This window comes from Bacillus sp. FSL L8-0528, assembly GCF_038593085.1.
Classification (GTDB): Bacteria; Bacillota; Bacilli; order Bacillales; family Bacillaceae; genus Bacillus; species Bacillus paralicheniformis.
This window is the reverse complement of record NZ_CP151961.1, coordinates 798,268-913,610: the sequence shown is the minus strand read 5'-3', so window position 1 is coordinate 913,610 and position 115,343 is coordinate 798,268. Positions and strand designations below refer to the sequence as shown.

At 46.5% G+C, this 115,343-nt stretch carries 113 protein-coding genes and 1 pseudogene (1 of these 114 running past the window's edge); 39 read left to right on the top strand and 75 right to left on the bottom strand.

Annotated features, from left to right (window positions below; translation table 11 throughout):
• Window positions 1-31 precede the first annotated feature (31 nt).
• Both MHI30_RS04525 and fabL read right to left on the bottom strand, forming a co-directional pair.
• Window positions 32-196: a gamma-type small acid-soluble spore protein gene (locus MHI30_RS04525; RefSeq protein WP_003179939.1), complete on the bottom strand. Its 165-nt coding sequence runs from the start codon at window positions 194-196 to the stop codon at window positions 32-34.
• A 68-nt stretch (window positions 197-264) separates the two neighbouring features.
• Window positions 265-1,017, bottom strand: coding sequence for an enoyl-[acyl-carrier-protein] reductase FabL (gene fabL, locus MHI30_RS04520; protein WP_075755186.1), 753 nt, complete (start codon window positions 1,015-1,017; stop codon window positions 265-267).
• 83 nt (window positions 1,018-1,100) lie between these two features.
• On the opposite strand from fabL, the gene MHI30_RS04515 reads away from it, so the two are divergent.
• The gene (locus MHI30_RS04515; protein ID WP_020450628.1) at window positions 1,101-1,325 is read left to right on the top strand and encodes a hypothetical protein; all 225 of its coding nucleotides are present in this window, start codon (window positions 1,101-1,103) and stop codon (window positions 1,323-1,325) included.
• A 25-nt stretch (window positions 1,326-1,350) separates the two neighbouring features.
• On the opposite strand, the gene mutY is transcribed toward MHI30_RS04515, so the two are convergent.
• Window positions 1,351-2,436: an A/G-specific adenine glycosylase gene (mutY, locus tag MHI30_RS04510; RefSeq protein ID WP_075755185.1), complete on the bottom strand. Its 1,086-nt coding sequence runs from the start codon at window positions 2,434-2,436 to the stop codon at window positions 1,351-1,353.
• Window positions 2,437-2,643: 207 nt separating this feature from the next.
• Between mutY and MHI30_RS04505 the strand changes: the two genes are divergently transcribed.
• Entirely contained in the window at window positions 2,644-3,627 is a 984-nt protein-coding gene (locus MHI30_RS04505) for a metal-dependent hydrolase (RefSeq protein WP_003179931.1), read from the top strand.
• On the opposite strand, the gene MHI30_RS04500 is transcribed toward MHI30_RS04505, so the two are convergent.
• From MHI30_RS04500 to MHI30_RS04485, 4 genes are all read right to left on the bottom strand, one after another.
• Window positions 3,624-6,209, bottom strand: a complete 2,586-nt coding sequence (locus MHI30_RS04500) for a YfhO family protein (RefSeq protein ID WP_075755183.1) — start codon at window positions 6,207-6,209, stop codon at window positions 3,624-3,626. The two genes, MHI30_RS04505 and MHI30_RS04500, sit on opposite strands and share 4 nt — an antisense overlap.
• On the bottom strand, window positions 6,206-6,607 hold the full coding sequence (locus MHI30_RS04495; protein ID WP_003179929.1) for a GtrA family protein: 402 nt from the start codon (window positions 6,605-6,607) through the stop codon (window positions 6,206-6,208). Before MHI30_RS04495 ends, MHI30_RS04500 begins: the two co-directional genes overlap by 4 nt.
• Window positions 6,576-7,535, bottom strand: coding sequence for a glycosyltransferase family 2 protein (locus MHI30_RS04490; RefSeq protein ID WP_009329019.1), 960 nt, complete (start codon window positions 7,533-7,535; stop codon window positions 6,576-6,578). The genes MHI30_RS04495 and MHI30_RS04490 overlap by 32 nt, the downstream gene beginning before the upstream one ends.
• 704 nt (window positions 7,536-8,239) lie before the next feature.
• Complete coding sequence (locus MHI30_RS04485) at window positions 8,240-8,509, bottom strand: YfhJ family protein (RefSeq protein WP_003179927.1); 270 nt, start codon at window positions 8,507-8,509, stop codon at window positions 8,240-8,242.
• 131 nt (window positions 8,510-8,640) lie between these two features.
• Here MHI30_RS04485 and MHI30_RS04480 point away from each other — a divergent pair, with 131 nt between their 5' ends.
• Window positions 8,641-8,790, top strand: coding sequence for a small, acid-soluble spore protein K (locus MHI30_RS04480; protein ID WP_003179924.1), 150 nt, complete (start codon window positions 8,641-8,643; stop codon window positions 8,788-8,790).
• 26 nt (window positions 8,791-8,816) lie between these two features.
• Window positions 8,817-8,987 carry a YpzG family protein gene (locus MHI30_RS04475; RefSeq protein WP_003179922.1) on the top strand — a complete coding sequence of 57 codons (171 nt, stop codon included), beginning with the start codon at window positions 8,817-8,819 and terminating at the stop codon, window positions 8,985-8,987.
• A gap of 30 nt (window positions 8,988-9,017) precedes the next feature.
• Here MHI30_RS04475 and MHI30_RS04470 read toward each other — a convergent pair whose 3' ends face one another.
• A complete protein-coding gene (locus MHI30_RS04470; RefSeq protein WP_003179919.1) occupies window positions 9,018-9,332 on the bottom strand; it encodes a YfhH family protein in 315 nt (104 codons plus the stop codon).
• 4 nt (window positions 9,333-9,336) lie between these two features.
• Window positions 9,337-10,128, bottom strand: a complete 792-nt coding sequence (gene recX, locus MHI30_RS04465) for a recombination regulator RecX (protein ID WP_003179917.1) — start codon at window positions 10,126-10,128, stop codon at window positions 9,337-9,339.
• 68 nt (window positions 10,129-10,196) lie between these two features.
• On the opposite strand from recX, the gene MHI30_RS04460 reads away from it, so the two are divergent.
• From MHI30_RS04460 to MHI30_RS04445, 4 genes are all read left to right on the top strand, one after another.
• Window positions 10,197-11,096, top strand: a complete 900-nt coding sequence (locus MHI30_RS04460) for a TIGR01777 family oxidoreductase (protein ID WP_011197673.1) — start codon at window positions 10,197-10,199, stop codon at window positions 11,094-11,096.
• A gap of 266 nt (window positions 11,097-11,362) precedes the next feature.
• Window positions 11,363-11,893: a GNAT family N-acetyltransferase gene (locus tag MHI30_RS04455; protein WP_003179913.1), complete on the top strand. Its 531-nt coding sequence runs from the start codon at window positions 11,363-11,365 to the stop codon at window positions 11,891-11,893.
• A gap of 66 nt (window positions 11,894-11,959) precedes the next feature.
• Window positions 11,960-12,073 carry a YfhE family protein gene (locus MHI30_RS04450; protein WP_003179911.1) on the top strand — a complete coding sequence of 38 codons (114 nt, stop codon included), beginning with the start codon at window positions 11,960-11,962 and terminating at the stop codon, window positions 12,071-12,073.
• A gap of 68 nt (window positions 12,074-12,141) precedes the next feature.
• Entirely contained in the window at window positions 12,142-12,336 is a 195-nt protein-coding gene (locus tag MHI30_RS04445; RefSeq protein WP_003179908.1) for a YfhD family protein, read from the top strand.
• A gap of 39 nt (window positions 12,337-12,375) precedes the next feature.
• Here the strand turns inward: MHI30_RS04445 and MHI30_RS04440 are convergent, their stop codons facing one another.
• The 7 genes and pseudogenes from MHI30_RS04440 to MHI30_RS04410 form a co-directional block, all read right to left on the bottom strand.
• Window positions 12,376-12,954 carry a nitroreductase gene (locus tag MHI30_RS04440; RefSeq protein ID WP_075755179.1) on the bottom strand — a complete coding sequence of 193 codons (579 nt, stop codon included), beginning with the start codon at window positions 12,952-12,954 and terminating at the stop codon, window positions 12,376-12,378.
• Window positions 12,955-13,053: 99 nt separating this feature from the next.
• Window positions 13,054-13,950 carry a PhzF family phenazine biosynthesis isomerase gene (locus MHI30_RS04435; RefSeq protein ID WP_003179904.1) on the bottom strand — a complete coding sequence of 299 codons (897 nt, stop codon included), beginning with the start codon at window positions 13,948-13,950 and terminating at the stop codon, window positions 13,054-13,056.
• A gap of 114 nt (window positions 13,951-14,064) precedes the next feature.
• Complete coding sequence (gene mprF, locus MHI30_RS04430) at window positions 14,065-16,617, bottom strand: bifunctional lysylphosphatidylglycerol flippase/synthetase MprF (RefSeq protein WP_003179900.1); 2,553 nt, start codon at window positions 16,615-16,617, stop codon at window positions 14,065-14,067.
• Window positions 16,618-16,804: 187 nt separating this feature from the next.
• Window positions 16,805-17,336: pseudogene (locus MHI30_RS04425) on the bottom strand (YfiT family bacillithiol transferase).
• A 14-nt stretch (window positions 17,337-17,350) separates the two neighbouring features.
• On the bottom strand, window positions 17,351-17,962 hold the full coding sequence (locus MHI30_RS04420; RefSeq protein ID WP_016886242.1) for an NUDIX hydrolase: 612 nt from the start codon (window positions 17,960-17,962) through the stop codon (window positions 17,351-17,353).
• On the bottom strand, window positions 17,959-18,552 hold the full coding sequence (locus tag MHI30_RS04415; RefSeq protein ID WP_016886243.1) for an NAD(P)H-dependent oxidoreductase: 594 nt from the start codon (window positions 18,550-18,552) through the stop codon (window positions 17,959-17,961). The genes MHI30_RS04420 and MHI30_RS04415 overlap by 4 nt, the downstream gene beginning before the upstream one ends.
• A 128-nt stretch (window positions 18,553-18,680) precedes the next feature.
• A complete protein-coding gene (locus MHI30_RS04410) occupies window positions 18,681-20,153 on the bottom strand; it encodes an extracellular solute-binding protein (protein ID WP_075755177.1) in 1,473 nt (490 codons plus the stop codon).
• Between the two features lie 50 nt (window positions 20,154-20,203).
• Between MHI30_RS04410 and MHI30_RS04405 the strand changes: the two genes are divergently transcribed.
• Window positions 20,204-21,049: an AraC family transcriptional regulator gene (locus MHI30_RS04405; protein ID WP_075755175.1), complete on the top strand. Its 846-nt coding sequence runs from the start codon at window positions 20,204-20,206 to the stop codon at window positions 21,047-21,049.
• Here MHI30_RS04405 and MHI30_RS04400 read toward each other — a convergent pair.
• The 4 genes from MHI30_RS04400 to MHI30_RS04385 all read right to left on the bottom strand — a co-directional run bounded on the left by MHI30_RS04400 (window position 21,046) and on the right by MHI30_RS04385 (window position 25,620).
• Window positions 21,046-22,593 carry a glycoside hydrolase family 43 protein gene (locus MHI30_RS04400; protein WP_075755173.1) on the bottom strand — a complete coding sequence of 516 codons (1,548 nt, stop codon included), beginning with the start codon at window positions 22,591-22,593 and terminating at the stop codon, window positions 21,046-21,048. The genes MHI30_RS04405 and MHI30_RS04400 overlap by 4 nt on opposite strands.
• On the bottom strand, window positions 22,583-24,181 hold the full coding sequence (locus MHI30_RS04395; protein ID WP_075755171.1) for a glycoside hydrolase 43 family protein: 1,599 nt from the start codon (window positions 24,179-24,181) through the stop codon (window positions 22,583-22,585). Before MHI30_RS04395 ends, MHI30_RS04400 begins: the two co-directional genes overlap by 11 nt.
• 163 nt (window positions 24,182-24,344) lie before the next feature.
• Window positions 24,345-25,205 (bottom strand): VOC family protein, encoded by an 861-nt coding sequence (locus tag MHI30_RS04390; RefSeq protein ID WP_075755169.1) that lies wholly within the window; start codon window positions 25,203-25,205, stop codon window positions 24,345-24,347.
• On the bottom strand, window positions 25,177-25,620 hold the full coding sequence (locus MHI30_RS04385; RefSeq protein WP_075755167.1) for a DoxX family protein: 444 nt from the start codon (window positions 25,618-25,620) through the stop codon (window positions 25,177-25,179). The genes MHI30_RS04390 and MHI30_RS04385 overlap by 29 nt, the downstream gene beginning before the upstream one ends.
• A gap of 230 nt (window positions 25,621-25,850) precedes the next feature.
• On the opposite strand from MHI30_RS04385, the gene MHI30_RS04380 reads away from it, so the two are divergent.
• From MHI30_RS04380 to MHI30_RS04370, 3 genes are all read left to right on the top strand, one after another.
• Entirely contained in the window at window positions 25,851-26,189 is a 339-nt protein-coding gene (locus MHI30_RS04380) for a winged helix-turn-helix transcriptional regulator (protein ID WP_075755165.1), read from the top strand.
• 152 nt (window positions 26,190-26,341) lie between these two features.
• Entirely contained in the window at window positions 26,342-27,319 is a 978-nt protein-coding gene (locus MHI30_RS04375) for a glycosyltransferase (protein ID WP_075755163.1), read from the top strand.
• A gap of 107 nt (window positions 27,320-27,426) precedes the next feature.
• Window positions 27,427-28,005 carry a class I SAM-dependent methyltransferase gene (locus tag MHI30_RS04370; protein ID WP_075755196.1) on the top strand — a complete coding sequence of 193 codons (579 nt, stop codon included), beginning with the start codon at window positions 27,427-27,429 and terminating at the stop codon, window positions 28,003-28,005.
• A gap of 150 nt (window positions 28,006-28,155) precedes the next feature.
• Here the strand turns inward: MHI30_RS04370 and MHI30_RS04365 are convergent, their stop codons facing one another.
• The 3 genes from MHI30_RS04365 to glvA all read right to left on the bottom strand — a co-directional run bounded on the left by MHI30_RS04365 (window position 28,156) and on the right by glvA (window position 31,992).
• Window positions 28,156-29,748, bottom strand: coding sequence for an alpha-glucoside-specific PTS transporter subunit IIBC (locus MHI30_RS04365; protein WP_075755161.1), 1,593 nt, complete (start codon window positions 29,746-29,748; stop codon window positions 28,156-28,158).
• A gap of 15 nt (window positions 29,749-29,763) precedes the next feature.
• The gene (locus tag MHI30_RS04360; RefSeq protein WP_003179870.1) at window positions 29,764-30,534 is read right to left on the bottom strand and encodes a MurR/RpiR family transcriptional regulator; all 771 of its coding nucleotides are present in this window, start codon (window positions 30,532-30,534) and stop codon (window positions 29,764-29,766) included.
• A 108-nt stretch (window positions 30,535-30,642) separates the two neighbouring features.
• Window positions 30,643-31,992 (bottom strand): maltose-6'-phosphate glucosidase, encoded by a 1,350-nt coding sequence (gene glvA / locus MHI30_RS04355; RefSeq protein WP_073426319.1) that lies wholly within the window; start codon window positions 31,990-31,992, stop codon window positions 30,643-30,645.
• Window positions 31,993-32,175: 183 nt separating this feature from the next.
• Between glvA and MHI30_RS04350 the strand changes: the two genes are divergently transcribed.
• Window positions 32,176-32,505 carry a YnfA family protein gene (locus tag MHI30_RS04350; protein ID WP_162009199.1) on the top strand — a complete coding sequence of 110 codons (330 nt, stop codon included), beginning with the start codon at window positions 32,176-32,178 and terminating at the stop codon, window positions 32,503-32,505.
• Here MHI30_RS04350 and MHI30_RS04345 read toward each other — a convergent pair.
• From MHI30_RS04345 to MHI30_RS04325, 5 genes are all read right to left on the bottom strand, one after another.
• The gene (locus MHI30_RS04345) at window positions 32,502-34,337 is read right to left on the bottom strand and encodes a sigma-54-dependent Fis family transcriptional regulator (RefSeq protein ID WP_075755159.1); all 1,836 of its coding nucleotides are present in this window, start codon (window positions 34,335-34,337) and stop codon (window positions 32,502-32,504) included. The genes MHI30_RS04350 and MHI30_RS04345 overlap by 4 nt on opposite strands.
• 101 nt (window positions 34,338-34,438) lie before the next feature.
• Window positions 34,439-35,815 (bottom strand): dihydrolipoyl dehydrogenase, encoded by a 1,377-nt coding sequence (lpdA, locus tag MHI30_RS04340; RefSeq protein WP_075755157.1) that lies wholly within the window; start codon window positions 35,813-35,815, stop codon window positions 34,439-34,441.
• A gap of 18 nt (window positions 35,816-35,833) precedes the next feature.
• Entirely contained in the window at window positions 35,834-36,961 is a 1,128-nt protein-coding gene (locus MHI30_RS04335) for a dihydrolipoamide acetyltransferase family protein (RefSeq protein ID WP_075755155.1), read from the bottom strand.
• Window positions 36,962-36,983: 22 nt separating this feature from the next.
• Window positions 36,984-38,018 (bottom strand): alpha-ketoacid dehydrogenase subunit beta, encoded by a 1,035-nt coding sequence (locus MHI30_RS04330; RefSeq protein WP_075755153.1) that lies wholly within the window; start codon window positions 38,016-38,018, stop codon window positions 36,984-36,986.
• A 21-nt stretch (window positions 38,019-38,039) separates the two neighbouring features.
• Window positions 38,040-39,014 (bottom strand): thiamine pyrophosphate-dependent dehydrogenase E1 component subunit alpha, encoded by a 975-nt coding sequence (locus tag MHI30_RS04325; protein ID WP_075755151.1) that lies wholly within the window; start codon window positions 39,012-39,014, stop codon window positions 38,040-38,042.
• 214 nt (window positions 39,015-39,228) lie between these two features.
• Between MHI30_RS04325 and MHI30_RS04320 the strand changes: the two genes are divergently transcribed.
• The 5 genes from MHI30_RS04320 (at window position 39,229) to MHI30_RS04300 (ending at window position 45,269) form a co-directional block, all read left to right on the top strand.
• Entirely contained in the window at window positions 39,229-39,780 is a 552-nt protein-coding gene (locus tag MHI30_RS04320) for a DJ-1 family glyoxalase III (protein WP_075755149.1), read from the top strand.
• A 270-nt stretch (window positions 39,781-40,050) separates the two neighbouring features.
• Complete coding sequence (locus MHI30_RS04315) at window positions 40,051-40,425, top strand: DUF2294 domain-containing protein (RefSeq protein WP_016886253.1); 375 nt, start codon at window positions 40,051-40,053, stop codon at window positions 40,423-40,425.
• Between the two features lie 175 nt (window positions 40,426-40,600).
• Window positions 40,601-42,133, top strand: coding sequence for an NADH dehydrogenase subunit 5 (locus MHI30_RS04310; protein ID WP_075755147.1), 1,533 nt, complete (start codon window positions 40,601-40,603; stop codon window positions 42,131-42,133).
• Window positions 42,130-44,751, top strand: a complete 2,622-nt coding sequence (locus tag MHI30_RS04305; RefSeq protein WP_075755145.1) for a putative inorganic carbon transporter subunit DabA — start codon at window positions 42,130-42,132, stop codon at window positions 44,749-44,751. Before MHI30_RS04310 ends, MHI30_RS04305 begins: the two co-directional genes overlap by 4 nt.
• An 11-nt stretch (window positions 44,752-44,762) precedes the next feature.
• Window positions 44,763-45,269 (top strand): carbonic anhydrase, encoded by a 507-nt coding sequence (locus MHI30_RS04300; RefSeq protein ID WP_075755143.1) that lies wholly within the window; start codon window positions 44,763-44,765, stop codon window positions 45,267-45,269.
• Window positions 45,270-45,300: 31 nt separating this feature from the next.
• Here the strand turns inward: MHI30_RS04300 and MHI30_RS04295 are convergent, their stop codons facing one another.
• The 7 genes from MHI30_RS04295 to MHI30_RS04265 all read right to left on the bottom strand — a co-directional run bounded on the left by MHI30_RS04295 (window position 45,301) and on the right by MHI30_RS04265 (window position 51,535).
• Window positions 45,301-46,143 carry a PRD domain-containing protein gene (locus MHI30_RS04295; RefSeq protein WP_075755141.1) on the bottom strand — a complete coding sequence of 281 codons (843 nt, stop codon included), beginning with the start codon at window positions 46,141-46,143 and terminating at the stop codon, window positions 45,301-45,303.
• A 42-nt stretch (window positions 46,144-46,185) separates the two neighbouring features.
• A complete protein-coding gene (locus tag MHI30_RS04290) occupies window positions 46,186-47,562 on the bottom strand; it encodes a sucrose-specific PTS transporter subunit IIBC (protein ID WP_142238644.1) in 1,377 nt (458 codons plus the stop codon).
• 317 nt (window positions 47,563-47,879) lie between these two features.
• A complete protein-coding gene (locus MHI30_RS04285; protein WP_154495827.1) occupies window positions 47,880-48,032 on the bottom strand; it encodes a hypothetical protein in 153 nt (50 codons plus the stop codon).
• Window positions 48,033-48,115: 83 nt separating this feature from the next.
• The gene (locus tag MHI30_RS04280; RefSeq protein WP_342409912.1) at window positions 48,116-48,553 is read right to left on the bottom strand and encodes a hypothetical protein; all 438 of its coding nucleotides are present in this window, start codon (window positions 48,551-48,553) and stop codon (window positions 48,116-48,118) included.
• Between the two features lie 58 nt (window positions 48,554-48,611).
• Window positions 48,612-49,817: an MFS transporter gene (locus tag MHI30_RS04275; protein WP_075755135.1), complete on the bottom strand. Its 1,206-nt coding sequence runs from the start codon at window positions 49,815-49,817 to the stop codon at window positions 48,612-48,614.
• 103 nt (window positions 49,818-49,920) lie between these two features.
• On the bottom strand, window positions 49,921-50,244 hold the full coding sequence (locus MHI30_RS04270) for a YckD family protein (protein ID WP_342409911.1): 324 nt from the start codon (window positions 50,242-50,244) through the stop codon (window positions 49,921-49,923).
• Between the two features lie 97 nt (window positions 50,245-50,341).
• Window positions 50,342-51,535, bottom strand: a complete 1,194-nt coding sequence (locus MHI30_RS04265; protein WP_075755131.1) for a macrolide family glycosyltransferase — start codon at window positions 51,533-51,535, stop codon at window positions 50,342-50,344.
• A gap of 107 nt (window positions 51,536-51,642) precedes the next feature.
• Between MHI30_RS04265 and MHI30_RS04260 the strand changes: the two genes are divergently transcribed.
• Complete coding sequence (locus tag MHI30_RS04260) at window positions 51,643-52,218, top strand: TetR/AcrR family transcriptional regulator (RefSeq protein ID WP_075755129.1); 576 nt, start codon at window positions 51,643-51,645, stop codon at window positions 52,216-52,218.
• Window positions 52,219-52,246: 28 nt separating this feature from the next.
• Here the strand turns inward: MHI30_RS04260 and MHI30_RS04255 are convergent, their stop codons facing one another.
• From MHI30_RS04255 to MHI30_RS04220, 8 genes are all read right to left on the bottom strand, one after another.
• Entirely contained in the window at window positions 52,247-52,972 is a 726-nt protein-coding gene (locus tag MHI30_RS04255) for a hypothetical protein (protein ID WP_075755127.1), read from the bottom strand.
• A gap of 1 nt (window position 52,973) precedes the next feature.
• Complete coding sequence (locus MHI30_RS04250) at window positions 52,974-53,540, bottom strand: hypothetical protein (protein WP_342409910.1); 567 nt, start codon at window positions 53,538-53,540, stop codon at window positions 52,974-52,976.
• Complete coding sequence (locus tag MHI30_RS04245) at window positions 53,527-54,021, bottom strand: RNA polymerase sigma factor (RefSeq protein WP_075755123.1); 495 nt, start codon at window positions 54,019-54,021, stop codon at window positions 53,527-53,529. Before MHI30_RS04245 ends, MHI30_RS04250 begins: the two co-directional genes overlap by 14 nt.
• 668 nt (window positions 54,022-54,689) lie before the next feature.
• Window positions 54,690-56,357: a hypothetical protein gene (locus MHI30_RS04240; protein WP_075755121.1), complete on the bottom strand. Its 1,668-nt coding sequence runs from the start codon at window positions 56,355-56,357 to the stop codon at window positions 54,690-54,692.
• A complete protein-coding gene (locus MHI30_RS04235; protein WP_075755119.1) occupies window positions 56,354-57,316 on the bottom strand; it encodes a hypothetical protein in 963 nt (320 codons plus the stop codon). The genes MHI30_RS04240 and MHI30_RS04235 overlap by 4 nt, the downstream gene beginning before the upstream one ends.
• 78 nt (window positions 57,317-57,394) lie before the next feature.
• Window positions 57,395-57,856: a DUF6884 domain-containing protein gene (locus MHI30_RS04230; RefSeq protein ID WP_075755117.1), complete on the bottom strand. Its 462-nt coding sequence runs from the start codon at window positions 57,854-57,856 to the stop codon at window positions 57,395-57,397.
• A 49-nt stretch (window positions 57,857-57,905) separates the two neighbouring features.
• Window positions 57,906-59,297, bottom strand: coding sequence for a 23S rRNA (uracil(1939)-C(5))-methyltransferase RlmD (rlmD, locus tag MHI30_RS04225; RefSeq protein ID WP_075755192.1), 1,392 nt, complete (start codon window positions 59,295-59,297; stop codon window positions 57,906-57,908).
• A gap of 17 nt (window positions 59,298-59,314) precedes the next feature.
• Complete coding sequence (locus MHI30_RS04220; protein ID WP_075755115.1) at window positions 59,315-60,178, bottom strand: DNA-3-methyladenine glycosylase; 864 nt, start codon at window positions 60,176-60,178, stop codon at window positions 59,315-59,317.
• A gap of 133 nt (window positions 60,179-60,311) precedes the next feature.
• Here MHI30_RS04220 and corA point away from each other — a divergent pair, with 133 nt between their 5' ends.
• Window positions 60,312-61,271 carry a magnesium/cobalt transporter CorA gene (gene corA, locus MHI30_RS04215; protein WP_075755113.1) on the top strand — a complete coding sequence of 320 codons (960 nt, stop codon included), beginning with the start codon at window positions 60,312-60,314 and terminating at the stop codon, window positions 61,269-61,271.
• A 57-nt stretch (window positions 61,272-61,328) separates the two neighbouring features.
• Window positions 61,329-61,925, top strand: a complete 597-nt coding sequence (locus MHI30_RS04210) for a hypothetical protein (RefSeq protein WP_075755111.1) — start codon at window positions 61,329-61,331, stop codon at window positions 61,923-61,925.
• A 179-nt stretch (window positions 61,926-62,104) separates the two neighbouring features.
• On the opposite strand, the gene MHI30_RS04205 is transcribed toward MHI30_RS04210, so the two are convergent.
• The 3 genes from MHI30_RS04205 to MHI30_RS04195 form a co-directional block, all read right to left on the bottom strand.
• Complete coding sequence (locus tag MHI30_RS04205; RefSeq protein WP_075755109.1) at window positions 62,105-63,208, bottom strand: glycerol dehydrogenase; 1,104 nt, start codon at window positions 63,206-63,208, stop codon at window positions 62,105-62,107.
• 174 nt (window positions 63,209-63,382) lie between these two features.
• Window positions 63,383-64,174 (bottom strand): delta-lactam-biosynthetic de-N-acetylase, encoded by a 792-nt coding sequence (gene pdaA / locus MHI30_RS04200; protein ID WP_075755190.1) that lies wholly within the window; start codon window positions 64,172-64,174, stop codon window positions 63,383-63,385.
• 108 nt (window positions 64,175-64,282) lie between these two features.
• Window positions 64,283-64,468 (bottom strand): SE1561 family protein, encoded by a 186-nt coding sequence (locus MHI30_RS04195; protein ID WP_003179806.1) that lies wholly within the window; start codon window positions 64,466-64,468, stop codon window positions 64,283-64,285.
• Window positions 64,469-64,611: 143 nt separating this feature from the next.
• Between MHI30_RS04195 and yfkAB the strand changes: the two genes are divergently transcribed.
• A complete protein-coding gene (gene yfkAB / locus MHI30_RS04190) occupies window positions 64,612-65,733 on the top strand; it encodes a radical SAM/CxCxxxxC motif protein YfkAB (protein ID WP_075755107.1) in 1,122 nt (373 codons plus the stop codon).
• A gap of 30 nt (window positions 65,734-65,763) precedes the next feature.
• Here the strand turns inward: yfkAB and MHI30_RS04185 are convergent, their stop codons facing one another.
• The 3 genes from MHI30_RS04185 to MHI30_RS04175 all read right to left on the bottom strand — a co-directional run bounded on the left by MHI30_RS04185 (window position 65,764) and on the right by MHI30_RS04175 (window position 68,162).
• Complete coding sequence (locus tag MHI30_RS04185) at window positions 65,764-66,555, bottom strand: YfkD famly protein (protein ID WP_075755105.1); 792 nt, start codon at window positions 66,553-66,555, stop codon at window positions 65,764-65,766.
• A gap of 66 nt (window positions 66,556-66,621) precedes the next feature.
• Entirely contained in the window at window positions 66,622-67,677 is a 1,056-nt protein-coding gene (gene cax, locus MHI30_RS04180; protein WP_075755103.1) for a calcium/proton exchanger, read from the bottom strand.
• A 104-nt stretch (window positions 67,678-67,781) separates the two neighbouring features.
• The gene (locus MHI30_RS04175; protein WP_075755101.1) at window positions 67,782-68,162 is read right to left on the bottom strand and encodes an OsmC family protein; all 381 of its coding nucleotides are present in this window, start codon (window positions 68,160-68,162) and stop codon (window positions 67,782-67,784) included.
• Between the two features lie 100 nt (window positions 68,163-68,262).
• Between MHI30_RS04175 and MHI30_RS04170 the strand changes: the two genes are divergently transcribed.
• A complete protein-coding gene (locus MHI30_RS04170; RefSeq protein ID WP_075755099.1) occupies window positions 68,263-69,441 on the top strand; it encodes an MFS transporter in 1,179 nt (392 codons plus the stop codon).
• 211 nt (window positions 69,442-69,652) lie between these two features.
• Here the strand turns inward: MHI30_RS04170 and MHI30_RS04165 are convergent, their stop codons facing one another.
• The 3 genes from MHI30_RS04165 to MHI30_RS04155 are packed head-to-tail and all read right to left on the bottom strand — an operon-like array spanning window position 69,653 to window position 71,308.
• Entirely contained in the window at window positions 69,653-70,468 is an 816-nt protein-coding gene (locus tag MHI30_RS04165; protein WP_075755097.1) for a YhjD/YihY/BrkB family envelope integrity protein, read from the bottom strand.
• Window positions 70,465-70,815 carry a hypothetical protein gene (locus tag MHI30_RS04160; RefSeq protein WP_020450568.1) on the bottom strand — a complete coding sequence of 117 codons (351 nt, stop codon included), beginning with the start codon at window positions 70,813-70,815 and terminating at the stop codon, window positions 70,465-70,467. Before MHI30_RS04160 ends, MHI30_RS04165 begins: the two co-directional genes overlap by 4 nt.
• A 22-nt stretch (window positions 70,816-70,837) precedes the next feature.
• Entirely contained in the window at window positions 70,838-71,308 is a 471-nt protein-coding gene (locus MHI30_RS04155) for a low molecular weight protein-tyrosine-phosphatase (RefSeq protein WP_075755095.1), read from the bottom strand.
• 183 nt (window positions 71,309-71,491) lie between these two features.
• Between MHI30_RS04155 and MHI30_RS04150 the strand changes: the two genes are divergently transcribed.
• Both MHI30_RS04150 and MHI30_RS04145 read left to right on the top strand, forming a co-directional pair.
• Window positions 71,492-72,850 (top strand): sodium:alanine symporter family protein, encoded by a 1,359-nt coding sequence (locus MHI30_RS04150; RefSeq protein WP_020450566.1) that lies wholly within the window; start codon window positions 71,492-71,494, stop codon window positions 72,848-72,850.
• 91 nt (window positions 72,851-72,941) lie between these two features.
• Window positions 72,942-73,157, top strand: coding sequence for a DUF1128 domain-containing protein (locus tag MHI30_RS04145; protein ID WP_065644584.1), 216 nt, complete (start codon window positions 72,942-72,944; stop codon window positions 73,155-73,157).
• A gap of 38 nt (window positions 73,158-73,195) precedes the next feature.
• On the opposite strand, the gene MHI30_RS04140 is transcribed toward MHI30_RS04145, so the two are convergent.
• Entirely contained in the window at window positions 73,196-73,711 is a 516-nt protein-coding gene (locus MHI30_RS04140; RefSeq protein WP_043925908.1) for a type 1 glutamine amidotransferase domain-containing protein, read from the bottom strand.
• 229 nt (window positions 73,712-73,940) lie between these two features.
• On the opposite strand from MHI30_RS04140, the gene MHI30_RS04135 reads away from it, so the two are divergent.
• Window positions 73,941-78,278, top strand: coding sequence for a multifunctional 2',3'-cyclic-nucleotide 2'-phosphodiesterase/3'-nucleotidase/5'-nucleotidase (locus MHI30_RS04135; RefSeq protein ID WP_075755093.1), 4,338 nt, complete (start codon window positions 73,941-73,943; stop codon window positions 78,276-78,278).
• 249 nt (window positions 78,279-78,527) lie between these two features.
• On the opposite strand, the gene MHI30_RS04130 is transcribed toward MHI30_RS04135, so the two are convergent.
• On the bottom strand, window positions 78,528-79,211 hold the full coding sequence (locus tag MHI30_RS04130; RefSeq protein WP_020450562.1) for an NAD(P)H-dependent oxidoreductase: 684 nt from the start codon (window positions 79,209-79,211) through the stop codon (window positions 78,528-78,530).
• Between the two features lie 131 nt (window positions 79,212-79,342).
• On the opposite strand from MHI30_RS04130, the gene MHI30_RS04125 reads away from it, so the two are divergent.
• Window positions 79,343-79,735: a helix-turn-helix domain-containing protein gene (locus MHI30_RS04125; protein ID WP_075755091.1), complete on the top strand. Its 393-nt coding sequence runs from the start codon at window positions 79,343-79,345 to the stop codon at window positions 79,733-79,735.
• Here the strand turns inward: MHI30_RS04125 and MHI30_RS04120 are convergent.
• The 5 genes from MHI30_RS04120 to MHI30_RS04100 form a co-directional block, all read right to left on the bottom strand.
• Window positions 79,732-80,643 (bottom strand): alpha/beta hydrolase, encoded by a 912-nt coding sequence (locus MHI30_RS04120; RefSeq protein ID WP_075755089.1) that lies wholly within the window; start codon window positions 80,641-80,643, stop codon window positions 79,732-79,734. The genes MHI30_RS04125 and MHI30_RS04120 overlap by 4 nt on opposite strands.
• A gap of 80 nt (window positions 80,644-80,723) precedes the next feature.
• A complete protein-coding gene (locus MHI30_RS04115) occupies window positions 80,724-82,019 on the bottom strand; it encodes a nucleotide sugar dehydrogenase (protein WP_075755087.1) in 1,296 nt (431 codons plus the stop codon).
• Between the two features lie 85 nt (window positions 82,020-82,104).
• Window positions 82,105-83,169 (bottom strand): Gfo/Idh/MocA family oxidoreductase, encoded by a 1,065-nt coding sequence (locus MHI30_RS04110; RefSeq protein ID WP_075755085.1) that lies wholly within the window; start codon window positions 83,167-83,169, stop codon window positions 82,105-82,107.
• Complete coding sequence (locus MHI30_RS04105; RefSeq protein WP_075755083.1) at window positions 83,166-84,275, bottom strand: DegT/DnrJ/EryC1/StrS family aminotransferase; 1,110 nt, start codon at window positions 84,273-84,275, stop codon at window positions 83,166-83,168. Before MHI30_RS04105 ends, MHI30_RS04110 begins: the two co-directional genes overlap by 4 nt.
• 120 nt (window positions 84,276-84,395) lie before the next feature.
• Window positions 84,396-85,478, bottom strand: coding sequence for a glycosyltransferase (locus MHI30_RS04100; RefSeq protein ID WP_075755081.1), 1,083 nt, complete (start codon window positions 85,476-85,478; stop codon window positions 84,396-84,398).
• A gap of 321 nt (window positions 85,479-85,799) precedes the next feature.
• Between MHI30_RS04100 and MHI30_RS04095 the strand changes: the two genes are divergently transcribed.
• The 4 genes from MHI30_RS04095 (at window position 85,800) to MHI30_RS04080 (ending at window position 89,864) form a co-directional block, all read left to right on the top strand.
• Window positions 85,800-87,173, top strand: a complete 1,374-nt coding sequence (locus MHI30_RS04095; protein ID WP_075755079.1) for a glycosyltransferase — start codon at window positions 85,800-85,802, stop codon at window positions 87,171-87,173.
• A 68-nt stretch (window positions 87,174-87,241) separates the two neighbouring features.
• Window positions 87,242-88,216, top strand: coding sequence for an NAD-dependent epimerase/dehydratase family protein (locus tag MHI30_RS04090; RefSeq protein WP_075755188.1), 975 nt, complete (start codon window positions 87,242-87,244; stop codon window positions 88,214-88,216).
• Between the two features lie 17 nt (window positions 88,217-88,233).
• Window positions 88,234-88,776, top strand: coding sequence for a DapH/DapD/GlmU-related protein (locus MHI30_RS04085; RefSeq protein ID WP_075755077.1), 543 nt, complete (start codon window positions 88,234-88,236; stop codon window positions 88,774-88,776).
• Window positions 88,773-89,864: a DegT/DnrJ/EryC1/StrS family aminotransferase gene (locus MHI30_RS04080; protein ID WP_075755075.1), complete on the top strand. Its 1,092-nt coding sequence runs from the start codon at window positions 88,773-88,775 to the stop codon at window positions 89,862-89,864. Before MHI30_RS04085 ends, MHI30_RS04080 begins: the two co-directional genes overlap by 4 nt.
• 186 nt (window positions 89,865-90,050) lie before the next feature.
• Here MHI30_RS04080 and MHI30_RS04075 read toward each other — a convergent pair whose 3' ends face one another.
• The 7 genes from MHI30_RS04075 to MHI30_RS04045 form a co-directional block, all read right to left on the bottom strand.
• Window positions 90,051-92,390, bottom strand: coding sequence for an NTTRR-F1 domain (locus tag MHI30_RS04075; RefSeq protein ID WP_237562707.1), 2,340 nt, complete (start codon window positions 92,388-92,390; stop codon window positions 90,051-90,053).
• A 486-nt stretch (window positions 92,391-92,876) separates the two neighbouring features.
• On the bottom strand, window positions 92,877-93,569 hold the full coding sequence (locus tag MHI30_RS04070; protein WP_075755073.1) for an N-acetyltransferase: 693 nt from the start codon (window positions 93,567-93,569) through the stop codon (window positions 92,877-92,879).
• Window positions 93,570-93,675: 106 nt separating this feature from the next.
• On the bottom strand, window positions 93,676-94,392 hold the full coding sequence (gene treR / locus MHI30_RS04065; protein ID WP_075755071.1) for a trehalose operon repressor: 717 nt from the start codon (window positions 94,390-94,392) through the stop codon (window positions 93,676-93,678).
• 21 nt (window positions 94,393-94,413) lie between these two features.
• Window positions 94,414-96,102 carry an alpha,alpha-phosphotrehalase gene (gene treC / locus MHI30_RS04060; protein WP_075755069.1) on the bottom strand — a complete coding sequence of 563 codons (1,689 nt, stop codon included), beginning with the start codon at window positions 96,100-96,102 and terminating at the stop codon, window positions 94,414-94,416.
• A 73-nt stretch (window positions 96,103-96,175) separates the two neighbouring features.
• A complete protein-coding gene (treP, locus tag MHI30_RS04055; protein WP_065644568.1) occupies window positions 96,176-97,588 on the bottom strand; it encodes a PTS system trehalose-specific EIIBC component in 1,413 nt (470 codons plus the stop codon).
• Between the two features lie 186 nt (window positions 97,589-97,774).
• On the bottom strand, window positions 97,775-99,187 hold the full coding sequence (locus MHI30_RS04050; protein ID WP_075755067.1) for a sodium:alanine symporter family protein: 1,413 nt from the start codon (window positions 99,185-99,187) through the stop codon (window positions 97,775-97,777).
• Window positions 99,188-99,257: 70 nt separating this feature from the next.
• The gene (locus tag MHI30_RS04045) at window positions 99,258-99,635 is read right to left on the bottom strand and encodes a DUF1992 domain-containing protein (protein WP_075755065.1); all 378 of its coding nucleotides are present in this window, start codon (window positions 99,633-99,635) and stop codon (window positions 99,258-99,260) included.
• Between the two features lie 262 nt (window positions 99,636-99,897).
• Here MHI30_RS04045 and MHI30_RS04040 point away from each other — a divergent pair, with 262 nt between their 5' ends.
• The 4 genes from MHI30_RS04040 (at window position 99,898) to MHI30_RS04025 (ending at window position 103,237) form a co-directional block, all read left to right on the top strand.
• Window positions 99,898-101,859 carry an LTA synthase family protein gene (locus tag MHI30_RS04040; protein WP_075755063.1) on the top strand — a complete coding sequence of 654 codons (1,962 nt, stop codon included), beginning with the start codon at window positions 99,898-99,900 and terminating at the stop codon, window positions 101,857-101,859.
• 124 nt (window positions 101,860-101,983) lie between these two features.
• A complete protein-coding gene (gene map / locus MHI30_RS04035; RefSeq protein WP_075755061.1) occupies window positions 101,984-102,736 on the top strand; it encodes a type I methionyl aminopeptidase in 753 nt (250 codons plus the stop codon).
• Window positions 102,737-102,819: 83 nt separating this feature from the next.
• Window positions 102,820-102,975, top strand: a complete 156-nt coding sequence (locus tag MHI30_RS04030; RefSeq protein WP_020450539.1) for a hypothetical protein — start codon at window positions 102,820-102,822, stop codon at window positions 102,973-102,975.
• A gap of 130 nt (window positions 102,976-103,105) precedes the next feature.
• Window positions 103,106-103,237 (top strand): DUF2639 domain-containing protein, encoded by a 132-nt coding sequence (locus MHI30_RS04025; RefSeq protein WP_003179731.1) that lies wholly within the window; start codon window positions 103,106-103,108, stop codon window positions 103,235-103,237.
• Between the two features lie 40 nt (window positions 103,238-103,277).
• On the opposite strand, the gene MHI30_RS04020 is transcribed toward MHI30_RS04025, so the two are convergent.
• Entirely contained in the window at window positions 103,278-103,928 is a 651-nt protein-coding gene (locus MHI30_RS04020) for an MOSC domain-containing protein (RefSeq protein WP_081379950.1), read from the bottom strand.
• A gap of 111 nt (window positions 103,929-104,039) precedes the next feature.
• Here MHI30_RS04020 and MHI30_RS04015 point away from each other — a divergent pair, with 111 nt between their 5' ends.
• The 3 genes from MHI30_RS04015 (at window position 104,040) to MHI30_RS04005 (ending at window position 105,339) form a co-directional block, all read left to right on the top strand.
• Complete coding sequence (locus MHI30_RS04015; protein ID WP_075755057.1) at window positions 104,040-104,312, top strand: acylphosphatase; 273 nt, start codon at window positions 104,040-104,042, stop codon at window positions 104,310-104,312.
• Window positions 104,313-104,419: 107 nt separating this feature from the next.
• Entirely contained in the window at window positions 104,420-104,704 is a 285-nt protein-coding gene (locus MHI30_RS04010; protein WP_009329070.1) for an autorepressor SdpR family transcription factor, read from the top strand.
• Window positions 104,701-105,339 (top strand): SdpI family protein, encoded by a 639-nt coding sequence (locus MHI30_RS04005; RefSeq protein WP_075755055.1) that lies wholly within the window; start codon window positions 104,701-104,703, stop codon window positions 105,337-105,339. Before MHI30_RS04010 ends, MHI30_RS04005 begins: the two co-directional genes overlap by 4 nt.
• A gap of 40 nt (window positions 105,340-105,379) precedes the next feature.
• Here the strand turns inward: MHI30_RS04005 and MHI30_RS04000 are convergent, their stop codons facing one another.
• From MHI30_RS04000 to MHI30_RS03985, 4 genes are all read right to left on the bottom strand, one after another.
• Window positions 105,380-106,399: a glycosyl hydrolase family 18 protein gene (locus tag MHI30_RS04000; protein WP_075755053.1), complete on the bottom strand. Its 1,020-nt coding sequence runs from the start codon at window positions 106,397-106,399 to the stop codon at window positions 105,380-105,382.
• A gap of 15 nt (window positions 106,400-106,414) precedes the next feature.
• Window positions 106,415-107,512, bottom strand: a complete 1,098-nt coding sequence (locus MHI30_RS03995) for a nitric oxide synthase oxygenase (protein WP_075755051.1) — start codon at window positions 107,510-107,512, stop codon at window positions 106,415-106,417.
• A 128-nt stretch (window positions 107,513-107,640) separates the two neighbouring features.
• Window positions 107,641-109,284: a M14 family metallocarboxypeptidase gene (locus MHI30_RS03990; RefSeq protein ID WP_075755049.1), complete on the bottom strand. Its 1,644-nt coding sequence runs from the start codon at window positions 109,282-109,284 to the stop codon at window positions 107,641-107,643.
• Between the two features lie 206 nt (window positions 109,285-109,490).
• Window positions 109,491-110,285, bottom strand: a complete 795-nt coding sequence (locus tag MHI30_RS03985; RefSeq protein ID WP_154495831.1) for an MBL fold metallo-hydrolase — start codon at window positions 110,283-110,285, stop codon at window positions 109,491-109,493.
• Between the two features lie 103 nt (window positions 110,286-110,388).
• Between MHI30_RS03985 and MHI30_RS03980 the strand changes: the two genes are divergently transcribed.
• Window positions 110,389-111,171 (top strand): MBL fold metallo-hydrolase, encoded by a 783-nt coding sequence (locus tag MHI30_RS03980; protein WP_075755045.1) that lies wholly within the window; start codon window positions 110,389-110,391, stop codon window positions 111,169-111,171.
• Between the two features lie 46 nt (window positions 111,172-111,217).
• Here the strand turns inward: MHI30_RS03980 and MHI30_RS03975 are convergent, their stop codons facing one another.
• The 4 genes from MHI30_RS03975 to MHI30_RS03960 form a co-directional block, all read right to left on the bottom strand.
• On the bottom strand, window positions 111,218-111,796 hold the full coding sequence (locus MHI30_RS03975; RefSeq protein WP_026578898.1) for a VanZ family protein: 579 nt from the start codon (window positions 111,794-111,796) through the stop codon (window positions 111,218-111,220).
• Between the two features lie 83 nt (window positions 111,797-111,879).
• Window positions 111,880-114,441 (bottom strand): ABC transporter permease, encoded by a 2,562-nt coding sequence (locus tag MHI30_RS03970; RefSeq protein WP_145699660.1) that lies wholly within the window; start codon window positions 114,439-114,441, stop codon window positions 111,880-111,882.
• A gap of 12 nt (window positions 114,442-114,453) precedes the next feature.
• On the bottom strand, window positions 114,454-115,167 hold the full coding sequence (locus MHI30_RS03965; RefSeq protein ID WP_223254876.1) for an ABC transporter ATP-binding protein: 714 nt from the start codon (window positions 115,165-115,167) through the stop codon (window positions 114,454-114,456).
• A protein-coding gene (locus MHI30_RS03960; RefSeq protein ID WP_026578901.1) for a hypothetical protein crosses the window boundary here: on the bottom strand, window positions 115,145-115,343 show its end. The gene runs 221 nt beyond the window's last position; only the last 199 of its 420 coding nucleotides appear in the window; its start codon lies off the right edge, out of view; it ends in the stop codon at window positions 115,145-115,147. The genes MHI30_RS03965 and MHI30_RS03960 overlap by 23 nt, the downstream gene beginning before the upstream one ends.

The following is a 115,343-nucleotide window of genomic DNA, read 5'->3' as shown; positions in this document are numbered from 1 at the left end:
GATGGTGAAGTGCTTTTTCCTGTTTCAGTGATTAGCTGTTTTGCTGTTTTTTTTGCTCAGCTTGTTGGTTATTTTGTCTTACTTGCTGCGCGTCAGTTTCGCTGGCAAATTCAGTGCCGAACTGACCACCTTGTGCAGAAGCTTGGTTTTGTTGTCTTACTTTTTGTGCGTTTGTTTTGGATTGTTGGTTAGCCATTGTATATCACCTCCACGACCATTAGATTGTGCAGGAGGATGATATCCTATTCATTGAACGCGAAAAATTTATACGAGCAGTGAACGGCCGCCGTCAATAATGATCGTCTGTCCGCGGATCATATCCGCTTTCCCCGACGTTAAAAACTCCACCGCATCGACCATGTCGCTAATCTCAACCATGCGGCCGGCAGGCGTATTTTGCCGGGCATCTTCCAAAAGTTCTTCGCGGTTCGGGAAATGCTTCAGGGCATCTGTATCGATCGCGCCTCCCGAAACCGCATTGACGATGATGTTTTTCGCCGCAAGCTCAACAGCGAGATATCTTGTCAATGATTCAAGCGCAGCTTTTGAAACGCCGACTGTCGTATAGTTTTCCAAATAACGGATCGAACCGAGCGAACTGATGCTGACAATGTGGCCGCCTCCCGTTTTCTCCATCAGCTTTGCCGCTTCCTGCGCGCAGAATAGCAGAGCTTTCGCATTGATGTTCATCGTCCAGTCCCAATGGCTTTCTTCAAGCTCCATGACGGGGCGCAATACGCCGGATGCAGCGTTGTTGACGAACACGTCCAGTCTGCCGAAGGCTTCCTCGATTTGCTGAAACATATCTTTTATTTTCGCCGGCTGCCCGACATTCGCCTTGACGACCAATGCTTTGACACCGAGCTTTTCGATTTCTTCAGCCGTTTCAAGGGCCGCTTTTTTGCTTCTTGCATAGTTGATGACGATATTGTAGCCGTTTTCGGCAAACCTCAGGGCGGCTGCTTTGCCGACGCCGCGGCTGCTTCCTGTAATAAGGGCACATTTTCTTTGTTCCATCTGTCATTCATCTCCTAGTATAGTGATTGAAAATCTGATAAAAAATAGCTCATAACACGATCAAAAAAGGAGGCATTCGCCTTATGTACGTAGGACGCGATATGAGCGAGCTCGATCACACGCCGAAAAACGAGTGGAAAGATGCGGAGCTTCTCTATTTTCACCGCGCCTTCCAGCAAATCATGCCATTCCTTAATGAAGAAGGGCATGCCGAGTACCTGGAGGTTGTGAAAGAAATTCAAGCAAGAGGCGGACTGCGCCGCCAGGAAGCCGATTATACGCACGGCACCACCATCCAGTACGACTAACGGGCAGCATGCACAGTCAAGCTGCCTATTTCATATACATATTCCATATTTTCTGATGCGATACCGGGAAGGCATATTCAGCGAGCTCTTCTTTCGTGACCTTTTTAAAGTATGAATCATCCGGTTGATCGAGCGTTTTCCCGAAAAAGACAGAAATGTTCCAGACAAGGTGTGTAAACACGTGTTCTACGATTCCTTCAAGCGGACCGATTTCGGCTTCTATTCCGGCTGCTTCTTCCAAAAAAGCCGCAAGCTGTTCGCGCTCGTGCTTCAGTCCTTTCTGCGTTTCTGTGTTCGGGAATTCCCAAAGGTTTGCCAAAAGGCCTGATGCCGGTCTTTTATGGATATAGATGTATCCTTCTTCATCAGTCAGGACAACGGCTGCAAGAGTTTTTACCGAAGGTTTTTTCTTTTTGCTTTTAACCGGAAGCTCTTTTTCACAGCCTTCTGCAAAAGCGGAACAGTGTTCTCGGACGGGACAGAGAAGGCAGGATGGCGATTTCGGCGTACAGATGACAGCGCCAAGCTCCATCAGCCCCTGGTTAAATTCGGACGGTTTTTCTTCGGAAATAAACGCTTCGACAATTTTTTCAAACAGGGTTTTGGTTTTAGGCTTTGCGATATCATCCCATACGGAAAGAATCCGTGACATGACCCGCATGACATTTCCGTCCACCGCGGGGACCGGCTGATTGTAGGCGATGCTCAGCACCGCGCCTCTTGTATAAGGGCCGACACCTTTTAAGCTGCCGAATTCCTCTTTTGAAGGAGGAACCACTCCCCCGTATCGTTCGTGAACTTCCCTGACAGCGCTCTGCAAGTTCCGAACTCTTGAATAGTATCCCAGTCCTTCCCAAGCTTTAAGCACTTTTTCTTCGTCGGCTTCAGCGAGCGCTTCAACGGTCGGGAACTTTTCAATAAAGTTGTTGAAGTAAGGAATCACCGTGTCCACTCTCGTCTGCTGAAGCATCACTTCTGACACCCATACCTTATAAGGGTCGCTGTCTGAGCGCCATGGCAGATCCCGTTTTTCTTGCTCATACCAAGAAATTAAATCTTCTTGAAATTGTTTGATGTTTTTTTGCTCTAATTTCTTTTGCAGATCCATCATGAAACTTCTCCTTGCCTGTGCACGTCACATTTGCATACCGATCTTTTGTTACTTCGGCTTTTTGTTGTAAACTATATGCATATACGATAACATGTTACATTAAAAGTGAAGAAAGCAAAAGCGTTAAATATTTCAGGCAAGGTCCATCGTTCGTTCTGTTTTTGGAAAATAAAAATGATTTTCTAGCACCATTAGGGGAGGTCACCAATGGATACTGGCACACATGTTGTCATGGGCGTTGCACTCGGAGGCATCGCGACGCTTGATCCAGTTGTCGGAATGGACCCATCAATGGCTCAAGCCGTGATGATTGCGACAATCGCCGGATCTCAGGCTCCGGATATCGATACCGTTTTGAAATTGAAAAACAACGCTGTTTATATTAGGCACCACAGGGGATTCACCCACTCCATCCCCGCTGTTCTCGCCTGGTCGCTGATGATTCCGGGCATTCTCATGCTGTTTTATCCCGAAGCCAATCTGCTTCACCTGTGGCTTTGGACCCTTGCCGCGGTCGCGCTTCATGTGTTCGTGGATATTTTTAACGCATACGGGACACAGGCGGTCAGACCGTTTTCAAGGAAATGGGTAGCGCTCGGCTTGATTAATACATTTGATCCGTTTATTTTCGTCAGCCATCTCATAGCCATCGCCTTTTGGCTGGCAGGCGCGCATCAAGGCTATACATTTTTGGCTCTTTACATCGTCTTGGCCGGTTATTATCTGGTGAGGTATTTCATGCAGAGGAAAATCAAGCATGAGCTCCGTGAAAAAATCGATGATATTGAAGAAATCATTATTTCGCCTACGATGAAATTCAGGCAATGGCGAATCGCCGTCAAAGCAAAATCGGCTTTTTACGTCGGACGGAGCATGGATGGAAACGTCGTGATCGTCGACACATTCAACAGGGTGCCTTTACCGGATACGGATGTGATGAAAGCGGCGAAACAGGATAAGAACATTTCGGCGTTTCTTTCGTTCTCACCGGTTTACAAATGGGAGATCGATACGTATAAGGATCATTACGAAGTCCGCTTTATCGATCTGCGATACCGCAGCAAAGGACACTACCCTTTCGTGGCGATCGCACACATCGACAGGGACACGCTCGAATTAATCACCTCCTATACCGGATGGATTTTCAGCGAGGAAAAACTTCAAAAAAAATTAAAGCTTGGCTCTGTTTAAGAGCCAAGCTTTTTTCTCCTTCTGCTGTACCAGATTCCGATGATGAGGCTGATGACTGTAACCGCCAAGGTAGCTTTGAAGTACGGCGGGTAATAAACGAGACGGATGTTGTTCTTCCCTTTTTCGATGGGGATTCCAATAAACGCGTAATTTGCCTTTTGAACGGTTTGCGTTTTTCCGTTTACAGTGACTTCCCAGCCTTTTTCGTACGGAACCGGCAGCACCATGTAGCGGTCTCCGTTTTGATTGTCAAAGCTGATGGACACTTGATTGTTCCGCCAGTTCAAGTCGGCGGCCGGCGTTTTTTTGGCGGCGGCTTTTTTCAGCAATTGATAGTCTTCCTGGTGCAGCCTCAAATGGTCCAATTGATATTTCCCTTTTGGCAGCCTGATTGAAATTTTATCTGTTTTCGGCACCCTGATCGTTAAATCGTAAACACCTGTTTTGTAAATCGACTGGTTTGACTTTCTTGATGTTACATAATCATTGACCCGCAAGTTGAAGAACTGGTCTTTTGCAAGGCTTTTTAAATAAAATCCGACATAATAGTCGCCTTCTTTTGGAACCCCGCCTTCGGGAATGAGATCGATGCCTCCGTTTTCAGCGGTGACGTCGAGGAAGCCGTTATGATAGCTCGCCCCCTCGGTTTTCAGCTTCGTCTGCTTCATCAAATCAGGAACGCTCGGCGGCTGCTCTTTTCCGTTACCGCCATTCTCAAGCACGATTCCTTCAAGCATCGCATGCTCCCGCGCTAAAACTGGCGCATCTGCTAAAGCTTTTTCCGTAAACAACGTTCGCGCCGTCCGGATAAACGGCAAGGTGTATTTGTTTTTATAAACTGTGTAGTGCTCTGATTCATCCGTTTGAATAAACCCGTACGGAACATTGGCGGCATTGTCTTTTTCCGTCATGTAATACTTGCCGTACAGCAGACTGTACAAGTTGGCCCGGTCGCCCATCGATGCGTAGCGGCTGACGCTTTCCCTTCCCATATCGATTTGAAGGTCTTCCCAATAAAACAGAAGAAGATCGCGATTGAGAATGCTTGAGTAGGCGCTGAAGCCGTTAAAATCCTGCATCAGCGGAGTATTGTTGCGGACGCCGTTCATCCAGTCGATCCTTGTATAGGGGTCACCCTTATCGTCTTTTCGAATGTTGTTCAGGAGGCGGCGCTGTTCTTCGCCATTGTACTCATTGCTGGTCAAATAGCTTTTCGTGACGTTTTTAATGCCGCTTGACTCAGACAGAACATACTTTTGATACGTGTTCGCCACGAGGACGGACGATAATAAAATGCAGACGTGCAAAAAAAGCTGCGATTTCTTATATTGAAACCCCGCCGCCGTAAATATGGCGATTGTCAGGAACAGAAGCACAATAATGCTCCAATTTTGCATAAGTGATAAATCCAAGTCTTTCCGCCAAATGACCGCGATATAAACCAGAAGGACAAGCAGGATAGACCATATCATCTCTTTCCGCCTGATGTTTTTCAGTTCGGTCATTCCTGCGGCCGCCGCTCCCCCGATCGTAAAAGCGAGCATGTATTCAAAGCGGTTCTGCGGAGCGGAGAAACCGTTGAATGCGCTTGCCGCAAGCGGGCTGTAATGCAGAAGCACAAGCAGCACACTGATTGAGGCAAACAGCCTGAACGTTTTATTTTTATAGAAGGAAAATGCGAACAAGAACAGCATAAAGACAGCCGGCAGCAAGACAATGCGGCTGGAAAACAGAATGTTGTCCGTCAGATCGTATACAGCGACAGCCTGGTCATACGGCGGCCGCAAATTGTTTAAAAAGCCGTAAACTGCAGGCACAAAGGAAATCGCGCTGATTCCGAAAGAAATCAGGCCTGAAGCGGCGAACATTCTGAATTGTTTCCACCTCGGCGCCTCCTTTTCCGGGTCAAGCCTGATCAGCCAGCGGAAGATGATATAGATCGCAATGAAAATCAAGTTGATATAGGCAAAGTAAAAGTTATTGATCAGCGTCAAAGAACAAGCGGTAATAAACAGTGCTGTCCGCTTTTCTCTGATGACTTTCTCAGCTCCGGCGACAAGCAGCGGCAGCCACAGCATGGCGTCGCTGAAAAATTCCCAGAACACCGTGTGCCTGAAATAGATGACCGATGTGCCATACAAAACCGCACCCGTAAAGGCGGCAAGCTTGTTTTTCACCATACCGTTTAACGCATACGCTGCCGCTAAAATGATCAGGCTGAGCTTGATGACACTGATGAATACGGCGGCCTGCGCCCAAAACAAAGGATCCGCATCCCCGGCCAAATGCAAAAGCTGCATCAGAAAAACGGCCGCGAATGAAGCGATGAAGACAAAAGAAGTCGTGAAATAATAGCCGAGCTGGCTGTAGATGCCGCCCCCGAGACCGAAAGAATACGAATAAAAGAAGTTCCCTTGTTTGTATTGCTCAAAAAGAAACGACTTAAAAATGATCATTTGTGCAAGTCCGTCGCCGTTCCCCGTCATATAGCGGTCATGCGCCCATTCATACAGAAAAAAAGAATGGGCGGCCACTGAAACTGCAATGCTTGCGATCACAAATAGAAAAACTGTTTTCTTCATACTCTTCCCCTGTCTTTTTTCAAAATCTTCCCTGTCACTAAAAATGTCAGAGGAACGGTTAAAAACATGGAGGCAAGCGGAGCTGCCTCACTGTTCATCTTGAAAAAATTCACAAACGTGTAGACGAACAAAGAAGATACCGTCAAATTAAAGAGCTGTGTCAGCGGAAATTGCAAAAACTTTGCCAGCGTCGGCTTGATTTTAAAAGTAAAATAGCAGTTCAGAAAAAAGGAAATCACAAGGCTGACGAAAAAAGCTGCAATATGCGAAACCATATAATTCAACTGAAGCAAAACATGCAGCAGCAAATAAACCGCATAGTAATTCAAAGTATTCACTACACCGACAACGGCAAAGCGAATAAATTCAGGATTCACGATTTTCATGAGTTTCTCCATGAGCGATGTTTGCCTCCTGTATCAAGTAATGAGGCCGCTTTTTCGTCTCATAATAAATGCGCCCGATGTATTCGCCGATAATTCCGAGGCTGAGAAGCTGAACGCCGCCGAGAAACAGGACGGCGGAAATAATCGTAAAATAGCCGGGAACAATCACACCGTATTTTAAGATCCTGATGAATGTGGCCGCGATATAAATAAGCGATAGAAAAAGGATAAAAATACCGGCGTAAAAACACATTCTCAGCGGTCTGTTGTTGAACGACACAATCCCGTCGATTCCATAGTTCAACAAGTGGCGGAACGACCACTTGGATTTTCCGTTTTTCCTTTCGACGTTCTCGTAATAAACAATCTTTTGGTCAAAACCGATCCAGCAAAACAGCCCTTTTGAGAACCTGTTGCCTTCGCTCAGCTTCAGCATCGCATTAACGGCTTTTCTGCTTAAAAGACGAAAATCGCCGACGCCGTCCCTTAAATCAACCTCTACCGCATTGTTGATAAAGCGGTAATAAAGGGATGACAAATAGGAGCGCACGGGGTTGTCTCCCTTTCTGTTGCGCTGGGCTACCACTTGATCATAGCCTTCCTCATACCCTTTAATAAAATCGTGCAGGAGGTATGTCGGGTGCTGCAAATCCGCATCCATCACCACAACAGCATCGCCGCGGGCATGCTGAAAACCGGCAAGGATGGCTGCCTCCTTGCCGAAATTCCGTGAAAACGAAATATATTTCACATGCTCGCTTTTTTCGGCTAGTTTTTTAATTTCCTCCAATGTTCGATCAGTGCTTCCATCATTTATGTAATAAATTTCATAATCATAATCAATGGATTGAAATTCGTTCCTTAACGATTCATAAATCAATTTAATATTGCTTGCTTCATTGTATGAAGGAATAATGATTGAAACGAATCCTTTCTTCACTTAAAGGCACCTCTTTTGGACATAATAAAATTGCATCCGGCATCCGCTTGGCAGGATACTTGCATCTAGCCGCTTCCCACACAACAAAAGGAAAACTGTGGGCACGCTGTACTATTTTCTACAAGATTATTTTGTCATTATATCAGACATCTATGAACAAGTGGTAAAAAAATGATATTCCTTTAGCTTCAATCAGGGCAACATAACAATTTTTCCTTTTGCGACATTTTTCACATAAGTTCAATCTTCCCCGAAACCAAAGCAGCCGCAAGAGAACTTGCATCAGGACTGATTGTTAGGGGCCAAACCCCGCCGCCGCAATCAAATCCGTTTCCTTGATATGTTCGGGCAAAAGGGAGCAAGTCTTTGTCATCGGGCGAAAACCGGATCTGGCTCCGCCGCCGGCCGTTTTCGCATGACAGCTTCACTTTCCCATTCCGCAAAACGGCAACATGTTTTCTGCCGCCCGAAGGAGAGCTTTTCGGCTCTTGCTCGGCTCTCTCTGCAAGCGGAGGAAAAAGCTTTCTTCTTTCACAGTTCGTTAACCGGACGATTTGACCTCGCGGCGCGAAAGCCGCTTCATTTTCTTTATATTTGCTGACGCGGAGCGCACCTGTTTTAGTGTACCCTTACCGTCCTCATCCAGTAAGGCCAGTGCCAGGCGGCACAGTCAGACAATGCATCATTTCCTTCTAAAGCAATGCTCAATGAAGCAGCCCGCGGGCTCCGGAGAACAGATCCTGGTAAGAAGGCTTGTCATTTTGAAATAAATGCAACTGGCTGCCGTAGTGCTCAATCCACTCTTTGACGACTCGCTCTGTCAGCTCTTTTCCTCTGTACGGGTGGCCGGCCTTTGCAAATGTCGCCTCGAAATCCCCCCACAGCAGTTCAACCCATGTTCTGGCTTGTGCGTAGCTCAGCATATGATTTTTTTCAAGAAGCGCATTTGTCAGTTTTTCAAAGTACTCTTCCACTTGGCTTTTCCCCCTTTCCCTAAGGAAAAAACTTTCTTTTTGAAAACGTCGTCCTTTTCATATACTAACCTTACGTCTTCCGAACCGAAGACGCAAATATTTTGGACTTGATTGGAGGAGCCTAAAAAGAGATGCGAAATAAATCAAGAGGCTTTCCGAACATGAACAACAATAAATTTGAAGGCGAGCCCCGGGCCAAAGATGATTTTGCTTCAAAGCGCCCTGACGGAAGCACAAATACTCATCCTCAAGAAAGAATGAGGGCTTCCGGCAAACGCTAAACTTTTCTGGGATGGAGTGATTTCTGTTGTGTGCAAATCGCAAACCGTATACAAACGATTTTAACCAGATGAAAACGCAAAACTATCCGCAGCCATGGGCAAACACAAAGCATGCGCGCGCGCAGGTGAACGGAGAAACGCAGCAGACTCAGGATCTCATCATTCTCCAGCGCAACACGCGCATCCGGACAAGATAGCAGTTATGAAAAGGGTTTAGGCTTTTTGTCTTAGCCCTTTTCTTTTAATAAAGAAATTGGCAGAGCCTCTTCATGATCCGGTGACGAAAGACGGTATCCCCAGGCGAATACGCCGTTTAAATAGCGGATATGGAAATCGTCGCCCCCATCTTCGATTTCGTATACGTTGCCGGCTTTAAAATCGGCCGGATCAAGAAGGTAGGCTTTCGCCATCGCGATTTTCCGTTCGTGAACGGCCAGTTCATTCACAATCCCCATTTGTTCTGCTTTTCTTGCCTTTTCGGTCAGACCCGCAATTTCCTGGTGCAGTTCGTGTGCAGTCATTTCACTGTATCTTTTCTCCATCTTCTCATCCCTTTTCATCTAAAAATTGGTCAATCAAGTCAATTGAAAATCCTTTTCTAAACAGATACTGTTTGACCTTCATTTTCGTTTCGTATGATCCGTCATAACCGTACCTCTTCATTGCTTTTTCTCCTTGCTTCTCAAGCGCTTCTCTCTCAGCGCCATCGTCGTTTTCGTAATCGGTTTCCTGAAGCGCGGCCGAAATGACATCGAAGGAGAAACCCTTTCTGACAAGGTGCTGTTCGATGGCCTGCTTCGTCTCTTTGGAGGACAGCTTTTTTTCTTTTTTCAGTACTTTTTCCGCATGCTTGACCGCGGCCTCGACCTGATCGGAAAACGAAAACGAACTGAGCGCTTCATGAATCAGTTCATCATCGATCCCTTTCAATTTAAGCTCTCTGAATAAGACATCAGGGCCTTTGCCGCTCGTTTTTCTGTGGGTGCTGACATATGCAGCCGCAAATTCGCGGTCGTCCAAATATTTATAACCTTTAAGCATATGCAGAATTTCTGTGATCGCGGAGTCTGCGACGCCTTTTTTCTTAAGATGGTCTTGAACTTCCTTTGTCGAGCGCATCCGGTATGACAAATAATCGAGCGCTTTTTTGAACCCTTTTTTAACGTCGTCTCCGTATTGAATCTCAATGATATCAAGCTCATCAAGCTCTTTGCCTTTTCGCAGGTCAAACTTGACGAGCACGTCCAGGTCGACGCTGAACGCATATTTTTCATCCAGAAAAATATTGACCCGCTCTTCATTGTTTTTCTGGGCAGAAATCTTTGTAATATATGGCATAAATAACTCCCTTCTTTTGTTTTCTTCTTTTACAATAAGGTTAATGATCATGAAAGGGAGGAATCATGATGAAGATTGCGATTGCCGGGGGGACAGGTTTTATCGGCAGACATTTGACAAACGCCTTAACCGCCCGGGGACATCACGTCTATATTTTAACAAGAAAACCGGCCGAAACCGAACAAAAAAACACTTCTTTCGTTCTCTGGCAAAAAAACGGCGCCCGTCCTGAAAAAGATCTGACCGATATCGATGTTTGGATCAATTTAGCCGGAAAATCGCTTTTCGGCCGTTGGAATGAAAAAACGAAGGCGGAGATCGCGACAAGCCGCCTCCGCTCTGTGGAGGAGTCGGCCCGCATCATACAAAGTCTTCAGAAGAAGCCGAACACCCTCATTCAGGCGAGCGCAGTCGGAATTTACGGAACCAGTCTTGAACAGACATTCACGGAGGAATCTCCAGTTTCGGCTGAGGATTTTTTAAGCAGAACGACAGCTTTGTGGGAACAGGCAGCCGAACCAATCGAAGCGCTTGGCATCCGCACCGTCTGGATGCGTTTTGGCCTTGTGCTTGGAAAAGACGGAGGCGCGCTCCCGAAAATGGCGCTCCCCTATCAATTGTTTGCAGGCGGACGCATCGGCTCGGGGCGGCAATGGGTGCCATGGATTCATATCGAAGACGCCGTCGGCATGATTTTATCTGCGATTGAACAGACGCTGATGTCCGGCCCCGTCAATGTCACGGCACCGAATCCCGTTCAGATGGATACATTCGGGCAAACCGTCGCGAAAGTAGAAAAACGCCCACACTGGCTCCCGGTTCCCGAATTTGCGATAAAAGGCGTACTTGGAGAAATGAGCATGCTCGTGCTGAAAGGACAGCGCGTCCTCCCGAAAAAAGCGCTTCAGAACGGCTATCATTTCTTATATCCCGATCTGGAAGATGCCCTGCACAACCTTCTGGCATAAAAGGCGTTTTCCGGCAAAATCCTTGTAGCTTTTCCTTTCCCAGCTGCGTAAAATGTAAGTATCTTTTTAGCAGCATACACGTACAGGGAAGGCAAATGGTGCGCCACCAGATCTCTGGTTTTAGTGGGTTCGATTCCCACCCCGAATTTTTTAATGGATGTGCAAGATACGCGGACAACTGCTTCCGCTAATTAAAAAATTCCGAGGGTGGATTCACGCGTCCCGTTCTGCTGTAAAAGCCGCCCTCAAACTAAGGAGGGGCTGCTATGCTGAAGAAACGGGAACTGACCGACTGCTATGCACTTTTTGAACTGATGATTCATCCGGATGTCTTCCCTTTTGTCAGAAATAAAGCGGAGACGATTGAAGAGTATATGTTTCATGTCAAAAACATGATTGAAGAGGAAGAACAGGGAAAGCTGATATCGCGAACAATACTTGATGAATGGGAAAACCCGATCGGCTGCATCAGCTTGTATGAAATCGAAGAGCAAAAAGGCTTCCTCGGCACATGGCTCGGCAAGCCTTACCATGGAAAAGGCTATAACCAGCGGGCGAAAGACGCGTTTTTTTGCGAGCTTTTTTATGAAAAGCAAATTGAAGCCGTTTTTATGAAAATCAGAAAAACAAATATGCGCTCCCTCAAAGCCGCGGAAAAGCTCCCATATGCCGTCAAGACTGATCTTGACTGGGCCGGCAGCGATACATTTCACCTGTATGAAATCCCGAAAGATTTGTACACGCTGTACAGCATGAGAACATTCGAGGAGGAAAACAGCCGGTTAAAAGAAGCTTAAAACTTGTATAAATGCCGCGGAAACGGACAGCCTGTGAATAACTTAGGTTTTTAGGAGGCTTAAAAGATGGCTGACAAGAAAAAACGCGAACGTTTTAAATCCACTCTGAACAAGACGCAGGAAGTCAGATATTCGCGCGAATTTAAAATGGCAGAGCGCGCCGCAAGGGAAAAATCGTAATGCATAGCGGGAGCCTGATCAGCGAACAATAAGGCTTGACCGGCCGATTATTGATGAGGAGTGATCATATGGGCAGAAATGCAATCCACAAAAACCGGGATAAAAACAAGCAAAAACTCCCTCAAGTTCCTGATCAGTATAAGCGAGAAGCTGACGGAGTGTATGAGGAATATTCAGCAGAACTCGCCGATCAGGATGACCGCGAAGCACAAGCCCGCATGCAGGCAGCTGATAAGCGCGCGAAAAAGCGGCAGTCAAAATAATAATCGAGGCCCGGGATTCGACGTTCCGGGCCTCATTCTTTAAGTTAATTCGGTAAAAAGCTGTGCGGCCGGCGTCCTGTGCTTCGCTTCAGGAATTTCCGCAGGATATCCGATCTGCAAGAGAGCTGCTACCTGCTCATCGCGCTTCAGTCCCATTAACCTGTGCAGTGTTTCATGAGAGAGAACTTCCCCGCTTTTCCATACCATGCCGATGCCTTTTTCCCAAGCGAGCAGCTGCAGATTTTGGATTAAACAGCTGACGGCTGCAAAATCATCCCGTCTGACCCGTTCGTTTTCGTCTTCTTTCATAATAACGAAGAGAAAAGCCGGAACGCTGAGAATATGCTCCCTGAACTTATTGATTTGTTCTTCCTGCATATTCGGCTTGAGCTCTTTAAACGCCGCTTTTAAATTGTCGGCATGCTTCTTTTTCCCGCTTTCCGTCCCGATATAAATGAATCGCCACGGTTCTGTCAGCTTGTGGTTCGGAGCATAAATCGCATCTTCCAAGAGTTCCAGCACCACTTCCTTCGGCACCGGATCCTGTTTAAACTTTCGAATCGTTCTTCTATTTCTGACGCAATCGCGAATACTTTGGATTTCTAGCGTGTCGTTCATGTGGCCGCCCCCTTAATGAAAATGATTATCATTGTTGATTATAATGTTAACTGCTGGCGTTTGCAATGATCTCCACTCGCTAAAAAAGGCGGTGTTTGTTTACACTTCAAAGCTTTGCTTTTCAGCAAATACAGCGGTTCCTGTCATGCGCACTTTCATGATGCCGTTTTGTTCCGCAACTTCGATTTTCACTTTTCCGTCTTTCCCCATTTCCTGGCCCTGTTCGATCTGAAAATCAGTCTGGCCCTCTTCACAGAATTCCTTTCCGAACGTTTTCATATAAGCGCCCATCACTCCTGATGCCGTTCCTGTGACAGGATCTTCGCTCGTTCCGGAATAAGGCGATGAAAAATGCCTGCCGTGAAGCTGGCAATCCCGATGGATCGTCTCCAGGCAAAACGGGTGGACAGATGCTCGCGGCATCTCGGTTAAAACGTTCGGAAATTCAGCTTGAACGGGCTTCATCCTGCGGATTGCGGCCAAATCTCTCACCGGCACAAGCAATGTCCATATACCTGTGCTTCCATAAACAACGGGCAATGCTTCATGAAAGTCCGCTTCGCTGATCCCCAGCGCTTCCGCCAATTGGCTTCTGCTTCCTGTGAAAGACTGAAAACACGGGGGCGCCTGCTCCAGCGTCACCAAAAAACGCCGATTGCCGTCTGAGGCGGTATACACAGAAAGGACGCCCGCTTTTGTTTCGACCTTCAGCTCCGCGCCAGCTTCAATCGCGCCTTTTTCCAAAAGCGCATAAAGAGAAGCAACAGTCGCATGTCCGCATAAATTCATTTCATGGCCCGGCGTAAAGTAGCGGATCCTTATGTCGGCCGACTCGCTCGGCAGCAGGAAAGCCGTTTCATTATAGCCTGCCTGTTCAGCGATCTTCTGCATCTCCCAATCGGTCAACCCGTCTGCTTCAAGCACGATGCCCGCCGGATTTCCTTGACCCGCAGTCTTTGAAAATGCGTCATATCTTAATACTTCAATTGGCTTCATTTTGATCCCCCATTTGTCGATTCGATCCTTCCCTTCCAATCATTTGCAGTATACCGCCTTTTGAGTGCTTCTTACAATGGCAATATAAAAAAAAGGCCGTTTTAATAAACGGCCTCATTTCGTTCTCCTTCCGATCAGCCTTGTCACAAGGATCATCGTTACCGGGAGAGATCGGTTTTTCCGATAGGCTAAATATTTCCCCCGCCAAACCGGCTTATATTTTTCTTTAAAAGACCGCAGTCCGCTGAAACTGTACATGTAGCTGACATTGTTGAAAATCACGGCGGCCAGCCGCTCCGTCCAGAATGACTGAAACGTTGTCCCTACATTCGATAAAGGGGCCATTCCCATATTGAAGGCCGTGTAGCCCTGTTCTTTTCCCCATTGAAATAAATAGATGAACAGCGCATCCATGATTCCTTTCGGCGCCTTTTTCGAATAGCGCATCAGATCGATGGATATTTCCCCTTCGCGGTACATCGGCATGATATTCATAAACGCGACGATCTCGCCTTCTTCGCTTTTTAAAACGGCAATTGGCGCCTTTTGCAAATAATCTTCTTGAAAAAACCCGAGCGAAAAGCCTTTTTCTTTTTTGCGGCCGAGCCATTCATCAGACACCTGCCTCAGCTCGTTGAGGAATTCTCTCGAAAACGGCGGCTGTTCGACATGGAACGTATACCCTTCCCGTTCAAAACGGTTGTAGATCGCCCTTAGTCCGGCCCGCTTTTTTCCGCTGATTGTAAAGGTGTCAAGGTCGACAATCGCCTCTTCTCCAAGCTTGAAAAAGCGGTATCCGAAGTCATGATAGAGCGCCATGTCTTCGCGTTCGATCTGATAGAAAATGACAAGATACCCTTTTTGGTCAGCCGCATGAAGGAATTCTTTGATCACGAGCGGAAACGAGTCTTCCCGGCCGGACGGGTCGCCGAGCACAACGAGGCGCTGGCCGACTTTGGCGAATTGAATCAGCGCATTCCCGTCGCTTGAATAAAAAAACCGCTTGTCCCCTAAAAAGCCTAAATGGCTCAAAGCGTTGCCGCCTTTTTCTTCTAAGAATGCCTCCAGTTTCTCCGGATCAGGCTCTTCACCGATCTCTTTCGTTTTCCTGTTAAACGCCCAGATGAAAACAGCGAAATACAGCGGAACGAAAAATAACGCAAAAAACGTCGCGAAGTCGACATGGCGTTCACTGTGAATGAAATAATCTTTCACAAGAAGATGGCCGAGCGCCTCCCAAATGTGTGAAGCGATAATATTGTAATTCAATAAAGTAAAGAGGAAGATAAAAGCTCCCCATGCGATTTGCCCGAATGTGTAGACAGCCCGCTCCCTTGTAAACTGCCCCCTCAGCAATACAAACAGGGCAAACACCACAGGAATCATGAAGACGGCGCTAATATTAAAGCCTTTAAAAAGCGTGAACAGAAAGGCAAGCGCCAAAGCGGTCAGCGTCATATAATAAGATCTCTTTGTCCTCCGATAAAGTTCAAGCGGCAGAATCAGCAAAATCAAGCCGAAACTGAGGGACAAACCGTTAAAAAACACCAGCATGAACTTCGAAATATTCGGTATCAATGTAATCCTGTCAATCGGCAGCGCCACAGATGCGATCACAATCGCTCCGCTGCAAAATGCGATGACTGAAAGCGAACCGTTCAGCAGTCTGAATAGGAGCGCTCTGTGTAAAATCAACAGAATATTGGTCGTTTCTATTGCCGGGGCAATAATCGGTTTTTCTTCGAGCCTCTTCATCGTATTTCCAGTCAAATCGGCTGCTGCAAAAATAAGACCGAACACAAAAGGGATAAACGAATAGGCGATCCGGTAGAGCACAATCGCCGTCAGAGTGATTTCCTGATCAACCCCCAGCTGGCTCATTCCGACCAAAAAAAGCAGGTCGAACGAACCGAATCCGCCGGGAACGAGACTGATCATTCCGGCCACCGAAGCAATCGTAAAAACGCCGATGACGGTTTTTAAGTCCAATTCGACGCCCATCGTTGCAAGGGAATAATACATGACCGCTGCTGCGGCAACCCACTCGATCACCGATGCACCCAGATAAGAAAAGAAGACCGAAAGCCGCATGCCCTTTTCGGCTCCTCTGCTTCTCTTCTTTTTGATCATTAAAATGACGGCCGCACCGGGAGCGATCATCGCCGTACCGGCAACAGCCAGCAGCACCCACGTTTTTTCTGTAAACAGATCCCCGGCAGGCAGAATTCCGGCAAGGACGAGAAGGCTGAGGACAGACAGCCCGAGAAGAACCGAAGACGCAAGCCAAGCGATCCCCCTGATCAGCTTCTTCACATCATCAACATGCTCTTTGTAAAGGATCGTTCTCAATCCTGCACCGGACAATCCGCCGAACCCGAGAACATTGTTAAGTGAGTTGGCGATCCATGATACTTTGATCGTTTTCCATTTCGAAACCTTCATTCCGAGGGAGCGGACCAGAACAAAATCGTATAATGTCATCGCCAAAATGGCGGCAAGTCCGAGAAAAACAAGGATGAATAGGTCAATCCGATTAATTTGATCGATAATCAAAAATGTTTCTTTAAAAGACAGCCCGGCCAGTTCTTTTTTCGCTTGAAAAAAGACAAACAAAAGAACAGCCGCCGGAATCACGATCCTTAAAATCGCCAGCGCATTTTTTTTCATGAAAAACCACTTCTCTCTAATCTAATCGCAAGATAAATCCATCACGTTTTGGGTGATAACTCATATATCTTACCTTAATTTACCGGCTAGAAAAAGCAATAACCAACGATTCCGCTGTTATGTTATTGTTAACAATCCCCTCTGAAAACAAACGGCAAACAAAAAACGCGCCCGCGGCGCGTTTTTTTCAATTCCAGCCCATTCTTTTTCGATGCGCTTTAATATGGGCAATATGGTGTTGTGAGTGCCACACATAGAGAGCAAGCGCTTGATACAGCTTCATCTCCTCACCTGTGCCAGGATAAATGTACGCTTTTTCAAAATCCGCTTCTGTCAAAGATTCAAAAAAGAGCAGCCCAGCGCAGATGCAGCGTGTCTAAAAGCGCCAGCGACAAATCCGGATCGAGCGTTCTGGCATCGGTAAGCCCGGCCCAATTCTGTTCGTCAAACGTGCGGATCAAAGGCGTCTCTTCTGTCAGCGCCAATTTGCTTCGAATATACCCGTTCATATGGCTGTCGGCAAGATGGTGAACGACTTGGAGGACAGCCCAGCCTCCGGTCCGGTACGGCGTATCAAGCTGTTCTTCATTTAGTCCCGCCGCCGCGCTTCTCAGGAGATGCGGCGCTTGCTTCAGATCCCCGATCCATTTTTCCAGTTCCCTTTCGTCCGCTTCAAGCGGTTTGGAAAAGGTGCCGATCGGATATTTCAACTGATCCATTGTCTGTTCCTCCCTTAGTCGCAATACACTTCATCATGTTTTTCAAAAAGATATTCGATCTGTTCATAGGTATTCCTTGCTGCCGATAATTCAGGCAGATTCTCCAATGAGAAAAAAACAAGGTTTTGTGTTTCAGTCCCCGCTTCCGCCTTGCCTCCGACAATTTGACAGGAGATAAACAGCTTATAGATGTGGAAGGCAGAAGGGGGGTGGTTGTGGCGCTTTTTATCCATGACCGCCAGAAGTTTATGCGCCTTGACTTTCAAACCTGTCTCTTCAAGCGTTTCTTTAACCGCGATTTCTTTCGGCGTAAAGCCGATGTCTGCCCATCCGCCTGGCAGCGCCCATTTGCCGTCTGCTTTTTCCTGGACAAGGAGGAGCTTATGATCTTTAAAAATTACGGCTCTCACATCGACTTTAGGCGTTTGATAGCCCGATTCCCCGGCAAAAAGCTCTTTCACTTTAGAGAAGTCCGTTTCCGTATAATCGGCGATGATTTCGCAGCTCAGCTCGCGAAGCTGCTCAAAACGTTCACGATCAAAGTCATCTTTTGTATAGGCAAGCCCCGCCTGGGCGATAGCTTGAATTTCCTTTGCCCAATCCAGCCACTTCATCTCCTTTGTCATTTGCTGATCCCCCGATCTGCAGGAGCTATAGACCGGTAGACACGGTCAAGCCATTGCGTGCGTTTTTCTTCAGAGCTGTCTTTCACGCCGGCAAACAGCAGGCGCTTTACCCGCCGTACGCCGCAAAACTTCAACATCACATCTTTAACCGTCACCCAGTCGGCATCCCGCTGCCAAAACCGCAAATACCAAGACGGAGCGTCAGCCGTGTAGTAAACTGATGCCGTGCGCGCCTTCAGCAGGCCTTTTGGCAGCTTTCCTTGATATGTATAGGCTTCTCCGGCGGCAAAAACGCGGTCAATAAAGCCTTTCATGATCGCTGGCATTCCGCCCCACCAAAGCGGATAAATGAAAATCAGATGGTCGGCGTTTTTGACAATTCTTCGATATTCGGCAGTTTCCGGATCGCGTTTCATATCTGAGCGCCTTTTCTTTTCATCAAATAATAGAACGGGATCAAACCGGTCTCTATACAAATCAATGACGTCATAAAAATGCTTACCGTCCTCAAGCGCCTTTATGACTTGATTTAAAATGGCTCCGTTGAAACTGTTTGGATTTGGGTGTGCATATATAACGGCAGTCTGCATATCGCTTCCTCCTTTTCGTCCTATGATGGAATTATATTGTTTATTTTGCAGAATTTAAAGAAAATGAACTTGGAGCGAATACGATGAAAAACCCTTTCCTTTTCAAAAAAATGGAAAGGGTTTTCTGTTTAGTTTGCTTTTTTCAGATCTTCATTCAGTTCTTTCATGATCTTTCCGCCGCCATGCTTCTCCCATTTTACGACTGCCTCGTCAAAGCTTTTTTCATTGATTTCCCCGAGAATAAATTTGAATGTGGCGTCATCGATGATTTTCTTCAATTCTGTTCCCCTGTCCATCTGTGCGGCGGAATACAGCGGTTCGGCCGGATTCTGGACTGCGATTGCCCGGTTGTCCTCCTCAAGCTTTTCATTTTTGGCGCGCAGCGGATCTTCAGCGCTTTTTAAAGCTTGTTTATTGATGCCGATCAGCTGGTTTAACGGCTGAATTTCCGCTTCCCACAGGTGGTAGTTTTCCTGTTTTCGAAAATAGCCGCTGTCGCCTTTCTTTTCATAGTGTACGCCTTCTATTCCATACAACATTAAATTGTTGAGGTCTTCTTCAGCGATTCTGTCAAAAAATGCGAGAATTTTTTTGACCTCTTCTTCAGTCTTGACGCTTGATTTCGAAATGGCGAACATCCCGCCATGACCGCCGAGCGCCCATGTGCGCTCCTTGCCGTCGGGGCCTTTGATCCGGTTTGCGATATCAAGCTGAAATTCGGGATTCAAAGCGAGTCCCTGATCACGCAAGTTCATAGCATCGCTCATCGCGCCGATATAGATACCCGCTTTTCCCTGAATCACTAAATCCTGCTGCTGCGTTTTGCTTGTCACCGCGAAGTCCCGGTTCATCAGGCCTTCTTCATAAAACTTTTTCATATATGCCATTGTGTCTTTATAGGCCTCATGCTTAAAATAAGGAAACAGATTTCCGTCTTCTTCCGTCCCCCATTCATTCGGTGCGCCAAAGTACGAAGCCAGGGTTTTAAACGCTCCGAAGGTGAGGTCATTGCGGTCGGCAAGACCGATCGTGTCGTCTTTTCCGTTTTGATCGGGGTCCTGTTCGGTGAACGCTTTTGCTATTTTATAAAGGTCATCAACGGTTTCCGGCATTTCCAAGCCGAGATTGTCGAGCCAATCTTTCCGAATCACGACTCCCTGTCTGGCCATCGGCCTTTCTCTATAAATCCCGTAAACTTTGCCATCAACCGAGATATTTTTTAAAATGGTTTTATCAAGCTTTCTTAAATTCGGATAGTCTTTTAAATACGGACCGATTTCCCAGAACATTCCCGATCGCAGCGCGCTGACCACCGCTGAATCTTCAAGATCAGGCAATGTCATCACTTTAGGCATGCTTCCGCCGGCAAGCGTTGTATTGATCCGCTCTTCTTTTGTTGAATCCGGAACCCAAATGAGCTTCAGCTTTGTATTCGTTTTGTCTTCAATGATATCAAGCGCCTTCTCCTTCGGAGGCTGCGGCGTGTGGAGCGGTACGAGCCAATCGATTTCAAGCGCCCCGTCCTCTTCTGTTGACGCCTTTTGCTGCGTGCAGCCCGCTGAAAAAACCAAGATCAAGATCAGGCAACATAACTTTTTCATATGATCCCTCCCGCTTGATAAGAAAACGTTTTCAAGGAGGAATGCCCGACATGCTTCATCCTAAATATTTCATAGCCGAGCATTCTTTTTCGATTCAATATATGCAGAGAAAAGGATTTACCGAGATGAACGCGCCGCATGTTCATGAAGGCTATGAACTGTATTATCTGCTCAGCGGAGAACGCACGTATTTTATTAACCAAAGCGTCTATACCGCGGAAAAAGGCTCGATGATCATCATCAACCCCCACGACCTCCACCGAACGTCAAGCACAGAAGTTCAAGAGTTCGAACGCATCCTGATTAATTTCTCGCACGATTTCATCGAACCATTGCTTGAGTGCAGCCATTATCGGCTGCTTCCGTTCCCGGAAAATCAAAATTTCATCGCATTTTCCCTCCGTGAACAGGCGGCAGTCGAACATCTGCTGATGGAGATGAAGAAGGAGTGCAAGCTGAAAAAAGAAGGACACGAAGATGTCGTCAGGGCGCTGCTGTTTCAGCTGCTTTTTTCCATTTACCGGAGCCTTGCGGGCGGCGGACGCAATCAAACACGTACACTTCACCCGATGGATGAAAAAATCTCGGAAATCGCTTCATATATCAACGGCAGCTTTCAAGAAACGATGACATTAAACAGGCTGGCCGGACAATTTTATATCAGCCCATCCTATTTAAGCAGAGTGTTTAAAAAAGTGACCGGCTTTCATCTTCAGGAGTATATCCGGCACATCAGGATCCGCGAAGCGAAAAAACGGCTTCGTGATACAGACGAGAAAATATTAGACATCGCCGCGGATACCGGTTTTAAGCATATCAGCCATTTCAATAAAGTATTTAAAGAAATCGTCGGCATCCCGCCGCTTCAATACAGGAAAAAAAGCAGAGACATTTAATATGCGGTATAACGGAACCAGTCAAAATCAGCGGCGGCCTTTCTGCCGCTTCCGCCGTTATTGGCGAATACCCCGACCATCGTTCCCGTATGCCCCTTTGCGTCACGCGAACCCTCATCGCTTAAGAAACGGGCGTCATCAGTACCGCCTGCGTGATGCCAATGCTTCCCTTCATAACTGTAGTAAAAATCCCTCTTTTGCTTATTGATGACGGCTTTTAAATACAGCGGGCCGGCTTCGGCATGTTTTTCCCCAAGCGTTTTTTGGAAGCCGGAGCGATTTTCCACGACCTTGATCTTTAATCCTTCTTCATAGGTCAGGCAGCATTTCAAATAATTATTCGTGCTGTAGTAGCAGACGATCCCCGCTTGCTCGCCGGACGCCGAAGGTGAAAAGTCGAGTTTCACGCCGGCGCTGTATTGGTGGTGTTTTTCCCTTCTGACGATCGTATTTTTTGCGCGGATGTCGTGTAAATCCCAATCACCTGTCCACAGCCTGAGATATCCCGGTCTTTCGGTCAAAGACCAGCCTGAATGGTCGGGATTTCTGACAAACTGCCAGTCAAGACCGAGCGTAACATCGTCAAAATCGTCGAAATTCTTTTCATCCCATTTGACCTGAGAAAGGTTGGGAGCGCGCTGGATCAGGCTAGGGCCGTTCAAGCCATTGATGACAAACCAGCCGTCATCCTTCCATTCGACGGGATCCAAAGCGGTCTCCCTGCCAACCGTTGTATAGTTTCCCTCATTGGGCCGTCCGCATAGATACACCGCCCACCATTCTCCATTCTGGGTTTCAACGAGCTTGCCGTGCCCCGCTCTTTGAATCGGAGCATCCGGGTCTGTCTGCGTTAATATCGGATTATACGGGCAGGGCTCATAAGGACCGTACAAATGCGTCGAGCGGGCTGTCGTGATCGAGTGGGAATATCCGGTGCCTCCTTCCGCCAATATCGCGTAGTAATACCCGTCTTTTTTCAGCACATGCGGCCCTTCAGGCGCCCTTCTGCCGGTCCCTTCCCAAATCTGAACCGGTTCGCCGGAAACTTCTGTGCACTCGTCATTTAAAGGAAAGAGCGTGCAGGCAGGACTGAGCAGCATATAGTGTTTCCCGTCGCCGTCAACGAAGTGAGACGGATCGATGCCGCTGCCTTCATCAATGAAAACGGGCTTTGAATAAGGTCCTTCAGGGCGGCTGGACTTGATCATAATCTGTCTGCGGATCAGCTCTCGTCCGTTGATGACGGTCGGTCCGTTCAGCCTGTGTGTCGCGAAAATGTAGAAGGTTCCGTCATGATACGAGATATCGGGCGCCCAAATGCCGTGCGAATCATTGATATCAGACAGGTCCAATCCGTCATTCTCCGTAATTCCGTGGCCGATGATCTTCCAATGGACTAAATCTTTTGAGTGGGAAATAACGATTGCCGGGAAATACTGAAACGTTGAGTTCACCATGTAATAATCTTCCCCGACTCTGATAATTGAAGGATCTGGATGAAAACCGGTCAACACCGGATTCGTATATGTGTGATCACCGTTCATGACATTCCCCTCCTGCCGGTTCGACACTGAACCAATCAACATCGCACCAGCCGTCCTGTCCGTCTGCTCCTTCGGTATCAGTGCAATATACACCTGCCTTGGCACTTGTCCACAGCCCGGGTACAGCCTGAAACGAATCACCAATCTGTGTGAAATGACGCTGATCCATGCTGTAGCTGAAACGGCACACCGCCTGTTCATCAACAGTCATGCGCAAATAGACCGTTTCCGCCTGTACGCCGTGCTCTTCTGTTTTGACATCTTCCTGTTCACCTTCCATACGGCCTTTGTATACAGAAAGCCGATAACCGTTTTCCGATTTCGAAAAGCCGAGATAGGCGTATTCCCTTCCCATAACAGCCAAGCCGGCCAGCATCGTGTCCGACAAGGCGTTTAGCGACAATTTGACCGTTGCTGTAAAGCTTGGGCCCGAAAATTTCTGCATCAGAAGGTTCGGCAGACGGCTCAGTTTGAACGGATGCGGGATGCCGCGGCTGTACAAGCGAAGCTGGCCGGGACTGGCGCTGAGAGAGTACCAGTCTTGCTGCGGATTCGCTTCCCATTGCCAATGAAGCGCAAGGCGATCTGAAGAAAAATCATCATTGGCATGGTCAAAGGGCTGTTTCACTTCTTTGGCGTTCGTCTTCGGCTTTTCCCATTGCAAAACCGGTTCGCCGATCCCGTCGCCGTCTATGTCTTCGCCCATCAGCGGCCAGCCGTCGATCCAGCGGACAGGTTGAAGGTGCACTACTCTGCCGAATGCTCCGCGATCTTGAAAATGGATAAACCATGATTCTTCGGAATCAAGCTCAACCCAGCCTCCCTGGTGCGGGCCGTTAATCGCTGTATTTCCTTGGCGGAGGACAACCTTGTCTTCATAGGGACCGTAAATCTGCTCGCTACGCAAAACCGTCTGCCAGCCTGTCTTCACCCCTCCGGCCGGAGCAAAGATATAATAATAGCCGTCTTTTTTATACAGTTTCGGCCCTTCAATGGTAGGGTGGCTCAGCGTACCGTCAAAGACGATCTCGCCATCGTCTTTCAATGCCGTTCCGTCTTTTTTCATTCGGCATAGATTCAGCTTACTCTTGATTCCGATTCTGCTGTTGGCGTAGGCGTGGATCAAATAAGCATTTCCGTCGTCATCCCAAAATGGACAAGGATCAATCCAGCCCTTTGTCTTTTTGACGTGTATAAGAGGCTCCCATCCTTTAAACGGATCTGATGTTTTGCTCATGAAGATTCCTTCATCAGGCGTTGCAAAATACACGAGGAATTCCCCGTTATGGTACCGAATGCTCGGCGCCCATGCTCCTTTGCCGTGAGCAGGGGCCTCGTATTCGTCGAAGGGGAGTTCGTCAAACACATGGCTGATCAAAGACCAATTCACCAAATCTGTCGAGTGCAAAACGGGAATTCCGGGAAAACAGGAAAAACTCGAGGCCGCCATAAAAAAGTCGCTGCCTTTCCGAACGACATCCGGATCTGAGTAGTCCATGAAAAGAACGGGATTGCAAAACCGTCCGCCGTCAATATTCGGATTCCAGACAGGCGGATGTTTCGCCTTGCCAGTCAGGCTTTTTGCCATCAACCTTCACCCCTGTTAATTTTTCAAATTCATGTTAGCACAGCTGCCGCCCCTGAATCTTTGTTATTAATGTCTGTTTATTCTCATTCTTTGCTATTGTTGTCCTTTGATTGAATGGCATAAAAAAAAGGCGAAACTAAAGTTTCACCTTAGTTTCGCCTTTTCAAGCAGTCAACCTGATATCAATGCCTGAAGCCGGGTCTTGAACAAACCATGCGTTTTCTTGATGCTCAACGGCATAACCTGAGCTTTTCAGTTTTTTTACGATTCGGTCCAGTTCCGCCTGACTCGGGAGAAGAACCGTGTAATACGCCATGCCTGCCGCATCACGTGGAGCAAATGGCGCATGTTGTCCGGCCCAGATGTTTAAGCCGATATGGTGATGGTAGCCTCCGGCAGAGACGAAAAGCGCTGACATGTGCTGATAATCTCCCGTGATATCAAATCCCAGCACAGCGTGGTAAAATTCTTTCGCCTGCTTCAAATCTCTGACGTGAAAATGAACGTGTCCGATTTTTGTTTCAGGGGGAAGACCTTGCCATTCGTGACCATCGGCTTCTTCAAGAAGCCCTTGGACATCAACCGGCTCCGTACCCATCACGTAGTTCCCCTGTTCATCACGCTTCCATCCCTCGCGTGGACGGTCCCGGTAGATTTCAATTCCGTTTTGATCAGGGTCTGACAAGTAAAGCGCCTCGCTGACAAGGTGATCTCCCTGGCCGAGTTCAATACCGGAGCGGAGCAAATGCTTCACAGCCATGCCGAGCTGCTTTCGATTTGGAAGCAAAATGGCAAAATGATAAAGGCCTGCTGCCGATCTTTCAGGCAGCACAACAGCATTTGGAATTTCCTCAATAATCAGAAGCGGATTTTTCCCGTCAACTGTGAACTCCGCCGTTTTGCCGTCCCGTTTTAATACTTGAAAACCGATCACATCCCTGTAAAAAGAAACCGATCTTTCAAGACGGCTCACCTTCAGCTTGACATATCCGAGCTCAGTGCCCGGGTGAATTTGCTGCGTCATCTGTTTTTCCTTCTTTCCTTGATTTCAGGATCACTTCCCCAAGGGATAGCATCCGACTTCCGCTCAAGCCCAGGTATACAGACATGGCAAGAAGCGCTACATCAAATTCATAGCCTGCGCCTCCATCCGTTCCCATGAATCCGGCGGAAAGCTTAACAGTGAAAATGGCCCCCAGCATGACAATCGCAAATAAAAGGCCAATCACACGCGTACCGAGCCCGAGAATCATTAAAGCCCCTCCGGCCAATTCGATAATCGCTACGATATAGGCGAGAAAGCCCGGAATTCCGACACTGCTGAAAAATCCTACAGTATTTTCAATCCCGCCTTGAAATTTTGAAAGCCCGTGAAGCAAAAATGTAAGACCTGTAACCAAACGTAAAATTAATGCACCTAATTCGTATTTGTTGTTCATTATTTTCTCCTCTTGTTTATTTTTTATTTTAAAAACCAATGACGAACGCCAACTTTATCCATCTATCAACATATCATCCGTATAAGAAGTCTGCAGTGTCCTCCTTTTTTCGTTCGTTACTTACTTTGTGTAAGTTAGTATATATAAATAACAAACTTACGTCAAGACATTTTATGAGCTTTGCTCATTCATTGATATACCGTTATAATAGACCTAGAGAGGTGAGGAATATGAGCCTATCATCTTTATGTCCAAAATTTGAAAAAGGAATGAAAATGATAAGTCAGCGCTGGAACGGATTCATCATTCACCAGCTTCTTAACGGCCCGCAGCGGTTTTGCCATATAGAATCTTCCCTTCCCATCAGCGGAAGGCTGTTATCCGAAAGATTAAAAGAACTCGAACACGAGGGCATCATCCACCGGCACGTGTATCCAGAAACTCCGGTGCGGATCGAATACTCCCTGACTGAAAAAGGACAGGCGCTCGAATCGGTCCTTAAAGGAATGGAAAAATGGTCGCAGGAATGGATCGATCTGGACGATACCAATGAACGGAAAAATCATTAAAAAAGGCGTGCATCTCAGGTGCATCGCCTTTTTGTTTTGCCGTTTTATTCCGCATATTTTTCAGTTCCCGCCTTTTTCATGCTTGCCTGAACATCAATTTTTAATCCTCATATATTAAATAGGGAAAGATTACATCCTGAGAGGAGAAAGAAATGCGGAGATGCTTAAAAATATTGGTTCTGATTAAAACGTTTTGGAAGACCATGCCCAAACATGAAGTAAAGTATAAAATGATGAAATCTCTGGAGGAGTTTGCCGAAGTCATGTACTGGCATACAGACGGCTATCTTCCGGATATATTGGACAAAATCCAATTTCGCCCTGATTTCATTTTCCACTACGACATTGCCTACGGCTTTTCATTATCCCCAAACATAAGGGGGCTCAAGGATACAAACATCCCCACCGGCGCGTTTGTGATCGATTCTCATTTTAATAAACATATCAGAAGCAGTTATTTCGAAGAAAACCAGATTGATTTAATTTTTTCAGTGACAAAAGAGCATTTTTTAAATGAATATCCCCAGTACGAAGAAAAATTCAGATGGGTCCCATGGGCAGTTGATCCAGAAATATTCAAGGACTGGAAGTTAAAAAAAACGATAGACTATTTGCTCATGGGGCTCGTGCATGAAGGAAACAAAAGATACCCTCCAAAAGGAAAGTACCATTTTAGGGAAGCTGTACTGCAGACCATGAAGCATGAAGAAGGGTTTGTTCACCACCCCCATCCCGGCAATGTCATAACTGATGAAGAAGAAATCAAGCAGGCTTTTTTAAATGAAAAGTATGCCCAGGAACTGAACAGGGCCAAGATATTTTTCACGTGCGGAAGCACCCTTCGCTACCCGTTGTTAAAATTTTTTGAAGCTCCTGCCTGCAGAACGCTGTTGCTGGCGGAACCAAATCAAGATATTTACGATCTTGGTTTTAAAGACGGCACCCATTTCATTGGTTGTGAAGTTGAAGACTTTTATGACAAAGCAAAATACTATCTTCAAAAGGAAAAAGAAAGGCAGCGTATCACAGACAACGGCTACCGTCTCGTTCATTCGCGGCATACCTATCATGCGCGCGCACAAGAAATAGCAGACGCGATAATAGATTTTTTGGAGCAGCGGAAACGGTGATGAATGGATCCACTTTTCTTATCCGGCGGGATTGTTCCCGCACGCATTTTCTTTCCGGACATATAATTTCTATTACTGATGATTTAAAAGATTTCGAGGTGAAAAACATGGGAACGGAAATGCCCGCTGAGTTTTATGATCAATTTATTGACCGACATCTGATTCCGCTTGAAAAAAGCCCTTGGAAAAAGGTGTATGAAGAAGCTGCACGTCTATTGCCGGAGTCCAAAGATGAAACGATTGTTGATATCGGCTGCGGCACAGGGAGATTCGCAAAGCTTTTATATGACAAAGGATACAGAAAATATTTAGGCATCGATTTTTCCAAAGGAATGCTTGAAGAAGCCAAAAGGTATAATCCCTCGTTTACTTTCATCGAAGGGAATGTATATGACGAGACGATCGTCCGGATGCTGCAAAAATACAATGTTTTTGTTTTGCTGGAAGTGTTAGAGCATATAGAGAAAGACAAAGCGTTTTTATCAAGTCTTCCTCAAGGAAGCGATATGGTGATTTCTGTGCCTAACTATGATTCACGCGCCCATGTCCGCCACTTCAAACATATTGACGAAGTCATCGAAAGATACGACGGCATATTGGATTTTCATGGCAGCGAAAAAGTCGTCATTAAAACATCTGAACAGCTGAAGAATGAAATTTACGTGCTGAACTGCAAAAAAAGATAATAAGCGGGAATTGGCATGCAGCGAGCTAATGCGGATAACCTGTGAAGCGTTAGCTTGTCTCTGCATCAAAAGAGCATCCCCCCAATCGTACATGCAAGTCTCCGCAACTTGCATTTGTCGTTTCAGGAGATGCTATTTTCCCCGGCACAATTATGATTGATCCAGCAGCTTCTCAACCCTTTCACGGACTTGCGGAACCGAAAGACCGATGATAATTTGCAAGGCTTTTCCGTTTCTGACGACACCGTGAACGCCAAAGGACTTAAACGTACTGTCCGGCTCCACTTTCGATTCGTCATACACGCTGACTCTCAGTCTTGTCGCACAATTCGTCACTTCAGCTATATTTTCTTTTCCGCCGAGCGCTTTGATGCAAAGAACCGCCTGATCGGTCTCAGCAATTTCCTGCGCCGCAGAAACCTCTTTTTCGGATTCTTTTTTCGCCTTGTAATCTTTTTTCGAATAAAATTTTGTCTCCTGCTGCTGGTCTTTTTCACGCCCCGGCGTGGCAATATCCAATTTTAAAATCAAGAACCTGAATACGAAGAAGTAAATGGCGGTGAAAGACAAGCCGATCAAAATTTGAAAAACATAAGTGCTGCCGTGCTGATGAAACAGAGGGATCCAGTTGAGCGTTAAAATCTCGATTAAACCGCCGCCCATATTTCCGACCACCCCTGCAGCATACATCAAGGTTGCCATCGTCGCGGCCAAGAGGCTGTGTACGAAAAACAGCAGCGGCGAAATGAACAAAAACGTAAATTCAATCGGCTCCGTGATCCCCGCAATTACCGCTGTCAGCGTGATCGGAATCAGCAGACCGGCAACGATTTTTTTCTTTTCTTTTTTGGCTGTTACATAGATGGCTAGTGCGATCCCCAGAATTCCGAAGATTTTGGAGTTTCCGTGGAGCGCGAATCCGCCTTGAGGAAAGAGCTCTTTCAACGGTTCAGAGCTTGCTGAAAACTCGCTGAGATGCTGCGCCCAATAGGTGACAATCCCGCCTTCAACTACGGCCGGGCCGAAAACAAATGGCGTGTATATGAAGTGATGCAGGCCCGTAGGGATCAAAATTCTTTCTAAAAATGTGTAAACCCATACACCGAAAGCACCTGAGGCGACAAGGAAGCTTTGCAGCGACGCAATGCCGTCCTGCACCATCGGCCAAATCCACGCGGTTGCCAGTGCTACCGGAAGCATAATCGCAAATGAAATAATGACGACGAATGAAGAGCCTTGAAAAATCCCTAAAAAATCGGGCAGCTTCTTATCAAAATAGCGGTTGTGGATATAAACGACAATCGATGAAATCAGAATCGCCCCGATAATGTTCGTATCAAGGGTTTTGATGCCGGCAATTTCTGCAAGCCCGCTTGTTCCTCCTGCTTCCTGAGTCATATCAACTCCGAAAAAGTCGCCCCATACAGTCAAAATAGCGCTGACAAAATAATTGAAGGTCAAATAAGTAGTAAGCGCTTCCAAACATGCCCGCGCTTGCGCTTTTTTTGCCAGTGCGATCGGAATTCCGACCGCAAACAACAGCGGCATTTGCCTGAAAACGGTCCAGCCGCCTTCCTCAAGGATATACCAGAATTGATACCAAAAGGTATCCTGACTGGCAAGCGATCCCATCAGCTGCTCATTCTTAAATAATGTGCTGAGGCCCACGACGATCCCGGCAAAAGCAAATAGCAAAACCGGCACAAACATGGCGCTTCCGAACCGCTGTACTTTTTGCATCAATGCGAATCCCCCCTGTTACTCCTGATTTTTCTTTTCTTCAGCATAGTCGACATAGCTGCGAAACAGCGCTTCCCCAACGAGAAAAAAGGGTGCAAAAGCGGTCAGCTCTGTTTTTGGATAAACCGTCACCGTCTGGCTCGGCGCATAGAGATTGTAAGGAGTGAGCTGGGCGAGCAGATTATTTTTCAAATTCGTCAAAGAGATAAAAGGAATGCCTTTAGCCGACAAAGACTGTGCCTGCGGAATCAGCGACGGGGTTTCTCCTGACAGCGAAATGATGATGATCAGATCGGCCGTGCTAAAATCAGGAAACATGAGGTCGAAATCGATTTGATCTTTGATCACCGTCAAATAACGGTGCTGAGAAACAAACATTCGCTGCAGCTCATAAGCGCACGTCGTCTGAGCCGTGCCTGAACCATAGACAAAAATCCGGTCCGCTTCGTCAATGAGCTGGCACATCTTTCGCAAATCCGTATTTTTCAAATATTTCATGCTCGCTTCCATATCCCTCATGAGGCTTTCAAAGGAACGGCAATCTTCCCGCTCTTCTTCCCGCTTCTCGGCCTCCCACTTCAGAAACACCCTGAACTCGCTGTACCCGCTGAAATCCAGTTTTTGAGAAAGTCTTAAAATCGATGTGCGGGATACATTGCACTTCTTTGCTAATTCGTTGATGCCCAGCTTGTAGCAAGTGTCTTGATGGTTCAAAATATATTTCAAAACATGAAAATCGTTTTCGTTCAATTTTTTATAATGCTTGTTCATTAATTCTTCCAACTGCATCATTTTCCCCCCATTTATTCTCTGTCTCTATTATATAAAATACGAGAATAAATGGGGGGATATGCCTGGGCTGGCGGTCTGGCTCAGGAGCCCCAGGCGCTTTCATCCTTAAAGCGACAGCTGAAGATTTTCCGCGGAGAGCTCCGGCCAATAGCCTTTGTTCGCTTCAATCAGATCATCGAGAATCAGTTTGGCTGTTCGTGCATTCGGCACAGTCCGCGACAAAATCAGAGCCTGCCAAAGCTTTTGATACGATTTTTCAATCCAGGCTTCAACGACAAGCTTTTCAACCGACACCTGCTGTTCCATCAGCCCTTTTTGGAACTGCGGTATTTTGCCGATTGTGATCGGCTCCGGACCGTTCTTGCCGACAATGCAAGGCACCTCTACCATCGCCGATGAATCGAAGTTTTGGATCGCTCCGTTATTTTCAACGATTAAAAGCATCCGTTCACCGGTATTGAATGCAAGGGCGCGCGCAAGGTCGACAATATATGAAGCATGATCATCAATTTCGATTTTGCTGCCGGCGCTGGATTGGGCTTTTGCGATTTTTTCACACTCGCCGAAAATGAATTTCTCCCGCCCTTCCATTACTTCGTTCGCCCGGGTAAATTCAGGGTTTGATTTTTTCACCATATCATCAGGATAAAAATAATATTGCAAATACGTATTTGGAAGCGTCTCAGGATCGAGTTCAAATACTTCCCGCGCTTTTTTGAACGTGTCATTCCAGCTCGCCTCAGCCTTTTCATGCTCCTGTTCCGGAATATAGCCGAACCTCCTGACATGCTCTTTGATCGCCGGCATCAGATCGTTGCCGTCTTTATCACAAATTGACGTCCACCAGCCAAAATGATTAAGGCCGTAATAGCGGACAACCATCTCCTTCCGCGAAGACAGTCCGAGAATCTGAGCCATCCTGTCTTCGATACCGATCGGCATATCGCAAATGTTCAGCACTTTTGATGTCGGCCGCAGCCTTCTTGTCGCTTCGGCGACGATTGCAGCCGGGTTTGAATAGTTCAGCATCCACGCGTCAGGCGAATAGGTTTCCATATAATCAATGAGCTCAAGCACGCCGCCAATCGACCTCATTCCGTACGCAATCCCTCCGGGTCCGCACGTCTCCTGGCCGACGACTCCGTATTTCAGAGGGATCTTTTCATCGAGCTCACGCATTGCATATTTACCGACTCTGATATGAGCCATGACGAAATCAACATCGGAAAACGCCTCTTCCGGATCGGTCGTCGCTAAAAATTGAATATGCGGAGCTCTTTCTTTAACCAACACTTCACAGGCGCCGGCTATTTTGTCTTGCCGCTCTCCATCATTGTCATACAATTTCAGCTGTCGGATCGGGAAATCATCCAGATTGTCCAAGAGCATCAATACAATCCCCGGGGTAAATGTGCTTCCTCCGCCTGCAATGACAATCGAATACGTTTTATCCATTTTTAAAGCCCCCTTATAAGCGTTTACAATTTACTTATATCATGCTGAAGGAGCCGTTCCAACAGGTTCGGGGGAGACAGTTCCTATACTCGCGTTCTGTTTATTTTCCCGAAAAACGGGAACTTTCCCGGCCGTTTTATGTCGTGTAGAATAGAGACAATTCACGTGAATTGGAGTGTGTTGTTGATGATGATCGCAATCGGTTTATTTTTACTGGCGGGTTTGGCTGAAATCGGGGGCGGCTATCTCGTATGGCTGTGGCTGAGGGAATCCAAACCATTGTGGTACGGGTTGGCCGGAGGGCTGACTTTAATCATTTACGGCGTCATCCCGGCTTTTCAGGCATTTCCATCGTTCGGGCGCGTCTATGCCGCGTACGGGGGCGTATTTATTATTCTGGCTGTGCTTTGGGGGTGGCTGGTCGACAAAAAAACCCCCGACCTCTATGATTGGGCCGGGGCTGTGATCTGTTTAGCCGGCGTCAGCGTCATGCTTTGGGCGCCGAGAGGCTAAAGGTTATATTTTCGAAGCCGCTTGTAAAATGTGCTTCTTGGAATTCCGGCCAGCTTGGCCGCTTCGGACACATTTCCTTTCGTTTTTTGCAAAGCTTCCATCATCGTTTGTTTTTGAACACGTTCTCTGAATGTGAGCCGGTCTTCTTCAGAAGGCGCGCCGCTTTTCCAATGGAGTCCGTCCAGCACCGCACTGTATTGGGAGGGGGCGATCAGCCCGCCGTCCGGAAATAAAACCCTGAGCCTTTCAAACGTATTAAAGAGCTCACGGACGTTTCCCGGCCAGTGATATTCTTGAAGCCGCTTGAAAAAAATCGGCGGAAAATCGGCCTTCCACCCGTGTTGCTGCTGATAGTGGCGGAACAAATCAGGTATGTCCTCTTTGCGCTCTCTGAGCGGCGGTACTTTTACCGGATAAACATGAAGGCGGTAATACAGATCTTCACGTATCTTTCCTTTTTGGAGAAGATCTTTCAGATCACGGTGTGTTGCTGTGATGATTCTGATGTCGAGGGGAACTTCACGGGTTCCGCCGATCGGAGTGACCTTCCGCTCTTCGATGATCCTTAAGAGCGCCACTTGCATCTGATAAGGGATTTCACCGATTTCATCGAGAAAAATCGTACCGCGGTGAGCCTGCTCAAACTTTCCTTTTGAACCGCGGCGCTTTGCTCCTGTAAATGCGCCTTCGGTATAGCCGAACAATTCGCTCTCCATCAAGCTTTCAGGAATGGCGCCGCAGTTGACGGCGATAAAAGGGCCGTTTCTCCGGGCGCTTGCCTGATGAATGGCCCTTGCGGCAAGTTCCTTTCCGGAGCCCGTCTCCCCCCATATGTATACATTCGCATCCGTCTGAGCCGCAAGCCTCATGTCGTTAAGCGCCTGCTGAAACGCCCGGCTTGTTCCTGTTTCTCCCGGATAGATGAAACGGGGTACGAGTGATGGAGCTGTTTTTTTGCGGGACACTTCAGCCAGTGCCATCGACTTTCCGAGGGGCCTCCCGTCTTTGGCGGAGAAAATCGGCTGCTTGTGCACGCCGGTAAACCCGCGCTCATACAGATCATTGACATCCATTCTCCTCCAGTCAGAAAAACGTTCCCGCACCGGTCTGCTCGCAGCTACGATTTTGTCTTTTTCATTGCACACGATAAACGGCTGATCCGAATCGATTTTTTCCAGACAATGGCTGATGAGCTCGGCTTCGTTTTTTTTCGTGTGTACGCTGACCTCGCGCTCGATGGCGTGTGCGGCAGTAGCAGCCATCCCAAGCATAAAGGGATGCCTTCTATCCGTGAGACAGGAAATATCGATCAAACCCATAACGGTGCCGTCTTCATCGCGAATCGGTGCAGCAGAACAGCTCCAATGATGGGATGCCACTGAAAAATGCTCGGTCCCGTGAATGGTGACAGCTTCGCCGATTTCAAGGGCGGTTCCGATGGCGTTCGTGCCGACTTCTGTTTCCGTCCAGCGCACCCCCTCAACAAAATTGATTTTTTTCGCCTCTTCAAGCGTCCTCAGGCATCCGGCCAAGCTCAATACGTACCCGTCGGCATCGATCAGGAGCGCCATCATTTCCGACTCTTTTAATTCACGGCTGATATTGTGTAAATAAGGCAGGGCGATATCGAGGAATAACGAGTGTTTCTTTTTTTGAGCGTTGAATAAATCCTTTTTTAAAATTGACTGTCCTTTATCTAAATACGGATTTACATTTCGGCTTTTGCAGCGGTACCATGATTCCATGACTCTTTTGTTCAAGCGGGCCTGGTCAAGGAGCCCCTCCTGAACAAAACGTTTCCACGTATTTAAATAGCAGGGCGTCGGATTCATTCCATCCTCTCCTAATGCTTTTTCCTCATTATATTATAAAAGCGCTTTCAATATCGATAAAAAAACTTCGCACTTACCTGCTGTGCGAAGTTTTCCATTATTCAGCAGTGAACCGCCTGACCTGCGGCTTGCAGCAAAGCTTCGTGAATCGTTTCCGAAAGAGTCGGATGAGCCGCGATGAAGTGCTCCATTGCGTCTGCCGTCAGCTCAGCGTGCATCATCACGGCTGCCTGGCCGATCAGTTCGGTTGCTCTCGGACCCACGATCGAAACCCCGACAATTTCCTGATACTCCGGCTCTATGATGATCTTGACCTTACCGGCAGCCTCATTTAAAATAAGCGCTTTTCCGTTTGAAGAAAACGGAAATTCACCGATACGAACATCCCCGTAGCGCTCCCTCGCTTTTTTTTCATTTAAGCCGACGCTTGCGATCTCAGGCGAGGTATAGATGCAGCGCGGAATGATTTCACTGTTGGCCTTCATGTCTTTGCCTGAGGCATGGGATGCGGCGACGATTCCTTCGTGAAAAGCGGCATGCGCCAGCTGAACCCCGCCTGTGATATCCCCGCACGCATAAATATGCGGAATGTTTGTCTGCATATGTTGGTTGACTTGAATCCCTTTCCTGTCATATTGGACACCAATATGCTCAAGCTTCAGATCAGCAGTTCTCGGTTTTCGGCCGACGGCGACCAGACATCGATCCGCTTGAATATTAAAGCTATCATCGCCATTTTTCAGAAAGACGCGCCGCCAGGCAGGATCAAGACGCTCCACTTGTACAGATGTGAAAACACGGACGCCGGACTCTTCAAGACTTGTGTGCAGAAAGGCGGCAATATCCGGATCTTCCTCAGGCAAAATCTGTTCCGCTTGCTCGGCTATAATTACGTTCGCTCCCAGCCTGCTGTATATACTGGCAAATTCACAACCGATGATTCCTCCGCCGATAATAAAAATCGTTTCAGGGATGGACGGCAATGACATGGCATCTCCGCTGTGGATGATCCAGCTCCCGTCAAAAGACGCAAAAGGCAGTGCGGCAGGTTCCGCTCCTGCCGCTATAATCACATGACCGGCATTGATGACCTCCTGTTTTCCGCCCTTTTCAACAAGTATGTCGTGTTCCGACAAGAACGATGCTTTTCCTTGCAGTACCTTGATTTTGTTTTTATTCATCAAATATTTAATACCCCCGGCGAGCCGCTGAATGATCTCTCTTTTACGGCTTTGGACGGCCTGCCACTGAACCGTCGGGCTTTCGCCTGACAGCCCGATGCCGAATGCGCCGGCGGACTTTACTTTCTCGAACATATCGGCGCTTTCAAGAAGCGTTTTTGTCGGTATGCACCCTTCATTTAAACACGTCCCTCCGAGGGGGCCATCTTCAATCAGGATGACTTCTCTGCTATTCTTGGCGGCTGTTATCGCCGCCACGTAACCCGCAGGTCCCCCTCCTATAATCGCGAGTGTCACAGTCTATCCACCTTCTCTCTATAAAAGAATCGATGCAGGATCTTCCAAATATTTTTTTACATCTGAAAGGAATGCTGCGGCAGGCGCACCATCAAGCGCGCGGTGATCAAAAGTCAGACTGAGCGGCAGAATGGCGCCCTTTGTCAGTTCTCCGTCTTGATAAACGGGGGCCGAATACATTTGGCCGATTCCGAGTATCCCGGTTTCCGGCGGATTTAAGATCGGCGTAAAGTGCTCGACACCATATGCGCCGAGATTTGTAATCGTAAATGTCGATCCTTCTATTTCGTCGTGCAGAAGCCGGCCTTCCCGCGCTTTTTTGGCGTACCATTTGATTTTCTTGGCCAGATCGATCAGCGGGAGCCGCTCGGCATGGCGGATGACGGGAACGGCCAGGCCTTCATCCAAAGCGGCCGCCATTCCTAAATGAATGTGCTCAAAGGTCGCAAGCCTTCCGTCTTGATAAACGCTGTTCATGGCCGGATGATCCAAAAGCGAAAAAACAGCTGCCCTTGCGGCAAAATCAGTGATCGTCAGCTTTGTATCATACCTGGATTGGGCTGTTTCATTGAGCTGTTTTTGCAGGGCTGTTAATTTCGTGATGTCCGCCTTCATCGTAATCGTCAGCTGGGCGCTGTTTTGCAGGCTTTCCGTCATTCTTGCGGCAATCGTTTTCCTCATCGGGCTTGCCGGCGGACGATCTTCCGCCTTATCCGCCTGCTTGTTCGGCCTGTCGGGAAGCGCCTGCAGCACATCCGCTTTCGTAATTCTCCCCCCGGGCCCTGTGCCTTTCAGCGTTTTGATGTCTATATTTGCGCTTTGCGCGATTTTGCGTGCAGCCGGAGAAATTTTAATCCGTTCTTTCGGGGGATCCGGCTGTTTTGTTTGACTTTCCGGCGTTTGTTCGTTTTCATTCCCGATCTGGCAGATGACCGTTCCCGGCGGCACTCCCTCTCCTTCGGACACTTTGATGTCCAACACGGTTCCGTTTGCCGGAGATTCGATTTCCATTTCGATTTTTTCGGAATTGATGCTGGCAATGCTTTCTCCTTTTTCAACGGCTTCACCGACTTTTTTATTCCAGACGGAAACCGTACCTTCTTTCATCGACATTCCCAATTTCGGCATGACAACCTCGACAGCCATGTTCTCCTCTCCTTTCCAATCTTTACACCGTATGTGTTGAGGTTTCTCCTAGCATCTCAAGCACGGTGTTCACCACTTTTTCCGGTGTCGGCAAATACAGGTCTTCAAGAGGCGGTGAAAATGGCACCGGCGTATGCGGAGCCGTCACCTTTTTAACCGGTGCGTCAAGCGAATCAAATCCTTTATCTGCCGCCAATGATGCGATATCCGCGGCAATGCTGCATCTCGGATTGGCTTCATCGACGATCACAAGCCTGTTTGTTTTTTCTATAGATGAAAGGACAGCCTCTTCATCAAGCGGCGAAAGACTCCTCGGATCAAGGACTTCGGCTTCGATTCCCCGAAGTGAGAGATGTTCCGCCGCTTGAAGCGCCGTATGAACCTGTTTGCCGACTGCGACAATCGTTACATCAGCGCCTTTCCGCTTGATATCGGCTTTTCCGATCGGCAGCGTGTAATATTCTTCCGGCACATCGCCTGTCATGTTGTACAGCGTTTTGTCTTCAAAAAAGATAACCGGATCCTGATCCTCAATCGCAGCGAGTAATAAGCCTTTCGCATCGTACGGGGTCGACGGAACAATCACTTTCAGGCCGGGAATGCTTGTAAATAGGGCATACAAGCTTTGCGAATGCTGGGCGGCTGCCCTAAAGCCCGCGCCGTGGGTCGTCCGGATCGTAATTGGAACTTCCGCTTTGCCGCCAAACATGTAGCGGAATTTCGCTCCCTGGTTCAGCACCTGGTCCAAACATGTTCCGATAAAATCGTTAAACATCAATTCCGCGATCGGCCTTAAACCTGTTGAAGCCGCCGCCATGGCTGCGCCGATGTACCCCGCTTCACTGATCGGCGTATCAAGGACGCGCTCCCGTCCAAATTCCTGAACAATCCCTTTCGTGACGCCGAGCACACCGCCCCATGCTTCATCATCCTGCAGATGATCAACATTCGCTCCTCCTGCGACATCTTCCCCCATTAAAATGACGTGATCGTCCTTTCTCATCGCAAGTTTGATCGCTTCATTCAATGCGGCTGACATGCTGATTTCCCTTGTCATGTTTCCTTCCCCCTTCATGAATTAATAAGATACATATACATCTGTCAGCAGTTCGGTTTCTTCCGGATAAGCGCTTTTTTCGCTGAATGCGACCGCTTCCTCCACCGCTTCTTCAACTTCTTTTTCAATCCGCGACTGCTCTTCTTCACTCATCAGCCCTTTTGCCAACAATTCGCTTTTGAACGCGGCAATGGCATCTTTTTCTTCCTGATGCACCGCCTTTTCTTCATTTGTTTTGTAGCGCTGGGCATCTCCTTCAAAATGACCGTAGTTCCTGTATGTCATACACTCAATGAGCGTCGGTCCCTCTCCGTTTTTGGCACGCTCTATCGCCCGGCCCGCAGCCTGGAAAACCGCGGCCGCATCTTTTCCATCCACGCGAATGCCCGGAATCCCATAGGCGGACGCACGATCTGCAATCGACTCGCAGCTTGACGCATAGGAAAACGGCGTCGCTTCGCCATACCCGTTGTTTTCGGCGACAAATATGACAGGCAGCTTCCAAATGGCGGCAAGGTTGATCCCTTCGTGAAACGTCCCCTGGTTGTTGGCTCCGTCGCCAAAAAAGCAAACGCTTACATTTTTAGTCTTTTTATACTTTGCAGTGAGGGCAGCTCCGCAGGCCAAGGGAAATCCCCCGCCGACGATCCCGTTTGCGCCAAGCATCCCTTTGTTAAAGTCTGCGATATGCATCGATCCGCCTTTTCCTTTGCAAAGTCCCGCAGATTTTCCGTATATCTCGGCCATCATCCCCTTCAAGTCGCACCCTTTTGCAATGCAGTGCCCGTGGCCGCGGTGTGTGCTCGTGATGGTGTCTTCGTCATTTAAATGGGCGCAGACGCCCGCGGCAACCGCTTCTTCTCCGGCGTAAAGATGGACAAAGCCCGGCAGTATTCCTTTAGCAAACAGCTGATGAACCCGATCTTCGAAATGGCGGATTTCCAGCATTTTTTGATACATCCACACCGCTTTTTCCTTTGTCAGTACCTCTTCCATATGAATAAACCTCCTGTCTTTTTTTTACTCACACACATTATGATGCAAAAATCGTGCCAACTCTTCGACGCGAACATAAGCCGCTTTTCAGGCGGACATCCTTCCAGAACAAGAGACAAAACGAGACGGGTGTCTCAATTTGTCTACTTCGTCGGTTGCGGAAATGTCTTTGCCGCAGTTAGAATGAACGGTAGAGACGAAGGAGGTTTTTTTCATGAAGAAAGCGTATGTTTTTTTAATCGACGGATTTGAAGAAATCGAAGCGATAGCAACGATTGATATTTTACGGAGGGCTGAAGTCGAGACTGTCACCATCTCGCTTGATCCATCCCGCAGCGTGAAAGGCGGGCATGACATCATCGTCGAGGCAGACGTCATGTTTGAGGATGCTGATTTTCAAAAAGCGGATATGCTGATTCTTCCGGGCGGAAATGTAGGCAGCAAAAAAATGCTGGAACACCAAGCTTTGCACAAGACGCTGACAGAAGCGGCGGATGCAGGAAAATATGTCGCCGCTATCTGCGCCGCAACGATGACGCTCGGAAAAACGGGGCTTGTCAGCGGAAAAAAAGCGACCTGCTATCCCGGAGTTGAAGAACATTTGACAGGAGCGGATGTCACTGCAAATGAAACTGTTGTCGTGGATGGAAACATCATTACTTCCAGAGGCCCGGCGACCACGATTCCATTTGCCCTCAAGCTTGCCGAATTGCTGAACGGCAAAGAAAAAGCCGATGCAGTTGCCAAGGGAATGCTCGTCTGCTAAGACGGCATTCCTCTTTTTTATCCAATAAAAGAACGGTATTGACATCATAAATCTTAAAAGATATGATATTTAAAAAGTAATTCCGTAAAATCAATAATTGTAATCTCATGCAAAAGAGCTTTAGCATTCGGCTATAATCCCATTATGGTCGCGTGAAAAAGCAACCTTTGCCATGTATGACATTAACATTTTGATAGGACGGTATATTTCATTTTCCCTATATTCATGTATAAGGAAAAGAAATATACCGTTTTTCAGGAGGATATAACATTGAAAAAACAGAAAGTGACGAAGGGGTCTTTGGAGGCGGAGATCAGCAAAACCTTAACCCAATGGGAAAAAGACTATTTGGGCCGCGGCTCCGTGTCTGTTAAAACAGACATTCTCAGAAATATGGTCATCATTTCCCTGAACGGTATTTTGACGCCCGCCGAATACGAACTTTGCAGTACAAAAGAAGGCCTGCTGTCAATTAAAAGAACCCGCTCCGGTTTGGTGGAATCGGGTATAGAACAACTGAGCCGCATAATGAAGGAGCTGACCGGTGAAGAGACGATCAGCTTTCACACGGATATCAGCACCCGCACTGGCGAGCGGATCATGGTATTTAAATTGGCAAACGACCTGCAAAAAAAATTGGCATAGAAAAACGGAAGATCTTTAAAGCATGAACATGAGTTAAAGATAAGCCGGTATTATTCAGAAAGATTGGCTGAAATAGGCCGATCCTGAATATACCGGCTTTTTTTACGTTTTCAGAAAGGAAGGCAAGACATGAAACAGTATGTTCTTTTCCATCATCCCGACGGAGGGATGCCGGATGTTTGATCTGCTAGATTCTTTATTTTGGCTGAAAATATTTTTCGCGTCGCTTGCGCTTTGTTTGTTCAGCGCACTGCTCGTCCTGAATCGAAAGGTTCCATTGGCATATGTACGGATTCACGCCAAGATCATCGCCCTGCCGCCGCTTGCCGCGCTGGCAGCATTGATAACGGTGAATCCCGGGCAAGCTGGAGCTCCTTGGCGCTTGGATTCGCTGGCTTGGCTGATCGCCTTGTTTGTCTTGACCATCGGCTTCATCGTCCAGCGCTACTCTGTCCGGTATTTGTTCGGCGACCGCTCCTACCGTAAATTTTTTGTGCTGCTTACGCTTACAACAGGAGGCGCTTCATGCGCCTGGCTGAACGATGATCTTCGCTGGCTCCTCTTATGCTGGGGTATTACGCTTTTCGGCTTGACCGCGCTAATCGGCTTAAACAGCGCGTGGCAGGCGGCGAAAAATGCCGCTTTGTATGCGGGCCGGATCTTTGCGCTCAGCTGGCTGGCGATAGCAGCTGCCGCTCTTTGGCTGTCTCTTTCGACGGGACACTGGCGATTATCATCCGCCATAGCGGAAGAAAGCCTTGTACAGCTCAGCTCATGGGAGAAAACCGGGATCGGCCTCCTTATCATTTTAACGGTGATGATTCCTGCGGCACAGTGGCCGTTTCATCGCTGGCTGCTCGATTCGGCAATCGCCCCGACTCCCGTTTCCGCGGTCATGCACGCCGGACTCGTAAATGTAGGCGGCGTCATGCTGACCCGTTTCGCACCGATGTTCAGCGGTGATGGGCTGCAGCTTATTTTGCTTGTTCCCGCCGTCTTTTCCGTCTTGCTCGGAACGGGCATGATGATCGTCCAGACGGACTACAAGCGGCAGCTCGCAGCTTCAACGGTCGCGCAGATGGGTTTTATGCTCGTCCAATGCGCATTAGGGGCCTATATTGCGGCTGTTATTCACCTCATGTTACACGGCCTGTTCAAAGCCGCCCTTTTCCTGCAAGCCGGATCAGCGGTGCGCCGTTATGAATCGTTCGCATCTAAACGGGGCAGACCGGCTCTTTTCTGGGACATGATAGGCGGCGTCTTTGCTCTTACTGTCGTCATCGGAATCTGGGTCTCCTCTGCGGACGATGGCTATCAATTGATCAGCGCCCTTGTTTTAGGCTGGGCACTGTTCATTGCTTGGAGACAGCTTGTCACAGCCAATGACGGACGCGTCACACGAATGGCCGGGCTTTTCATTTTATCGGGGGCTTCACTCGCGTTTGCCATCATTCATTCCGGTTTACACGGGCTCCTGAAGGAAGCTGTTGTACAAGGAGCGCAGCCGCCTGCAATGGCGGCCGTTATAACGGCAGTCGTTTTGTTAGCCGGCAGTGCGGCCGGCGCCTTGATCGTTCGGCAGCGCTTTTCATGGTCCGGCGCACTTTATCTGCGTCTTGTAAAAACGGGTGAGCCTCATTTTGAATCGGTCGAAGAACGGCCGAATTATCTTGACCAATATCTTACTCAAGGAGGTCGTCAATCATGAAAGCAGCACCCACATTGTCTAAACAATTGATCTTCAAATATGAACATCAGACAGCGGACTTTAATATTGATGAATCGGTTCAATCAGCAGCACGGGTCATTGCGCCGCTATGGCCGATTGAAACTTTTGCCGCGCGCCATCCGTGGATGGGTCTTGAAGAACAGACATTTGAACAGACGGCCCGGCAGCTTAAACAGCAGCTTCATGTTGATATTTACCCAAAGTCCTCCATTTTCCGCTCCGCAAAACAACGGGGAGAAATCGATGAGGCCATTCTTGAAAAAAAGCTGACGCATTGGCTCGATTCATATCAGCCCGGCATGCAGAGGGAAACAGCGGAAGCGTTTTGCAAAGCTGCGCTCAAGCTCGACGAAATCCCTGAACAGCTCTTGAGATCCCGGCAAGTCGAAAAGCTTGCCAAACAAGCGGCGCGCGGGACAATCGATGATCGAAAAACACGCTTAATCAAACCGCTCAGCGTTTTTGCCGGACAGAAAACCGCTCACCTTCTTGATCATCATGTGATTAAATGGTGCAAGCTGTTCCTCGATGAATCACAATCGGCATGGCGGCTTCCGCATCGCGAGAAAGGGTTTTACAGCGCTTGGCGGCAGCTTGTTGAACATGATCCCGCCCTGGCGCGAGCGGAACGTCAACGACTGAAAGGGTGGCCGGAAGAGCCTCGGGACGCGATGAAAAGAGCACTCCGAGCGCTTGATATTTCTGATGGAGACGTTCAGGCATACCTTGAAGCTCATTTGCTCTCTCTTCCGGGATGGGCCGGGATGATGCTTTGGCGTTCCCAGCAATCGCAGGATGAACAAGGGCTGCTGCTCGAGTATTTAGCCATCCGGCTTTCAATGGAATGGATGCTTATTGAACCTTATTTGCCGCTGTCTAAGCCAAAACCTGAAAAAGAGATGCAGGTCGTTCCTTTGATTGCGGCCTGGCTGCATTGGGGCCTCCTGACGCCTGACGAATGGCTCAAACTTTCAGCAGCAGAGCAAAAAGCGAGATTAACACTCGCCCGCCGCTTTGATGATCTAACACGCAGGCGCATCTGGCTGGAAGCGTGGGAACAATCATACGCTGCTGAGGTAAGAAATCTCATCACGGCAAACAAACCTGCCGCTGCCGCCAAAAGTGAAGCGGCGCTGGCCCAGCTTGCATTTTGTATTGATGTCCGTTCAGAGCCGTTCCGACGGGCATTGGAAAAGTCAGGCCCTTTTGAAACGTATGGAACAGCGGGCTTTTTCAATCTGGCGATCGAAACGTGCGAGCTTGGCACTAAGCACACTCACAGCTCTCTGCCGGTCATCCTTAAACCTCAGCATCGAGTAAATGAAACGGCCGATGAATCAAGTTTCAAATCGTACCAAGAACATAAAAAAGCGGCATCCTCGCTGAGCTCCGCCTTTAAAAAGATGAAACAGAATCTATTGGCGGGTATGCTGCTTCCCGAAGTGAGCGGGCCGTGGCTGAGCGTGCAAATGGCCGCGCGCAGCCTGGTCCCCCGCGCAGCCGGGCAAGCTTTCCGGAATGCGCGGAAAACATGGCTGAAGAAGCCTCAGGCAAAGCTCTCGCTTGATCGCATGGAAACATCTGAATCCGGCATTCCGGTCGGATTTACGGATAAAGAAAAAGCCGCCTATGCCAGACAGGCATTAAAGATGATGGGGATCACTGACCGGTTCGCTCCGCTCGTTGTCATTTGCGGGCACGCCAGCAGAAGCACGAATAACCCTTATGCATCAGCACTGGACTGCGGCGCCTGCGGAGGCGCATCAGGCGCTTTCAACGCACGCGTCCTAGCCGCTTTATGCAACCTTCCGAGCGTCAGACAGAGACTCCGCTCCGACGGCATTTTTATTCCGGATGATACGGTATTCGCCGCCGCAGAGCACATTACAACATTGGACGAACTGCAGTGGCTCTATGTACCTGAGCTTCCGGCTAAAGCTCAACAAGCGTTCGACCGCATCAACTCGGTGCTTCCCGATGTGAGCCGCACTGTCGGAGCCGAACGTTTAGAAGAGCTGCCGCAGCTCGGCTACCAAAATCCGCGGAGTGAAGTTGAGCGCTTCGCCGAAGATTGGAGCGAAATCCGTCCCGAATGGGGGCTGGCCCGAAATGCTTCATTCATCATCGGCACACGCCGGCTTACACGCGGAGCTGATCTTGAAGGAAGAGCTTTTCTGCACAGCTATGACTGGCGGAATGACGAGGACGGCTCCATCCTCAGCGGCATCATTTCAGGGCCTGGAACAGTTGCCCAATGGATCAATCTGCAGTATTACGCGTCAACCGTTGCGCCGCATTATTATGGAAGCGGAAATAAGGCAACCCAAACCGTTACTTCAGGCCTCGGCGTCATGCAAGGAAATGCAAGCGATCTTTTGGCCGGCCTCCCGTGGCAGTCCGTCATGCGGTCAGATGACGAAATATATCATGCGCCTCTCAGGCTCCTGATCGTGATCGAAGCGCCGGATGATGCTATCGAACGTCTCCTTGACCGCGATCACAGCTTCCGGCAAAAGGCCGAGAACGGATGGATCCACCTGGCATCTATTAACCCGGAGGGAAAATGGAAGAACTGGACACACACGATAAATAAATGAGGTGAAATGTCATGGAAGAAGACAAAAAAATACTGATGATTATCGGAATGGAGAAGCAGCTTGAACAGACCATCTGCCGGGCAGCGAATATTCAGCCTGAAAACGCCCTCGTTTTAAAAAGCGTCTTCCCTGATATTTCACAGCCCTACGGTGATTTGATGAGAGATATCATCACCCTTGTCCACCGGAACAAAGCGGAAGAAATCTGGATTGTCCGCGATAAGCACGAGCAAACGGCAGATGAAGATATTTCTGACCTTTTAAATAGAAACAAAGATTTAAGTGATAGAATGCAAACTTTAGAGTACCTTTTCCAAAACTGCAGTCCGGAGTTTACGCAGAGCAGCATCGATGAATGGCTGTCACCGAGCAAAAACGCGGCCGAAGGTGTACACAAAAGTGTCGCCGCCATCCGCCGGCACCCGTTAATCCCTTCGCACGTTAAAGTGAAAGGATTTCTAATCGAAAATTCGGTTTTAACGGAAATTGAAGCCTTAAACAAAAACGGAGCCCGATAACAGGGCTCCGTTTTCTTAAACACACCATTCTTTACACGACAGCAGACCGCTGATAAAATCTCTGAATATGCATGGTAATGTAGCACAGCTCTTTTTCCGGAAATTCAAAACCATACTCCCGCTTCACAAATGCCCCGATTTCTTCTGCGCACATAAACGCTTGTCCAAACTTCTTTTTAATGAGGCTGATCATTTCACCATCCATTTCGTAAAATGTCTCTCCCGATTCGATATGCTGAATGGCGAAACGGAGATGGTTGACAAGCCGCTCATACGAAATCGTCTCATCCTTTATTTTAATGTTGAGTTTGTTTTCGATGATCTCGATAATATCTTTGATCATCGTTGTGAGATCGAGCGTTTTTGTCATATCTCCCGCGTTTGTTTTGGCTGTATGAATATGAAGTGCAATATTGGCGACTTCATCCTCCGGAATATCGATCTTCAGCTTTTCTTTAATGAGGGCCTTTGCCCAGCGGCCGATTTGAAATTCTTTCGTGTAGAGGACTTTGACTTCTTGAAGCAGCGGATTTTTAATGACCATTCCCTTGCTTAACCGTTCTATCGCGAATGATAAATGATCTGAAAAAGCAACATGGATTCGCTCATTGATTTTGATTCCGAGCTCTTTTTCCGCATGAGAAATAATATCCTCCGCCACCTGAATATGATCTTCCGGCAACGTTTTTAAGATCTCCTCAAATTGGCGGTATTCTGATGAATCTTTCATTACGAATATTTTTTCAATTTTAGATCTATCGACAATATCATTCTTCTTTTTTTGAAATGCGATTCCGGAACCTAATACGATCTTTTCCTCGCCGCCATCCTTGACGACGAGCGCATTGTTATTTAAGATTTTTTTTACTTTCATAGCTGCCTTCCTTTCATCCTGTTTTAATGAATGAAAACGGAATTATTCTTTTTCATCTTTAAAGCCAAGACACAAAGTCGCAATGAATGCTGAAATCACCGCAATCGCAAAAGCGATTAAATAATGAATGAGATTGGCGGTGCCAAGAGGAAGAATGATTGAAATCATCGGGATGCCGGACAATCCGTAAGAGTTTGCCGCAACGTGTGTGAAAACAGCGTATGCACCTCCGATGGCGCCTCCGATCGATGCACCGATAAACGGCCTGGCGAGCTTCAGGTTGACGCCAAACATGACAGGTTCGACGATTCCCAAAAAAGCGGTGAGAGAAGCCGGAATCGCAATCTTTCTGATGCCGGCATTCTTTGTTTTCAAAAACACGGCGAGTCCCGCTCCCCCCTGCGCGACATTGGCCATCGACCATATTGGAAGCAGAAAATTAACCCCGTATTCGGGATCTGCGAGCAGCGACGCTTCAATCACATAAAAACTGTGGTGCAGGCCGCTCAAAACGAGTAAGGAGTAAAGCCCGCCAAATAAAAATCCGGCGCAAGCCCCCGCAAAATGATAAACAAACCCGAGACAGTCGCTTACAAAATGGGCGATGATCAGTGAGAGCGGCCCCATGATAAACAGCGCGGCAAATCCCGAAGCCATGACTGTAATAAACGGTGCGACGAGCAAATCTAAAGAACGGGGGACGATTCTTTTTAAGAATTTTTCGATTTTGCTCATTATATAGACGGATAAGAGAATCGGAATGACCGTCCCCTGGTATCCGATCAAAGGAACTTCAAGGCCGAATACTTCGACGGATTCCGGCTTTTGGCTGCCGAGCAATGAAGGATCGAGCAGATCGGGATGGGTCAGAATTCCGCCGATGACAGCGCCTAAAAACGGATTCGCTCCAAACTGTTTAGCTGCACTGAACCCGATCAGCACAGGCAAAATGACAAACGCTGAACTTGAAAAAATGTCGAGCATTTTCATCAGCGGGCCGCCATAGGCGCCGAGGCTGAATTCTTTAAGCACACTGATGAGACCCATGAGCAATCCGCTCGCAACGATTGCAGGAATGATCGGCACAAAGATATCTGACAGCGTTTTGGCAAATCGCGTCAATATGTTCATGTTTGGCCGCGCCTCCCGGCGGGCTTCTTCAAGAGGAGCCGGATCGCTGTATTGGATCATTTCCTTATAAATCTTATTGACTACACCTGTACCGAAAATAATCTGGAACAAACCGTATCTGAAAAAAGTCCCCTGCACAGACTCCATCTTTTCAATAGCAGCTATATCGATTTTTTCTTCATCTCTGACATTGAAGCGCAGCCTTGTCGTACAATGGCTGATGCTGATGATATTCTCCGCGCCTCCAATGAGGGGCAAGAGAACTCTTGCAATCTCTTTTTGCAGCACCCGGATCTACCTCCTCCAATTTTTCTATCCTATCAAATCAACAGAAGACGATCAAAATGAAAAATGTGCCATCACATCTAAAGACCCCCGGTGAAAGGAATAAAAAAAGACCTAAAACATGCGAAAGCAACAGCCGATAGGCGCAAAAAAAGCACACTAAGGTCTGTAGTTCCTTTAGCACATTTTAGGTCTTGCCTGCCTTACCAGTAACAATCCCGTCGATATTTATTTGTTCTTAATATGATTCTATTCGCTTCGGGCATGGACATCAATAGTGCAAACCGCCTATATATCCTGCATATAAAAAAGAGAAGGCGTTAAAGCGCCTTCTCTACATCTTCAATGGCTATCGCGCGGTCCTTTAAAACATGCACACTGTACTTCACATAGCCGGGCCGGTCTTCCCCGTCTAAGCCCATACTGTCAATCTCAATGTTTTCATAATGGTAGCCGCTCAATAACTTTTTCACCGCTTTTGCCTGGTCATAGACCTGCCTCTGGCCGTCCCGGCCTGAATTCAAGGTAACTGTAACAGCGATCGGTTCTGTTTGCTTCAGTTTTTTCCAATCTGTATTGACATATAGCTTCCAGATAGAGAAACTTGGACGTCGATTACGTTTTTCAGCTTTTTTTCAAGCTCTGCCTTGATCTCATTTGAAGCTTCTTTGCTTATTCTGGCTCTCGTCTTTTCCTGTCTGACTTCTTTAATGCCATCGTTTGTGACAGCCGGGTGCAAGCCTCCTTTTACGCTGAAAATGTACTCATCATTCCGCTCATCTGACACGCGAAAAAGGTATTCAGCAAACTTGAAATTATAGGAGCTCCCTTTCATATTTAAGGTTTCGCCGGAGTGGGCTTCCTGCAAGTATGCCGATAGCTTTTGTTCAGCCAGCGCGCGGCTGACCGGATTTCCGTAAAAGGCGTTATACACATAACAGCCCGTCACAAGAATCAACAACGAGAGACCTGTAATGAAGGCTTTCTTTTTCAATTCAATCAACTCTTTCCAAATTCCCGCGTCCCGTCCATTATGAAGAAGAATTCGGACATTAGGCAAGCTCTTTCTGCTTCGTCTCCGTTCCCAAAAAGAAGATGGCCGCGACAGCTGCAACAACGGCGACGCAGAAGATCAAAAAGATCATTGAAATCTCTGTCCCCCGGGCGACGAGATAGCCGACAAGAAGCGGGCCGAGGATGCCGCCGATTCGGCCAAAGCCGGCTGCCATTCCTGCACCGGTCCCCCTGATTGATGTCGGGTATTGTTCAGGCGTATAAGCATAAAGCGCGCCCCAGGCACCAAGGTTGAAAAACGATAAAAACATGCCTGACGCAAGCAGAAGCGCCAGCGATTCAGCCGATCCGAAGAAGTAGGCGCTGACAGCCGTCCCTAACAAGTAGACGGTAAGCACCATTTTCCGGCCGGCTTTTTCAATCAGCCATGCCGCGGAGAAATAGCCGGGCAGCTGAGCCAGCGTCATGATCAAGACGTACTCAAAGCTCTGGATCATGCTGAATCCTTTCATCACCATGACGCTCGGCAGCCAAAGAAACATGCCGTAGTAGGAAAAGACGACGCAAAACCAGACAATCCACAGCATGGCCGTAGGCCGGGCATACTTGCGGGACCAGACGTTTTTCACATTTTCCGCGACGGTCGGCTTCCTTTCCTGCGCAAGCTTCTCATATTTCGGAGAATCCGGCAGGGCGATCCGCAAATATAAGGCGTAAATAGCCGGTATCGCGGTTATTAATAAAGCAATCTGCCAGCCGTAGGCCGGAATAATAAAATACGAAATGAGCGCGGCAGCCAGCCAGCCGAACGCCCAGAAACTTTCGAGCAGGACGACGACTCTTCCCCTCCGCTCCGGCGCAACCGTTTCGGATACGAGCGTAGATGCGACTGGAAGCTCTCCTCCAAGACCCATACCGACGAAAAAGCGCAGCACTAAAAATGCCCACAATGTCGTCGTTAAAGCGGACAACCCGCTGCCAATCGAGAAAAACAGCAGCGTAATCATAAAAACGTATTTTCTTCCGACACGGTCAGCCAAAAGGCCAAAGACAAATGCCCCGACAGCCATGCCGATTGAGTTGACGCTGCCGATCCAGCTCATCTCCTGCGGCGTCAACTTCCATTCCGCGTGCAAAGCAGCGATGATAAACGATAATATGCCAACCTCCATGGCATCAAAAAGCCAGCCGAGACCGGCGATGCCAAGCAGTCTGCGCTCTGAAACAGGACGGTTCTTCTTCATACTCACAACACCTCTTTACTCTCTTAGCAGTTTACATGAGTATTAGTTTACACCTGTCTTTACACTTTTGTCACGAAGAAAATGAGGCGCCGTCTTTTTCAGTTTAATGAATATGATGCTTGTGAAACTTTTCTTTTTGGTGCTTCAATTTTGGCAGAAACCCGTTTTCCCGCTCTTTTTCATAGCGCTTTTCAATATGAGATTTGATTTCTTTTCCCCTTTCCTGATCAAGGATTCCGTACTCCACATACTTATTGATCAGCTGTTTTTTCTTTTCCATAATGTCCTTTTGCAAAGAAGCCAGTTCATTTTTTTGCTTGTCGGTCAACTCTTGATAAACGCGTGTTTCCCCGTAGGCAGAAGACATGACAGCCGTACATGACAGCGGAATGACGAGAAGCAGGCTGACGCACAGTTTGCGCATCATGCAACATCCTTTCTGATCTATGATTCATTCTATTTTTATCTTTTTTGCGGAGTTTATGCATAAAAAAAGCCGCTTGATAAAGCGGCTTGGCTTTCTATTAAGGCTGCAGCGATTTCCGCGCCGTATATTCATCAATGCGCGCCAATGCATCTTTCATGTCCATGCAGTTGCTGAAGCTTTCATCAATTTTTTGAATGCCTTCCTGATATTTTCCATCAGTGAGTACTTGTTCTGCTGCATCTCTTAATCTTTCAGCATTGACCTCTTCTGCAAACAGCGGATATCCCGCATTCAGCTCTTTCAGGCGTTGGGCGATCATTGGCTGATCTTTATCATGCGGAAGCACGACCATCGGGACACGGTAATGGATGCCTTCATTGACGCTGTTCATGCCGCCGTGCGTAATGAACACATCGGCCTCTTTAAGAACCTCTAATTGCGGCACATACGGGGCGATGATAAAATGCTTCGGCACTTCTTTAATATCCGCGTAGTCCGACTTTTCGCCGGCGGCGATGACAACCTTGCCGTCGAAATCACGGAAAGCATCGATGCACATATTGAAAAAGTCAGCGGTTTTACCAAGTACGGTTCCCATTGAAATATAAATGACTTTCTCATTCTTTAACGATTCTACCGGGAAATCGGTCTTGTCGAGCCGCTTCGGAAAACGCGGGCCGATAAACAGCACATCATCCCCGAAACGGTCGCTGTCAGGCTGAAAATACCGGCTTGTATACACAACGGTCAACTCCGCCTGATTGCTCATAAACTGTCCTGTATGCCTAGGTGAGACGCCGTACTTTTCTTTCAGTTCCGCTAGCAGGTCTTCGCATTCTTTGTCCAAATGCAGCTCCGCGCCTGAATCCGGATGCAGCGGCAGAATCTTCATATGTTCTTGTCCGAAGAGAAATGAAGCCGACGAAGCGATTCCCGGAATGTTCAAATAATCCCTGACCAATTCACCCGCACCGAATGTGTCATAATATACGACGTCGAACGAAATGCTTTTGGACAGCTCTTTTACAATGTCTAGAATATACAGCGAGGTTTTGAGATGAATTTTTAAAAATTCAAGAAGGCCGGACGGTGAATTCGGATCAATATGCGCGTTTCTTACCAGATCTTTGTATAAATGGACGGTAGCCCCGACGCCCTCCAGCCTGTCTTTATACTTTTCTGTTGAAAGATAGTGCACATTGTCGCCTCTGTCAGCAAATGCTTTGGTGATCCCTAATGTAGGGTTGACATGCCCTTCCGCCGGAAAATTGACGATTAAAATATTTTTCATGATTAAAACTCCTTTTTATCCTTTTTGAAACGGGTTGACATCAATTCAGCGCCTGATTAGACTGATGTTAGTTGCTACTAACTATCATAAAATGGGGGTAAACACCTTTGCAAGAGACGAACGAACGGATCATATCTGCTGCTTTAGACTTAATGCAAAAATACGGATTCAAGTCGGTGACGATAAAGGATATCGCGCTTCGTTCAGGCGTCAGCGAAATGACCGTCTATCGGCACTTCAACACAAAGCTCGGACTTTTGGAAGCGGCCGTTCAACAATTTTCTTATATCCCAGCCTTTCAGCGCGTATTTGAAAACGATATCACTTGGAACCTAGAAAAAGATTTAACATTGATTGCGGAATCGTATTTGCTCCATATGGAAAATAACAAACCGCTCTACCTCATCGCTGTTCAAGACGGCGGAAGGATGACTGATCTTTTCGACTCTCTGTTAAAGCATATGGAAGAGCTCCTCAGTTATTTAACAGACTACTTTCAGACGATGCAGGACAAAAACCTGATGAAAAAGGGAGATCCAGATTCACAGGCCTTCGCTTTTCTGTCATCTTTATACGGATACTTCTCTTCTGGCGCATTGGCTGACGGCCGGTTTCAAAAAACCGCTAAAGACACTTATATTAAACAGATAACCGCCGCTTTCTGCGACGGTTTGCAAATATGATATCACCCTTCAACTGAAGGATGGATCGCTATTCATTCAGCTCTTCAACATCCTTCAGCTTGATATCCGTATTTTTTTCAAAGGAGGTGCTGTATTTGACATAGCCGATCTCCTCGTCTTTGATATCTTCCCCCTCAAAAATGTTGGCATTAATCATCACGCTTTCGTAGTCATACCCTTCCTTATTCAACAGGCGCTGAATTTTTTGCGCTGTATTGTATACGTCTTTTCGGTCGGCATTTGCGGCATCAAGTAAAATATGAATCTCCATCGGCCGCTCTAAGCGGAGGCTTTTCTCCCATTTTGCGTCATTTTTCAGCTTTCCTTTTAATACTTCCACATGCACGTCAACGTCTTTCAGATCGTTTATGGTTTTCGATAAAAATGTTTTGATTTCTTTTCCGGCTTCTTCTCCAAGCCGTTCCATCAGCGGTTCGTTGAGGTTCTCTTCATAGATCCCGTCCGTGTGCACTTCAGGTTGAACAAATCCTCTCAAAGAAAACAGATAGGGATCTTTGCGCTTTTGATCGTCGGTATCAGTGACTTCAAATACATATTCGGTGAACTTGAAATGATAGAGTCCGTTGTCGATCCGCAAGTTTTTTTCAGGATAGCGGTCAGTCAAATAATGCTCAAGCGCCGTTTGAGACAGCTTCTTGCTTACGGGATTTCCGTTGAAGGCGTTGTATGCGGCAAGTACAAAGGAAACGAGCAGCACAATCAATACGCTATACAAGATTTTCTTTTTCATCATATCAACTACTTTCTTTCAGCTTTAAGAACAGCCATCCGATCATCATCCCGGCCGCGGCGAAAAAACAGTGAATAGCAGCAAGCATGAAAGCGCCAAAGACGGCATACAGCAGGTGCTCCACAACCCCTGTACCGTCAGCTGCGTCCCATCCGGCCAGAATATCCCCCATCCCCCAAATGAAAATCGGCGCAAAGGAGAGGAGCATCACGAGTTTCATATCCCGGTAAAACAAGTACACCGCAAGCCCAAGCACGGCGTACCACAAAATAAAGCCGAAGCTCTCATTTAACAGGGATGTGTGAATCGCGAGAAAAAACGAAATGGCTGTAAACATCAATTGGTACAAGGAGAGCTTCCGATTGATTTTTTTAAACATTTGACTTTCATGAACAGACGACTCGATATGTTCCTTCGGAAGCTCGGCCTCCGTCATCTTCAAAAGCCTATGAAGCTCTTCATCGTTTTCGGCCGCTTCCTCAATCCATTCAGCCGTCTCCTTGCTTAACAGCCCCTCATGGTATAAAGGAAGCAAATCTTTGAATACACTGCGTTCCTTATCCTTCATCATACCCCTCCATTTCTTGCTGCAGCTTGAGCTTCGCTCTGTGAAACCCGACCCTGGCACCGTTTTCGGTTTTGCCTGTGAGCATGCCGATTTCTTTAAATGACAATTCTCCGTAGATACGGAGGGTGACCATTTCCTTTGAATCCTCATCAAGCCGGTTGATTTCCTCGAGAAGCCGCCGCTCTTTCTCGGTTTTCAGAAGTTGTTCTTCAGGAGATAAGCAAGCCGCTTCCTCATGCTGAAATATCGTGTTTGCCCCGGCTTTTGACGCTCCTGAACGAAAGTGTTTTTTCAACACATTTTTAGCAATCGCAAACACCCATGTTTTGATTGTCGACTTTCCCGAAAATGTATGATAGCCTTTCACAGCCTGATAAAATACTTCCTGTGTTAAATCTTCCGCCATTTCTTTATGGAATGTCTTAACGTAGAAAAAGGCATAAACGGAAGGCTGAATACTCTTGTAGACTTCCTCAAGCTTCATAAAGCCCCTCCCTGGCTGGGCATGCCGCTATTTTTCTATTCACTTATTAGTACCGCTGAACTTCTTTTTGTTACAAAAAATCGCATAAAAAAAGAGACAACACCGAAACATTCATGTTATCTCCGGTATCCGTAGCAGTCTGCCCGCGGTATGAAAAGGAGGCAAAAAGACACCTCATCTAGACAGCTGTTCAAATGGTCGATCATCATCTGCCGTCCTTCCACCACAGCCACCTTGTCTCTCAACTTGAACCAGTGCGACGAGTCCGTGAAGCATTTATAGGTGACATCTACACCTGCTTCAATTTCTTTTGTAACTGTTTACTCGTATAAATCTTTTCTTTTGGCACACTTTTCATCAGTGTATCTCATCCTCCTCTTTATTCGTCTAATCGACGTTTTCAATGTGCATGGTGAAATTCATAAAAACTATGTCATATCTTTCGGTGTAACCACACAAATTTCAATTCGTATGAGACACAAAATTACTCCCGCTAGCGCTCTCTGACTTGCAAACCAAAACAGGCAAAATGAAAGTTTCATTTTGCCTCCCTGTAAACCTTTATTTATACTCTCTCCTCTAATTAAAAAATACAAACAAAAATAATTGATCTACTCAAACTCTCATATTAACTACGATTAACCCTACTAATTGCATACAAGAAGTTTTTATTGATTGCTTGTTCTAACCATGGATAACAACTTTTGATAATTTTCTTTATCAAGTATCGGATATTTCAATCTTATTACATTATATTTATCCAAACTAGATAAATACTGTAAGTTCTCCGAAATAGTTACAAAAAAAGTTTGGCTTGGTATCGATAGAAAATATTTTTCAACCTCTTTAAACGTGATTTTCACAGTTTCTTTATCAATTTCATTTTTTACAAAAGAGTCTATTCCAAATGGGATAGTATATACACCATACTCTGAAATTAATCTTATGTATGTCAAATACAGTGCAAGGAGAGTTTTATTGTTATCCATACCACTGCCTTTAACTTCACTAAAATTAAAGAATTCAATTTCACTTAGTTTTGTACTTCCTAATCGCAAATTAATATCACTTAATATCTCATAAAACCTTTTACTTATATTAGATTTTCTGTCCTTTTGATCTTCTTTTAGTTCTCTAATTTCTTTTGCTAAAGTCTTAATCAATACCTCCAAATCTTTTCTGTCATCACTTAATTTGTCGATTGTTTTTAAAAACTCTTCATTAGCTAATCTCTTAGATTCCAAATCAATATATTCTTTTAGATTTAGAATCTCTTTAATTTCCATTTTTCGTTTGGAAAGAGTGCTATATTTTGAATCTAATTCGGCAATTTCATTTTGTAACTCTTCAATTTCATTTTGTAATTTCTCATTCTCCTTATTGTTAAAATCAAGCATGTTTTGTATTTCTAACAAATTGTTTTTTAATTTAAGCCTTGTTAATGACTGTTCTAAGGTTAGCTTTGAATGACAATGTATACATTCTAACTCAACGTCCTTGTATGTTTTTTTGTTAACAGTCATTATTTTTTCAAGTTCAACATTATCTTGAGAATTTAAATCTTGTTTCGTTTTTTTAGCAAATATCTCTTTCTTTTTCACAGAAATTTCACTTGAAATTCTACTTAACTGTTTCAAATAATTATTAAAGGTTTCTTTAAGCTTTTTAAGATCGTAAGGTGATGTATCGATCATTTTTGTGTTTTTAACATATTCTTCTTGCAAACTATTTAGTACTTCAATTTTAGATTTAATTTGCTTAACTTTTTTTTGATTTTTACTTTTTTCATTTTCTTTCTCAAGAATTCCTTGGTTTGAAATGCCTAAAACATATTCCAAAATATCACCTGGTATGTTCGAATATCTCCCCAATGAATCAGAAGAGTTTTTAAAAATATACCCATTCCATGATTTATCCTGATCAAGATAAAAAGATGTTAATATTTCGGTAGCATACACAGAAGAAAGTTCATTAGTTTTTGACTTTTTCAATTTTAATTTCATATTGATGGATAGTTTTTCTTCTAGCCATTCAGAAAACTCTTTAAGACTTAAAACACCGTCAGAGTCTGAAACATAAAATAAAGTGTTATCCCTAATAATTGAATAAGCTGAACCTTTTATTAATATGTCGACCCGAAATCGCATAGTGTTAAAATTCCAACCATGCGGAAATTGTTTAATCTCAAATCCTAAAGCATAATATAAAGATTTGATTAAACTTGATTTTCCAATTGTAGTCCTATCACTTGTAATTATATTTGCGTTTTGTGAGAAAGAAAATTCATTTGCTACTTCATTTTCATAATCTAAAATAATTAATCTCTCTACTATCATGCAATTTCACTCATTTCTACTAAAACTTCAATTACAATTGCTTTTTTAGCAAATTCATTTATGTTATTAAATTTTTCATTACAATTACACTTCTCAATGGCACTATCAATAATTCCTTCCTCTGTTCCATTAAATAAATCAAAATCTTCGAGTAATTCTTTAGCTGTTTGCTTTTCATTTGCGTACGAATGAATTATTTTAAGTTGTTCTTTTTTTATCTGCTTTTTATAAAAGAAAGAATAAGATGTCGATTTTAGAAGTTCATCAAACGCATCTAAAGTAGAAGAAAGTTTAAATATTTCTTTTAAGTCTTTTTTTAATATTTCTTTTTTTTTATAGTCTTCTTGAGTCTTAATAATGAATTCGCTTTTTTGGTCAATGAGTGTAAAAAGTTCATTAATTGCAACTTGGCCTCTTTTATGGCTAACATCAATATCTCTTAGGGCCATTTCTCCAAGTAAAACTGTGATAGCCTCAGACAACTTATCTTTAAAAGGTGGTATATACAAATAACTAGTTAACAATTTTCCCTCAAATTCTTTGATGTTTTCATTACCCTTTAATTTTTCAAGTATAGTATTTTTTTGTTCATCGTTATAAGAATATAGAGGGCTACAAATATTGCCCTCAGTGATTTGCACCATTTTTTTTATATCTGACTCAACAAATCCTTTAACAAATATTTTAAAATGCGAATTAGTGCTACCATTACTAAGATTTTTTTCAAGTATTGACTTTCCATCATTACTATTTAAAAGTTTTTTTAAACTTAACTTTTGACTTTTCACTTGAATATATGCATCATAACCATTATATTTAACTTCAAAATCATCTTTCGTTTCAACCAAAATATGGAAATTTGGTTTATCAAAGTTTTTTATTGCTATAAATGTTATCGCTGCTTTTTGAAAATTAAATCCTTTAATAGCAATTGCTCCACCATTTTCAAAATTGCACATACTGACTTCTCCCTAAAATTTAATTATATAATAATGGTAAACGATTACAGGTTATATTTCAATAAACTTCAAGCTGCTTCAGTTCACCTTTAGCTCCCGTCCTTCATCGACAGCCGCTTTCAGCGCCTGCAGCATATAGCCGATTCCCCGGTATCCCGCCAGCGGGTAAGTGATCTGCTGGCGGCTGCCGAACACGTTCCTCAAAACAGGCCTGTATTTTTTTCCGCCGAGCATGACGATTTCATCGTAATCCATCAGGTTTTTCCGTTCACCTTGAGCTTTCAGTTCATCATCCGCCATAATCTCCGGGTAGCGCATCCCGAATGTGACGTCATAGTTTTCAGGAACGATATCTTCTGGCTTTAAAAACCCGTGTTTTGCTGAAAGAATCACCCAATCCGCAAAAAACGTCTGCGCATATGCGCGGCACGCCCGATGAAACGGGCTCAGATAGACATCTTTTGCGGAGGACGGGCCGATGCCCGGATCGACATCCCAGATCTTTTTCGCCCCGCACGGGATGATGCAGAGTCTTTTCATCATGTATCCCCCTTTTGGTTCCGCTAAAAAACGCCTTTGAAAAGGCGTTTTATTTCAGCTTCAGCGATACGACCGATTCGACGTGCGCCGTCTGCGGAAACATATCGACAGGCTGAATGTATTCGACATGGTAATCCTTCGCCAAGTACTGCAAATCTTTCGCAAGTGTTGACGGATTGCATGAGACATAAACGAACCGTTTCGGCTTAACCTGCCTGATCGTATCAAGGAAGGTGCGGTCACAGCCTGTTCTCGGCGGATCGACGATGACGACATCCGGCCTGAAGCCTTCTTTTGTCCATTTCGGCAGCCAGTGCTCCGCCGTCCCTGTGACATAGCGCGCATTTTCGATTCCGTGCTTTTTGGCGTTTTGGTTGGCGTCATCGATCGATTCTTTAATGACGTCCATGCCGCGGATTTCTTTTGCCCCGTCGGCGATCCACATTCCGATCGTGCCGACGCCGCAATAGGCGTCGACGACTTTTTCGCGCCCGCTCAGTTTCGCCGCTTTTTTCACTTCGTCATACAGCTTGACCGTCTGGATCGGATTTAGCTGAAAAAAAGCGCGGGCACTCAGCTCAAATGAAACCTCGCCGAGAAATTCCTGAATGACCATATTGCCGGCTAAGAGCCTTGTATCCTCGCCGAAGACAACCGATGTCTTGGCTTTGTTGACGTTTTGAATCACGGAGGTCACTTCAGGCAGACGCTTTTTGATTTCTTCTGCAATGAGCTCCTTGCGCGGCAGATCTTCTTTTGACGTGACAAGGACAACCTGCACTTCCCCCGTCTCAAAGCCGACCCTCGTCACGATCGTGCGGACGTCGCCCGTGCGCTTCCGTTCGTTGTAGACGGAAATGCCGAAGTCTTCAAGAATCTGCTTGACGGTTTGCGTCGTTTTGTTCGTCGCCGGATGCTGAACAATGCATTCCGTAATCGGGACAAGACGGTGCGAGTCAAGGCCGTACAGCCCGGCCACCATCTTCCCGTTTTTCGAAAGCCCGAGCTGAAACTGGCTTTTATTCCGGTAGTGCCACGGGTTTTCCATGCCGATCGTCGGCCTGATGTCCATTTTGCCGATGTCAAAACGGGTATGCCGTTCGAGCGATTGAATGACGATGTCCCGTTTTCCTTTCAGCTGCTCTTCATAAGCCAGATGCTGGAGCTGGCAGCCCCCGCATTGCTCATAGATGATGCAGGGCGGCTTGACGCGGTGCTCTGAACGCTTGCGCACCTTTTTGACCCGCCCTTCGGAAAATTTCGGATGAACCTTTGTCGCCTCGACGACGACTTCTTCACCAGGCAGTGCGCCGGGGACGAAGACGACTTTTTTCTTGAAGTAGCCGACGCCTTCGCCGTTGATGCCGAGGCGCTTGATCGTCAGCGGAAATTGCTGTCCGACTTTTAATTCTGCTGATGATCCTTTTTTATCACGTTTCACTGATGTTCTCTCCATTTCTACTCAATGCTCCTCCATAAATACAAGGAAGCATAGCTTAAATAAGGGTGCCATTCTTTGCTCATTTCAAGCATTTGTTCTTTTGTCGGTTTATCGTTTAAGCCAAAATGGCGTTTGATGGCGTTTTGGATGCCGATATCGGCGGCCGGAAACAGATTGGGGCGGCCCAGTCCGAACAGCAGAACGTTTTGGACGGTCCACGGGCCGATGCCTCTGATTTTCACCAGCTTTTCCATCATGTCTTCATCTGATAATTGATCAAGCTCATCAAGATTTAAACGGCCGTCTGCGATCATCCTTGATGTATCGATGACATATTCAGCCTTCCGCATGCTGAATTGAAGTTCGCGCAAGTCGTTATAGTCGAGCTGTGCAACCGTTTCGGGAAGCGGATAAAACCAGACCCCGTCCTTTTGCTCTCCAAAAGTGTGAACGAACCGCTCCGTGAGCGTATAAGCAAAAGACAGATTCAGCTGCTGGTGGATTATGCATTTCATCAAGCAATGATACAAATGAAAATCGAGCACCAGCGGCGTTCCGGCATGCTCTGCAAAAATTGATGATAAGCTCGATTGTGAAAAGTGATCCAGTACAGGCTGAAGATTTTCCTCCCATCTGAAGATCCGTTTCACTTCTTTCATCATGTCGTCTCGATCGTCTGTACCGCTGACGGCAAACACCGGGGTATCGACAGTTCCCGTCGCCTGCACAGCGACAATCCGGGGCTCTTTGTTTTGATTGCGGAGCGGCAGCTTGACCTCCCTTTTGTCGAGGTTGACCGCATTGAGCGGATCAAGCGAAAGCCTGTCCAAGACGCGGTCAAAATGATACGGCGGTGATACGCTTACAGTTTCCTTCCACATCGCTTCCCATCCCTTTTTCTTCTTTGTCCACAGTATACCATGTTTCAAATTCTCTTAAAAAAGAACAACATTTTATTTTTCATCGAATGAATCACAGCACAGCGCAGCATCCTATGGAAGCGGAGGGGTGTCGATGATTAAACATTTTGCGATGACAAAGGACGGACGGCTTTTATCCGACAACAAAGCAGAAAGGCTGACAGATCAAGATATTGAGTGGTTTTGGACCGATTTCGATCAGCCTTCGGATGAAGAAGTCTCCATGCTCAAAAGCCATTTTCACTTTCACCCTTTATCAGTTGAGGACTGCGTACATCGCTTGCAGCGTCCCAAGCTTGATCAATACGAAGAATATCTTTTTTTCGTCATTCATGCGTTGAATCAAAGGACTTTGGCGTCTGAAGAAGTTGATCTATTCGTTGGAAAAGATTTCATCGTCACATTTCACTTTCATCGTTCAGACGGCATTGAAAAAGTTAGAAGACAGCTTTCGGAAAACAGCGAGTTGTGGAAAAAAGGCCCGAGCCATATCGCCTATATGATCATGGATCAGCTTGTGGACGAATATTTCCCGATTCTTTACAAAATAGAAGACCGCCTCAATGAAATTGCTGAAAGCGACAGCAGAAAAACGTATGGAACGCTGATGAATGAGGTGTTTGATATCCGGAGCGACCTTCTAAAGCTGAGGAAAACAATTATTCCGATGCGGGATTTGCTTTACCGGATTTTAAACATTGAAATTTCAAAAGAAAACCGCGAACGAAAAGCGTATTACAGCGACATTTACGACCACCTCTTGAAGCTGACCGAAATCGTTGAAAACAACCGCGACATGACAGCCGATTTGAGGGACAGCTACCAGACGCTCAACTCCAATCGGATGAACGCCATTATGATGACGCTGACAATCGTCTCAACGATTTTTATTCCGCTCACCTTCATTGCCGGAGTGTACGGCATGAACTTTGACAACATGCCTGAACTGCATTGGCGCTACGGCTATTTTTTCATCCTCGTCATGATGGGAGCCGTTGTCGCCGGCATGATCTTCTGGTTCCGGCATAAAGGATGGTTTGACATTTTCAAGTAAAACCGGAAACCTTTTTCCTCTCTGTTCGACTATTCCTACAACTGAGGAGGGAAAGAAATGAAGGTACATACAGGGCTTGCCGGCATCATCCTGATCGTTCTCGGCTTGTTGATTAGCGCCGAGAATCATCAAAGCGTGTCTGCAGCGGACGCGCTTTTGGGCTTTTTCGGACTGCCTGTCCGGAATTTAGTGGTTCTGATCTGCATGTTGATGCTCATCATCGGCTTCATTATGGCGTGGCGCCATTATGATGGAGTACCGTGGATCCGCTTTAAGCTGTTTTTGTTTATTATCGGCATTTCAGTATTTTACCCGCTGGTCACAGAACAGCTGATGCTCTTTCAAAAATGGAATGCACAAGGCGATGATGCCGTGGAATATATGACAAGGGGAAGCACTTGCAGCTATGAGGGCGATATGGAGGAAGGAAGCATGGACTGTGAGGTCAAAGTGAACAACTACGGGAAAAATACCGAACGCGTCCAGCTCACCCCTGATATGGGAAATGAATTTGACTTTCAGCCGGAAGAGCTGGAACTGTCTCCGCATTCACAGGAAATGTACAGCGTCACTTTTACGGCTCCGGGAAATGAGGATGTGTATGAGTCAGGGATGGAAGAAGAACCGAGAATCAAAATTAAAGTATTGAAATGAGCGGCTGTCACTCGAGTCAAACAGCACGTTTTTGGGAACTTTTAAATATATTGCACGGAAGAGAAAGTTTAGAATGAAAAGGTATACAGAAAAAACGAACTGCAAACAGCCGATTCACAAACTAATAGACAACCCTCAAAGAAAAAAGCCGCTCCTTCACGGAAGCGGCTTTTCGTCTATTAATCGCGATAAGATTCTGCAATCGCGTTGGCGGCGACGATCGCATTGTAGACGTCGTCAGGGGTGACCGGGAACGGCATGTTGCCCATTGTGTCGCCTTCCGCACAAGCGCTTTGAGCGACTTGGCGCCATTCTTCTTCGACAAATTCGTCGACTCCGAGGTCTTGTAATGTCAACGGCAGACCGACGCCTTTAATAAAGTCAATCACGGTCTCCAGCTCTTCGGCCGGCGCGTTTTCAAGAACAAGCTGTGCCAAAAGGCCGAACGTAACTTTTTCGCCGTGCTGAGCCCTGTGCAGGGAAGGAACGGCTGTCATACCGTTGTGAATCGCATGTGCAGCGGCAAGACCGCCTGATTCGGCGCCGACGCCGCTTAAATAGATGGTCGCTTCAATTGTATCTTCGACGGCTCGTGTAGAAACGCCATGCTTGACCGCCTGCATCGCTTTTACGCCGTTTTCCAATAGCGTATCATAGCAAAGACGGGCAAGTCCCAATCCAGTTGTTGAAGGCTTCATCAGCACGAGGTTGTCGCCGTTTGCTTTAAAGCAGGCGCGCGCTTCAAAATATGTCGCCAAGGCGTCTCCGATACCGGCTGCGAAAAAGCGCGGCGGCGCGGATGCCAAAATGTCAGAATCCGCGAGAACGACATCCGGGTTCGTCGGTAAAAACAGATATCGGTCAAACGATCCATCATGTTTATAAATGACGGCAAGGGCCGTACATGGAGCATCTGTTGAAGCAATTGTCGGGAAAATCACAACCGGAAGCTTCTCGTAATAAGCGGTGGCCTTTGCTGTATCAAGCGTTTTTCCCCCGCCGATCCCAACGATGATATTAGCGCCTGCATTGCGTGCAAGCTCCCGGTTACGATCGATTTCTTCCTGTGTGCATTCGTAATTGAATTTTTCAAAAACAGCTTGATTGCCGGCTTTCTGAATCGAATTCCCCGCTTCTTTTTGAGCGCGTTCCAAAATGAATTCATCGCAAATGATATATGCGTGATCGCCATAATCTTCAATGTAATCGTTCAAGTTCTCAAGGAGTCGTTTTCCTGTAATAAATTTTTTAGGTGATGTGACTGATTTTACTAATTTTGACATGGTAATTCCCCCTTCACTATCAATGATATACCTATTTTCTTTTTAAATCTAGTAATATATGTATATAGAATGGATTTTTATTCTATGGAATTGACTAGGGGAAATAAAAGAGCTTGAACCATCAACTTTTCCGATCAAAGCAAAAACCCCGGCTCAGCAACCGGGGCATTGACTTCATAGGGGCTTTAGCATCATAGATTTTTCAAACATCAGGTCATCAAGGCTTTTAAATGTATAACCTTCTTTTTTCAAGTCGGTGATCGCCTGATCAAGCGCTTCTGCATTGTCTTTCGAGACGGTGTGAAGCAAATAGATGGCGCCGGGATGGGCCTGTTTCATCATATTGTCGTACGCATAGCGCCACCCTTTTTGGGCATTGATTTTCCAATCGACAAAAGCAACAGACCAGAATACCGTTTGATAACCGAGCTTTTTCGTTTCTTCAAGCACCCGCTCGCTGAAAACGCCCCGAGGCGGTCTCAGGTAGAGGTTGTTTTTTTCGCCTGTAATTTTGTAAACCTCCTCATCGACCGATTCCAATTCCTCTTGTATCACGCGGCTTGTTTTCGTCGTGAGATCCGGATGGTGATATGAATGATTCCCAATGATATGCCCCTCCTCGGCCATTCGTTTGATCAGCTCCGGCTGATCTTTGACAAAATGGCCCGTCACAAAAAAGGCAGCTTTGACGTTTTGTTTTTTCAGAACATCGAGCACCTTAGGGGTGTAGCCGTTTTCATAGCCGTTATCAAAGGTCAGATAGATCGTTTTTTCCTTTGTGTTGCCCAAATAAAAGGCGTCATACTGCTGTAAAAGGCTGTTCAGCTCTTGACCCGCATCTGCCGGCTGATGGTTTTTGCTTTTTGAAAAGCCCCAATGAATCGCCTTGTTGGAAATTGCTTCAGCATTGCAGCTGAAGGCCAGCGTCAGCAGGAATCCGCAGCATATGGCACAGATTCGTTTCATCATCTTCTCGCTCCTAGTTTTATTTTTTCTTATTGTGCAGAAGGACGGAGCTTTTCATACCAAGCAACACTTGGAAAACAAAAAAACCGCGGCAGAGAATGCGCGGTTTTATTTCCAGTCTTTTTTAAAGCGCTCGTATTTGGCTTCCAAATCGTCGAGCATGCTGATCAGTCTGTCAATATCTTCAAGGTCGGTCGATTCCGGGTCTAAAGAATCGATGACTGACATAAACATATCCAATCTGTTTTTTAAATAATTGACTTGCTGTTCTTTGTCATGTACTGCGTTACCCATGATTCTCCTCCTTTTGTTCCTTTATCGTAGCCTATAAACGGCCTTTTTTCAATCATCCATGACTTGCACGCCTCAAGGATCAGGTCTAAAATGAATAGTTGGGCTATATTAGTATGTCCTATCATAAAGGAGTTAGATGTGTCATGACAGAAAAAACGCAGGTTCGTCCGATTACCCCGGAATATGATCCGTGGGAAGCCTACATGGACGTTGACCAATATGGAGATATACAGCTGACAAACGTTGAATTTACGACGACGACTCTTTGCAATATGCGCTGCGAGCACTGCGCCGTCGGGTATACGCTCCAGACGAAGGACCCGGACGCGCTGCCAGTCAGCCTTCTGTTGAAACGGCTTGATGAGATTCCCCGCCTTCGTTCTTTAAGCATTACGGGCGGCGAGCCGATGCTTTCATTAAAATCCGTAAAGGAATATGTCGTTCCTTTATTAAAATACGCTCATGAACGCGGCGTGCGGACGCAGATCAACTCAAACTTGACGCTCGATATCGGCCGCTACGAGCTGATCATCCCCTACCTTGATGTACTTCATATTTCCCACAACTGGGGAACAGTCGAAGACTTTGCAGAAATCGGCTTCGCCATGATGGATAAAAAGCCGACATTTGCCCAGCGGGCGCGCTATTTCGAAAAAATGATCGAAAACAGCCGGACGCTTGTTGATGAAGGGGTTATGGTATCCGCCGAGACGATGCTCAACAAACGGACGCTCCCTCACATCGAGCATATTCACCGGCAAATTGTCGAAGACATGAAATGCCAGCGCCATGAGGTCCACCCGATGTATCCGAGTGACTTTGCAAGCGCACTTGAATCTTTAAGCTTACAAGACATGAGGAAAGCGATCCACCGCCTTCTTGAAATTCGCGACGAAAATACGTGGATGCTGTTCGGCACCCTGCCGTTTTACGCGTGCAGCCCTGATCCTGAAGATCACGCCCTCTTACAGCGGCTGCGCGAAGCGAAAAACGTCACCGTCAGAAACGACCCTGACGGCAGATCGCGCCTGAACGTCAATATTTTTGATGGCAATATCATCGTGACCGATTTCGGAGATACTCCGCCGCTCGGCAACATTCAGACAGACAGCCTGCCAAGCGCCTACGCGAAGTGGAGAAAAACAGAGCTTGCCAAAGAGCTCAACTGCCACTGCCCGCACGTCCGGTGCCTCGGACCGAATGTACTCGTCAAAAACAGCTATTATCAAGATGTTGATTTCACTTCCAGAACAGCAAGAGTATGAAAAAAGCAAGCCTCAAAAAGGCTTGCTTTTTTAATTCGGCTGATGGCTAAGCTGAAAGCCGAATGTGAGGTGATCCTGTACAGGAATCCAGGCGCCGATTCCTTGCGAGGTGATATTTTTGACGACCAGCTTTCTTTTGTTGCCTTTTAATACGATGTACACTTCGCCGTAGGTGACTTTTCCTTTTTCATTGACGGCCGGTGCATAGGCGTGTAAATTCCCCAGTTTTTTCGGCTGTACTTTATAAATCTGATCGCGTTTTGTACCGGCGCCGACGACTGTTTCAAAGGCGAGCGGCAGCTTTGTTTTTTCCATGGCTTCAAGCATCATCATGTTTTTCACATCGTCCGCTTTCGGAACTTTCGCTGTTAAGCCGCCTTTGATTTTGCTCGTCTGTTCCTGGGAATACGTGAGTTCGGCAGGTGCTTTCCCGCCCCGGTTGTCAAAGCGGTTTGTGTTGATTTTGCGGTATTCCCAGTTCGCAACGGTTTCATTCGAGGTATACCCGAGCGCCCATCTGCCCAAATAAATCGTCGCTCTGTAGCCGATTGCCAGCGGTGTGCCGGAAATGCTTGACTCATTCAGCATTTTGATGAGATGCGGATTTTCAATCGCGATATCGGTTGTTTTCAGCAGTTCTTCGGCGAGTTCGCTCGGCTGCAGCCTCGGCTGATCCTGAGACGCGTTAGGGTATGTGTTCTCTTTGGAAATATTCGTGACAGAGCTTGGAATCTTGATCGGCTTGGCTGCATCAGCTTCCTGTACAGCGAAAAAACTAAAGGATAAAAACGCAGTCAGCGTAAAACACAAAAGCTTTTTCATACTATCACTCTTTCTGTTTCTTTTCCCTTATTGTTTTCCGGATGCTCTCCGTTTATCCCAATTTTTTTAAAGAAGGAAAAAACCGATTCCCATGATGATATAAGCGGCCAGCAATGTCGCGCCTTCAAACCAGTTCGTATCCCCGTCGTTGGAAATGATGATCATCAAAAGGACGGCGGAAGCCATGGCGACGAGCTCCGGCAAGGTAAAGACGAGCGGCATGCTCGCTGGAAAAAACAAAGAGCTGATCACAAGAACGGGTGCGACAAACATCGCGATCTGCAGCGTTGATCCGATCGCAATTTCAACTGCGACATCCATTTTGTCCTTATAGGCCATAATGACGGCGGAAGCATGCTCTGCCGCATTTCCAACGATCGCGACAATGATGACCCCGATGAAAAGCTCCGACCAGCCGAATTGTTCGGCCACCGTATCAAATGTATGGACGAGGTGCTCGGAAATGTAGGCAACGGCAACGGTCGCCAAAAATAAAATCAATGTTGCCCTCTTTCCCGACCATTCCGGCTCTTCATGCGATTCTTCCCGCTCATTTTGATTCGTCTGGTAAACCCCGCGGTGGCTGACAAGCTTGAAATAAAGCGCGGCCAGGTAAAGCAAAATCATGATGATGCTGATGCCGACGCTCATCGACAGCTTCCTCGGCTCTGTCATTTCGGCTGAAAATACTTCAGGGATGACGAAAGCGACAATCACCGCGAACATGAGCAAACCTGAATTGTGTCTCGCATCATACACGTTGAATTCCTGGCGCTTATATTTCAGGCCCCCGATGAAAAACGACAGGCCGGCGACCAGGAGAAGGTTGCCGAGGACAGATCCTGTCAGCGATGCGAGCACAATGCCGATCAGTCCTTCCCGCAACGCGAAAATCGAAATGATCAGCTCAACGGCGTTTCCGAACGTCGCATTTAAAAGGCCCCCGATCCTCGGGCCCGCAATAATCGCAAGGCTTTCGGTGGCTCTTCCCATATAGCTTGCAAGCGCGATGATCGTCAGGCAGTATATGATGAACAATAAAACTTGCGGCCAATGCAGAATGCTCCCTGCGACAGAAAGGGGAACTCCCGCAGCCATCATCCAAAAGAAAAAACGGCCCATTATTCATTCCTCTTTTCTATTTTGGTGTAGGTTATTTTTGTGCGAACTTTTCAGTTTATATACAGCATACTGATCTATTCCGCATTGGCGCAGGTTTTTAAACATCAGCGAATTTGAAATGTTTCGATGATCTCGATGCTCTTTTCAACAGACCTCACTATGGCACAGTTTTTCAGCGCTACTTTCAGCGCCTTTTGAATTTGTTCTGCACCGAGGTTTTCTCCCTTCAATATGAAGTGAAGATGGATGCTTTTGATGCGGCCCGCCTCTTCGGAAATGCGTTCTTCTTTTGTCTCGATGGTCATATCTTTCAGCTGTATCCTTTTCTTTTCCAATATTTTATGAAGAACGGTTCCGCTGCATGCCGCAATCGAAGCGGCCAGCAATTGATAAGGCCTGAATCCTGCTTTTTCATTGACTGATATCTTAAGCTTTCCATATTCCAGATCAGCCTCAAAGCCGTTCTGATTCCACACGATTTCCATGATTCACACCTCTTTTGAAAGAAAAAGAAAAATCGCCTTGCCTAAAAACTTCTGAAAGTTGTACGATCAAAGAAGGATTACGGATAAGGAGAATCGGCCGATGACTAGATTTCACTTTTTCATTCTCGTTTTGATTGTCAGTATATCAGGTTTTTCGCAAGGGATGCTCCTTCCGGTCATCTCTGTTATTTTCGAACAGGAAGGCCATTCGGCTGCGCTGAATGGGCTTCATGCGACAGGCCTCTACATCGGCGTCCTGATCGCTTCGCCGTTTATGGAAGCGCCGCTTCGCAGGCTCGGTTTTAAACCGCTGATTGTCATCGGCGGGATCATGGTGTGCGCGAGTTTGTTCGCCTTTGTTTTTATTCAGTCGTTTATCGTCTGGTTCTTTTTGCGGCTCCTGATTGGAATCGGGGATCATATGCTTCACTTTTCAACGCAAACTTGGGTGACCACATTATCGTCTGAAAAAAACCGCGGCCGCAATATTTCTTTGTACGGCCTTTCGTTTGGTTTGGGGTTTGCTGCCGGTCCTTTTTTAACGCCGCTTGTCAACATCGCCCCGTCATTGCCGTTTATCGTCTCAGGTGCATTCAGCCTGCTGGCGTGGCTGTTTATTTTTTGCCTTCAAAACGATTTTCCTGAGAAAAGCGGCTCTGAAAGCCGCAGCGATAACAGCTTGAAGCGCTTCGTCCAAGCCTTTCTGCTAGGATGGGTCGCGTTTTTGCCGACATTCGGCTACGGCTTTTTGGAAACCGCCCTGAACGGCAATTTTCCCGTCTATGCGCTCCGCTCGGGCATTTCCGTCGAAGGCGTATCATTTATTCTTCCGGCTTTTGCGATCGGAAGCATCGTCTTTCAATATCCGCTCGGCGTGTTGAGCGACAAGTATGGAAGACGAAATGTGCTCCTTGTCATATTGGCTGTCGGGGCAGGCTGCTTCTTTGCGGCGGGCTTTTTCGATTCCGTCCCCCTGCTTGCGGCATGTTTTTTCATAGCCGGCATGGCTGTGGGCTCAACATTTTCACTTGGCATCAGCTTTATGGCCGACCTTCTTCCAAAACGTCTTCTTCCGGCCGGAAACTTGATGTGCGGAATAACCTTCAGCTTCGGAAGCATTTTCGGCCCGGTTGCCGGCGGCTGGTATATGCAGACATTTCATAACAGCAACCTGTTTTATTTGATTACATGCGTGATGGTGTTGATCTGGACCGGGGTGCTCTTTGGCAAAACGAAGAAGAAAAGTGCTCTCGAACAATCTGAGGCAGCGCCAATGTAAAAAAGGCCGGCTGCTTACAATAGGCAGCCGGCCTTTTCGAAAACGTCAGGCAGTTTTAATGATATCCGTTTTGTCCGTTGGCGCTTCCGCTCGTTTTGTTTTTCGAACTTTGCTTTGAATTTTGTTTATTATGGCTGCCGCCTTTTTTCGTGTGTTTTGTCATGATGATCCCTCCGCTTTTGAACTCATGAAACGTTCTTTTATAGATTGCTCATTTCTGCGGATTTTCTTCAGGAATGATTTTACGTTTATGTAAAAGGGCATTGATCTCCCCTCCAAGAATAATCATCATTCCGCTTAAATAAAACCAGATCATCAGGACGATGATGCCGCCGAGGCTTCCGTATGTCGCGCTGTAGTTTGCAAATTCGCTGACGTAGTATGAAAACAGCATGCTGACGAGGATCCAGCCGGCTGTCGCTGCAACGGCTCCCGGAAGCACGAATTTAAATGACAGCCGCTTATTCGGGGCAAAAAAGTATAAAGCCGTAAAGACGATCAGCAGCACAAGCGGGCTGATTCCCCAACGGAGCGCTGACCATACCGCTAGAAACATTTCCGGCGTACCGTCCAGATTGGCGATGAAATGGCCGATGGCCCTCCCGAATACCGGAAGAAGAAGCGCGACCAATATGGTGAAAACCATCGCGGCGGTCAGGAGGAGCGATGTCAGCCGTACCATGATGAATGAGCGGTTTTCCTCCACTTCATAAGCATGGTTAAAGGCCCTGACAATCGCGTTCAATCCGTTTGACGCAGACCAGAGCGCCGCGATGATCCCGAAAGAAAGCAGGCCCCTGTTTCCTGTATTGAGCGTCTCTTCAATAACGGACATCGTGTCTTCTGGGGCATACTGTTCAATCAGCCCGATGACATCGCCCGTTTTGACAGGCAGGTAGCCGATCAAAGTCAATAGGAAAATCATAAACGGAAACAGGGACAGGAGGAAAAAGTAGGCAAGTTCCGCCGATTTGCTCGGCCCTTCATGAAGGAAAAAACGCCAAGCCAGCTCTTTCAAAAAGCTCATTCTTTTTCCGGCTCCGTACGCCCTTTGGATTTGGCTGTGAAGTGATCCCTCGTTTCCTCGATCAGACCGATCACTTTTGGCGTCGTCTCTTTCAGTTCTTTCATCTGTTGATTTAAGAAGCTTAAATCGTCCGATATGGAAGCGGTCAGTTTTTTGGCTTCGTCCATTTTTTCTTTCACGCATTCGGTGAACATTCCGGGATTTGCGCGGTAAAGGCGGACTTTGTTTTTGCACGCATCAAGCTTTGCGCCGCACGCTTCTCTAGTCGGTTTGTGCAGCAGTGACATAACCGCCCCGACCGAAGCGCCGAGGAGGATATTTCTGATGAAAACACGGTCGTTTTTCATAAAAAATCTCTCCCTTCGTTTTTTATAAATTGTGCTCTTTTCGAATGTCCTTCAGCAATTCGCTGCACCCTTTCGCGACGAGTTCGTACACCTCTTCAAAGTTCCCGGTGTAGTATGGATCAGGAACATCTGCCGTCTCACAGTCCTTGACATAGTCGAGCAGCCTCCGGATGACGGCTTTGCTCCCGTAGCCGGCAAGGCTTCTCACATGGCCCGCGTTTTCGGCATCCATCGCGATGATATAATCGAACGCTTCCGGGTCTTTGTCGGTAATCTGCCTCGCGTAAAGGCCTTCGCAGTTGATCTTTTTTGCAGACAGCAGCGACCGTGTGCCTTCATGAGGCGGTTTGCCGACATGCCAGCTCCCTGTCCCCGCCGAATCGGCTTCGATCCGGTCCTCCAGTCCGCTTTTTTTGAGCATGTCGTTAAATACAGCTTCTGCCATCGGAGAGCGGCAAATATTGCCGAGGCAGACAAATAGCACTTTGATCATCAACCAAGAGCCTCCTCTATTCTTTCCCCACATTTCAGAAAGAAAAAACACTTTTGCTTTTATACTAAAGATTTTTTTGTTTTTTTCAACTTTGGGAAGAAAAAATGACAATGCTATTGACAAATCTAACAAACTTTCAGAATATTCTAGTTAGACACAAAATTAAAGGGGGATATTTCGCCTATGGATTTTATTTCACATATTGTAGATACAATGAACGGTTTTTTATGGGGACCTCCGCTTTTGATCCTCATTGTTGGAACAGGTATTTATTTGACTTTCAGGCTGGCTTTTTTGCAGATCAGACTTTTGCCTTACTCATTAAAGCTTGCCTTTTCAAGACATCAGGATAAATCCTCCGAAGGCGATATTTCCCACTTTCAGGCGCTGATGACTGCCCTTGCCGCTACGGTCGGTACTGGAAATATCGTCGGTGTCGCCTCAGCTGTTATTGCCGGAGGGCCTGGCGCCGTGTTTTGGATGTGGCTCGCCGCCTTTTTCGGAATGGCGACGAAATATGCCGAAGCGGTGCTTGCCGTCAGATTCCGCGTGAAAGACAAAAACGGCGAAATGTCAGGCGGTCCGATGTATTATTTGGAACACGGCCTCAAGCAAAAGTGGCTTGGCGTGTTATTTGCCATATTCGGGGCGCTTGCCGCTTTCGGAATAGGCAATATGGTTCAGTCAAATTCTGTATCCGGAGTCATGAGCTCCACATTTTCCGTGCCTGCCTGGGTAACCGGCATCATTGTCACGATTTTTACAGCCCTTGTCATTCTCGGGGGAATTAAAAGCATCGGCAAAGTCACCTCGCTGTTCGTGCCGATCATGGCTTTATTTTATGTCATCGCCGGATTGATCATTCTTGTCACAAACTTTGAACTCGTCCCCGGCGCGGTCGGTTTAATTTTCTCTGACGCGTTTACCGGCCAGGCTGTGGCAGGAGGCGCGATCGGAACCGTGATCCGCTGGGGCGTGGCGCGGGGCGTATTTTCAAATGAAGCAGGTCTCGGCTCGGCGCCGATCGCGGCAGCCGCGGCAAAAACCGATATGCCGGCTCGCCAAGCGCTTGTCTCTATGACCCAGGTTTTCATCGATACATTGATTGTCTGCTCGATTACGGGGATATCGATTGTCATGGGAAACATGTATCTGACAGAAAAAAACGATGCGCTGACATCGATGACATTCGCACATTTTCTCGGCCCTGCGGGATCGACAATCGTCGCGATCGGACTGCTGCTGTTCGCCTATTCGACGATTTTGGGCTGGTCGTACTACGGAGAAAAATGCTTCACCTACCTGCTGAATGAAAAATATGCGATCGTCTATCGTGTCATCTTTGTGATCGCCGTCTTTTTCGGAGCGGTCTTTAAAAATGACTTTGTCTGGGCGCTCGCCGATATGCTGAACGGTCTGATGGCGATACCGAACCTGATCGGCCTGCTCGGTTTGACAGGGATTGTCATCTATGAGTCCAAACAGATCCTCGCCAAAATCAAAGCCGAAAAAGCGGAAAAGCAAAACAGCGTATCCGTTTAAGCCGGAGATGCTTTTTGACAGCCGTCCTTTTCTTCTCGCTTAATTCTGTTACAATAAAGACTACGAAATCAGTGAGAAAGGATGTGCCTTCTTGTCAGAGCAGAAAACAGCCGAGCTGAATAAAATGATCGAAGAGATCTCGCAAAAACTAAACATGCTGAACATCGGCGTCATCAAAGCTGAAGCCTTCAGCAATGAAAAGCTTGAAGATCTTGAATACCTCCACCAAATGGTGATGAAAAAGAAATCTTTCAGTCCGAGCGAAATGCAGGCAATCGCAGAAGAACTGGCTGCACTCCGAAAATAAACATAAAAAAGACCGGAATCTATTCCGGTCTTTTTTCATCAGCCGAGCAGCTTCAAAGATTCGCGTGTAAACGCGGGGATGTCATCAGGCGTCCGGCTTGTGACAAGCTGATTCTGACAGACGACAACTTCCTCGTCTTTAAATTGAACCCCGGCGTTTTCCAAATCGACTTGAATCGATGTGTAGCCTGTTGCACTGCGTCCGTCCAGAGCCTTGGCGGTGATTAAAAGCTGCGGGCCGTGGCAGATCGCAAACACCGGTTTTTTGTCATCCATAAAGGATTTCGCAAACGATACAAAACGCTGGTCGGCTCTGAGAATATCCGGTGAAAATCCGCCCGGAATCAACAGCGCGTCAAAATCGGCCGGGCTGACTTCATCAATGGACGCATCTGTTTCCACTTGCGCCTCGCCTTGCTTGCCTTTCAGCGTTTTGCCTTTCTCTTTTTCAATAACCGTAAGCTGGTGCCCGGCGTCTTTGAACGCTTTCGCAGGCTCGGTATACTCCGAATCCTCAAAGTAATCTGTCAGAACAACTGCAATTTTTTTGCTCATATTGATCACCCTCCCAAAAGCTTCTGTCTACATAAATCCATTTCCCCCTGCCACACTATATAAAACATCCGCACGTTCCTCGCGACAAAGTACCTAAATCATCCGGCAGACAGGGACAGACTTTGGAATCATTTTCTGAGTGTTTACAATATTCGTAACGAAAGTTCTACAAAACTTTACAAAAAGTTCTTACAATAGAAATTGTTACTCTAATCTGAAAGGTGGAGAAATGGTGGGAATACAGAAAAGACGGTTTTCAAGGAAAAACATTCTCCGTATTCTGCTAACCTCAGTGATGATACTCAGTTTACTCATTCCAAACACCCAGACATATGCAGAAGAACCAAATGAACACCCGCTGATCAACCTCAGCATCCTGGGTACGACAGATATCCACGCCCATATCATGGACTATGACTACTATGCCGACAAAGAAACGGCAGAATTCGGACTGGCCCGCACGGCAAAGCTGATTGAAAAGCACCGGAGCCGGAACCCGAACACGATTCTTGTCGACAATGGCGACTTAATTCAAGGGAACCCTCTAGGGGAATACATCTTCAAACACGAACGTGAAGCGATTATCTCCGGAACGAAAACACACCCGATCATTGATGTCATGAACAAACTGCACTATGACGCCGGCACGCTCGGAAACCACGAATTCAACTACGGCCTTGAATTCCTTGACGGCACGATAAAAGGCGCCGAATTTCCCATCGTCAATGCCAATATTAAAACACCGGACGGAAAGAACAAATATACGCCATATCATATTGAAGAGCGGACGCTGACGGATGAAAGCGGCCAAAAGCACCAGCTTAAAGTCGGTTACATCGGCTTCGTTCCGCCGCAGATTTTAACATGGGATAAAAAGCATCTGGACGGCAAAATCACGGTGCAGGACATCACCGAATCAGCGAAAGAAACGATTCCGAAAATGAAGCAGGAAGGCGCCGACGTGATCATTGCAATCGCCCACTCCGGAATTGAAAATGGCGAACAGGCGGCGGGAGCAGAAAACGCCGTATATGATCTGGCTCTCAAGACGGAAGGAATAGATGCGATCATCTCCGGACACCAGCACGGTCTGTTCCCCGGCACCGACTATCCCGGAAACGGCGTGATCGACAATCAAAAAGGAACGATCAACGGCATCCCTGTCGTCATGCCGAAAAACTGGGGCAGCCATTTAGGAATCATCGATATGCAGCTTGAACAGGACGGCGGCAAATGGACAGTGAAAGATGCCAGCGCAAAAACGGAAGCGATTGCCGGAAATGTGACGTCACGACACGAAACCGTCGTTTCCGCGATTAAAGACACGCACGAAAAAACGCTTGAATACGTCCGCGCGCCGGTAGGCCAAACGGAAGCCGATATTAACAGCTTTTTCGCACAGGTAAAAGATGACCCTTCGATTCAGATTGTCACAGACGCACAAAAATGGTATGCGGAAGATGTCATGAAGGGAACGGAATACGAAAACCTGCCGATTTTATCAGCGGGCGCGCCGTTTAAAGCAGGAGGGCGCAACGGTGCTGATTATTATACAAACATTAAAGCAGGAAACCTTGCGATCAAAAACATCGGCGATTTGTATTTGTACGACAATACACTCTATATCGTCAAGCTGACGGGAAGCGAAGTGAAGGACTGGATCGAAATGTCGGCCGGGCAGTTCAACCAGATCGACCCTTCAAAATCGGGTGAACAGGCGCTCCTCAACCCCGATTTCAGGTCGTATAATTTCGATGTCATTGACGGTGTGACCTACCAGATCGATGTCACACAACCGGCAAAATACAATGCGTCAGGCGGGGTGAAAAATCCGCAGGCAAACCGCGTCAAACAGTTGTCTTACAACGGAAAACCCGTCCGCAATGATCAGGAATTCCTTGTGGTCACAAATAATTACCGCGCATCCGGGGGCGGCGGATTCCCGCATCTGACTCAGGACAAAGTCGTTTATGCGGCGGCTGATGAAAACAGGCAGGTGCTCATGAACTACATCATGGAAAAGAAAACGGTCAATCCTGCCGCCGACAACAACTGGTCGATCGCTCCGATTAAAGGAGCCGATGTGACATTCGAATCTTCTCTCCTCGCCAAACCGTTTGCTGAAAAAGCGAAGGACATCGATTTTGTCAGAGAATCCGAAAACAGCGGATATGGCGTCTATAAGCTGAACTTTGAAGGTTCAGAGCCTCCGGTTGATGATGGAAACTGGACGTTAACAGTCATGCACACGAACGACACGCACGCCCACCTAGATGAAGCGGCAAGGCGCGCTGCCAAAGTGAAAGAAATCCGCAGTGAAGCAGAAAACAATGTGCTGCTCGATGCCGGCGACGTCTTTTCCGGTGACTTGTATTTTACAAAATGGAACGGACTCGCCGATTTGAAGCTGATGAACATGATGGGCTATGACGCCATGACCTTCGGCAACCATGAATTTGATAAAGGGCCAAAAGTGCTCGCAGACTTTCTCAGCGGAAACAATGCGGCCGTCGATCCGTTAAACAGACACCAGCTGGAAAAGCCCGATTTTCCAATCGTCAGCTCCAATGTCGATGTATCAAAGGAGCCTCAGCTGCGAAGCTTTCAAAAAGAGCCTGCACTCTTAACAGCGGGAGAAAAGAAAGAAAGCGGCATCTATCCTTATATTCTGCTTGATGTAAACGGCGAACAAGTCGGCGTATTCGGCCTGACGACGGAAGATACGTCATATACGTCAAGCCCCGGTCCGAACATTGCGTTTCATGACGCTTATCTGTCAGCGGAGAAAACGGTCAAGGAACTGAAAGAAAAAGAAAAGGTCAACAAAATCATCGCCCTCACCCACCTCGGCTACAACCGGGATCTGGAGCTGGCCAAAAAAGTGAAGGGCATCGATTTGATTATCGGCGGGCATACGCATACACTCGTCGATCATTTAAAAGTGGTGGAGAGCGAAGAACCGACAATCGTCGCCCAAGTGAAAGACTACGGGCAGTTTTTAGGAAGTGTCGATGTTGTGTTTGATGAGAACGGCGTCGTTCAAACGGATCAATCAAGGTTCAATTTGATCGCGATCGACGGCAAAGTGGACGAAGACCCTCCTGCGAAAGAAGTGCTTGACGGCTTTAAAGAAGATATTGACGAACTGAAAAAGAAAAAAGTAGGCTATGCCGATGTCCCGCTTGACGGAAAACGCGAGCATGTCCGCTCAAAAGAAACCAACCTCGGCAATTTTATCGCGGACGGCATGCTGAAGAAAGCCAAACAAGCCGGCGGCGCTGACATCGCAATCACAAACGGCGGCGGAATCAGAAGCGGTATTGCCAAAGGCGACATCACACTCGGCGATGTGCTGACGGTCATGCCGTTCGGCAACACCCTTTATGCCGCTGATCTGACGGGGGCGCAAATTAAAGAAGCGCTTGAGCACGGGGTGAGCCAAGTCGAAGAAGGCGGAGGCGCGTTTCCGCATGTCGCGGGTTTATCCTTCACCTTTACACTGAGCAAGCCAAAAGGTGAGCGCATCCTTGATGTGAACCTTGTCAATGACAAAGGGGACGCTGTTCCGCTCGATTTGGACAAAACCTACCGGGTGGCTACAAATAACTTCATGGGCGGCGGCGGAGACGGCTATTCCGTTTTTAAAGAAGCGAAAAACGGTGTCGATCTCGGCTTTACCGATTACGACATTTTTACAGAACAGCTTGCCTTGTACGATTCTGTTTCACCGAACATCGAAAACAGAATCACAGAAGTGTTCCTTCCTGACCGTCAGACAGACGGCACTTGGACGCTTGCGGAAAAGCCGTTCGAAACATACGCGAAAAACGCAAATCAGGTGATTGCTTATTTCCCTGACACAGAAAAAGACCACATCAAGCTGAATATGACAAAAGCACAGACTGACCTTGTCAAAGAAAGAACTGATGATCCAAGTATCACCCTGAAAAACGATCGCATTGCGATGCAGCTTCCAGCCGTTAATCTGGCAAGCGAAAAAACAAAAATCAGCATCAAAATTGCCAAGAATATCAAACAGGCGGTCACAAAGGTATATGATTTCAACATTCAGCAGAATGGAAAAACGGTCAGCACATTTAAAGAGCCTGTCGGACTGTTTTTCCAAGTCGATGCTCCTGACAAACATTTGAGCGTCTATTATGTCGACCGCAAAAACAACAGCTTCACAAAAGTGACAAACGGCTATACGAAAGACCGTACCGTTGCAGGCTATGTCGACCATTTCAGCGAGTATACCGTGATGAATGACAATGATGCCGGGTCTCCTTCACTTCCGCCGGGTTCAGGCGATGATGACGGTTCGGATGGCGGCAGCGGCGGTGAACCCCCTGCTTCGCCCGGCGCCGGAAACGGCGGAGACGGATCAGGCGGTCATGACAGCGGCGGGTCAGATGACGGAAATGAACCTTCAGATGGTTCAAACGGCGGGTTTTTGCCCGACACCGCTTCAAACGCCTATCATTGGCTGATGCTCGGCCTGTTGCTGCTTATATCCGGAAGCGGCCTGTACCTTTACCAAAGGAAGCGGCGCAAGCTCCAAATCTAAATAAAAAAAAGTGTGGTCTGCTAAAGGCAGAACCGCACTCAGATTGTTGACAAAATCCCAAAACGACTTTTAGTTTTGGGATTTTGTCATCCTTTCAGCGTGATTGAAAACCTTTGCAGTCTAGGAAGGCTGAGCATCGGAGCGGAGCGAATGTTGGAATTCGTGAGCACCGACGCGCAGGCCTGACAACGAATGCGAGGGTTTGTCGACACGCTGAGGCGGTCTGCTAAAGGCAGAACCGCACTTTTCTTATTCAACCCATTTCACGATTTGATCAAGCGCCCGTCTCGTCTTCGGACGCGGCTCTTTCACGCGGTAACCGAAGGCGGCCATGACCGAGATGTCAAAGCGGCCGTCCTCCAACAATCCTTCTTTTTCAAGGATGTCGTGGACTTTGTCGTAGTTAAAGCCTTCAATCGGGCAGGAGTCAATACCGATCAAGGCGGCCGCCGTCATCATGTTGGCAAGCGCGATGTACGTTTGCTTTGATACCCAGTCAAACATCGCTCTGTCGCTTTCGTACAAATGAAAATCGCCGTCTTGGAAACTTTTCAGAACGCCGTCTTCTTTCAGCATATTTTCAATGATGTCCTCCGGCATTTTTTTCACATGCTTTAACTGATCTGCAACATATCCGGAATCATGTCGCATTTCCTTAGCCGTGCGTCCGAGCAGCAAAACGAAATGGCTGGCCGTCGGAAGCTGTCCCTGCGCGCCCCATGAGACCTGGCGCAGTTTTTCCCGCAGCTCTTTATTTTGGACGACGACGAACTTCCACGGCTCGAGGCCGACCGAGCTTGGCGACAGTCTGCCCGCTTCTAAAATGAACTGAAAATCCTCGTCTGATATCTTTCTGTCCGGATCAAACTCTTTAGTCGCGTGTCTAAATTGGAATGCGTCAAGAATCTCCTGCTTCTTGGATTGCTGTGTCATGTTCTGGCTCTCTCCTTTTGTCTATAGTTTATATTCCTTTCTTAATTTCATTCTAATCATTATAATAGCAATAAGAAAGTACGCACATTTTTGTGGCATAGTATCATTTTTTATACTAAGGAGAGAGGAAAATGAAACAGAATCCGAAGGCATGTGAAGCACCGGACGGTTATTCATGCCCGGTGGAAGCAACGATCGATATCATCGGCGGCAAATGGAAAAGCGTCATTCTGTATCATTTGATCGATGATAAAAAACGCTTTAATGAGCTGCGGCGTTTAATTCCCGCCGTGACACAGCGGATGCTGACCCTCCAGCTTCGCGAACTTGAGCGCGACGGCATCGTCTGCCGCACGATTTATAAGCAGGTTCCCCCGAAAGTCGAGTACAGTTTAACTGAGTTCGGCAAGACGCTGATCCCGATCATCAGTCAAATGATGAATTGGGGAGCTTCCTATGCCGGCAAAATCAAGGAAGCGCGCCAAAGATCGGCTGCCGCTGAAATGCTGGAATCGCAAGGCTAATTGGCCGGTTCGATTTTTAAGAGAAAGTCTTTGATTCTGCTTAAGTATTCTTCAGGATCGTGGCGAAATCCGCCGACATGTCCCGCGCCTTCAATCAAATACAGTTTCTTTATCCCTTTTTTCCGGTCATACAGGCTTTTGGCCATTTCCGGCGGAACAAGCTGATCATTTGTGCCGTGGATGATAAACAGCGGCGTGTCTGACTGTTCAAGATTGCTAACCGGCGATATGTCGGCAAGGCTCCAGCCGTGGCGCCGTTTGATCAGCCCGCTTGCCAACGGGATGAGAAACGGCACAGACAATTTGACGGCGGCTTTCAGCTGAAAGCGGCATAGCTCTGTTAAATCGCTGAAGCAGGAATCGGCAATACAAAACTTGATTCTCCGGTCCTGTTTCATCAGCTCGATGGCAGCCGCGGCACCGAGCGATTCGCCAAGCACCCCGATCCAAAGGTCTTTGCCGAACCTGTTCTCAAGCTCGTCAGCCCACCTCGCCAAATCGTCCTTTTCGTAAAATCCGTAAGAAACGTGTGAACCGCCGCTCAACCCGTGGCACCTGCTGTCGCAAAGCAGGACATTGTAGCCGATGGACTGGAACAGCTCGACGTATTTATACCCTCCAAACAGCGACCACTTGATGCCGTGGGAGACGATAACGGCTTTCCTGCTCTTTTGAACGGGAAAAAGCAGCGCATGCAGCCGGCATCCATCCCCCGCCGTCAAAAACAGCTCTTCTTTGTCGTGTGACTCAAACACATCATCGATGATCTCGCCGTGTTTGAGTCCGCTGAAAAAGGTTTCTTCATATGTGCTCCTGTTCGGCATAACAAACAAATAGCTGACAATCAGACTGACGGCAAAAATACTGATCCCAATTCCAAAGACCATCAACAAAATTCCGATCCACACTGCCCTCACCCTTTACGTTCTTGTTTTAACTTATTGTATTCCGAACGGGTCTGGGCGTGAGTCGCGGCAAAAAATTGGCGTCAAGAGCACCCGTTTCCGAGCTGGATGACTTTCGCTTTTCCGGCTGCTTCCCTCAATACGCCTCTTGTATCAAATATCACGGTTGCATGGTTTAGTAACAGCTCTTTCGGAAGTGCGTCATGATCGGTCAAAACGACAACACAGTCGTACTCTTTCAGCATCTCTGAATCTATCGGCATGCTTGCCAGTTTTTTGCCGCTGAGATCGAGTTCCGGAACGTGCGGATCATGGTAGGAAACATCCGCCCCCATGCCGATCAGCTTCTCTATAATATCAAGCGATTTTGATTCGCGGACATCCGCTATATTTCGTTTATAGGTGACGCCGTAGATTAAAATGCGGGCGTCTGTCGCCTGATCTTTCCCTGCCAGTTGCAAGGAACGCTCTGCGATATAGCGGACGATTCTTTCATTTGTCGCTTCCGACAGCTCGATAAAGTCGCTCGATAAACCGCTTTGTTTCATGACAAACTGCAAATACAGCGGATCGACGGGGATGCAGTGGCCGCCGATGCCGGGACCTGGATAAAACGCCGCAAAGCCGTACGGCTTCGTGCTTGCCGCCTCGATGACTTCCCATACATTCACCCCGAGCTTGTCGCAGATCATCGCGAATTCATTAATGAATGAAATATTAATAAACCGGTACGTATTTTCGAGCAGCTTTGTCAGCTCCGCTGTTTCAGGCGATGTGACAGGCACAACCTCTTCATAAATGCCGCTGTATAATTGATGCACCTTTTCAAGGCATGCCTCCGTCGCTCCTCCCACTACCTTCGGCACGACTTCAATCGGGAATTGATTGCCCGGGTCAACGCGTTCTGGAGAATAAGCCAAATAAAAATCCTTTCCGCATACAAGGCCGCTTTTTTCGAGGATCGGTTTGACGATGTCCCTTGTCGTACCCGGATATGTCGAGCTTTCCAACACGACGAGCTGCCCTTTTTTCAAGTGCCCTCCAATCGATTGCGCCGCTCTATTCACATAAGTCAAATCAGGACCCGCATCATCATTCAGCGGCGTCGGTACGCAGATGATGACGGCATCCGCTTCGCCGATTAAACCGTAGTCTGAAACAGGACGAAAGAAACCGGTGCCTATTCCGTCCTGCACCGCTTGATCGTTGATATCTGAAATATAGCTGTTCCCTTTCCGTAATGCCTCGACTTTCTTTTTATCCAAATCAACACCGATAACCCGAATTCCTTTTGATATCAACAACATGGCCAAGGGCAGACCGACAAACCCCAAGCCGATGACCGCTATCGTTTCGTTATGCATTTCCTGTTTGCTCATTTATCAAATCGCCCCTTCTGTACATTCCTTTAATAAACTATGTTTTAAATCTTTTTTTGAAAGGGACGATCTACCAAATCAAAACCTATTTATTTTTCATATCAGATGTTTGAAATGAAGAAAGAGGCAGCTGCACCGGCTGCTTCTGCAGCACAGACTGGTAGATTCCGAAAATCGTTTCAATCGCCTTTTTCCCTTCATAGCCGTCAACCAATAGTGTGTCTTGGCGCTTGACGGCGCTTATAAAGTTTTGATACATGGCGGTTTGTTCGCCGCCGAGATCAATCAGTTGCGCCGCTTCTTCAGCAGCCGCCTTCTCCCCTTGGATATACCAGCGGCTGATCCTGTTTAATGCCGGGCCTTCCAATGAAATCGTTCCATGTTCTCCAAAAATCGAGAGAGAGCTTCCGATATTGTTTGGCTGTGTGACGATATTCGCTTCTACTACTCCTTTCGCCTGACTGGCAAACGTCAGAACACCGACAGCAACATCTTCCGTTTCTTTAACTCCTGAGCCGCCCAGTATATCTCCGTAAACACCTTTTACATCACCTAAAAACCATTGCAGCAGATCGATCAGATGTATCCCTTGATTGACCAGCATCCCGCCATCTTTTTCCCAGCTTCCTCGCCAAGATGCCGCTTCATAATAAGCGGGTGACCTGTTTAAGCGAAGCGATACTGTGCCTAAGTAGATCCTTCCCAGTTTTCCTCTCTCAATCGTTTCCTTCAGTTTTTTCATGATCGGCCGGTGGCGCATCTGGTGACAGACCATGAGCTTCAGCCCGTTCTGTTCCGCCAGTTCAATAAGCTCATCGGCATCCTTCAATGACAAGGTGATCGGTTTTTCGACGATGACGTGCTTGCCTGCCAGCAGCGCGGCTTTGGCCATTTCGGCGTGCAGCCCCGAAACCGCCGCAATAATGACTGCTTCTATTTTAGAATCTGAAAGCAGCGCTTGATACTGCTGATAACAGGTCACTCGGCTTTCATCCCCGGCGAAGGAAGCATAGTATTGTTCCGCTTCCTTCATCCGTTCTTCCTGCAAATCACTGACGGCCGACAACTTTGCATCATCGCACCCGGCCAGTGCTTGAAGATGTTTTCTTGACATATAGCCGCAGCCGATTAAACCGAAATGAACCGTCACTTTTCCCCTCCCCCTTTTTTCAGCAGCGCGGAAATAATCTGCTCTTGTTCCTCAGCGGCTAGAAAAGGATCCATCGGAATCGCGAAAAGGGTTTCGGACAAGGACTCGGCTATAGGAAAATCGCCTTTTTTGTACTGCAATGAAGAATAGACCGCTTGCAGATGAAGGCAGCAAGGATAATACACGCCTGAATGAATGTTCTGCTCTTTCAGCGATTGAATGAATTCGTCGCGGTCTTTCGCGCCGATACAATAGAGATGATAGATATGTGTGCGGTCTTCTTTCTCAGCAGGCAGCGTGAGATGCTCCGCCGTTTTCAAACCTTCCCTGTAGCGGCTGGCCACTTTTCTTCTTTGTTCATTCCAGCCGTCGATTTTCTCAAGAAGAATGAGCAAAGCTGCGGCATGTAATTCATCAAGACGGCTGTTGAAACCGATTTTGTCATGGAAGTATTTTTTGCTTGTGCCATGGGTTCTGAGTGTTCTTAATTGCCGGGCCGCATCCGGATCTGAAATCGTCACCATTCCCCCGTCTCCCAACGTTCCCAAGTTTTTTGTCGGGAAAAATGAAAAACAGGCGGCATCCCCGATGCTGCCGACAGGCCGCCCTTTATACGAGGCGCCGAACGCTTGGCAGGCATCCTCAATCACAAGCAGTCCGTGTTTTTTGGCAACCGCCATGACCTCGTCCATATCAGCCGGCTGTCCGAAGATGTGGACGGGAATGATCGCTTTAGTAGCAGGGGTGATTTTTTCTTCTATTTTTTTCGGATCAAGGTTGCAGGTTTCACGATCAACATCAGCAAACACAGGCTTAGCCCCCACTCTTGAGACAGCTTCGGCGGTGGCGAAAAAAGTGAACGGCGTCGTAATCACTTCATCCCCTTTGCCGATGCCGAAAGCTTCGAGCGTCAGCACTAATGCGTCCGTTCCGTTGGCGACCGCGACCGCTTCTTTTACACCAAGCTTTTCGGCTGTTCTTTTCTCCAGCTCTTCAACCTTGGGCCCCAATATATATTGGCCGCTGTCCAACACATGCTCAAACTCTTGTAAAATCTCTTGTTTTACCGTTTGAAACTGGCGTTTTAAATTGATTAACGGGATCATCTCTGTTCCTCCTCCAAAATCAAAAAGTTCCAAAATAAGTTATGATGCCTGCCGGTAATTTGGCACGGCTTGATTTTTTTCATAAAAAAAGACCTACTTGTTCAGTAAGTCTTGACCATGCTATTTGTTAATGCCTAATTTCCCTTCGAGCAGCTGTTTGTTATGAAGGACGGATTTGTCATCGGGACGGTATTTTCTCGCCTCTTCATTGTGCTGATACGACTTTTCAAAGTCTCCTAAATTGTAGTAGCACACGCACATTTGCAAGTGAGGGTACCAAGTGTAGTATGCCGGATAGGTGAAGCTCCATTTATTTGAATCAGGCACGAGTGTTGTCGCCAGCTCATACCAGTAGATAGCGGCATTGTATTCCCGCCGCCGCTGAAAGTTATAGCCGATTCTTGAGCATGTTTCGGCACGAGGCGTTTTGGAAAATTCAAATGACTGGAAGAGCGATCTCAGCTCATTGTCCAAGTCGCCAAGAAAGCGGTGGCAGTCGGCTTTGTTGATGCAGGCGTATACTTTGTCTTCAATCCATCCTTCTTTCATTTCAATGTTTTTATTGTAGCTTTCAATCGCTTTTTCGTAGTGCCTGTTTTCTCTTAATTCATTTCCGTAGTAAAAATAATCGCGCGGGGTAAACGTGTCGCCGCGGTCGATCTTCTTTTGGTAAATATTGAGGTTTCGTCCGACAGAGTGGCGGATTTTTTTATGCGTCACCGAGATATCGGCATTGATGATGTTCCCGAATACCTCCAAATATTGATGGCAGTCGCCTTTCCATTTAAAGTTTTTCTCCCTTTTCACCAGGCGGTTGCGGCGGTACCTTAAGGTCACATTTCCGAATTCGTCAGTTCCCGCATCATAGTACATGGACACGGAATCAACGGAAGGATCAAGCGTTTCCTTCAACTCTTTTAATTTTTTCTGATCTTTCTCAAGCAATACATCATCCGCATCCAGATAGAGAATATAATCCTTCGTGGCATGCTTGAACGATTCATTGCGGGCAGCCGCAAAATCGCCGATCCATTCAAAGAAAAAGACGCGGTCTGTGTATCGCTTCGCAATCTCTACAGTTTTATCTGTCGACCCCGTATCCACAATATTAATTTCATCTACAATGTCTTTCACTGTATCAAGGCATCTCGCTAATACTTCTTCTTCATTTTTGACAATCATACATAGACTGATTGTAACCAAAGCCTTCACTCCCCGTTTTTTCAAGACTCTATTTTTAAAATCTACCCATAAAATATGAACCAGCAGCTGATCGCGTTTGTGCCGCTGTCACTGTTTTAGCATTTCAGGCTGCGCCATTTCCGAAGTGTTTTTTATAGAACTTTCTTTTCTCGCTTGAATGGAATACTACTAGTGAACATGTGTTTAACGTTTTTCTCTTACACTCTCGCACAAATACACAGTCATATAGATTCATTTATACGTATGATAGAGCGCACAAAGCGTTTTTATTCTGCCATATAAAGGAGAAATTGAAAGCGGCATGATCGATGGGAGGTCATCATGAAAGATTTCAAATCAGACATCATTCATTGTCTGGAACAAAAAGATTGGAACAAAGCCATGAAGCGCCTAAAAGAGTGGGAAGCCGACGGCTCGCATAACGAGCCTTATTTTTATTTTCTTCAAGCCTCTCTTTCTGTTTATCTCGGCCATGACCATAACGCCTGGCTGTGGCTCTGGAGGGGGCTTGACCTTTTTCCTGATAACAGATCTTTAAATCTGCTGATGGGAAAAGTGTGTCTGCGCACCGGAAGGGAAAAAGAGAGCGTGGCCTATCTTCAAAAAGGAGATAGAGCAGAAACCGAAAGCGGGCCAAAGCTTGATTTTCCTGTTCATGAAAAAACCGAGCCTCCGGCTGGGCAAATCCGCGTTTTGCAAGGCACAATGGAAATCGCCAATCAAATGAATACCTTGGCTAAAGGGCTCTCACAGCATGGCGCGCTTGCCCACACTTTAAATTACTATCCTTATTATTTAAATTACGCTGCCGACTACACCTGGTCATTGCTGAAAGAACGCAATACGCCCGTCATGAATGCGAGGCTGAGAAGGCTTGCCAGTGATCTCTTGCCATCCTATGATTTGTTCCATTTTCATTTTGGCACAAGCTTTACACTGGACATGTCGGATTATCCCATTTTAAAACAGGCGGGTAAACCAATGATCATGCATCATTGGGGCAGCGATGTAAGGCTTTATTCAACATTGGCTAAAACAAATCCATACGCCGTTGTAAAAACGAAAAATGAAGCGCGAATTCGATATCACCTCAAACGAATTTCACAATATGTCCAGCACTGCATCGTTGCCGATATGGAACTTTACGAGTATGTAAAAGACTATTATGAGCATATCCACATGATTCCAACCATGATCCAGCTTGACCGCTATATTCCTGACTACAGGTCAAATGAAAAGCCGCTCATCGTTCATGCCCCCACCTCTCCAGGAATAAAAGGAACCCGCCATATCCTTAAGGCGGTGGAGTCTTTAAAAGAAAAATACGATTTTCATTTTCACCTAGTACGAGGGGTCTCTCATGAACAGGCAAAGAAAATCTATCAAAAGGCAGATTTGATCATTGATCAGCTTCATATCGGCAGCTACGGATTATTTGCCGTCGAATCGATGGCAATGGGGAAACCCGTTATCTGCTGGGTCAGTGATTTTATGAAGGATCACTACCCTTCCGAACTGCCTCTCATAAGAGCAAATCCCGACAACATTACAGAAGTGATTGAAAATGTACTGAAAAACCGGGATATGCTGCCGGAAATCGGCCAGAAAGGAAGAAAGTATGCAGAAGTTCATCATGATATGGTGAAAAACAGCAAAAAAGCGCTGGCTGTTTATCAGGCGCTACTTTCGGGATGATGTTGAACACCTTTCGCGTCGCGGGATTTGTAATTCAAAAAAAAACGAAACAAGCAGGTGAACAATTGATGAGCGATATGACAGAGTTATCCGGCCAGCATATTTTCATAACTGGCGGAGCAGGCTTTATCGGATCCTCTTTAATAGGAAAGCTGATAGAGCGCAACAGTGTCACCGTATACGACAATTTTTCAAGAGACTCCCTCCGGTATAAACCTTACCGGGACCATCCTCACTTGAAAGTGGTGCAGGGAGACATTTTGGATTTGAACGCGCTTAAAAAGGCGATCCAGGGGGCCAGTCACATTGTCCATGCCGCTGGCATCGCGGGGATTGACACGGTCATTCAAAACCCGGTTAAAACGATGCAGGTCAACATGATCGGTTCAGCCAATCTGCTTGAAGCGGCTGCCGGTTTAACCGAATGCAAAAGGGTCGTATGTTTCAGTACGAGTGAAGTTTTCGGCCAAATCGCTTTCAGAGCACGCGAGACCAGTCATACTGTTTTAGGAGCTGTGGGAGAAGCTCGCTGGACATATGCTGTCAGCAAACTCGCCGAGGAACATATGGCATATGCCTATTTTAAAGAACTGGGGCTCCCGACCGTCACCGTCCGCCCTTTTAATGTTTATGGACCGGAACAAGTCGGGGAAGGCGCCATCAAAACGATGGTTCACAGAGCTCTGTTAGATGAGCCGATCTATATTCACGGCGATGGAACGCAAATCCGGGCCTGGTGTTATGTAGATGACATGATCGACGGAATATTGCGCTGTTTGACGATGAAAGAAGCCATAGGAGAGTCTTTCAACATCGGCAATGAACGCACTGTGATCACTGTATACGGATTGGCAAACACGATTATCAGAGTTCTTGGATCAAAATCGCAAATCTTCTTTGGGGAGAAAAAAGAAGCCGATATTGAACTTCGCATCCCTCAGGTCAATAAAGCAAAAGAAATGCTCGGTTTCAACGCAAAAGTGGATCTGGAAGAAGGGATCAGAAGAACAGCTGAAAGCATTCAAAAAAATTTGGATCAATAAGAAAGGAGGCGCTTTTGTTGAAACAATGGAAAAGCGAAGGAAAAGGTGAATTCACCCTTTCCCAGCTCGGAGGATGCGGCGAAAATGTCGTTATTGAAGACGGGGTCCGCATTTTTCATCCGGAAAACATCTATATCGGAGATAACGTTTATATCGGCCATGACACGATTTTAAAAGGCTATTATAAGCATGACCTGATCATCGGCGCAAACAGCTGGATCGGACAGCAATGTTTCATACACGGTGCCGGAGGAGTTACAATCGGAGAATTTGCCGGAATTGGTCCGAATGTCCGGATACACGCCGCCTACCATACCGATCCTGATAAACCCGATAGTACCATTTTGTTTTCGCCGCTTACATTCGCTCCTATTCATATTGAAGAAAACTGCAACATCGGGATCGGTGCGTCTATCTTAGCAGGCGTTACGATAGGCGCCCACTCCAAAATCGGAGCAAATGCCGTCGTCAATCGTCATATTCCTCCGTACAGCATAGCGGTAGGCGTGCCGGCAAAGGTGATTAAAAACCGAAGGATGAAAGATGAGGAGCTCTCATGATCAGATTGATCGAGCCGTATATTACGTTTGAAGAAGTGCAAGCAGAATTAAAAGAAATATTTTCCTCCGGCATTCTGACAAAAGGCCCTTTCGTCAAAACATTTGCAGACCATATTAGTCAGTATATCAATGCAAAGCATGCTTTTTTAACAACATCGGCTACAACTGCTTTATCGATGTGCCTTAAAAGCCTCAACGTGCAACCCGGAGATGAAGTAATCGTCTCAGACTTTTCGTTTCCCGCCACTGTCAATGTAATAGAAGATTTAGGTGCCAAGCCTGTTTTTGCCGATGTCGATCTTGAAACATTTAACATGCTTCCAGAAGAGCTGGAAAGTCAAATCACGTCCCGCACAAAAGCCGTTCTTTTTGTAGATGCTCTGGGAAACCCGACAGGCATCACCAACATCAAACACATTTGTGAAGCGTACGGCTTACCGCTTGTGGATGATGCCGCGTGTGCGATCGGCAGCAGTGAATACGGCTGTAAATCCGGAAAAATTGCCGATCTCACCTGTTTCAGCTTTCACCCCAGAAAGCTGCTTACGACAGGCGAAGGCGGGGCAATTACAACCGACCGGGAAGAGTTGAAAGAATGGCTTTCCGTCAAATTAAATCATGGCGCCGCCATCGCTGACGGCCAAATGGATTTTATGGATTTCGGCTATAACTATAGATTATCTGATATCCAAGCCGCTCTTGGAATTAAACAGCTCCAAAAACTAGATGACATCATTCATCGCAGAAACCTTCAGCAGAAAGCATATAGTGAACGGCTTGAACCCCTCGGATTTCAAAGTCAAAAAATCGGTCCTGACGTTGTACACAACATACAATCCGCCGTTTTCAAAGTTCCAAAAAACATCGTTCGCGACGAATTGATTCAATATTTGAGCGACTGCCATATAGAGTCGACTTTCGGCACCTATTGCTTAAGCGGCACTACCTATTACCGCCGCAAATACAGGCAGATTAAACCCAATTCCATTTTTCTTGAACAAAATACGATCACCCTCCCCTGTCATGACCAAGTCAATGTGGATCAAGTAGTCTCAGCCATTCAATCATTTAGCCAACGTAAAGGTTAATCAATCAAAAACATCCCTTTCACAAAATAGTGACAGGGATGTTTTTTTATTCTTAGAAATAAGCAAGAATAAAAATAGAAAAAAGGCAGTAAACCATAGGTTTACTGCCCCCTGAATCATTCGCATAGCATTGCAGCGAAGTTCCGGAAAAACAAACGGAAAATATTTGTTAATAGCCGTTAAATATTAAGCGCCTGTTGGGCCGGTCGGACCTGTCGCTCCCGTTGGACCTGTCGCGCCTGTTGGGCCTGTCGGGCCGGTTGCTCCTGTTGCTCCCGTCGGACCTGTTGCTCCTGTTGGGCCGGTCGGACCTGTTGCTCCCGTTGCGCCTGTCGCTCCCGTCGGTCCGGTTGCGCCTGTTGCGCCTGTTGCGCCTGTTGGGCCTGTTGCTCCCGTTGCGCCTGTTGCTCCTGTCGCTCCAGTCGGACCTGTCGCTCCTGTCGGGCCGGTTGCTCCTGTTGCTCCCGTTGGACCTGTCACTCCGGTTGCGCCGGTTGCTCCTGTCGCTCCCGTTGCGCCGGTTGCTCCGGTTGCGCCGGTTGCTCCTGTTGCTCCCGTCGGACCTGTTGCTCCTGTTGGGCCGGTCGGACCTGTTGCTCCCGTTGCGCCCGTTGGACCTGTCGCTCCTGTTGCTCCTGTTGCTCCCGTTGGACCTGTCACTCCGGTTGCACCGGTTGCTCCTATCGCTCCTGTTGCGCCGGTTACTCCTGTTGCTCCTGTCGCTCCCGTCGGACCTGTTGGGCCGGTTGCGCCTGTCGCTCCTGTTGGACCTGTTGGGCCAGTTGCGCCTGTCGCTCCCGTCGGACCTGTTGCTCCCGTTGCGCCTGTCGCTCCCGTTGCTCCTGTTGCTCCTGTCGCTCCAGTCGGACCTGTCGCTCCTGTTGCTCCTGTCGCTCCTGTTGGACCTGTTGGGCCAGTTGCTCCCGTTGCTCCAGTCGGACCTGTCGCTCCTGTTGCTCCTGTCGCTCCTGTCGGGCCGGTCGCTCCCGTCGGACCTGTTGCTCCTGTCGCTCCTGTTGGACCTGTTGGGCCAGTTGCGCCTGTTGCTCCGGTCGGGCCGGTTGCTCCTGTCGCTCCCGTCGGACCTGTTGCTCCTGTCGCTCCCGTCGGACCTGTTGCTCCTGTCGGGCCGGTTGCTCCTGTTGCGCCGGTTGCTCCTGTCGGGCCGGTTGCTCCCGTCGGACCTGTCGCTCCGGTTGGGCCGGTTGCTCCCGTTGGACCTGTCGCTCCCGTCGGACCTGTTGCTCCGGTCGGGCCAGTTGCTCCAGTTGCTCCTGTCGCTCCTGTTGGACCTGTTGCTCCCGTCGGACCTGTCGCTCCAGTTGCTCCTGTCGCTCCTGTCGGGCCGGTCGCTCCCGTCGGACCTGTTGCTCCGGTCGGGCCGGTTGCTCCCGTCGGACCTGTCGCTCCGGTTGGGCCGGTTGCTCCCGTTGGACCTGTCGCTCCCGTCGGACCTGTCGCTCCAGTTGCTCCTGTCGCTCCAGTTGCTCCTGTCGCTCCCGTCGGGCCTGTCGCTCCCGTCGGACCTGTCGCTCCAGTTGCTCCGGTCGCTCCTGTTGGACCGGTTGCTCCCGTCGGGCCGGTTGCTCCTGTCGCTCCGGTTGCTCCAGTCGGACCTGTTGCTCCTGTCGCTCCGGTTGCTCCCGTCGGACCTGTTGCTCCGGTTGGGCCGGTTGCTCCCGTCGGGCCGGTTGCTCCTGTCGCTCCCGTTGCTCCGGTTGCGCCTGTTGGACCGGTTGGGCCGGTTGCTCCCGTCGGACCTGTTGCTCCGGTCGGGCCGGTTGCTCCTGTTGGACCTGTTGGGCCGGTTGCTCCCGTCGGGCCGGTTGCTCCCGTCGGACCTGTCGCTCCAGTTGCTCCTGTCGCTCCAGTTGCTCCTGTCGCTCCCGTCGGGCCTGTCGCTCCAGTTGGGCCGGTTGCTCCAGTTGGGCCGGTTGCGCCTGTTGGACCTGTCGGGCCGGTTGGACCTGTTGGGCCGGTTGGACCTGTTGGGCCGGTTGGACCTGTTGGACCTGTTGGACCTGTTGGGCCGGTTGGACCTGTTCCTCCGCCTTCTACATCTAATAGTGCTACATCATCTACAATGACATTCGCTGTACCTGCCTGCGGCAAAGTATTAATCAAAATGAAAGCCATAGTAGATCCAGCTGGAGCTGGGGTCGTCGTTTGATAGACTTCAAGCCATGTATTATTTTCAACAATTGGTAGTCTGTTGAACGGGATATTTAAAAAGAGACCTTGGCCTAGAAAATTAAATGAACTATCAAAATAAGACACTTGAATTTGCACCTGAGGCGATGGAGCAGGAAAACCTTCTTTAGCTAGAGAAACTAAAAATTCCAAACCTTCTCCTGCATCTACTGGAACAAATTGTGCAATAAAAGAAGTAACAGCCCCGCCCAGTAATCTTGCCGACCAAAAACCTGAATGCGAAAATTGAGTTGTGACGGTTGCATTTTGGCCTACCCAGGGTGGAAGTGCCCCGTTTTCAAAACTGCCGTTTACAACCAAATTTTGGATCGACATCTAGGATTTTACCTCCCTTTCATTAGATTAGCTTCAATTCCCTTTTCGAGAATGAAGCTAACATATACTATGTCTCCTTGCTAAGCTCGGTCACGTTATTTTCCATATGATTAAAACACATTTATAGCAGCTAAATCCGAGAGAAGCAAAATATATTAATTTTAACAACAACGTCCTTTTACTTAATATGAAACTTCAAAAGGGGAAAGCTCCATTTAGCTTTCCCCTTCCCTTAAAGGGAACCGAATAGATTTAAATCTCTATTGAATGCTGCTGCGGAGCTGTATCAACAATTTTACTAGCCAATGGAAATCTTTGTGTACCATCCGCTGCGAGACTTCTATTGAATATTCTGATTTGAAATAAAGTTCCGTTTCTATAAACTCTTTCCCTTCACCCCCTCTTGCCGGAACAAATTGAGCAATATATGAAGTGGCTGTTCCGCCATCAGTCACATTATTTAACACGGCTAAGATTGAAAAACCGTCATTTCAGCAACCGGCCTGGATTGCCCACAGCCGTTTTGCGTGCGGGAACATCTTTTGTGATGACGGCGCCCGCTCCGATGACCGCATGCTCCCCGATGACGACCGCCGGCAGCAATGTTGCGTTGTTTCCGATTTTCGCTCCTCTTTTAATAGTTGGACCTTGATACGGGTAGTTTCCCATTCCCATATATTTATCATTTGATGTGGAACAGCAAGGACCGATAAACACTTCATCTTCGATCGTCATATCAGCGGTAATATAACAGCCCGTTTGAATCGTTACTCTCTTTCCAATTTTAGTATTGTTTTCAACCATCGCGTTGCGTCCTATAATGCTTTCTCTTCCGATCGCGACATTTTCGCGAATGCTCGCCATGTCTCCCACGAAAACACCTTTTTCCAACAGCACGTCCCGGTATATAACAGCACTCGCACCGACTACGGCATCATCTTCTATCCGCAAAGGCGCTCCCGCCTGCTTCGGCTGGCGGGCCATTTTTTTATTTGAAGAAGCCGCTTTGCCAAGGACGGCCAAATCGCCAATTTTCACCCCGCTGCCGATCTGAGTATCCTTTTTAATAATGGCATGATGACCGATTGTTACGTTGTCCCCGATGACCACGTTTTCTTCAATGACAGCGTGCTCTCCCAATACCACGTTCTTTCCGATCTTTACGGTTTCATGAATCATTGCTTACATCCTCCATTTCTCATTTACACCTGCTGTAGCATATTCAATGCCGACGTGATGAGAAACGGCTGCATAAAAAAACACGGCCGCCGTCAGGCGCACCGTGCTACTTTTCTCTTCTTGCAAAATCGACAAACCGGAACTTATCCAGGCGGTGTCTGCTTTCCGTATATTGAAACAAGGTTGTATCATCAAGGAAAACAAAATTCTTCACAACCACAATGTGTTCGTATCCGTTCAAATCCAAATATTCTTGATCCTCAGCCGTACATGACTCGACAACAATTTCCTTATGGGCATAGCTGATGACGAGCCCGCATTCATCTTCAAGGTATTGGTAGATCGAGTCCTCGCATATTTCTTTCGTCAAGAGCGGCACATGCTTGCGGATAAAATAGTCTTTATCCAGGATGATGCGCTCTCCGTTAATATTCCGCGATCTGACGACACGCCATACCTCTTCATCTCCGGAAGTGCGAAGCTGCTTTTGAATATATGCATCCGGATGCGTCAAGCCGAACTCGTGGACCGTCGTGCTTGTCTCTTTGCCAAGCGTTTCTGAAAGTTCCTTAAAGCTGACCAAACCGGAAACCGGGAACTGCATTTTCTCCCTGTGCAGCACGACTGACCCCTTTCCTTTGATCTTTTGAATATATCCGTTCTGGGCAAGCACATTCAGCGCTTTCCGAACGGTTTCCCTCGAGGTGTCGTGCTGTTCGGCAAGATCGTTTTCAGACGGCAGGATATCTCCGGCATTCAGTATGCTTTGATCGATTTGTTCTGCAATTTGTTTGTAAATCATCATATACTTGTTGATCTTCATTTTTTTACCACCACGCTTAGTTTAGCATGGTTTGGCGAGATGATAAACAATCGATTGATACGGTTTCACTTTAAAGCGTGTAAATGACTCGGGAAGATCGGTGTCATTGGAAATGAGAACCTTGGCATCATAGCCTTCAATATCAATATCATCAGGGAGCTGAAACTCGGTCTCTTTCCCGTAAAAATTATTGATCACCAGCAGTTTTTCATCCGCTCCGTTTCTCAAATACGCGTAAAGCTCTTGATCGTCTTCCAGTATGAGCTGATAATCGCCGGTTGTGATGATATCGAATTCCTTGCGGAGCTCATTCAGCTTTTTATAATGGTAGAAAATCGAATCAGGATCGCTGAGCGCTTTTTCTGCGTTGATTTCTTTGTAGTTGTCAGGCACCGGAATCCACGGTGTCCCCGTCGTAAACCCGGCATTTTCTTCCCCGTTCCACTGCACCGGCGTACGCGAATTATCGCGGGACTTTGATTTCAGGATTTCAATGATTTCGGCTTCCGGCTTTCCGGCTTCTTTCAGCAGACGGTACATATTGAGAGATTCGACATCCCGGTAAAGAGAGATGTCCTCGAATTTCGGGTTGGTCATTCCGAGCTCTTCTCCCTGGTAAATGTATGGCGTCCCCTGAAGCATATGAATCGCGGTTGCCAGCATTTTCGCAGATTTTATGCGGTATTTTCCGTCGTCTCCGTAGCGTGAGACGATCCGCGGCTGGTCGTGGTTGCACCAGAACAATGCGTTCCACCCGCCTCCTTTATTCATTTCAGTCTGCCATTCAGAAAGAATCTTCTTCAGCTTTAGAAAATCAAAATCCGCAAGCGCCCATTTTTCCCCGTTTGGATAGTCGGCCTTTAAATGGTGAAAGTTAAACACCATATCGAGCTCCCGGCTTTCAGGGTTTGTATACCTGATGCAATCTGCGATTGTGGTCGATGACATTTCCCCGACCGTCATGCTGTCGTATTTTGAAAAGACCTCCCTGTTCATTTCATTCAAAAACTCATGAACCCTCGGCCCGTCCGTATAAAATCTGCGCCCGTCCCCATGATCATCATCAGGGAAACGCTGGTCTTTTGAAATCACATTGATGACATCAAGTCTGAAGCCGTCGATTCCTTTTTCAAACCAGAAATGCATCATCTCGTACACTTTTTTTCTGACTTCATCGTTCTCCCAATTCAAATCCGCCTGTGTGACATCATAGAGATGGAGATAATACTGTCCGGTCTCTTCATGAAACTCCCACGCCGAGCCGCCGAACTTCGAATCCCAGTTTGTCGGCGGAGTACCGTCCGGCTTCATGTCCTTCCAAATATAAAAGTCGCGGTACGGATTTTCTTTTCCGGACGCTGCTTCTTTAAACCATTTGTGCTCTGTTGATGTATGGTTGACGACAAGATCCATGATCACCTTTATGCCGCGCTTGTGGGCCTCTTCTAGAAGCTCTTCAAAATCGGCCATTGTTCCATATTCTTCATGAATGTTGTAATAGTCGCTGATGTCATAGCCGTTGTCGTTTTGCGGCGATTGATAAATCGGCGTCAGCCAAATGACATCACAGGCGAGCTCCTTGATGTAGTCGAGCTTTTCAATGATGCCGCGAATGTCGCCGACACCGTTCCCTGTTGTATCTTTAAAGCTTTTCGGATAAATCTGATAGACAACTGCTTTTTTCCACCATGGATTTTCTTTCGTTTCCACTTTTCAACACCACCGTTTTCTTCTTTATGAAATGGGAAAAGGGCTGACAAATATGCGCGCCCCTCTCCCTCTCTTATTTCATTTTTAATTTTGCATAGAGGTATGTTCCGGCGAACGGCGCGATCAGCACGATCGCCATCCCGATTGCAAACGCTCCCCAGTATTGGCTCATGATAGAGAAAATTCCGGGTACACCGCCGACGCCGACCGAGCTTGCCAAAACCCCTTGCGAGGAAATGAACATTCCGGCAATCCCCGAGCTGATCATCGCGATCACAAACGGAAATCTGTATCTGAGATTCACCCCGAACAGCGCCGGTTCGGTAATTCCGAGATAAGCTGAAATGCCGGATGTCAAGGACAGACCTTTCTGCTTCTCATCTTTGACAATAAACATCATCGCAAGCGCGGCTGAACCTTGTGCGATATTGGACAGCGCCAGCATCGGCCATAAAAATGTTCCGCCGAGCTTTGATCCGATCAGCTGAAGGTCAACGGCAAGGAATGTATGATGCATTCCGGTAATGACGAGAGCGGCGTAAAGTCCGCCGTATAACAGTCCGCCCAGCACGGCGAATTGTTCAAAGACAGCAATAAGGCCTGATGTTAAGACATTTCCGATGGCAAACGTAATCGGTCCAATGACAATAAATGAAGCAAAACCTGTGACAAGCAGCGTAATCGGTGCCACGACAAGGAGCTGAATGCTCTCAGGCGTCCGCTTTGTCAAAAAGCGCTCAATTTTTGCCAGCAAATAAGATGCAAGCAAAATGGGAAGCACCTGCCCCTGATAGCCGACCTTCTGCACTTCCAGGCCGAATAAATTCCAGACAGGAATCTCTCCGCTTTGCTCGGCAGCCCCGTATCCCCAAGCGTTTAACAAATCAGGATGCACAAGCATGACGCCCAGCACGATGCCGAGCAGCGGATTTCCGCCAAACCGCTTGACGGCCGACCAGCCGATTAATGCCGGGAGAAATGCGAAAGCCGTTCCCGCAATCAAGTTAATCATATTGGCGAGATCCGCCCATTGCGGATAGACTTCAACGATCGATTTTCCGCTGAAGAAAATATCTTGAGCCGTCAGGATATTGTTGATTCCCATCAGCAGTCCGGCGGTGACAATCGCCGGCAATATTGGAATAAAAATATCTGCAAGCGTTTTCACAGCACGCTGTAAAGGATTCATATTTTTCTCTGAGGCTTTCTTGACGTCATCTTTTGACGATTCGCCGATTCCTGTGGCCTTCACCAGCTCCGCGTATACATTGTTGACCGTTCCTTGGCCGATCACTACTTGAAATTGGCCGTTAGTTGAAAAAGATCCTTTGACAACATCTATTTGCTCCAGCACCTCTTGATTGACTTTGCTTTCATCGAGCAATGCAAATCGCAGCCGCGTCACACAATGGGTTACCGCTGCAATGTTGTCCGCACCGCCGACAGCATCGACAATCCGTCGCGCTGATTGATGTAAATCAGTCATTCCAATCCCTCCTTCTCCTTTTATAACTTGTATATACATGTTATACCTATATTGTATTCCTGTATATACAAGTAGTCAACATATTTTTATAGCGCTTTCAAAAATAAAAAAAGCCCGCCGTTCCCTTCATAAACGAAGGACAGCAAGGCTTCCTCCGATTTATGCGCCGGGAACAACCGGCTGTGATCATAAATTGTTCACTTTTTCATCACGTTCATAAGCGTCGTCCTGCTGACCGATGTCTTTCAAATAATACTTTTCTGATGTAAAAAACTCATCATATAAAGACCTTACTTTTCTGCTCAAAAGCAGCACCGCCAAAATATTCGGAAGAAGAATGAAAACGAGCGCAAGATCAAGGAATCCCCATATCGCCTTTGCTCCTCCGGCAGCCCCGATGATGACGGCGGCCAGATAGACGAATTTAATCATATGCCCCGCGAACCGTCCAAACAGAAATTCAGCTTGTTTTACCCCGTAAAAAATGACCACTGTGATCGTTGATAAAACAAAGAAAACGAGCGCGACGGAGACGAAGTATCCGCCCACAGGGCCGAAATAGCTGCGGAATGCGGCTGCCGCCAGTGCCCCTGGATTGCTCGCCGCATTTTCACCGGTCCAGACGCCTGATGCGAGCACGACGAAGGCTGTGGTCGTGCATATCAGCAGCGTATCGACCACGATGCCGATCACCGCCCAGAATCCCTGTCTCACAGGGTGGTCGGTCATCGCCGCCGCGTGGGCGATCGGCGCCGTCCCCATCCCGGCTTCGTTGGAATAAAGGCCCCGGGCAAACCCCCAGCGAACGGTTTCGGCAACTGCCGCACCTGCAAAGCCGCCGAATGCCGAAGAAGATGTAAACGCATTCGAAAAGATGAGAGAGAAAAATGCGGGTACAGAAGAAAGGTTCATGACGACAATCAGGAAACCGGCCCCGATGTACGCCCCTGCCATAAGCGGAACCGCAAGCTCTGTCACTTTTCCAATCCGTTTAATCCCTCCGAGCACCACTAAACCGATCAAAAAAGCAATCCCGATTCCGGTGTATAAACGATTGAACGAGAACGCCTCAGCTAATGATGCGGAAACCGAATTTCCCTGCACCATGATGCTCGGAACAAGCTCGATCATCAGTGCCACCGAAAAAAAGACGCCGAGCCATTTCATAGAGAGCCCTTTTGTAATGTAATACATCGGCCCCCCGACATATTCGCCTTCTTCGTTTTTTTCTCTGTAGTGGACGGCGAGGACGCTTTCCGAAAACTTGATCGCCATGGCAAACAGCGCGACCAGCCACATCCAAAACACGGCTCCCGGACCGCCGAACATGATCGCCGCAGGCACACCGACGATATTGGCGGCGCCGACTGTTGAGCTGAGAGCTGATGTCAAAGCTTGCAGCGGTGTAACCGTCCCTTCTCCTTTCGGCTTTTTGCCGACGCTTCCGATCGTCTGTTTAAAGATATAGAGAGGATAGCGAAATTGAAAAAATTTCAGCAGGATCGTTAAATAGACTCCTGTCCCTGTCAGCAGTATGATGAGCGGAGGCCCCCAGAGCCAATCTGATATGTATTCAACCCAGTTCAACAATCGTTCCATCCTATCACCCTTTTATTCGTTTATGGGTCAATACCACTACAGGACAGAAATAAACCTGCTTCAGCGTTTTTTATTTCCCACTGAGCCTTCGGTACACTTTTTCTTTATAAAACGCTGAGGCAGGTTTGGAAAACATGCCTTTTTTGTCGGCGAGCCTGTCGAGCCTGAGCCGCGTTTCTGTTTTTCTCTCAATTAAACGATCGCGCTCGTCTTCGTCCGCGCACTTTGCGATTAAGTCGTCAATTGTCATCAGCTCTTTCTTCAAAGCCCCTTCGTCCTCCGTCATTCCGGCGTTTTTCATCACCCGGTAAGCCATGCGGAGATGCTCTGGAACATGGGCGGCATCGTCTTTTTTCAAAGGTTTCCCCATTCCCGGAAGCCCTTCGAATTCGCCGTCCATAATGGCCCGCTTAATCTTGTCTTCAGAAACGATGCTCGAAAAATCCATGGTCTACATCCTCCCCTTTCGTTCATATACTAACAACAGTCTGCCATAAAGATGCGTTCCCGCCAATGCAAGACAAGCGTAAAATATTCCCAAATATTTTTTAGAAAACTGTAAAACCCTGATTTAAAGGGGGTTTTGCGCTTCTTTTCACAAAGTTGGTTTCCGCTTTTCTAAATCGGTATTTCATGGTATATTTTATACATTCGTTTTTTTCTTTCGTTCCGATGGTTTTTTACTGATCCGGAAAAAAGGAGTGTAACAATTGAAAAGATTTATTAAGGAAAGAGGTCTTGCCTTCTTCCTGATAGCCGCCATATTGCTATGGCTGAAAACTTATGCTGCGTATGTAATTGAATTTAATTTAGGAATAACCAACACAGTACAACAGATTTTGCTTTTTGTGAATCCGATTAGCTCAAGCTTGTTCTTTCTTGGATTAGGACTCTTGTTCAAGAAAAAAATACAGCAGACAGCGATTATAGTGATTCATTTTTTAATGTCTTTTTTGCTATATGCAAACGTCGTATACTACAGATTTTTCAGCGACTTTATCACGCTGCCTACGATCATGCAGGCAAAAACAAACGGGGGGCAGCTCGGGGACAGCATCTTCTCGCTCATGCACCCGCTCGATGTTCTGTATTTCATCGACACCTTTATTTTAATCGGGCTGGCTGTTTTCTATAACAGACCTTCTGAAACAACAACGAAGCGCCCGTTTAAAATTGTGATGGGAGCAAGCATCCTCGTCTTCCTCGCCAACCTGGCCGTTGCCGAGATTGATCGTCCGGAGCTTCTGACCCGTTCTTTTGACCGCAACTACCTTGTGAAATATTTGGGAACCTACAACTTCACAATCTATGATGCGGTGCAGAATATCAAGTCAAACAGCCAGCGCGCACTGGCAAGCTCCAGCGACGTGACAGAAGTAGAGAACTATATTAAAGCCAATCATGATAAGCCGAATGCCGAATACTTCGGAAAAGCGAAAGGCATGAACGTGGTTTACATTTCACTGGAATCACTTCAGACGTTCGCGATCGACTATAAGATCGACGGCAAGGAAGTCACGCCGTTCTTAAATTCACTGGCGCACGACAATGAAACGTTTTATTTTGATAACTTTTTCCACCAAACAGGACAAGGTAAAACATCCGACGCGGAATTTATGATGGACAACTCGCTGTATCCTTTATCACAAGGGTCAGTGTTCATTAATAAAGCGCAAAACACGCTGCAGTCGGCTCCGGCCATTTTGAAGTCTCAAGGCTATACATCAGCGGCATTCCACGGCAACTACAAAACGTTCTGGAACCGCAATGAAATGTATAAAGCCATCGGTTATGACAAATTCTTTGACGCTACGTATTACGATATGAGCGAAGATAAAACGAAAAACTACGGGTTGAAAGATAAACCGTTCTTTGAAGAATCAATGCCGCTGTTGAAGAGCCTGAAACAGCCGTTCTATACGAAGTTTATCACCCTTTCGAACCATTTTCCGTTCGAAATGGATGAAGGCGATACAGACTTCCCTGCCGGCGATACCGGCGACAGCGTCGTTGACCATTATTTCCAGTCGGCCAACTACATGGATCAGGCCATTGAACAATTTTTCAACGATCTGAAAAAATCCGGACTGTATGATAATACGATTGTCGTCATGTACGGAGACCACTACGGTATTTCGGAAAATCACAACAAAGCGATGGCCAAAGTATTGGGCAAAGACATCACACCATATGAAAATGCCCAATTGCAAAGGGTTCCGCTGTTCATCCACGCGCCTGGGGTCAAGGGAATCAAATCCAATAAATACGGCGGCGAAGTCGATGTAGCCCCTACCCTGCTTCATTTGATGGGCGTGAATACGAAAGATTACCTGATGAGCGGTTCAGACCTTCTGTCACCGGAACACCGTGAAGTTATTCCGTTCCGCAACGGCGATTTCGTTTCTCCGGAATATACGAAAACGAACGGAAACTACTACGACACGAAAACAGGAGAGCTTCTGAACGAAAAAGACATCGATCCGAACATCGATGAGTCCGTGAAAAAAGAACTCGAAATGTCGGATAAAATCGTCGACGGAGATTTGCTGCGCTTCTATAAACCGAAAGGCTTTAAAGCGATCAACCCGAGCGACTACGACTACACCAACCACAATCCGAAAACATCAGAATCTGATGCGGCGCAAACTACGAAATCGGATTCCGGACAATAAACAGACAGCACCCGCTTCATTAAAAGCGGGTGCTTTTTTTGTCTTGAAGCCGCTCTGTTCCTTTTTTGCGAGCAAATATGGTAAGCTTGAAATAGAATATAAAAAAAGAAAGCGGGAATGAATTGTGATTGTAACAAATGACCAAGAGCTGGAAGGGCTCAAGAAAATCGGCAGAATCGTCGCTTTAGCCAGGGAGGAAATGAAGGCAAAAGCAGCACCCGGCATGAGCACAAAAGAACTGGACCTCATCGGTAAAGAAGTGCTTGAAGCTCATGGCGCCGCATCGGGTCCGGAAAAAGAATACGATTTCCCGGGAACGACGTGCATCAGTGTGAACGACGAAGTCGCCCACGGCATCCCAAGCGAATCCAGAATTTTAAAAGAAGGGGATTTGATCAACATCGACATCTCCGCTGAATTTGGCGGCTACTATTCTGATACGGGCATTTCTTTTGTCCTCGGAAAAGGCGATGAAACGCTCCACAAGCTTTGCCAAACTGCAGAAAGCGTTTTTCAAAAAGGGCTTTTGCAGGCGCGCGCCGGCAAGAAACAAAACCAAATCGGCAGAGCCGTATACAATGAAGCAAAAGCAAACGGGTTCACCGTCATTAAAAATTTGACGGGACACGGGATTGGAAAGAACCTCCATGAAGCGCCCAACCATATCCTAAATTACTATGACCCGTTTGATAATGCGCTCTTTAAAAATGGAACGGTCATAGCCCTTGAACCGTTTGTTTCCACAAGAGCCGAGCATACAATCGAAGCCGGAGACGGATGGACATTCAAAACGCCTGACGGCAGCTTTGTGGCCCAAATCGAGCATACGATCGTCATTACGAAAAACGAACCGATCATTTTAACACAGCTTGACTGATTACGTGAAAAAGCCCGGATCATAGAAGTCCGGGCTTTTATGCTAAAATAAAAGACAAACTGTGCCGAAAGGAGCTTTACCGCATGCTGTTTGCCATCATCGGGCTGATCTTTTTCATCGAGAGCATCCTGTTAATCGTATATGCTCATAAAAAAAAGAACGGCTTCTTAAAATATATCGGAATCGTCCTCAGCATCTCGATCATTGTGATGATCGTCACCAGTTTGACACACGGCTGAAGTCTGCCTCAAACTTCCAAACCACGACGAAAGACTCAGTTTTTAAAAATTGCCGCCTATCCCTTTTCAGCGTTTTTCTATAGATGTTAGAATGCCAATTGCATCGAATTATAGAAGGGAGTTTTCTGCCATGCATTACGGAAGCAAAGGCTGGTATGTAGAAGAACTGAAAAAGCTGGGAATGACAAAGTATGAAGGAAGAAAGCTTCAAAGCTATAAAAAACACTTTTTGGCCAACCTGCTTGAAAGCGTCAAAAAATAAACATGTTAAAGCCGTGCTCCTTTTCGGACACGGCTTGTTTTTATGTGCTCAGCTCCTTTAAAAATGAGTTTCTCCAGCTTTCCGACAGCGCTTCAACCTCAAGGATCTTCCGAATGGCGGGATGATTGCCCCTGTCATGGTACATCAAATGATTGGCGTGCGAAACTGTGGCTTCATGCGCATCTCTTGAAACGAGCTGCAGCCGGGAATCGGGCGCAACGATACCTTCTTCGAGAACCCTGAAGTAAAATCCGCTGAACCCGGTGTCCCTCACCTTTAAAACCATATCTTTTTGATTCAGCCGTTTGGCAAGCTTGAAACAAGGCTGGCGCGGCTGGCTGACTTGAACAAGAGCCTCCCCCAGCTTGAAGATATCACCGATGCACACATCTTTTTCGGTGAGCCCTTTAACCGTCACGTTTTCTCCAAATGCCGCCTCCGGCAGCTTCCGCTTCAAGACGCTTTCCCAATACATGTAGTGATCCGCCGGATAGACGCAAACCGCTTTATCCTCTCCTCCGTGGTGAATCAGATCCGCCTGCCCGTCCCCTTCAAAATTCGTACGGCTCAAATATACGGGTCCGCCGACAGGCTCCTTCACGATTGCCGTTTCCACCTGTTTTCCGTCGAATTCGAATGTACACGGACGGCCTACATGAATAGATAAAATTTCATACTCCTGATGCTCCAAAATCTCACGCCCTTCCTTTATTTTCATATTTTAACGATTTATCCAAAGCATGTCTATCCCATGATCTCAAAATGAGAAATATGGTAGCATAAAAGAAAAGGAGTGTTCTCGATGCTTCAATACAGAATGATTGTAGACGGACGCGTTCAGGGCGTGGGATTTCGCTATTTTGTTCAAATGGAAGCAGATAAGCACAAATTGACCGGCTGGGTCCGGAACCGCGACAACGGCACAGTTGAAATCCGCGCCGAAGGACCCGAGGAAAGCCTGAAGAAATTTTTAAAAGCGATTCAAAAAGGAAGTCCCTTCTCAAAAGTAACGGACGTGAATGTCGAAGAAAAAAAAGAAATTGACGGATTCCACAACTTTAATATCAGCTATTGAAAAATCCGCCATCTACGGCGGATTTTTCAAACGGATCTTGACTAAATTCCTCTTTTATTTTAGTATTTAGTTAAATAGCTAATTACTTAATTCCAAGGATGCTGAATATGAATCAAACCTTTAAAGCTCTAGCCGACCCGACGAGAAGAAAAATTTTAAATCTGCTGAAGGATCGGGATATGACTGCCGGTGAAATATCTGACCAATTTCAAATGTCTAAACCAAGTATATCTCAGCATTTAAAAATTTTAAAACAGGCTGAATTAATTCAAGATGAAAAAAAAGGCCAATACATCATTTACTCGCTGAACACCACAATGTTTCAAGAAATCATCGGCTGGGCCTTCAGTTTTACTGAACAAGCCGGCAAAGATAAAGGGGATGCCAAATGAGAAAACACATCTTTTCACTCGCATTAATTGCCGTCAATCTAATCATGTGGGCAATCGCTTATCCGCATATTTCAACTCAAGTTCCAATCCATTGGTCATTTTCGGGAGAAGTCGACAGGTATGCTTCAAAAATGGAAGCGATGCTTGCCATGATTGGGCTGCTCGTTTTTATGTATATCCTAATGTTCTTAACGCCAAAAATCGATCCGCGCAGAAAAAACTATCAGCTTTTTTCAAAGACTTATTACCTTCTCATCAATGCCATGCTGATTCTGTTTTCCCTGATCAACGTGCTTGTCATCATGACAGGGCTCGGGTATGATCTGCCCGCGGGCAGCATTGTACCGGTTCTAGTAGGCGCTCTACTCATTGTCATAGGCAATTACCTCCCGAGAGTCCGCTCAAACTTTTTTTTCGGGATCAAAAACCCTTGGACATTGAGCAGCGATTCAATCTGGAAAAAAACCCACAGATTTGCGGCGAAAGTATTTACTTTAGCAGGACTGCTGATTATTGCGGACGGATTGTTATCGATCAGCCCAGAAATCATGCTTCCGGTTATTTTGGCAACGGTTTTCGCGCCCTATATTTATTCTTATGTCCTGTACCGGAAAGAAATCAATATGAAAAGCTGACATGAGAACAAATGAAAAAGAAGGCTCCGAATTGGAGCCTTTATTTTATTCCCTTCCGAACCGCCTGCCAAAAAGAGGCCGATTCATGTCCCATCGAGTAGACGGAAACTCCTGCGATTTTATATCGCATGGCAAGGCGGCTTTTCGCCGCAATCGTTTTTTCATCTTCATACCAAACGACATGGCGGTGCTTGTGTTGATCTGTATAAGAAAATCTCATCGACCCCGATCTTTTATCATATACAGGCTTAGCTTTCACTTTTTTCTTAAGCGCCTTTATGTCGTTCCACTGCTTCAATTTGCTGTTCTTTCGGGATGTTAAATCCCAATCATTCCCGTATGAGGGGATGCCCATAATGACTTTTTCGGCTTTGATCGTTTTCACCGCATATGCTAATGAGCTTTTGATCCAGTTCATTCCGGCAACAGAGCCCGGCTCGCTCCAGATCCCGTGTTCATCGTAGGTCATGACTTGTACATAGTCAGCTGACTTTCCGATTTCAGCATAATCATACGGCCAGCTCCATCCATCTTTTCGGTCATCTGCGCTCTTCGCCGGTACCGAAACCATCGTTTTGATCTTGTGTTTTTTCAAAGCTGCTGCGACATGACGGATGAAGCTTGAGTATTTAGCCCTCTCGTTCGGCTTCACAGCTTCAAAATCAATATTGATTCCGGTATTCGCAAGCGTAATAAGCTGTTCTGTAAAGTGCTGCCGCGCCGTTTTGCCGGACATGACCGTTGATGCCAGATTCCCGTCAAAATCGTGAATAGATTCATTGTAATTTGAAATGACCGCCCACGTCTTGAGGCGTTTCTTCTTTGCAAACGATAATTGCTTTTTCGGAGTGTCTCCGATGATATCTCCTTTTTTATTAAACGCGTACGTGTCGAGAGCTGCGGCATTGATATAGTGATGGTATGCCGTCAGCGATTGATAGGATGCCGCTTCCCCTGTTGTATAGCCGAGTACGATTTTGGCCGCTTTTGCTTCTGCTGTATATGTAAGCATCGTTAAACATACAGCGAATACGCTGCATAGCAAGTAGATTTTTCTCATTGTCTATTTATCCTCTCAATCGTTCAAATAAGGCTTTTCCTGATAAAAGTAATTCGGTTTAAGCGTTTTATTTTCATAATAGCTGTGAAAGATATGGGTCGCTGCCGGAGATAACGGCGGAATCAGCCATGTCCAGCTTGCTGAAAGCTCCCTTCCCGCTTCAGCTTCCTGCTCCTCGAACCGCTTGAATTGGCTTGCCGCGGTATGGTGGTCAACAATGCTGACGCCGGCTTTTTTATAGGAGTGAAGCACCGCCGTATTTAATTCAACAAGCGCCTTGTCTTTCCACAGCGAAGTATTCCGCTCCGTATCAAGCCCCATAATGGCTGCCACTTTTTCGAGCACATTATAGCGGTCTGTATCCGCGAGGTTGCGCGCTCCGATTTCCGTTCCCATATACCAGCCGTTAAACGGGGCGGCATTATAATGAATCCCTCCGACTTCCAGCTTCATATCGGCTATAATCGGCACAGCGTACCACTTCAGCCCCAAACTTTTGAAGCCTTCAATCTCCGGATGTTCAATCCGAACCTCTTTGACGATTTCACGAGGCAAATCATACCACACAGGGGAACGGCCATCTATTTGAAAAACAAGCGGCAAAACGTCAAAAGGCGTACCTTCGCCTTTCCAGCCGAGCGCTTCACACGCTTTTGTCAGTTCCAATGACGCCGGATCGCCGATGACACCTTGCTCCGTTTCATACCCCGCATACCTGATCAGCTGATGGTTCCAAATGGACACTTTTTTTTGCCCGCTTTGTTCCGGGGGAAAAATCGTAATGAACGGTCTGATTTTCCCTCCGTTTGTCGCAAGCTCTATATGGTGAAAAAGCGCATCCCGCACCTCTGCCTCGGTTTGAACGCCTCTTTGATCGATGACAGTAAGAGAGTGCCAAAACAGCCGGCCGATGCAGCGGCTGCTGTTTCTCCACGCCATTCTGGCGCCATGTTCGATTTCTTCTAATGTATGTGTATAGCTTCCGGTTTCTCTGATTTCTTCGTCTATTTTATGTAAGCGCATCCTTGTTTCTTCTTCGGACTTCGACAGTTCCCCGTAGCAGAGCTCGATGAAGGTCTTAGCTTCCCTCCATAATTCTTCATATGATTCCAACCGGATTCTCTCCTTCCAGATTTCAGACTGATATTTATTGTATAGGTTTCGATCTCAGTTTAAAACCTTTATGTATGAAAAGACAAAAAACCGCTAAAAAGCATCCGTCAAAGACGGATGCCTGATGATTATTCCTTCATGTTAAGCGTTTTGGTGTTCAGCATGAAGCGGTAAACCGGCAGCTCTTTGCCTGTTTGAGAAGGGATGTAACCCGTGCTCACATAACTGTCAACCGATTCCGGCTCAAGCGCAATCGACAGCAGATTGCTTTGCGGTTGAGCTGTAAAATAGACTTTTGTTCCTTTTGGAAACTCTTTTTTCTGTTTTTTAAGCTTCGTTTCCACCTTGATCACAGGCCGGCCCTCGGATTCTCCTGCTGTTTCTTTCGATAAAACCTCATACGCTTCAGCGGTGAGCTTTTGTTTGAAAGGCAGTGTCACGCTTTTTAATCCCTGATCCTTCAGCTTCTGCTCAATATCTTGATGGCCCGGAAGAACAAGGTAAGCGGTCGGCCGTGTTCTCGACAGCACAGGAACGGCCTCTGAGGCGCTGTAATATTGGACAGGAACGTCAACTGCTTGTCCAGAGGCAATATCAGCGACTTTCAGCGTGTCTTTAAACGGGCCTGCAAATTCACTGTTGATGACCACTTTGTCTTTATCGCTCACTTTTGCGCCATTTTTTATCAGCTTTAATTTTTCTTTGGCGACAAGGCGCTTGATCTCGGCTGCATGCTTCACTGTCGTGTCGATGATCGTCTCATGCGTAGCAACCTGAGCCGCGACTCTTCTTGCAAAATTTTCGCGTCCGATGTCTATCCCCCTGCTTTCCACCAGGAAGGAAAGGGCAGGCTGGAGGGCGAATGCATTACGCCCGATTCTCGCTTCTGTACCGCCTTCATAGATTTCGATTTTTCCGTCCTTGCTTTTTTCCGTCGTATAATATGCATCATTAGAAAAACCTTTTTCATCAAGTTTAGCTCTGACGCCGTTCACATAAAGGCTGTCAGACGCATACCTGATCGATTCGGGAATGTTTAAGTTTTTTCCTGATAAAATTAAAATATCATGGTATTTTAATGACCCTTTTTCGCCTACGCTTTGAAATTCGTTTTGGCCGACACCGTATTCATGGGCATCAATAACGACTTCAGGCGAATATTTATTGAATTCCTGGTGAATGGCGCGGACTTCCGGAGATTCGAGCTTGACATGATCCCTGTTTCCGTCGATTCCGCTCGCCAGCCGTCTGTTAAACTGATACGAGCCGTCAGGATTGACCCGCGGAACGACGATGACATTGATCTTGTCCAACACTTTGTCGCCGTACGGTCCGGCCAGTTTTTCAGCCATCGCCAGGGCCGATTCTCCCGCTGCCGGCTCATTTCCGTGTATCTGTCCCTGCAGCCAGACGGTCGGTTTTTTTGATATGAAACGTATTTGCTTATCCTTTGTGAAATAAAGCACGGGAATATTTCTTTTTTCAATTGAAAAACCGATATTCCCGATTTTGACATTCGGGCTTTTCTTTGTCAGACTGGTTATAAACTTCATCATTTCTTCTTGTGTCGTAAAGGCTTCCCCTTCTTTTACAAAAGCAGGGGTTGAGAATCTTTCTTCAGGCTCCGGATATAATGATGACACTTGCTCTGGCTGAGTATAGTTCTTTCCATAGTAAGGGGTTTCCGCAGCGTGAACCGCATCAGACACCATCAGTCCTGCAAACATTGCCGCAGCTGCCAGCAAAGCTTGGACCCTTTTTTGAATGTTCATCTTTTCTCAGCTCCTTTCAGGCATACCTGCATTATAAATGAAATATCAGCTTGTTTTGTCTAAAATTTCAGAAAATTATTCCTTTGGTATACAACAACATCCGAAATATAGAACGATGGATGGCCATCATCACATGTAAATGGTTAGTTTTTCCCTATAAAAAACATTCAGCCTGGCTGAATGTTTTAAGGGCAGCATATGGCATTTTACGAATCAGAAGCGGGAAGGCGGCCTGACAGATCAAGGAGCTCTTTGGAAAAATCGTTTCCTTTCATCGGTACACCGTGTCCCGTCAACAATGCAGCCGGTTTTAATTCCGACAGCTTCCGAACTGAGTCCGCCGCTTTTGTCCAGTCCATTGTGAAATATGCCGGGGGTCCGTTCAGCTCCTGCTTTTGAATCGCCACTTCAAACAGAGATTCCTGCTCTACAGTTGTAACGGCGTCACCTGCGATCAAGGTTCTGTCCGACTGCCTGAAAAGCGAAACATGACCCGGTGTATGGCCCGGCGTCTCAATCCATTTCCACCCTTTAAGAAACGGAAGCGAACCATCTTTATTAAGCTGCTTTACATGGGATGAAATGTTGATTGAGTGCCTCGGAAACAACGGAGACATCTTTGCAACCAGCCCGCTTTTTACTTGCGGTTTGGCAGGCGGATAATCGGCTTTTCCCGTTAAATAAGGCATTTCTTTCTCATGGGCGTAAACTGGAACCGGCCATGTTTCGAGAAGACCTTCCAAAGCGCCGATATGGTCGAAATGTCCATGCGTCAAAACGATTGCTTTTAGGCGAAAATCACCGAACCGCTCCTTCGCCTCTCTTAAAATAAATGGAGCGGACTTGGGCATTCCGGCATCGATTAAAACGGCTTCCCGCGAATCGGGATCAAAAATAAAATACACATTGACGATTTGCACCGTCAAACCGAATACGCCTTCGGCATACTCTTCCAGGACCCCGCTGTTGATGGATGTCAAAGGCATGTAAGGATCACTCATTATGTTCACCACACTCACTTATTATATATTTTATTACTTTGCACATTTGACTGTAGGATATGCATGGATGAGCACCTTTGAAAAATGAAGGAGGGACAAACCAATGGGAGATGGTCAGTGGTTTACTGTGACAGAGCTTGATGAATGCACATATGCGATCAGCGAATACGGGCATTGGGAAAAAGTAAACTCTTATTTGCTTATAGGGGCGAAGGAAGCCGTTTTAATTGATACAGGGCTTGGTATCGGCAGCATGAAGACGGTAACGGATAGTCTGACCGATCTGCCGGTCAGCGTCATCACAACCCATGTCCATTGGGATCACATCGGAAGCCACGGTGAATATCAGCGCATTTACGTCCATGAAGCTGAGAAAGAATGGCTGATGGACGGAATCAAAGGGCTTCCGATCGAACAAATTCGCCGTGATGTCTCGAGAGATATCACCAAGCCTGTACCGGCCGGCTTTTCCGCTGATACATACACCCCGTTCAGAGGCGAACCGTCGGGAACGCTGCAAGACGGCGATACAGTCGGCTGCGATTCAAGGCCGCTCGTTATTTATCACACGCCCGGTCACTCCCCGGGGCATATCTGTATCTTTGATCCAGCGTCAGGCTACTTGTTTACCGGCGACCTGCTGTATACCGGAGCCCCCATCTATGCATTCTACCCGACGACTGATCCGGTCCAATTGATTCAGTCGCTTGAAAAAATCTCGGCTATCGGGCGCGTGAAAAAGGTTTTCGGCGGGCATCATCAGCTCGGTCTTAACCCTGACATTTTGCAGGAAGCCGGGCATGCGGCACTGCACTTAAAGAAACACGGGCTGGCAAAACACGGCACAGGCACGCACCGATTCAATAGCCTTAGTTTTCAGTTTTAACTAAAAAAGATGATTGCCCAGCCGGGAATCATCTTTCGCGCTTTCCTCAAAAATGCAGACCTTTCCTGCGGTAACCTGATCCTTTAGCTCCGAACATGAAAGACGTCAGGCAGAAACCCATTACACCGCCGGCCGTATTTAAAATTAAATCATCCACATTAAAGGTTCTCGCCATTATGAATCCAGTCACAGATAGCACAAGCTGGAGACTCTCAATCAAAAAGCTTGTCAAAAAAACAAAAACCGCCGCTTTTTTCAGCGGAATTTTCCTCCATAGAACGGAAAGATACACACCTAAAGGAATGAGCAATAAAACATTAAAAAATGTAAGCTTGACAGAATTCCAAAAAAACCAATCAAACCCGCTCTGCTGATGCATTTGCACCCATTCAGCAACAAAATAAAACGGAATGAGCTGAATGTTCATTTGAGCGTATGCCGGCTGCGGCGGAATGTTGATTCCGCCTATCGTATAGTGATAAACGACGCTCAAATAAACAATAAAACTGGCAAACACCATTTTTCTAAAAAAACTTGTTTTTTTTCGGTTTTTCACAATGTCGTACAAAAAGTAGACGATTGCGCACATGAAACCGAGCAGCATTAAATCAACTGACCAAAACATTAAAATTCACACCTTTATTTTTAGTCACTATACTAACAAGTTTTGTGGATTTTCACCATAGCTCATAAACACTAATTACCAAACTATTCTTCCTTAGTTTTTAAAGCGTCAGAAATACTTATTTTTTTCAATACAAAAAATAAGATAGACAGTGAAATCAAAGATAAAGTACTTGTGAAAGCAACTGAATAAAAATAATATTTGAAAAAATAATTATAATTATTATAGTTTTCAGGCATTGATAATGTAAGAAAAAGAATGATCGTTCCGCTTAAAAGAAAAGCTAATATTAAATAAATAGTCATTTCAATTATCAGGTCTTTCAAGACGGCTGTGACGCTTTTTCCAAAAGCTCGATTAATTGCAATTTCAGCTTTTCTTTGAATGATTCTAGAATACATTGTTGCAGCTAATGTTAAAACAGAGTAAAATGCAGTAACCGCAAATAACACAGTCCCAAGTATGGATAGATAATTAGAAATTGACTCAAGTCTCTTATTATCTTCTGTTTCTGAATAATACAGACTTCCAGGAATTGATGAAACCATTTGTTTCGTCTTATTAATAATCCCCTTCTTTTTTTGTTTAGAAATTGAATGGTCAGTATATATTGTCAATTCTTTATAGCCATCAAAAACCCCAATTTTTTTAGCCACTTCTTCATAAATTAAAACTGTAATTCCCTCACGTTCTTGAGAAATCTGATTTTGTTTCATCAAGTAAGGAGACAAGATAATCCGTTCTACCTTCAAATCCCAATTTTCAAATTTTGGTTTTTTTTCATCAGAATATGCAATCCTGCCGATTTTCACTTCGTCTCCATTTATAATTTTATTATTCATTTCTTTTTGATTTATTTCAGGAAAGAAAATAAAGGCTGATCTTGATTTTTTCACTTTCCTTACGGAACTTTCATCAAAACTATACATGCGTTGGAGATGTTTAAGTTCACTGTCATTCACTAATACAAAATTCACGTTAGGAATAGGTATAAGATTATTTGGTACTAAATTATCTATTGTGTCCTCAGATATTTCAACATTTATATTCTCCAGCTTATAGGTATTTATCCAAGATTTAATATTGGGTGAAAGTTGTTGTTTGGTTAGGAGCAAGGTGCTCCCTAGGGAGTTTGGAACTTTATCAATATAAACAACTCCTGGCAAGCGTTGAAGATCTTCTACACTTTTATAATCAAAAGAAACAGATTGATTGGTTTCGATAATATAGCCATTTACATGTTCCTCAGCAGTCAGTTGCTTAGATGAAAGTATAAAATCCGGTGTTGTTTCTTCGGATTTTTCAATTGTTTCATCGGCTATTAACTGGGTGAAGAAAAAAATCATGATCGAGAAAGACAGTATAACAATAAATAATATAGAAGATTTCCATCGAAACGTAAGTTGAATCACCAAAGACTTCAATTTAAAAGGAAACTTTTCTATAAATTGATAAACACGGTATCCTTTTGCTATAAGCGGATTCCCTTTTAAATTAGTATGAATTGTTTCTTTGCTTATTTTTTCCGTTACAATTAGTGCTGTTATACATAATGAAAAAAATAATAAGGTGAGCCAAATCGTGACGAACAGAGTAGATTCCAACAGAGGTGAAGAACTGTAGTTTTCAGTACGATATGTTTGATGATTTAATATCTTTTTCAAGTACACCCCAACAGGAAAAGATATTAAGAAACTCACTAAAACAATAATGGTACTCTGAAAAAAAACAAGAAGCCTTATATGATTTTTTTTTGCTCCGTGGGATCTCAGTATCGCAATTTTTTGCCGGTAATTCTGATAGAACACCTCAAATATTCGAAAACAGCAACACAACGAACCAAATATTAGAATGATCGAAAAAAATAAACATATATAGAAAATCCTATTATAGTTTTTATATCCTTCATTAAAAAGATTCTCATTTTCATATAATTGTTCAGGGCTAGACAAATGTTGCTCAAAATTTTCATTTATTTCTTGTTCGATCTTTTCTACATTTTCATTTTGAAGTGAAAAGATAAAACTTTTTTGTATATCAATGTGCTTATCTGCATTAAATTTTGTCGGACTTATAAAAACATTTGGATATGTATTCTTTCCTTTTTCTATATTTATTGGAGTAGACCAATTTGAGGAATAGTTATTCACAATACCTACTATTTGATAAACTTCCTCAACAGCACCTATTTTTAATTTAACATCCGCTCCAATAACGTCATTTGTTTTAAAAGAGTCAGTTAAAAATGATTCAATGGCAATCTCATTTTTGTGTACAGGCATCCTCCCATGTAAAATATGTATATGCCCTAATTCTAAAGCACTTTTGTCAAACCATCCAATAGAAGCTCCGACTGAAGATTCATTAAAATCTTCAGTGTAACCAACTAAAAAAATTCCTCCTCCTTTTTTTACACTATGTATTCCTTTTAACTCTTTGAACTCCTTTTCACTAAGATTGTTAATTATAGCATGATGCTCACCATATTTTTCATAGGCCTTTTCTTTTGTGTATTTCAGAATTTCTTCTGTAGCGCTGTTCACCATAATAAGAAAGACCATTGAGATAGAGATTATTAAAACCATTAAATAAGATATTTTTCTTCTTTGGAACAACGACTTAAAAGCTAATTTAACCCAAAACATATTTCAACACCTTTATAAAGTTTTGACTCGTCCATCTTCAATTAAAAAAAGCTGATCTGGCCTCTCTATCAAGTTCTCTTCGTGTGTAACAATCACTAATGTTTTATCAAATTCTTTGCATAAAGAAACTAAAAGTTCAATAACTTTTTCCGCATTTTTTTGATCTAAATTACCAGTAGGCTCGTCCGCAAAAATGATTTCTGGATCATTTGCCATTGCTCTTGCAATAGCAACTCTTTGTTGCTGACCACCTGACAGTTGGAAAGGAAAAGATTTCAACTTGTGCCCAATCCCTAAAATATTTGTCAGTTTCTTAATGTCCGAAATGTCTTTTTCCTTTTTATTAATCATTAGTGGTAGGATAATATTATCAAACACTGAAATTTCAGGTATTAAATGATAATTTTGAAAAATGAAACCGAAATTATTGCCTCTAATATTAGCTTGTTCAGGATCCTTTAATTTGTAAAAATTTTGCTGTTTAAACCACACATGGCCGTTGGTAGGTTCCTCCATGCCACCAAGAAGACTCAGCAAAGTTGTTTTACCTGATCCACTTTTCCCTAAGATTACATTAATTGAACCCTTGCTTATAGAAAGAGTAGTAGGGTGCAACGCATTAAATAATGAAGCACCCTCCCCATATGTTTTTGTTACTTGATTTGTCGATATTATAATTCTATTATCTTGTCTCATAATATTCTTATTGTTTAATCCTTCCTCCACCTTTTATATTAATTCCGTAATCTGAATATGTGTGCTTCGTAACATTAACTCTGTAAGTTCCTTTAGCCACTTTTCCTACATTTTTGCTATAACTTTTTCCGGTGGTTAATCTACCGGTACTGTAGCTAGTAAATACTCCTTTGCTAATTGTGACAGTATATTTATGAGTTTGTGAC

Coding starts and splice junctions, on each gene's coding strand:
- MHI30_RS04515 (WP_020450628.1), top strand. CDS start 1,101: ATGTACGTAGGACGCGATATGAGCGAGCTCGATCACACGCCGAAAAAC.
- MHI30_RS04080 (WP_075755075.1), top strand. CDS start 88,773: ATGATCAGATTGATCGAGCCGTATATTACGTTTGAAGAAGTGCAAGCA.
- MHI30_RS04390 (WP_075755169.1), bottom strand. CDS start 25,205: ATGACGCAGCAAATTCACCCGGGCACTGAGCTCGGATATGTCAAGCTG.
- MHI30_RS04310 (WP_075755147.1), top strand. CDS start 40,601: ATGTTTGATCTGCTAGATTCTTTATTTTGGCTGAAAATATTTTTCGCG.
- MHI30_RS04385 (WP_075755167.1), bottom strand. CDS start 25,620: ATGAACAACAAATACGAATTAGGTGCATTAATTTTACGTTTGGTTACA.
- MHI30_RS04410 (WP_075755177.1), bottom strand. CDS start 20,153: ATGAAAAAGTTATGTTGCCTGATCTTGATCTTGGTTTTTTCAGCGGGC.
- MHI30_RS04415 (WP_016886243.1), bottom strand. CDS start 18,552: ATGCAGACTGCCGTTATATATGCACACCCAAATCCAAACAGTTTCAAC.
- MHI30_RS04250 (WP_342409910.1), bottom strand. CDS start 53,540: ATGATGAAGGATAAGGAACGCAGTGTATTCAAAGATTTGCTTCCTTTA.
- treR (WP_075755071.1), bottom strand. CDS start 94,392: ATGAAGATCAACAAGTATATGATGATTTACAAACAAATTGCAGAACAA.
- MHI30_RS04445 (WP_003179908.1), top strand. CDS start 12,142: ATGGGCAGAAATGCAATCCACAAAAACCGGGATAAAAACAAGCAAAAA.
- MHI30_RS03970 (WP_145699660.1), bottom strand. CDS start 114,441: ATGTTTTGGGTTAAATTAGCTTTTAAGTCGTTGTTCCAAAGAAGAAAA.
- MHI30_RS04480 (WP_003179924.1), top strand. CDS start 8,641: ATGCGAAATAAATCAAGAGGCTTTCCGAACATGAACAACAATAAATTT.
- mprF (WP_003179900.1), bottom strand. CDS start 16,617: ATGAAAAAAAATGCGCTGGCGATTTTAAGGATCGTGATTCCGGCGGCT.
- MHI30_RS04220 (WP_075755115.1), bottom strand. CDS start 60,178: ATGTGGAAGGAAACTGTAAGCGTATCACCGCCGTATCATTTTGACCGC.
- MHI30_RS04140 (WP_043925908.1), bottom strand. CDS start 73,711: ATGAGCAAAAAAATTGCAGTTGTTCTGACAGATTACTTTGAGGATTCG.
- MHI30_RS04320 (WP_075755149.1), top strand. CDS start 39,229: ATGAAGAAAGCGTATGTTTTTTTAATCGACGGATTTGAAGAAATCGAA.
- MHI30_RS04300 (WP_075755143.1), top strand. CDS start 44,763: ATGGAAGAAGACAAAAAAATACTGATGATTATCGGAATGGAGAAGCAG.
- treP (WP_065644568.1), bottom strand. CDS start 97,588: ATGACTGATTTACATCAATCAGCGCGACGGATTGTCGATGCTGTCGGC.
- MHI30_RS04230 (WP_075755117.1), bottom strand. CDS start 57,856: ATGAAAAGACTCTGCATCATCCCGTGCGGGGCGAAAAAGATCTGGGAT.
- MHI30_RS04105 (WP_075755083.1), bottom strand. CDS start 84,275: ATGATCCCGTTAATCAATTTAAAACGCCAGTTTCAAACGGTAAAACAA.
- MHI30_RS04295 (WP_075755141.1), bottom strand. CDS start 46,143: ATGAAAGTAAAAAAAATCTTAAATAACAATGCGCTCGTCGTCAAGGAT.
- MHI30_RS04440 (WP_075755179.1), bottom strand. CDS start 12,954: ATGAACGACACGCTAGAAATCCAAAGTATTCGCGATTGCGTCAGAAAT.
- MHI30_RS04130 (WP_020450562.1), bottom strand. CDS start 79,211: ATGACACAGCAATCCAAGAAGCAGGAGATTCTTGACGCATTCCAATTT.
- MHI30_RS04455 (WP_003179913.1), top strand. CDS start 11,363: ATGCTGAAGAAACGGGAACTGACCGACTGCTATGCACTTTTTGAACTG.
- MHI30_RS04405 (WP_075755175.1), top strand. CDS start 20,204: ATGCTTCATCCTAAATATTTCATAGCCGAGCATTCTTTTTCGATTCAA.
- MHI30_RS04335 (WP_075755155.1), bottom strand. CDS start 36,961: ATGGCTGTCGAGGTTGTCATGCCGAAATTGGGAATGTCGATGAAAGAA.
- MHI30_RS03990 (WP_075755049.1), bottom strand. CDS start 109,284: ATGAACATTCAAAAAAGGGTCCAAGCTTTGCTGGCAGCTGCGGCAATG.
- MHI30_RS04160 (WP_020450568.1), bottom strand. CDS start 70,815: ATGAAAAACGACCGTGTTTTCATCAGAAATATCCTCCTCGGCGCTTCG.
- glvA (WP_073426319.1), bottom strand. CDS start 31,992: ATGGATAAAACGTATTCGATTGTCATTGCAGGCGGAGGAAGCACATTT.
- MHI30_RS04245 (WP_075755123.1), bottom strand. CDS start 54,021: ATGAAGCTTGAGGAAGTCTACAAGAGTATTCAGCCTTCCGTTTATGCC.
- yfkAB (WP_075755107.1), top strand. CDS start 64,612: ATGACAGAAAAAACGCAGGTTCGTCCGATTACCCCGGAATATGATCCG.
- fabL (WP_075755186.1), bottom strand. CDS start 1,017: ATGGAACAAAGAAAATGTGCCCTTATTACAGGAAGCAGCCGCGGCGTC.
- MHI30_RS04505 (WP_003179931.1), top strand. CDS start 2,644: ATGGATACTGGCACACATGTTGTCATGGGCGTTGCACTCGGAGGCATC.
- MHI30_RS04015 (WP_075755057.1), top strand. CDS start 104,040: ATGCTTCAATACAGAATGATTGTAGACGGACGCGTTCAGGGCGTGGGA.
- MHI30_RS04325 (WP_075755151.1), bottom strand. CDS start 39,014: ATGGAAGAGGTACTGACAAAGGAAAAAGCGGTGTGGATGTATCAAAAA.
- MHI30_RS03975 (WP_026578898.1), bottom strand. CDS start 111,796: ATGTTTTGGTCAGTTGATTTAATGCTGCTCGGTTTCATGTGCGCAATC.
- MHI30_RS04275 (WP_075755135.1), bottom strand. CDS start 49,817: ATGAAGAAGAACCGTCCTGTTTCAGAGCGCAGACTGCTTGGCATCGCC.
- MHI30_RS04150 (WP_020450566.1), top strand. CDS start 71,492: ATGGATTTTATTTCACATATTGTAGATACAATGAACGGTTTTTTATGG.
- MHI30_RS04205 (WP_075755109.1), bottom strand. CDS start 63,208: ATGTCAAAATTAGTAAAATCAGTCACATCACCTAAAAAATTTATTACA.
- MHI30_RS04305 (WP_075755145.1), top strand. CDS start 42,130: ATGAAAGCAGCACCCACATTGTCTAAACAATTGATCTTCAAATATGAA.
- MHI30_RS04525 (WP_003179939.1), bottom strand. CDS start 196: ATGGCTAACCAACAATCCAAAACAAACGCACAAAAAGTAAGACAACAA.
- MHI30_RS04270 (WP_342409911.1), bottom strand. CDS start 50,244: ATGATGCGCAAACTGTGCGTCAGCCTGCTTCTCGTCATTCCGCTGTCA.
- MHI30_RS04170 (WP_075755099.1), top strand. CDS start 68,263: ATGACTAGATTTCACTTTTTCATTCTCGTTTTGATTGTCAGTATATCA.
- MHI30_RS04010 (WP_009329070.1), top strand. CDS start 104,420: ATGAATCAAACCTTTAAAGCTCTAGCCGACCCGACGAGAAGAAAAATT.
- MHI30_RS04255 (WP_075755127.1), bottom strand. CDS start 52,972: ATGATGAAAAAGAAAATCTTGTATAGCGTATTGATTGTGCTGCTCGTT.
- MHI30_RS04330 (WP_075755153.1), bottom strand. CDS start 38,018: ATGACAAGGGAAATCAGCATGTCAGCCGCATTGAATGAAGCGATCAAA.
- pdaA (WP_075755190.1), bottom strand. CDS start 64,174: ATGAAACGAATCTGTGCCATATGCTGCGGATTCCTGCTGACGCTGGCC.
- MHI30_RS04165 (WP_075755097.1), bottom strand. CDS start 70,468: ATGAGCTTTTTGAAAGAGCTGGCTTGGCGTTTTTTCCTTCATGAAGGG.
- MHI30_RS04095 (WP_075755079.1), top strand. CDS start 85,800: ATGAAAGATTTCAAATCAGACATCATTCATTGTCTGGAACAAAAAGAT.
- MHI30_RS04240 (WP_075755121.1), bottom strand. CDS start 56,357: ATGATAGTAGAGAGATTAATTATTTTAGATTATGAAAATGAAGTAGCA.
- mutY (WP_075755185.1), bottom strand. CDS start 2,436: ATGATGGATCTGCAAAAGAAATTAGAGCAAAAAAACATCAAACAATTT.
- recX (WP_003179917.1), bottom strand. CDS start 10,128: ATGCCATATATTACAAAGATTTCTGCCCAGAAAAACAATGAAGAGCGG.
- MHI30_RS04435 (WP_003179904.1), bottom strand. CDS start 13,950: ATGAAGCCAATTGAAGTATTAAGATATGACGCATTTTCAAAGACTGCG.
- MHI30_RS04005 (WP_075755055.1), top strand. CDS start 104,701: ATGAGAAAACACATCTTTTCACTCGCATTAATTGCCGTCAATCTAATC.
- MHI30_RS04045 (WP_075755065.1), bottom strand. CDS start 99,635: ATGGATTTTTCGAGCATCGTTTCTGAAGACAAGATTAAGCGGGCCATT.
- MHI30_RS04030 (WP_020450539.1), top strand. CDS start 102,820: ATGCTGTTTGCCATCATCGGGCTGATCTTTTTCATCGAGAGCATCCTG.
- MHI30_RS04450 (WP_003179911.1), top strand. CDS start 11,960: ATGGCTGACAAGAAAAAACGCGAACGTTTTAAATCCACTCTGAACAAG.
- MHI30_RS04175 (WP_075755101.1), bottom strand. CDS start 68,162: ATGGAAATCGTGTGGAATCAGAACGGCTTTGAGGCTGATCTGGAATAT.
- MHI30_RS03985 (WP_154495831.1), bottom strand. CDS start 110,285: ATGAGTGATCCTTACATGCCTTTGACATCCATCAACAGCGGGGTCCTG.
- MHI30_RS04155 (WP_075755095.1), bottom strand. CDS start 71,308: ATGATCAAAGTGCTATTTGTCTGCCTCGGCAATATTTGCCGCTCTCCG.
- MHI30_RS04495 (WP_003179929.1), bottom strand. CDS start 6,607: ATGGAGAAACTCATGAAAATCGTGAATCCTGAATTTATTCGCTTTGCC.
- MHI30_RS04025 (WP_003179731.1), top strand. CDS start 103,106: ATGCATTACGGAAGCAAAGGCTGGTATGTAGAAGAACTGAAAAAGCTG.
- MHI30_RS04115 (WP_075755087.1), bottom strand. CDS start 82,019: ATGAGCAAACAGGAAATGCATAACGAAACGATAGCGGTCATCGGCTTG.
- MHI30_RS04000 (WP_075755053.1), bottom strand. CDS start 106,399: ATGAGAAAAATCTACTTGCTATGCAGCGTATTCGCTGTATGTTTAACG.
- MHI30_RS04400 (WP_075755173.1), bottom strand. CDS start 22,593: ATGAACGGTGATCACACATATACGAATCCGGTGTTGACCGGTTTTCAT.
- MHI30_RS04235 (WP_075755119.1), bottom strand. CDS start 57,316: ATGTGCAATTTTGAAAATGGTGGAGCAATTGCTATTAAAGGATTTAAT.
- MHI30_RS04070 (WP_075755073.1), bottom strand. CDS start 93,569: ATGATTCATGAAACCGTAAAGATCGGAAAGAACGTGGTATTGGGAGAG.
- MHI30_RS04125 (WP_075755091.1), top strand. CDS start 79,343: ATGAAACAGAATCCGAAGGCATGTGAAGCACCGGACGGTTATTCATGC.
- MHI30_RS04090 (WP_075755188.1), top strand. CDS start 87,242: ATGAGCGATATGACAGAGTTATCCGGCCAGCATATTTTCATAACTGGC.
- MHI30_RS04460 (WP_011197673.1), top strand. CDS start 10,197: ATGAAGATTGCGATTGCCGGGGGGACAGGTTTTATCGGCAGACATTTG.
- MHI30_RS04420 (WP_016886242.1), bottom strand. CDS start 17,962: ATGACAAAGGAGATGAAGTGGCTGGATTGGGCAAAGGAAATTCAAGCT.
- MHI30_RS04360 (WP_003179870.1), bottom strand. CDS start 30,534: ATGCAGTTGGAAGAATTAATGAACAAGCATTATAAAAAATTGAACGAA.
- MHI30_RS04470 (WP_003179919.1), bottom strand. CDS start 9,332: ATGGAGAAAAGATACAGTGAAATGACTGCACACGAACTGCACCAGGAA.
- MHI30_RS04370 (WP_075755196.1), top strand. CDS start 27,427: ATGGGAACGGAAATGCCCGCTGAGTTTTATGATCAATTTATTGACCGA.
- MHI30_RS04210 (WP_075755111.1), top strand. CDS start 61,329: ATGAAGGTACATACAGGGCTTGCCGGCATCATCCTGATCGTTCTCGGC.
- MHI30_RS04500 (WP_075755183.1), bottom strand. CDS start 6,209: ATGAAGAAAACAGTTTTTCTATTTGTGATCGCAAGCATTGCAGTTTCA.
- MHI30_RS04050 (WP_075755067.1), bottom strand. CDS start 99,187: ATGGAACGATTGTTGAACTGGGTTGAATACATATCAGATTGGCTCTGG.
- cax (WP_075755103.1), bottom strand. CDS start 67,677: ATGGGCCGTTTTTTCTTTTGGATGATGGCTGCGGGAGTTCCCCTTTCT.
- MHI30_RS04135 (WP_075755093.1), top strand. CDS start 73,941: ATGGTGGGAATACAGAAAAGACGGTTTTCAAGGAAAAACATTCTCCGT.
- MHI30_RS04265 (WP_075755131.1), bottom strand. CDS start 51,535: ATGAAAAATATTTTAATCGTCAATTTTCCGGCGGAAGGGCATGTCAAC.
- MHI30_RS04345 (WP_075755159.1), bottom strand. CDS start 34,337: ATGAATCCGACGCCCTGCTATTTAAATACGTGGAAACGTTTTGTTCAG.
- corA (WP_075755113.1), top strand. CDS start 60,312: ATGATTAAACATTTTGCGATGACAAAGGACGGACGGCTTTTATCCGAC.
- MHI30_RS03980 (WP_075755045.1), top strand. CDS start 110,389: ATGGGAGATGGTCAGTGGTTTACTGTGACAGAGCTTGATGAATGCACA.
- MHI30_RS04195 (WP_003179806.1), bottom strand. CDS start 64,468: ATGGGTAACGCAGTACATGACAAAGAACAGCAAGTCAATTATTTAAAA.
- MHI30_RS04380 (WP_075755165.1), top strand. CDS start 25,851: ATGAGCCTATCATCTTTATGTCCAAAATTTGAAAAAGGAATGAAAATG.
- MHI30_RS04075 (WP_237562707.1), bottom strand. CDS start 92,390: ATGTCGATCCAAAATTTGGTTGTAAACGGCAGTTTTGAAAACGGGGCA.
- MHI30_RS04395 (WP_075755171.1), bottom strand. CDS start 24,181: ATGGCAAAAAGCCTGACTGGCAAGGCGAAACATCCGCCTGTCTGGAAT.
- MHI30_RS04375 (WP_075755163.1), top strand. CDS start 26,342: ATGCGGAGATGCTTAAAAATATTGGTTCTGATTAAAACGTTTTGGAAG.
- MHI30_RS04185 (WP_075755105.1), bottom strand. CDS start 66,555: ATGAAAAAGCTTTTGTGTTTTACGCTGACTGCGTTTTTATCCTTTAGT.